This window comes from Janthinobacterium saanense (assembly GCF_014200675.1).
In the GTDB taxonomy this organism is placed as follows: Bacteria; Pseudomonadota; Gammaproteobacteria; order Burkholderiales; family Burkholderiaceae_D; genus Janthinobacterium.
Genome location: NZ_JACHCI010000004.1, coordinates 1 through 115,055, shown reverse-complemented (window position 1 = coordinate 115,055; position 115,055 = coordinate 1). Strand labels below are relative to the sequence as shown.

104 protein-coding genes, 1 pseudogene and 2 riboswitches (1 of these 107 running past the window's edge) are annotated in these 115,055 nt (G+C 60.8%); of the genes and pseudogenes, 41 read left to right on the top strand and 64 right to left on the bottom strand.

The features are described 5' to 3' along the window. The 3 genes from HDE72_RS07595 to HDE72_RS07585 all read left to right on the top strand — a co-directional run. A protein-coding gene (locus HDE72_RS07595; protein WP_183738548.1) for a DEAD/DEAH box helicase crosses the window boundary here: on the top strand, positions 1 to 851 show its 3' portion. Its footprint begins 556 nt before the window's first position; the window shows 851 of its 1,407 coding nt (coding positions 557–1,407); its start codon lies off the left edge, out of view; its stop codon occupies positions 849 to 851. 85 nt (positions 852 to 936) lie between these two features. Beyond that, the gene (locus HDE72_RS07590; protein WP_183738546.1) at positions 937 to 1,830 is read left to right on the top strand and encodes an AraC family transcriptional regulator; all 894 of its coding nucleotides are present in this window, start codon (positions 937 to 939) and stop codon (positions 1,828 to 1,830) included. A gap of 93 nt (positions 1,831 to 1,923) precedes the next feature. Then, entirely contained in the window at positions 1,924 to 2,370 is a 447-nt protein-coding gene (locus HDE72_RS07585; protein WP_183738544.1) for a DUF2269 family protein, read from the top strand. Between the two features lie 42 nt (positions 2,371 to 2,412). Here the strand turns inward: HDE72_RS07585 and HDE72_RS07580 are convergent, their stop codons facing one another. From HDE72_RS07580 to HDE72_RS07565, 4 genes are all read right to left on the bottom strand, one after another. Then, positions 2,413 to 2,871, bottom strand: a complete 459-nt coding sequence (locus tag HDE72_RS07580; RefSeq protein WP_183739239.1) for an acyl-CoA thioesterase — start codon at positions 2,869 to 2,871, stop codon at positions 2,413 to 2,415. 85 nt (positions 2,872 to 2,956) lie between these two features. After that, positions 2,957 to 3,325, bottom strand: a complete 369-nt coding sequence (locus HDE72_RS07575) for a hypothetical protein (RefSeq protein WP_183738542.1) — start codon at positions 3,323 to 3,325, stop codon at positions 2,957 to 2,959. Between the two features lie 129 nt (positions 3,326 to 3,454). Further along, the gene (locus tag HDE72_RS07570; RefSeq protein WP_183739319.1) at positions 3,455 to 3,592 is read right to left on the bottom strand and encodes a hypothetical protein; all 138 of its coding nucleotides are present in this window, start codon (positions 3,590 to 3,592) and stop codon (positions 3,455 to 3,457) included. A 128-nt stretch (positions 3,593 to 3,720) separates the two neighbouring features. Then, positions 3,721 to 3,927, bottom strand: coding sequence for a hypothetical protein (locus tag HDE72_RS07565; RefSeq protein WP_183738540.1), 207 nt, complete (start codon positions 3,925 to 3,927; stop codon positions 3,721 to 3,723). Positions 3,928 to 4,073: 146 nt separating this feature from the next. On the opposite strand from HDE72_RS07565, the gene HDE72_RS07560 reads away from it, so the two are divergent. The 4 genes from HDE72_RS07560 (at position 4,074) to HDE72_RS07545 (ending at position 8,586) form a co-directional block, all read left to right on the top strand. Next, positions 4,074 to 5,285: a glycosyltransferase gene (locus HDE72_RS07560; protein WP_183738538.1), complete on the top strand. Its 1,212-nt coding sequence runs from the start codon at positions 4,074 to 4,076 to the stop codon at positions 5,283 to 5,285. Between the two features lie 199 nt (positions 5,286 to 5,484). Then, positions 5,485 to 6,465 (top strand): EDSAP-1 family PEP-CTERM protein, encoded by a 981-nt coding sequence (locus tag HDE72_RS07555; RefSeq protein ID WP_183738536.1) that lies wholly within the window; start codon positions 5,485 to 5,487, stop codon positions 6,463 to 6,465. Between the two features lie 149 nt (positions 6,466 to 6,614). Next, positions 6,615 to 7,484, top strand: a complete 870-nt coding sequence (locus tag HDE72_RS07550; protein ID WP_183738535.1) for an EDSAP-1 family PEP-CTERM protein — start codon at positions 6,615 to 6,617, stop codon at positions 7,482 to 7,484. A gap of 115 nt (positions 7,485 to 7,599) precedes the next feature. Continuing rightward, positions 7,600 to 8,586 carry an EDSAP-1 family PEP-CTERM protein gene (locus HDE72_RS07545; RefSeq protein ID WP_183738533.1) on the top strand — a complete coding sequence of 329 codons (987 nt, stop codon included), beginning with the start codon at positions 7,600 to 7,602 and terminating at the stop codon, positions 8,584 to 8,586. A 6-nt stretch (positions 8,587 to 8,592) separates the two neighbouring features. Here the strand turns inward: HDE72_RS07545 and HDE72_RS07540 are convergent, their stop codons facing one another. The 5 genes from HDE72_RS07540 to HDE72_RS07520 form a co-directional block, all read right to left on the bottom strand. Next, a complete protein-coding gene (locus HDE72_RS07540) occupies positions 8,593 to 9,291 on the bottom strand; it encodes an acyltransferase (protein WP_183738531.1) in 699 nt (232 codons plus the stop codon). Further along, complete coding sequence (locus tag HDE72_RS07535) at positions 9,284 to 10,393, bottom strand: nitroreductase family protein (protein ID WP_183738529.1); 1,110 nt, start codon at positions 10,391 to 10,393, stop codon at positions 9,284 to 9,286. The genes HDE72_RS07540 and HDE72_RS07535 overlap by 8 nt, the downstream gene beginning before the upstream one ends. After that, complete coding sequence (locus HDE72_RS07530; RefSeq protein ID WP_183738527.1) at positions 10,393 to 11,262, bottom strand: ThiF family adenylyltransferase; 870 nt, start codon at positions 11,260 to 11,262, stop codon at positions 10,393 to 10,395. The genes HDE72_RS07535 and HDE72_RS07530 overlap by 1 nt, the downstream gene beginning before the upstream one ends. Positions 11,263 to 11,406: 144 nt before the next feature. Beyond that, the gene (locus HDE72_RS07525) at positions 11,407 to 11,604 is read right to left on the bottom strand and encodes a hypothetical protein (protein ID WP_152259580.1); all 198 of its coding nucleotides are present in this window, start codon (positions 11,602 to 11,604) and stop codon (positions 11,407 to 11,409) included. A gap of 77 nt (positions 11,605 to 11,681) precedes the next feature. After that, the gene (locus HDE72_RS07520) at positions 11,682 to 14,549 is read right to left on the bottom strand and encodes a M16 family metallopeptidase (RefSeq protein ID WP_183738525.1); all 2,868 of its coding nucleotides are present in this window, start codon (positions 14,547 to 14,549) and stop codon (positions 11,682 to 11,684) included. Positions 14,550 to 14,736: 187 nt separating this feature from the next. Beyond that, positions 14,737 to 14,888, top strand: a riboswitch (FMN riboswitch). 93 nt (positions 14,889 to 14,981) lie between these two features. Here HDE72_RS07520 and ribB point away from each other — a divergent pair. Then, positions 14,982 to 15,629, top strand: a complete 648-nt coding sequence (gene ribB / locus HDE72_RS07515; protein ID WP_183738523.1) for a 3,4-dihydroxy-2-butanone-4-phosphate synthase — start codon at positions 14,982 to 14,984, stop codon at positions 15,627 to 15,629. 7 nt (positions 15,630 to 15,636) lie between these two features. On the opposite strand, the gene HDE72_RS07510 is transcribed toward ribB, so the two are convergent. Further along, positions 15,637 to 17,016: an MFS transporter gene (locus HDE72_RS07510; protein ID WP_311735219.1), complete on the bottom strand. Its 1,380-nt coding sequence runs from the start codon at positions 17,014 to 17,016 to the stop codon at positions 15,637 to 15,639. A 121-nt stretch (positions 17,017 to 17,137) separates the two neighbouring features. Here HDE72_RS07510 and HDE72_RS07505 point away from each other — a divergent pair, with 121 nt between their 5' ends. From HDE72_RS07505 to HDE72_RS07485, 5 genes are all read left to right on the top strand, one after another. Next, positions 17,138 to 18,016: a LysR family transcriptional regulator gene (locus tag HDE72_RS07505; RefSeq protein ID WP_183738521.1), complete on the top strand. Its 879-nt coding sequence runs from the start codon at positions 17,138 to 17,140 to the stop codon at positions 18,014 to 18,016. Between the two features lie 69 nt (positions 18,017 to 18,085). Beyond that, positions 18,086 to 18,901, top strand: coding sequence for an MlaE family ABC transporter permease (locus HDE72_RS07500; RefSeq protein ID WP_183739233.1), 816 nt, complete (start codon positions 18,086 to 18,088; stop codon positions 18,899 to 18,901). A gap of 48 nt (positions 18,902 to 18,949) precedes the next feature. Then, positions 18,950 to 19,960, top strand: a complete 1,011-nt coding sequence (locus HDE72_RS07495; RefSeq protein ID WP_183738518.1) for an MlaD family protein — start codon at positions 18,950 to 18,952, stop codon at positions 19,958 to 19,960. After that, entirely contained in the window at positions 19,957 to 20,634 is a 678-nt protein-coding gene (locus tag HDE72_RS07490; RefSeq protein WP_183738516.1) for a hypothetical protein, read from the top strand. The genes HDE72_RS07495 and HDE72_RS07490 overlap by 4 nt, the downstream gene beginning before the upstream one ends. Before the next feature lie 84 nt (positions 20,635 to 20,718). After that, on the top strand, positions 20,719 to 22,032 hold the full coding sequence (locus tag HDE72_RS07485; protein WP_183738514.1) for an ATP-binding protein: 1,314 nt from the start codon (positions 20,719 to 20,721) through the stop codon (positions 22,030 to 22,032). Position 22,033: 1 nt separating this feature from the next. Here HDE72_RS07485 and nosR read toward each other — a convergent pair whose 3' ends face one another. The 10 genes from nosR to HDE72_RS07435 form a co-directional block, all read right to left on the bottom strand. After that, positions 22,034 to 23,371 carry a response regulator c-di-GMP phosphodiesterase, NosR family gene (nosR, locus tag HDE72_RS07480; protein WP_183738512.1) on the bottom strand — a complete coding sequence of 446 codons (1,338 nt, stop codon included), beginning with the start codon at positions 23,369 to 23,371 and terminating at the stop codon, positions 22,034 to 22,036. Then, positions 23,368 to 24,846 (bottom strand): ATP-binding protein, encoded by a 1,479-nt coding sequence (locus tag HDE72_RS07475; RefSeq protein WP_260176562.1) that lies wholly within the window; start codon positions 24,844 to 24,846, stop codon positions 23,368 to 23,370. The genes nosR and HDE72_RS07475 overlap by 4 nt, the downstream gene beginning before the upstream one ends. Continuing rightward, positions 24,843 to 25,682: an HDOD domain-containing protein gene (locus HDE72_RS07470; RefSeq protein ID WP_183738510.1), complete on the bottom strand. Its 840-nt coding sequence runs from the start codon at positions 25,680 to 25,682 to the stop codon at positions 24,843 to 24,845. The genes HDE72_RS07475 and HDE72_RS07470 overlap by 4 nt, the downstream gene beginning before the upstream one ends. Continuing rightward, positions 25,679 to 26,023 (bottom strand): hypothetical protein, encoded by a 345-nt coding sequence (locus HDE72_RS07465; RefSeq protein ID WP_183738508.1) that lies wholly within the window; start codon positions 26,021 to 26,023, stop codon positions 25,679 to 25,681. Before HDE72_RS07465 ends, HDE72_RS07470 begins: the two co-directional genes overlap by 4 nt. After that, a complete protein-coding gene (locus tag HDE72_RS07460; protein WP_183738506.1) occupies positions 26,020 to 26,904 on the bottom strand; it encodes a response regulator in 885 nt (294 codons plus the stop codon). The genes HDE72_RS07465 and HDE72_RS07460 overlap by 4 nt, the downstream gene beginning before the upstream one ends. Positions 26,905 to 27,056: 152 nt before the next feature. Beyond that, complete coding sequence (locus HDE72_RS07455; RefSeq protein WP_183738504.1) at positions 27,057 to 27,512, bottom strand: hypothetical protein; 456 nt, start codon at positions 27,510 to 27,512, stop codon at positions 27,057 to 27,059. An 89-nt stretch (positions 27,513 to 27,601) separates the two neighbouring features. Then, complete coding sequence (locus tag HDE72_RS07450) at positions 27,602 to 28,864, bottom strand: DEAD/DEAH box helicase (RefSeq protein WP_183738502.1); 1,263 nt, start codon at positions 28,862 to 28,864, stop codon at positions 27,602 to 27,604. Between the two features lie 72 nt (positions 28,865 to 28,936). Continuing rightward, positions 28,937 to 30,016: an Lnb N-terminal periplasmic domain-containing protein gene (locus HDE72_RS07445; RefSeq protein WP_183738500.1), complete on the bottom strand. Its 1,080-nt coding sequence runs from the start codon at positions 30,014 to 30,016 to the stop codon at positions 28,937 to 28,939. 99 nt (positions 30,017 to 30,115) lie between these two features. After that, on the bottom strand, positions 30,116 to 30,688 hold the full coding sequence (locus HDE72_RS07440) for a flavodoxin family protein (RefSeq protein WP_183738498.1): 573 nt from the start codon (positions 30,686 to 30,688) through the stop codon (positions 30,116 to 30,118). A 10-nt stretch (positions 30,689 to 30,698) separates the two neighbouring features. Next, positions 30,699 to 31,148, bottom strand: a complete 450-nt coding sequence (locus HDE72_RS07435) for an ester cyclase (protein WP_183738496.1) — start codon at positions 31,146 to 31,148, stop codon at positions 30,699 to 30,701. Positions 31,149 to 31,243: 95 nt separating this feature from the next. Here HDE72_RS07435 and HDE72_RS07430 point away from each other — a divergent pair, with 95 nt between their 5' ends. The 3 genes from HDE72_RS07430 (at position 31,244) to HDE72_RS07420 (ending at position 33,490) form a co-directional block, all read left to right on the top strand. Next, the gene (locus tag HDE72_RS07430) at positions 31,244 to 32,176 is read left to right on the top strand and encodes a LysR family transcriptional regulator (RefSeq protein WP_183738494.1); all 933 of its coding nucleotides are present in this window, start codon (positions 31,244 to 31,246) and stop codon (positions 32,174 to 32,176) included. Positions 32,177 to 32,369: 193 nt separating this feature from the next. Then, the gene (locus HDE72_RS07425; protein WP_183738492.1) at positions 32,370 to 33,074 is read left to right on the top strand and encodes a hypothetical protein; all 705 of its coding nucleotides are present in this window, start codon (positions 32,370 to 32,372) and stop codon (positions 33,072 to 33,074) included. Between the two features lie 56 nt (positions 33,075 to 33,130). Further along, a complete protein-coding gene (locus HDE72_RS07420) occupies positions 33,131 to 33,490 on the top strand; it encodes a glyoxalase superfamily protein (RefSeq protein WP_183738490.1) in 360 nt (119 codons plus the stop codon). Here the strand turns inward: HDE72_RS07420 and HDE72_RS07415 are convergent. After that, positions 33,487 to 34,110 (bottom strand): TetR/AcrR family transcriptional regulator, encoded by a 624-nt coding sequence (locus HDE72_RS07415; protein ID WP_183738488.1) that lies wholly within the window; start codon positions 34,108 to 34,110, stop codon positions 33,487 to 33,489. The two genes, HDE72_RS07420 and HDE72_RS07415, sit on opposite strands and share 4 nt — an antisense overlap. A gap of 54 nt (positions 34,111 to 34,164) precedes the next feature. Between HDE72_RS07415 and HDE72_RS07410 the strand changes: the two genes are divergently transcribed. After that, a complete protein-coding gene (locus tag HDE72_RS07410) occupies positions 34,165 to 34,761 on the top strand; it encodes an isochorismatase family protein (protein WP_183738486.1) in 597 nt (198 codons plus the stop codon). 35 nt (positions 34,762 to 34,796) lie between these two features. Here HDE72_RS07410 and HDE72_RS07405 read toward each other — a convergent pair whose 3' ends face one another. Beyond that, positions 34,797 to 35,966: a mandelate racemase/muconate lactonizing enzyme family protein gene (locus tag HDE72_RS07405; protein ID WP_183738484.1), complete on the bottom strand. Its 1,170-nt coding sequence runs from the start codon at positions 35,964 to 35,966 to the stop codon at positions 34,797 to 34,799. 111 nt (positions 35,967 to 36,077) lie between these two features. Between HDE72_RS07405 and HDE72_RS07400 the strand changes: the two genes are divergently transcribed. Beyond that, positions 36,078 to 36,980, top strand: coding sequence for a LysR family transcriptional regulator (locus tag HDE72_RS07400; protein WP_183738482.1), 903 nt, complete (start codon positions 36,078 to 36,080; stop codon positions 36,978 to 36,980). A gap of 61 nt (positions 36,981 to 37,041) precedes the next feature. Continuing rightward, a complete protein-coding gene (gene motA / locus HDE72_RS07395; protein ID WP_183738480.1) occupies positions 37,042 to 37,905 on the top strand; it encodes a flagellar motor stator protein MotA in 864 nt (287 codons plus the stop codon). A gap of 138 nt (positions 37,906 to 38,043) precedes the next feature. Here the strand turns inward: motA and HDE72_RS07390 are convergent, their stop codons facing one another. From HDE72_RS07390 to HDE72_RS07370, 5 genes are all read right to left on the bottom strand, one after another. Then, positions 38,044 to 38,352 (bottom strand): hypothetical protein, encoded by a 309-nt coding sequence (locus HDE72_RS07390; RefSeq protein ID WP_183738478.1) that lies wholly within the window; start codon positions 38,350 to 38,352, stop codon positions 38,044 to 38,046. A gap of 110 nt (positions 38,353 to 38,462) precedes the next feature. Continuing rightward, on the bottom strand, positions 38,463 to 38,699 hold the full coding sequence (locus HDE72_RS07385) for a hypothetical protein (protein WP_183738476.1): 237 nt from the start codon (positions 38,697 to 38,699) through the stop codon (positions 38,463 to 38,465). A 310-nt stretch (positions 38,700 to 39,009) separates the two neighbouring features. Next, positions 39,010 to 40,833 (bottom strand): DUF4153 domain-containing protein, encoded by a 1,824-nt coding sequence (locus HDE72_RS07380; protein ID WP_183738474.1) that lies wholly within the window; start codon positions 40,831 to 40,833, stop codon positions 39,010 to 39,012. A 70-nt stretch (positions 40,834 to 40,903) separates the two neighbouring features. Continuing rightward, a complete protein-coding gene (locus HDE72_RS07375; protein WP_183738472.1) occupies positions 40,904 to 42,118 on the bottom strand; it encodes a TCR/Tet family MFS transporter in 1,215 nt (404 codons plus the stop codon). After that, positions 42,115 to 43,665, bottom strand: a complete 1,551-nt coding sequence (locus HDE72_RS07370; protein WP_183738470.1) for an FAD-dependent monooxygenase — start codon at positions 43,663 to 43,665, stop codon at positions 42,115 to 42,117. The genes HDE72_RS07375 and HDE72_RS07370 overlap by 4 nt, the downstream gene beginning before the upstream one ends. A 60-nt stretch (positions 43,666 to 43,725) precedes the next feature. Here HDE72_RS07370 and HDE72_RS07365 point away from each other — a divergent pair, with 60 nt between their 5' ends. Further along, positions 43,726 to 44,364, top strand: a complete 639-nt coding sequence (locus HDE72_RS07365) for a TetR/AcrR family transcriptional regulator (protein ID WP_183738468.1) — start codon at positions 43,726 to 43,728, stop codon at positions 44,362 to 44,364. Between the two features lie 140 nt (positions 44,365 to 44,504). Here the strand turns inward: HDE72_RS07365 and rraA are convergent, their stop codons facing one another. Then, positions 44,505 to 44,999 (bottom strand): ribonuclease E activity regulator RraA, encoded by a 495-nt coding sequence (gene rraA, locus HDE72_RS07360; RefSeq protein WP_183738466.1) that lies wholly within the window; start codon positions 44,997 to 44,999, stop codon positions 44,505 to 44,507. A gap of 37 nt (positions 45,000 to 45,036) precedes the next feature. Beyond that, positions 45,037 to 46,272, bottom strand: coding sequence for an MFS transporter (locus HDE72_RS07355; protein WP_183738464.1), 1,236 nt, complete (start codon positions 46,270 to 46,272; stop codon positions 45,037 to 45,039). A gap of 100 nt (positions 46,273 to 46,372) precedes the next feature. Between HDE72_RS07355 and HDE72_RS07350 the strand changes: the two genes are divergently transcribed. Further along, the gene (locus HDE72_RS07350) at positions 46,373 to 47,161 is read left to right on the top strand and encodes a helix-turn-helix transcriptional regulator (RefSeq protein ID WP_183738462.1); all 789 of its coding nucleotides are present in this window, start codon (positions 46,373 to 46,375) and stop codon (positions 47,159 to 47,161) included. A 15-nt stretch (positions 47,162 to 47,176) separates the two neighbouring features. Here HDE72_RS07350 and fliD read toward each other — a convergent pair whose 3' ends face one another. From fliD to alr, 4 genes are all read right to left on the bottom strand, one after another. Continuing rightward, positions 47,177 to 48,550: a flagellar filament capping protein FliD gene (gene fliD / locus HDE72_RS07345; protein WP_183738460.1), complete on the bottom strand. Its 1,374-nt coding sequence runs from the start codon at positions 48,548 to 48,550 to the stop codon at positions 47,177 to 47,179. A gap of 189 nt (positions 48,551 to 48,739) precedes the next feature. After that, entirely contained in the window at positions 48,740 to 49,060 is a 321-nt protein-coding gene (locus HDE72_RS07340; RefSeq protein ID WP_183738458.1) for a PilZ domain-containing protein, read from the bottom strand. 121 nt (positions 49,061 to 49,181) lie between these two features. Next, positions 49,182 to 50,558: a DNA repair protein RadA gene (gene radA, locus HDE72_RS07335; RefSeq protein WP_183738456.1), complete on the bottom strand. Its 1,377-nt coding sequence runs from the start codon at positions 50,556 to 50,558 to the stop codon at positions 49,182 to 49,184. A 62-nt stretch (positions 50,559 to 50,620) separates the two neighbouring features. Beyond that, positions 50,621 to 51,700, bottom strand: coding sequence for an alanine racemase (gene alr / locus HDE72_RS07330; protein ID WP_183738454.1), 1,080 nt, complete (start codon positions 51,698 to 51,700; stop codon positions 50,621 to 50,623). A gap of 226 nt (positions 51,701 to 51,926) precedes the next feature. Here alr and lplT point away from each other — a divergent pair, with 226 nt between their 5' ends. Beyond that, entirely contained in the window at positions 51,927 to 53,189 is a 1,263-nt protein-coding gene (gene lplT, locus HDE72_RS07325; RefSeq protein ID WP_183738453.1) for a lysophospholipid transporter LplT, read from the top strand. On the opposite strand, the gene HDE72_RS07320 is transcribed toward lplT, so the two are convergent. Genes HDE72_RS07320 through tsaB form a run of 4 tightly spaced genes read right to left on the bottom strand, consistent with a single transcriptional unit; the run spans position 53,186 to position 56,214 of the window. Beyond that, entirely contained in the window at positions 53,186 to 54,130 is a 945-nt protein-coding gene (locus tag HDE72_RS07320; protein WP_183738451.1) for a DUF1853 family protein, read from the bottom strand. The genes lplT and HDE72_RS07320 overlap by 4 nt on opposite strands. Further along, positions 54,114 to 55,013 carry a uracil-DNA glycosylase gene (locus HDE72_RS07315; protein WP_183738449.1) on the bottom strand — a complete coding sequence of 300 codons (900 nt, stop codon included), beginning with the start codon at positions 55,011 to 55,013 and terminating at the stop codon, positions 54,114 to 54,116. Before HDE72_RS07315 ends, HDE72_RS07320 begins: the two co-directional genes overlap by 17 nt. Beyond that, entirely contained in the window at positions 55,010 to 55,495 is a 486-nt protein-coding gene (gene rimI / locus HDE72_RS07310; protein WP_183738447.1) for a ribosomal protein S18-alanine N-acetyltransferase, read from the bottom strand. Before rimI ends, HDE72_RS07315 begins: the two co-directional genes overlap by 4 nt. Continuing rightward, on the bottom strand, positions 55,492 to 56,214 hold the full coding sequence (gene tsaB, locus HDE72_RS07305) for a tRNA (adenosine(37)-N6)-threonylcarbamoyltransferase complex dimerization subunit type 1 TsaB (protein WP_183738445.1): 723 nt from the start codon (positions 56,212 to 56,214) through the stop codon (positions 55,492 to 55,494). The genes rimI and tsaB overlap by 4 nt, the downstream gene beginning before the upstream one ends. 137 nt (positions 56,215 to 56,351) lie before the next feature. Here tsaB and dapC point away from each other — a divergent pair, with 137 nt between their 5' ends. The 7 genes from dapC (at position 56,352) to HDE72_RS07270 (ending at position 64,830) form a co-directional block, all read left to right on the top strand. After that, positions 56,352 to 57,581 (top strand): succinyldiaminopimelate transaminase, encoded by a 1,230-nt coding sequence (gene dapC, locus HDE72_RS07300; protein ID WP_183738443.1) that lies wholly within the window; start codon positions 56,352 to 56,354, stop codon positions 57,579 to 57,581. Between the two features lie 16 nt (positions 57,582 to 57,597). After that, a complete protein-coding gene (dapD, locus tag HDE72_RS07295; RefSeq protein ID WP_183738441.1) occupies positions 57,598 to 58,425 on the top strand; it encodes a 2,3,4,5-tetrahydropyridine-2,6-dicarboxylate N-succinyltransferase in 828 nt (275 codons plus the stop codon). A 122-nt stretch (positions 58,426 to 58,547) separates the two neighbouring features. Next, positions 58,548 to 60,092, top strand: a complete 1,545-nt coding sequence (locus tag HDE72_RS07290; protein WP_183738439.1) for an FAD-dependent monooxygenase — start codon at positions 58,548 to 58,550, stop codon at positions 60,090 to 60,092. A 215-nt stretch (positions 60,093 to 60,307) separates the two neighbouring features. Further along, the gene (locus HDE72_RS07285; RefSeq protein ID WP_183738437.1) at positions 60,308 to 60,661 is read left to right on the top strand and encodes an ArsC family reductase; all 354 of its coding nucleotides are present in this window, start codon (positions 60,308 to 60,310) and stop codon (positions 60,659 to 60,661) included. Positions 60,662 to 60,684: 23 nt separating this feature from the next. Continuing rightward, complete coding sequence (dapE, locus tag HDE72_RS07280) at positions 60,685 to 61,821, top strand: succinyl-diaminopimelate desuccinylase (protein ID WP_183738435.1); 1,137 nt, start codon at positions 60,685 to 60,687, stop codon at positions 61,819 to 61,821. 68 nt (positions 61,822 to 61,889) lie between these two features. Then, entirely contained in the window at positions 61,890 to 62,780 is an 891-nt protein-coding gene (gene prmB, locus HDE72_RS07275) for a 50S ribosomal protein L3 N(5)-glutamine methyltransferase (protein WP_183738433.1), read from the top strand. Between the two features lie 49 nt (positions 62,781 to 62,829). Further along, the gene (locus HDE72_RS07270; RefSeq protein ID WP_183738431.1) at positions 62,830 to 64,830 is read left to right on the top strand and encodes an ATP-binding cassette domain-containing protein; all 2,001 of its coding nucleotides are present in this window, start codon (positions 62,830 to 62,832) and stop codon (positions 64,828 to 64,830) included. A 39-nt stretch (positions 64,831 to 64,869) separates the two neighbouring features. Here HDE72_RS07270 and HDE72_RS07265 read toward each other — a convergent pair whose 3' ends face one another. Further along, positions 64,870 to 65,337, bottom strand: coding sequence for a chemotaxis protein CheW (locus tag HDE72_RS07265; protein ID WP_260176561.1), 468 nt, complete (start codon positions 65,335 to 65,337; stop codon positions 64,870 to 64,872). A 223-nt stretch (positions 65,338 to 65,560) separates the two neighbouring features. Between HDE72_RS07265 and arfB the strand changes: the two genes are divergently transcribed. Continuing rightward, on the top strand, positions 65,561 to 65,959 hold the full coding sequence (gene arfB / locus HDE72_RS07260) for an alternative ribosome rescue aminoacyl-tRNA hydrolase ArfB (protein ID WP_183738427.1): 399 nt from the start codon (positions 65,561 to 65,563) through the stop codon (positions 65,957 to 65,959). Here arfB and HDE72_RS07255 read toward each other — a convergent pair. Both HDE72_RS07255 and HDE72_RS07250 read right to left on the bottom strand, forming a co-directional pair. After that, on the bottom strand, positions 65,956 to 67,815 hold the full coding sequence (locus HDE72_RS07255) for a flagellar assembly protein A (RefSeq protein ID WP_183738425.1): 1,860 nt from the start codon (positions 67,813 to 67,815) through the stop codon (positions 65,956 to 65,958). The genes arfB and HDE72_RS07255 overlap by 4 nt on opposite strands. 172 nt (positions 67,816 to 67,987) lie before the next feature. Further along, the gene (locus tag HDE72_RS07250) at positions 67,988 to 68,377 is read right to left on the bottom strand and encodes a hypothetical protein (RefSeq protein ID WP_260176560.1); all 390 of its coding nucleotides are present in this window, start codon (positions 68,375 to 68,377) and stop codon (positions 67,988 to 67,990) included. A gap of 226 nt (positions 68,378 to 68,603) precedes the next feature. Between HDE72_RS07250 and ompR the strand changes: the two genes are divergently transcribed. Both ompR and HDE72_RS07240 read left to right on the top strand, forming a co-directional pair. Then, positions 68,604 to 69,374 (top strand): osmolarity response regulator transcription factor OmpR, encoded by a 771-nt coding sequence (ompR, locus tag HDE72_RS07245; RefSeq protein WP_183738423.1) that lies wholly within the window; start codon positions 68,604 to 68,606, stop codon positions 69,372 to 69,374. 16 nt (positions 69,375 to 69,390) lie between these two features. Next, complete coding sequence (locus HDE72_RS07240) at positions 69,391 to 70,746, top strand: sensor histidine kinase (RefSeq protein WP_183738421.1); 1,356 nt, start codon at positions 69,391 to 69,393, stop codon at positions 70,744 to 70,746. A 45-nt stretch (positions 70,747 to 70,791) separates the two neighbouring features. Here the strand turns inward: HDE72_RS07240 and HDE72_RS07235 are convergent, their stop codons facing one another. Together HDE72_RS07235 and HDE72_RS07230 are read right to left on the bottom strand one after the other, a co-directional pair. After that, positions 70,792 to 71,256, bottom strand: a complete 465-nt coding sequence (locus tag HDE72_RS07235) for an Imm26 family immunity protein (protein ID WP_183738419.1) — start codon at positions 71,254 to 71,256, stop codon at positions 70,792 to 70,794. 106 nt (positions 71,257 to 71,362) lie between these two features. Next, positions 71,363 to 71,665, bottom strand: coding sequence for a ferritin family protein (locus HDE72_RS07230; protein WP_183738417.1), 303 nt, complete (start codon positions 71,663 to 71,665; stop codon positions 71,363 to 71,365). A gap of 150 nt (positions 71,666 to 71,815) precedes the next feature. Continuing rightward, a riboswitch (TPP riboswitch) is annotated at positions 71,816 to 71,922 on the top strand. 64 nt (positions 71,923 to 71,986) lie between these two features. Here HDE72_RS07230 and HDE72_RS07225 point away from each other — a divergent pair. Next, positions 71,987 to 74,152 carry a TonB-dependent siderophore receptor gene (locus HDE72_RS07225; RefSeq protein ID WP_183738415.1) on the top strand — a complete coding sequence of 722 codons (2,166 nt, stop codon included), beginning with the start codon at positions 71,987 to 71,989 and terminating at the stop codon, positions 74,150 to 74,152. Between the two features lie 9 nt (positions 74,153 to 74,161). Here HDE72_RS07225 and HDE72_RS07220 read toward each other — a convergent pair whose 3' ends face one another. The 3 genes from HDE72_RS07220 to HDE72_RS07210 all read right to left on the bottom strand — a co-directional run bounded on the left by HDE72_RS07220 (position 74,162) and on the right by HDE72_RS07210 (position 75,918). Beyond that, positions 74,162 to 74,695 (bottom strand): ATP-binding protein, encoded by a 534-nt coding sequence (locus HDE72_RS07220; RefSeq protein ID WP_311735218.1) that lies wholly within the window; start codon positions 74,693 to 74,695, stop codon positions 74,162 to 74,164. Beyond that, positions 74,692 to 75,303, bottom strand: a complete 612-nt coding sequence (gene pnuC / locus HDE72_RS07215; protein ID WP_183738413.1) for a nicotinamide riboside transporter PnuC — start codon at positions 75,301 to 75,303, stop codon at positions 74,692 to 74,694. Before pnuC ends, HDE72_RS07220 begins: the two co-directional genes overlap by 4 nt. A gap of 96 nt (positions 75,304 to 75,399) precedes the next feature. Continuing rightward, positions 75,400 to 75,918: a DUF2867 domain-containing protein gene (locus HDE72_RS07210; RefSeq protein ID WP_183738411.1), complete on the bottom strand. Its 519-nt coding sequence runs from the start codon at positions 75,916 to 75,918 to the stop codon at positions 75,400 to 75,402. 67 nt (positions 75,919 to 75,985) lie between these two features. Here HDE72_RS07210 and HDE72_RS07205 point away from each other — a divergent pair, with 67 nt between their 5' ends. Both HDE72_RS07205 and HDE72_RS07200 read left to right on the top strand, forming a co-directional pair. Beyond that, positions 75,986 to 76,603, top strand: a complete 618-nt coding sequence (locus HDE72_RS07205) for a TetR/AcrR family transcriptional regulator (protein ID WP_183738410.1) — start codon at positions 75,986 to 75,988, stop codon at positions 76,601 to 76,603. Beyond that, positions 76,600 to 77,046, top strand: a complete 447-nt coding sequence (locus tag HDE72_RS07200; RefSeq protein WP_183738408.1) for a hypothetical protein — start codon at positions 76,600 to 76,602, stop codon at positions 77,044 to 77,046. Before HDE72_RS07205 ends, HDE72_RS07200 begins: the two co-directional genes overlap by 4 nt. Before the next feature lie 418 nt (positions 77,047 to 77,464). Here HDE72_RS07200 and HDE72_RS07195 read toward each other — a convergent pair whose 3' ends face one another. Beyond that, positions 77,465 to 78,676: an ice-binding family protein gene (locus HDE72_RS07195; RefSeq protein WP_183738406.1), complete on the bottom strand. Its 1,212-nt coding sequence runs from the start codon at positions 78,674 to 78,676 to the stop codon at positions 77,465 to 77,467. Positions 78,677 to 79,694: 1,018 nt separating this feature from the next. Here HDE72_RS07195 and HDE72_RS07190 point away from each other — a divergent pair. Genes HDE72_RS07190 through HDE72_RS07180 form a run of 3 tightly spaced genes read left to right on the top strand, consistent with a single transcriptional unit; the run spans position 79,695 to position 82,988 of the window. Continuing rightward, a complete protein-coding gene (locus HDE72_RS07190; protein ID WP_183738404.1) occupies positions 79,695 to 81,068 on the top strand; it encodes a hybrid sensor histidine kinase/response regulator in 1,374 nt (457 codons plus the stop codon). A 59-nt stretch (positions 81,069 to 81,127) separates the two neighbouring features. Further along, positions 81,128 to 81,535, top strand: coding sequence for a hypothetical protein (locus tag HDE72_RS07185; RefSeq protein WP_183738402.1), 408 nt, complete (start codon positions 81,128 to 81,130; stop codon positions 81,533 to 81,535). Continuing rightward, complete coding sequence (locus HDE72_RS07180; protein ID WP_183738400.1) at positions 81,525 to 82,988, top strand: ATPase domain-containing protein; 1,464 nt, start codon at positions 81,525 to 81,527, stop codon at positions 82,986 to 82,988. The genes HDE72_RS07185 and HDE72_RS07180 overlap by 11 nt, the downstream gene beginning before the upstream one ends. A 124-nt stretch (positions 82,989 to 83,112) precedes the next feature. Here the strand turns inward: HDE72_RS07180 and HDE72_RS28065 are convergent. The 12 genes and pseudogenes from HDE72_RS28065 to HDE72_RS07120 all read right to left on the bottom strand — a co-directional run. Next, positions 83,113 to 83,265, bottom strand: a pseudogene (locus HDE72_RS28065) (S46 family peptidase); the annotation flags it as partial. A gap of 236 nt (positions 83,266 to 83,501) precedes the next feature. Beyond that, on the bottom strand, positions 83,502 to 85,094 hold the full coding sequence (locus HDE72_RS07170; RefSeq protein WP_183738395.1) for a tetratricopeptide repeat protein: 1,593 nt from the start codon (positions 85,092 to 85,094) through the stop codon (positions 83,502 to 83,504). A 2-nt stretch (positions 85,095 to 85,096) separates the two neighbouring features. Further along, entirely contained in the window at positions 85,097 to 87,154 is a 2,058-nt protein-coding gene (locus tag HDE72_RS07165) for a phospholipase D-like domain-containing protein (protein WP_183738393.1), read from the bottom strand. 21 nt (positions 87,155 to 87,175) lie between these two features. Then, positions 87,176 to 87,424: a hypothetical protein gene (locus tag HDE72_RS07160; protein WP_183738391.1), complete on the bottom strand. Its 249-nt coding sequence runs from the start codon at positions 87,422 to 87,424 to the stop codon at positions 87,176 to 87,178. Positions 87,425 to 87,454: 30 nt separating this feature from the next. Next, positions 87,455 to 89,950, bottom strand: a complete 2,496-nt coding sequence (locus HDE72_RS07155; RefSeq protein ID WP_183738389.1) for a type VI secretion system Vgr family protein — start codon at positions 89,948 to 89,950, stop codon at positions 87,455 to 87,457. A gap of 152 nt (positions 89,951 to 90,102) precedes the next feature. Further along, complete coding sequence (locus HDE72_RS07150) at positions 90,103 to 92,274, bottom strand: S46 family peptidase (RefSeq protein WP_183738387.1); 2,172 nt, start codon at positions 92,272 to 92,274, stop codon at positions 90,103 to 90,105. Between the two features lie 83 nt (positions 92,275 to 92,357). Further along, entirely contained in the window at positions 92,358 to 94,472 is a 2,115-nt protein-coding gene (locus HDE72_RS27960) for a sensor histidine kinase (RefSeq protein WP_311735217.1), read from the bottom strand. Then, a complete protein-coding gene (locus tag HDE72_RS07140; RefSeq protein WP_183738385.1) occupies positions 94,469 to 97,063 on the bottom strand; it encodes a chemotaxis protein CheB in 2,595 nt (864 codons plus the stop codon). The genes HDE72_RS27960 and HDE72_RS07140 overlap by 4 nt, the downstream gene beginning before the upstream one ends. A gap of 148 nt (positions 97,064 to 97,211) precedes the next feature. Next, entirely contained in the window at positions 97,212 to 98,681 is a 1,470-nt protein-coding gene (locus HDE72_RS07135) for an efflux transporter outer membrane subunit (RefSeq protein ID WP_183738383.1), read from the bottom strand. Continuing rightward, positions 98,678 to 101,878 carry an efflux RND transporter permease subunit gene (locus HDE72_RS07130; protein WP_183738381.1) on the bottom strand — a complete coding sequence of 1,067 codons (3,201 nt, stop codon included), beginning with the start codon at positions 101,876 to 101,878 and terminating at the stop codon, positions 98,678 to 98,680. Before HDE72_RS07130 ends, HDE72_RS07135 begins: the two co-directional genes overlap by 4 nt. Next, positions 101,875 to 104,991 carry an efflux RND transporter permease subunit gene (locus HDE72_RS07125; RefSeq protein ID WP_183738379.1) on the bottom strand — a complete coding sequence of 1,039 codons (3,117 nt, stop codon included), beginning with the start codon at positions 104,989 to 104,991 and terminating at the stop codon, positions 101,875 to 101,877. Before HDE72_RS07125 ends, HDE72_RS07130 begins: the two co-directional genes overlap by 4 nt. Before the next feature lie 31 nt (positions 104,992 to 105,022). Next, positions 105,023 to 106,456 (bottom strand): efflux RND transporter periplasmic adaptor subunit, encoded by a 1,434-nt coding sequence (locus tag HDE72_RS07120; protein ID WP_183738377.1) that lies wholly within the window; start codon positions 106,454 to 106,456, stop codon positions 105,023 to 105,025. A gap of 175 nt (positions 106,457 to 106,631) precedes the next feature. Between HDE72_RS07120 and HDE72_RS07115 the strand changes: the two genes are divergently transcribed. Continuing rightward, positions 106,632 to 106,835, top strand: a complete 204-nt coding sequence (locus HDE72_RS07115; RefSeq protein ID WP_183738375.1) for a hypothetical protein — start codon at positions 106,632 to 106,634, stop codon at positions 106,833 to 106,835. 122 nt (positions 106,836 to 106,957) lie between these two features. On the opposite strand, the gene sppA is transcribed toward HDE72_RS07115, so the two are convergent. After that, positions 106,958 to 108,832 carry a signal peptide peptidase SppA gene (gene sppA / locus HDE72_RS07110; RefSeq protein WP_183738373.1) on the bottom strand — a complete coding sequence of 625 codons (1,875 nt, stop codon included), beginning with the start codon at positions 108,830 to 108,832 and terminating at the stop codon, positions 106,958 to 106,960. Between the two features lie 66 nt (positions 108,833 to 108,898). After that, the gene (locus HDE72_RS07105; RefSeq protein ID WP_183738371.1) at positions 108,899 to 110,362 is read right to left on the bottom strand and encodes a sodium:solute symporter; all 1,464 of its coding nucleotides are present in this window, start codon (positions 110,360 to 110,362) and stop codon (positions 108,899 to 108,901) included. Positions 110,363 to 110,557: 195 nt separating this feature from the next. Between HDE72_RS07105 and HDE72_RS07100 the strand changes: the two genes are divergently transcribed. After that, entirely contained in the window at positions 110,558 to 111,265 is a 708-nt protein-coding gene (locus HDE72_RS07100) for a hypothetical protein (protein ID WP_221291197.1), read from the top strand. A gap of 35 nt (positions 111,266 to 111,300) precedes the next feature. Here the strand turns inward: HDE72_RS07100 and HDE72_RS07095 are convergent, their stop codons facing one another. Continuing rightward, positions 111,301 to 112,512, bottom strand: a complete 1,212-nt coding sequence (locus HDE72_RS07095; RefSeq protein ID WP_183738367.1) for an MFS transporter — start codon at positions 112,510 to 112,512, stop codon at positions 111,301 to 111,303. 143 nt (positions 112,513 to 112,655) lie between these two features. On the opposite strand from HDE72_RS07095, the gene HDE72_RS07090 reads away from it, so the two are divergent. Further along, complete coding sequence (locus HDE72_RS07090) at positions 112,656 to 112,892, top strand: DUF3820 family protein (RefSeq protein WP_183738366.1); 237 nt, start codon at positions 112,656 to 112,658, stop codon at positions 112,890 to 112,892. An 11-nt stretch (positions 112,893 to 112,903) separates the two neighbouring features. On the opposite strand, the gene HDE72_RS07085 is transcribed toward HDE72_RS07090, so the two are convergent. The 3 genes from HDE72_RS07085 to HDE72_RS07075 form a co-directional block, all read right to left on the bottom strand. Continuing rightward, on the bottom strand, positions 112,904 to 113,287 hold the full coding sequence (locus HDE72_RS07085; protein ID WP_183738364.1) for a glutaredoxin: 384 nt from the start codon (positions 113,285 to 113,287) through the stop codon (positions 112,904 to 112,906). A 148-nt stretch (positions 113,288 to 113,435) separates the two neighbouring features. Continuing rightward, a complete protein-coding gene (locus tag HDE72_RS07080) occupies positions 113,436 to 113,699 on the bottom strand; it encodes a hypothetical protein (RefSeq protein WP_183738362.1) in 264 nt (87 codons plus the stop codon). A gap of 12 nt (positions 113,700 to 113,711) precedes the next feature. Then, complete coding sequence (locus HDE72_RS07075) at positions 113,712 to 114,836, bottom strand: hypothetical protein (protein ID WP_183738360.1); 1,125 nt, start codon at positions 114,834 to 114,836, stop codon at positions 113,712 to 113,714. Between the last annotated feature and the right edge of the window lie 219 nt (positions 114,837 to 115,055).

Below are 115,055 nucleotides of genomic sequence, written 5' to 3'. Positions count from 1 at the left end.
GTTTCATCGACGACATCGAAAAAATCGTTGAAGCGACGCCTGAAGGCCGTCAAACCATGCTGTTCTCGGCAACGCTGGACGGCGTGGTTGGTAACATGGCCCGCCGCATCACGAAAAACCCGCTGGTGATCCAGGTTGCCAGCTCGAGCAACAAGCATGAAAACATCACCCAGCGCGTGCACTTCGTGGACGATCTGTCGCACAAGAATCGCTTGCTGGACCATCTGCTGCGCGACGAAACGCTGGATCAAGCTGTTGTGTTCACCGCCACCAAGCGTGACGCCGACACCATCGCTGACCGTCTGAACATCGCTGGTTTCTCGGCTGCTGCCTTGCACGGCGACATGCATCAGGGAGCGCGTAACCGCACCCTGGACGGCATGCGCCGCGGCCAGGTCAAAGTGCTGGTAGCTACCGACGTTGCCGCACGCGGCATCGACGTACCGACCATCACCCACGTGTTCAACTACGATCTGCCAAAGTTCCCGGAAGACTACGTCCACCGCATCGGCCGTACCGGCCGCGCTGGCCGCAATGGCCTGGCCATCTCGCTGGTGAACCACGCTGAAGGCATGAACGTCAAGCGCATCGAACGCTTCACCAAGCAATTGATCCCGGTCAATGTCATCGAAGGTTTTGAGCCGAAGAAAACCGCCTCGGCACCACGTTCGAGCGCGCGTCCAGGCGGCTGGAAACCAGGCGACAACCGTGGCGGTGCAAAGCCAGGCCAACGCACGTTCAGCAAGCCAGGCGCACCACGCAAAGAAGGCGCACCGAGCAGCGGCGGCGGCTACAAGGGTTCCAACCCGCGCAGCACCGACGGCGCACGCCGCAGCTACGGCGACCGTTAATCATCGATTAACGTAAAGTCTTGATAAAACGGCCACCCGAGTCATCTGGTGGCCGTTTTGCATGATGAGCCCGAGTTCAGAAAACATGCGTGAAACCGCCCGCATCATGGCGCTGCGCGAAGGCATGGCGACACCGCTGTTCGATACCCAGCCGATCGGCCAGGTCTCGCCATCGCCAAGCTTGCTGATTGAAACGCACAAGCTGCCGCCAGGCAGCTGGCAAAGCCATACGATTGCGCAACAAGTACTGACCATGTTCCTGCGTCCCGGCGCCATGCTGCATGCCCAGGAAAACGGGCCGGTGCAGCGGATTCCACTGGCGGCGCGCTCGCTGGCGCTGTCCTTGCGCCACTGCCAGGAAAGCATACAGTGGCTGGCGCCGGCGCACTGCATCAGCGTCACCTTGGACGACGCCGTCATGGCACAGGCGGCGGCCAGCCTGCTCGACGGGCACAGCTTCGAAGCGCAGCCCGCGCCTGGCATCCGCGACGACATGCTTGCCATGCTGATGCATACCTTGCTGCTGGAACAGGCCAAGGGCTACAGCTCGGGCCGATTGTTTACCGATGGCATCGAGCAAGCCATGTGCGCCCGGCTGGTCAGCCGGCATGGTCTACGCCTGCCGCCAGCAAGCAAACCGGGCGGTTTGCCGGCCTGGCAAATGCGCCGCCTGACCGACTATATCCAGGCCAATCTGGCGCAGCCTATCCAGCTGAGCGACCTTGCAGTCTGCGCCGCCTACAGCCCGGCGCATTTTTCGCGGCTGTTCCAGGCCAGCTTCCAGGCCACCCCGCACCAGTACCTGCTGCAATTACGCATCGCCCACGCAAAACCACTGTTGCGGCAACGCCAATATTCAGTGATTGAGATCAGTTTGCTGTGCGGCTTTACGAATCCGCAACATTTTTCACGCACCTTTCACCGCCTGACCGGCGTCACGCCCGGTGCTTATCGCCGCGGCGCGCAAACAAACGCCTGAAACGGCACTTTCAGCAGGAAACGACAAGAAAACAAGCGCACGGCATGCTCCAATCCGCATCTCGGGCTTCCACCCTTTATCGAAAGCTTGTTCATGTCTGTCCTGCTCTTTTTACACGTCACGGCGCTGGTGCTGGGGTTTGCCATGCTGATTGCCTATGGCACGGTATGTCACGTGGTGGCACGTAGCAACCATGCCGAATTTGCCCGGCTGGCCTTCAAGGCGGTCGGCGAACTCGATCTCGCGGGACGGCTGCTGATTATTGCCGGCCTGATTCTGGGGCTGCTGCTGGCCCGTCCCTTCGGCTATGACGCACCTTGGCTGCTGGCGTCTGATGTGCTGATGGCGCTTGCCATCCTCAACGGCGCACTGATACTGGAACCGTTCCAGAAACGCCTGATGGCTGCCGCCGTGGCCGGTACCACGCCGCTGCTGCCGCCGCAACGCTCGAATCTGGCGCTGTACGCCAACATTGCCGGCTTTTTCTTCTGGACTGCATCGATCTGGCTGATGATCGCCAAGCCAGGCATAGTCCAGTAAACGAAAAAAGCCACCTGACGGTGGCTCTTCGGGTGGAGCAACTTACTTCTTCGCTACCTTCTTGCGCGACAGCTTGCGCAGCTGGGCTTGCTCAAAGCGCTGATGCTGCTCTGGCGTTTCGAGCACCAGCGGCGGCACGGCCACCGGCTTGCGGTTGGCATCGACAGCCACCATGGTGAAATAGCAACTGTTGGCGTGGCGCACCAGACGCTGCTGGATATTCTCCGTCACCACGCGGATACCCACTTCCATCGAGGTGGTGCCCGTGTAATTGATGGAAGCGAGGAAAGTGACCAGTTCGCCCACGTGGATGGGCTGCAAAAACATCACCTGGTCCACCGACAAGGTCACCACATAGCTGCCCGAGTAGCGGCTGGCGCAGGCGTAGGCGACACTATCGAGGTATTTCAGGATGGTGCCACCGTGTACGTTGCCGGAAAAATTGGCCATGTCCGGGGTCATCAGCACCGTCATCGTCAATTCATGGGCCGACCAGTTCATCGCGCTGTCCAAAGTGTTCTCCAAAGGGGTAAATTAAAAAACGGAAGAGGATATGAAAACCGGCCCCAGGGGCCGGTTGCAAGCCTTACAGGCCCAGCGTATCGATATCGGCCAGCGAATCGCGGCCCTTTTCGGAAATGTCGTGTCCTTCGCCATCGGCGCGCGCCTGGATATGGGCTTTCTTGCCCAGGAAGTAGGCGACGTCGGTATCGAGCTTGACCAGCGGATCGGCCGCGACAGCGCGCAAGCCCATGATGCAGCGGCGCACAAACAGCAGTTGCTGCGCCTTTTCGGTGATGGACAGACGGCCATCCCTGGCATAGCTGAGCAGCTTCAGGCCGGACAGGCGCTTGGCGTTGCGGGCAACGCAAGCGCTGGGGCGCTCGGTCTTGATGCCGCGTGCAACTTGCTCCAGCGCGTCATATTCATCGGTTGTTAATTTCTCGTTCTTCATTACTTTTCCATAAAAGGCCAGGTGTTCGGCCCCCATGGTACGCGCCCAGCTGCACATCGGCAACAGGCAAGACCATTCAGTTGCCGCCGCCCATGCGGACGGCGCACTGAAATGCCAGTAAAACGGCGCTTATTTCATGGTGCGCAGCAACAGCCACGCCAGGCCACAGCCGGCCACAGCGCCGGCCAGCGCCAACGCCATCAGGCTTTTGCTGGCAAGCGCGGGGCGGCGGCCCAGGTAGATCTTGTTATATAAGGAATTACCCATGATGGTCTCCTGTACAAGGGTGATGATGGTGACCCATTATAAGAACAGAATCATGACGCCCGCGTGACACACAACAGTTAGCAGCTTATTTGTATCCACTCGGCAACAATATTGACACTTTTTGTTGTTTAAATAGCGCAGGCAAACGACTGGCGGCGCACGGCAGCATTCATTTTCACGGGCGGCTGGGGCGGCGTCGGTTCCTCGATCGGCACCGGATCGATATGCGGTGGCTGTTCCGCCGGCGGCGTGAGCGGATCGCCTTCCGGCGGTGGAGGAATATCGGGCTCGGGCGTGCTATGCGCGCGCAGGGCGGCTTCAGGAAAATGGTTCATGACAGCTCCTTTCATTTGTCCTTGACAGTACCCGATGACAAAAAACCATGGCGCTCGAAAGAACCCTCGCCCTCAGCGCTACCCAAGGGAACTTGCCGGCAAATCGCTTGTCTTACCTTGTCGTGACATGGAGAAGACAAACGCTGATGACCCGTAAAAAAATCCTGTTTATCGCCGAGGCCGTTACCTTGGCCCATGTTGGCCGCCCATTGAGCCTGGCGCAAGCCCTGCCGGAAGACCAGTATGAAGTGCATTTTGCGTGTACCGCTGGCTATGATTTCTGTTTTAAAGACAGCAGCCTGCGGCGCTGGTTCATCGCCAGCATCCCGTCAGCGCAATTCCTGCACGCCCTGGCAAAAGGCCAGCCTGTCTACACCGAAAGCACCTTGCTGAGCTATGTGGACGATGACCTGCGTTTGCTCGACGAAGTGCAACCGGATCTGGTGATCGGCGACTTTCGCCTGTCGCTGTCGGTCAGCGCACGCCTGCGGCAGATTCCCTACATCACCATCAGCAATGCCTATTGGAGCCCCCATGTGCGCCAGCATTACACGGTGCCCGCTCTGCCATTGACGAGCGCGCTGCCCATCTGGCTGGCCGATCCCCTGTTCCGCCTGATACGCCCGCTGGCCTTTGCCTCCCACGCCGTGCCGCTGAACCGCGTGCGCCGCCGCCATGGCCTGCCCTCGCTGGGCAGCGACCTGCGCCGTATCTACACGGATGCCGACCAGACCCTGTACGCGGATATTCCGCAACTGTTTCCGCCGCACGCCATGCCCGCCAGCCATGGCTACCTGGGCGCCATCACCTGGGCGCCGCCACTGCTTGCACCTGACTGGTGGCAACACCCGGAACTGGGCAGCGGGCGCCCTATCGTCTATGTCACCCTGGGCAGCTCGGGCCAGGGCCAGTTGCTGCCGCGCGTGCTGCGCGCGCTGGCACCACTGCCTGTCACGGTGCTGGCCGCCACCGCCGGCACCATCAAGTTAGCCACCGTGCCGCCGAATGCTTTCGTGGCGCCATTCCTGCCCGGCGATGCCGCTGCGCGGCGGGCCAGCCTGGTCATCTGCAACGGCGGCAGCCCCACCAGCCAGCAAGCGCTGACGGCGGGCGTGCCCGTGATCGGCATCGCCGGCAATCTCGATCAATTCCTGAACATGCACGCCATCACGAGCGCCGGCGCCGGCCTGTTGCTGCGCGCCGACCGCTACCGCGAAACCGAACTGCGGCATGCTGCCACGCGCCTGCTCGACAGCGCCAGGGCAAAGCAGGCTGCACGGCAGCTGGCATCGGCCTTCGACGAGTATGTCCCCGCGCAACGCTTGCAAGAGCGCATGCAAGCACTGCTGACGCCCTAGGCGGTCACAGCGCGTCGGCTTTTCTTACAGAGCCACCCACAATACCTGCCCAAAATCAATATTCCTCCTTCAAGTCCTTGATTTACAAGGCAAGACTAGCCTTGGCATGGAAGTCGCTTTATACCCGGCATGCGCACTTGCGCACAGGACTCAGGTCAGACTTCCTTCCACCAGCAAGCAGATGAATGAGGTAACCCAAATGAAACTGTCTCAACTGAAACTTCTTCCGGCAGCGGCGGCGCTGGCCATGCTGTGTGCGGCCGGCAGCGCCCAGGCAGGCGCCTACGGCTATTCCTACGACAACATCTTCGGCCTGACCATCACCAATCCAACCGGGATCGTCACGGTGGCCAGCACGACGAATATCTCGCGCAGCACCTCTACCCTGAACGGCACGAGCATCATCAACGGCGGCTCCGGCATACTCGACTCGCCGCAAGCGGCCCTGGGCGCCGTCACCAAGGGCGAGAACGACTTCACGCAACAGGGGCCGAACGGCACTTTCGCGCGCGGCGATGCACAAATCGTCAGCACCCAGTTCCCGCCTTTCCCACCAGGGGCGACGACCACGCAGGCGGTCAACGTGGCAGAGGCGCACCTCGATAGCCCCGGCACGGCCGATGCATCTGGCCGCAATGGTTCGACCACGGGCTTTTCCGTCAACTTTACCGTCGGCTCGCCCACCGCTACCCTGGCCTTCAATTTCCTGGCCAACCCCTTCATGCAGGTATTCCTGAACAGCGACGTCGGGGCAGGCTCATCGGCCACGGCCAACCTGGTAGTGACCTTCAGCATTACCGATGCGACGGGCGCCACCGTGTTCAACTGGTCGCCGGATGGCGTGGTTGGTTCCGGCATCACAGGCGGCACGGAAACGGCCGACGGGGCCAACCTGAATACGAATTTGTCATCCAACTTCCTCACGCGCGGCACCTTGTTTACCTATGACCCGACAGGCTGCGGCACGCCCACGGGGACAGGCGTGGGCACGGCTTGCGGCGGGACTTTTGCGGCCCTGACCAATACCCTGGTAGCCGGCAACTACACCTTGACCCTGAACGCCGTGGAAAGCGTCGACCTGGTGAAAGTAGCAGCGGTGCCCGAACCAGGCACGCTGGCCTTGCTGGGACTGGGCCTTGCCGGCCTGTGCTATTCCAGCCGCCGCAAAATCACGGCATAAGAGCCTGCTTGTGGAGTATTGATGGGCGAGGATTTCCTCGCTCTTTTTCGTTGTGCGTCGGCTTTCTTTACAGGCGTGCGCTTCATACCTGCTGAAAATCAATAAAACCGACCCAAGTGCCTGATTTATAAGGCACTGGCAGTACTGGCATGAAAGCCGCTTTAGCGACTGTATGGACAGCTGTCCGACCCAAGGACAGGGCTCAGACTCTTTTAACCGGCAAGCAAACCACGCGAGGTATTCCAAATGAAACTGCCTCAACTCAAACTGCTCCCGGCAGTAGCTGCACTGGCCATGCTGGGTGCCGTCGGCAGCGCCAGGCAGGCGCCTACGGCTATTCCTACGATAACATCTTTGGCCTGGTCATCACCAACCCCACCGGCTCCATCACGGTCGCCAGCAGCAGCAACATCTCGCGCGGCACGGCAACGCTGAACGGCGCAAGCGTCATCCGTGGTGGTTCCGGCATCTCCGATACGCCACAAGCGGCCCTGGGCACCGTCACCAAGGGAGAAAACGATTTCTCGCAACAGGGAGCGAGCGGCATCTATTCGCGCGGCGATTCGCAAATCGTCAGTACCCAGTTTCCGTCTTTTCCACCGGGTGCGGCCAGCACGCAAGCGGTCAACGTGGCGGAGGCCCACCTCGCTGACGCCGGCTCGGCTGACGCATCGGGGCGCAACGGGTCGAATACGGGATTCTCCGTCAACTTCGTGGTCGGTTCGCCCAGCGCCACCCTGGCCTTCAATTTCCTGGCCCATCCGTTCATGCAAGTGTTCCTGAACAGCGACATCGGCATCGGCTCCTCCTCCACCGCCAACCTGGTGTTTTCTTTCACCATTACCGATGCGGCTGGTCACACCATGTTCAACTGGGCGCAAGATCACCGCTTGAAACGTCAGGCAACGGGGACGAGGCGCACGCCTCGCTCCCCTGGGCTCGCCTTCAACGGGGCCTTGTCGGCATTCTTTACACCCGCACCGTCAGCACCCCAGAAAACGGAGCCTTGCATTTCGTAAATCATTGATTTAAAAGAATAAATATCTTCTGGCAAGAAAATTGCTCATTCAGCATGGCAGACCCCCACCACGGCGGCAACAGCCACCTGAGCAACTTACTCGACGAGGATTTCACATGAGCTATCTTTCCCGCGCCTTCCTGCCCATCGCCCTCAGCAGCCTCATCATGGCAAGCGCCAGCGGCGGCGCGCAAGCCTCCGCCTACGGCTATTCCTACAATAATATTTTTGGCCTGACCATCAGCAATCCCACCGGTGTCATCTCCGTGGCAGGCAACACCGACATTTCACGCTCCACGGCCACGCTCAATGGCAGTAGCGTGATACGGGGCGGTAATGGCTTTGTGGATGCCCCTCAGTCGGCGCTGGGCGCCGTCACCAAGGGCCAAAATAATTTCACGCAGCAGGGCCAGGGCAACGCCTCTTATTCGCGTGGCGATGCGCAGATTGTCAGCTCGCAAATTCCACCGTTTCCAGCGGGATCGACAAACACCCACACGGTCAACGTCGCCGAAGCCTTTTTATTCGATACGGGCAGCGCCGACGCTTCAGGACGCAATGGCTCGAGCACAGGCCTGTCCGTCAATTTCGTGGTCGGCGCACCCGGCGCCACCATCCTGTTCAATTTCCAGGCAGCACCGTTCATGCAGATCTATCTCGATGCACTGGCCGGCCCAGGATCATCCTCGACGGCCAATATGTCGGTGAGCTTTACGATTACCAACGGGCTGGGCCAAACCGTCTTCAACTGGTCGCCGGACGGCGTCGTCGGTTCCGGCATTACGGGCGGTACGGAACTGGCCGACGCGGCGAACCTGAACATGAATTTTTCCGCCAACACCCTCACCAGCGGCAATCTGCTGACCTATGACCCGCTCGCTTGCGGCACGCCGACCGGCACCGGCATCGGCACCGCTTGCGGCGGGACGTACACGGCCCTCACCAACAACCTGGTGGCCGGCAACTACACCTTGACCTTAAATACCGTCAACAGCGTGGACCTCACCATCTTTCCGCGCGCCGTGCAGGTGGCAGAGCCGGGCACCCTGGCCTTGCTGGGCCTGGGCCTGATGGGCTTATGCCTGAACCGCCGCAAAATCTGAGCTCGCTCAGGAAGCCGCCGCATCACTTGCGGCGGCTGTTCTCTTCAGCAGGCGCGCTGGAACGCCGCCCCAGATTTCGCCCGCCCCCACCACGCTATCCTTGGTCAGCACAGCCCCCACTGAAATGATGGCGCCATCGCCGATGCGGGTACCGGCCATGATCACCGCATGCGCGCCTATCGTCACGCCATCGCCGATCACCACCCGCTTCAGCTCCAGCCTTTCCCCTTCGATCACATGCGCAAACACCACCGCGTCATGACCGACGATGCTATTGCTGCCGATGCTGGTCAAAGGCGGGTCGAGCAAGGCGCCCGCGCTATAGCTGTTATGCCCCAGCCGCGCGCCCAGGGCCAGATAGACCAGGCGCAACAGCGGCAGCGGCAAGAAGTGCGTGCGTATCAATGCATTGAACAGCATCAGGTAAAACAGGATATTGACGTTGGCGGCAAATTCCGCGCGCGAACCGGGCGCCGCAGCGCCTTCGTGCAGCGGGAACAGGCACAGGAATAGCCGGTACACGGCAAAGGCGTACAGATAGATCAGCACGACAGCAGAAACCGCCAGCGCCACGCCGCGTAAATCGTTCAGATAGTGGCGGGGTACAACAGCAATCAGCCAGGCCGCGCTGACGATGCCCAATACGAGGATCAAGGCCAGCAGGCACAGGAAGACCACGATTTCCCGGGCAGCGATCTCACGCATGGGCCTGCCCTTCCGCAGGCGGCACCAGCAAGTCTTTCAGGGGACGGCGCAAGGAGCGCGCGTGGGCCGCCGGCCCGGCGCCGATACGCCCCAGAAAAACCGCCCGTTCAGTGGCCGCGCCACCCAGCAATGCCTGGGTTTGTGCGGACAGTTCCTGCGCCATTTCAAGCATGCCATCGGTACGCGAAAAAGCGCGCCGTTCGCGCACATAGCGGGCGAAGATCAGCGGTGTCAGCTCGGGCTGCAATTGCAGCCCGAGCTGCGTGGCGGTCAGCCAGAAACGCTGCATGGCGCGGCCGGCCGCCACGTAATCGTCGACATGGCGCGGCGGCGCATCGGCCAGCAAGGCAAAATGGGCGGCGCAATACATGCCGGGCAGCAAATCCATCTGCAGCCGTGGCGCCAGGGTGCCGCCCAGCCAGGTGTTGAAAAAGTCCACGCGGCGCCAGCTTTGCATGATCCAGCGCATCAGCCTGGCCGTCAGCGGGTCCACCCCCAGCGCCTGGTCGGGGATGCGGTCTACACTGAAACGCGCGCCCCATTCGATCACGTCGCGGTGTACCCGGTGCGCCTCGGGCATGCTCAGGCGCAAGCGGGCATTGTCGAACATCAGGCGCGCACACGCCCATCTGGCCCGCCAGCCTTCAAACCACAGTACGCTGTAACCGGCCGGCAAGCTGGCCGCCAGCGCTACCTTCTCGCTGGCGCGCAAGCGGCGCGTGCTCAGGCGTCGGCGCTGCACGCTGCGCTGGCGCAAAAACGCCGTCAGCGGGTCGGCAGCCAGGCCCGCTTCCTCCATAAAACGCACGTCGAAGGTCGGCAAGCTATCGGGCATGCCGCCGCGCCGCCGCGCCTGCATGCGCAAGCCATGGCCGCTGGCCACCAGTGCCATGCTTTCCAGCAAGGCACCCAGCGACAGCTGGCTGGGGTGGCCATCGAGGTCGTAGACACAGTGCGTGCGCGTATCGTGTCCATGCAGGACCAGCTCGCGCGGACCGCGTACTTCAAAGCGCCACGGCTGGGTGTTGTCGCCGCTGGGCGCCCAGCGCGCCTGATCGAGTATGTCTTCCAGCACGCTATCCATCGCAACAAAGGCAGCCATCACGCCCCCTTGGCGGCGCGGCGCCGGCGGATGATGGCCATGGCCAGCCTTTGCAGCGGATGGCGGTTGCCGCCAGGCCGCCAGGTATGCACCAGCTTGTTACGGTAGGCGTCAAAATGCTGGCCACGCGGCGCGGCGATCACCTTGCCGCGCTTCAGCAGGATTTTCAGCGCTTCCGTGGCCGCCGCGCCCGCGCACAACTGGCAACCCATGATGGTCGATGGCCCGCGCCGCTCCTTCAGATTGATGGCGGTCGGGTCGACCAGGTAGGGACCGTGCAAGCCAGCCGGGGCCAGCCCGACCAGGAAACGCAGGGCTTTTTCTTCTTCCGGCAAATCGCCCCAGCCGAAATATTCCTCGAACGTCATTCTCCCCGGCAGGAAATTCAGGACCGCCGTGCCCATGCCCAGCGGCGCGGCCGTGATGGCCGGGATGCCCAGCTGCGCGCACATGGCAAACGTGGCCTGGCGCGCGGGAAAAGCAAAGAAATCGAGGCCGTCCACGTACAGGTCGACCCCGTCGAAAAAATCGGCCAGGTTGCTTGCATGCACGCCGTTCGGGTATTGCCTGATCTGCAGTTCGGGATTGATATCGAGCGCCATGCGCGCCATCACTTCGACCTTGGGCTGGCCCAGGGTCGACATCATGGCGCCCGCCTGGCGGTTGAAATTGGCGATATCGAAGGTGTCGAAATCAGCGATATGAAACGCGCCTATGCCCAGCCGCGCCAGGGTCAGCAGATGCACGCCGCCCACGCCGCCCACGCCGGCAATGGCCACCCGCTTGCCGCGCAAACTCTCTTGCTCCGCCCGCGTCACCCAACCCAGATTGCGGGCAAACGCCGCGTGATAAGAAAAACCATCCGTCATGCCCACCCCTGTTAATTGTCCCGATGGGACCAGAAATGATCAGACAGCCAGTGTTTTAAAAAGTTCCAAAATAAAAAAACAAACGGGCGACGCCACCAGGTGGCACCGCCCGTAAAAAATCTGTAGCTCTTTGCGCCACCGAAATTAAGCCAAAGCTTCCTTGGCCGCTTCTTCGGGGGTCAGGCCATCATAAAACTGGTCGGTAAACCACTCGACCTGCTCTTCGATATGTTCTTGCGCCTGCGCCACCGTGGCGCCGCCGGCCACCAGGAAGCCTTCGACTTCGATGCACCAGTTAATCAGTTCCAGGGTTTCCGGATCGAGTTCTTCTTTCTTAGCCATCTTCAGTTCCTAGTTAGTTGCGGTATTGCATAGACAGGCGACAGTTTAACAGCTCTGCCGCCTGTGCTTACCTGCAATCAACGCACCTTGACCGGCGAGACCTTGCTACCAGACAATTTCTTCGCTTCCGGATACAGCACCACCTGCACATAGTTATTCATGTCCAGGTAGCGCTGGGCCGCCAGTTTCAACGCTTGCGGCGTGATGGCATTGACGCGCTGCTCGAATTGCAGGATTTGCGCCGGGTCGCGGCCCTGGGTCACGGAACCGACCAGCTGATTCATCCAGTAATTGTTTTCCTGCATGGATTTTTGATGACGCGTGATCCAGTTCAGCTTGACCTTGTCCAGGTCGGCCGCCGTCGGACCATCCGCCTTCATCTTGTTGATTTCAGCAAACGCTGCCGCGATCACCTTGTCCACGTTTTCCGGCGCGGTCGGCAAAGTCAGCGCCACCGAATAATGGCCGTAGGGATGCTGGCCCATGGTGGTTTCAAAACCACCGCCATAGATCATGCTCATCTTTTCGCGCAGCACTTCGATGACTTTCAGGTTGAGCACTTCACCGAGTGCCTGCAAGGTCAGTTTTTGCTCGTCCGTATAAGCCACGCCGCCGTTGAAGGTAATCGAAATCGTACTCTTCGGCTCGCTACCCGCCCGCACGTCTTTTTTCACCACCCCGGCCACCGGGCGCAGGCCCAGGTCGCGGTAGGCGTGCGGCAGGTCCGTCACCGGCAAGGTGCCCAGGTAGCTCGCTATCAGGGGCTTGATCTTGTCGACGTCAAAGCTGCCGGTGAAGACAAAGGTCATGTCGCGCGCGCTGGAAAAACGCTGCTGGAACACATCGAATGCACGCTCCAGGCTCACCTTGTCAAAGTCTGCCGCGCGCGGCACGCCTTCCACGCGGGGGCCGTCGCCAAACGTGGCATGCTGGATGGCGTCGTAAAACACGGCTTCCGGCTGCAGCATGATGTTTTTTGCCAGGTCTTGCTGCTTGCCGATGAAGGATTGATACAGGCCGGCATCCTTGCGCAGATGCGTAAAGTACAGATTGACCATTTGCAGCATCGACTCCACGTCGGCACTGCTCGAGGAGCCGCCAAAACCTTCGCTCAGCTCGCCCAGCGAGGCGCCCACATTGACCGTCTTGCCAGCCAGAACCTTTTGCAAGTCCAGCGGCGCCAGGTCTTTCAGCCCCATGCTGCCTATCACTGCGCTGGCGTAGCGGGCATTGTAAATATCGGCGTCGCCAAACAGCGACTGGCCGCCGAAACGCGTCGAGCCCATCAGCACCTGGTCATTCTTGAAGTCCGTGGGTTTGAGCAACACGCGCACACCATTGCCCAGCTTCAATTCCGTCACGCCGATGGCGCTATTGAGCGTCTCGCTGACGATGCTGCCGCCCGCTGGCGGGCCGTCCATCAGCTTGCTTGCAAAGGCTTTTTCTGCACGCGGCTCGACCTTTTTCTGCTCGGCTTGCGCCACCGCATCGAGCAATTGCTGCTGGGTCGGCACCGTCGAGGCCTTGTCGCCCGGTTTCGGCGTGGCGCCCATGAAGACCACCAGTTTCTTTTGCTGGTCTGGGATCACCCTGGCGACCGTCTCATTGATTTCCTGCAAGGTCACTTGCGGCAACAGTTCCTGGGCATACATCAACTCGTTGGCGATGCCGGGGATGGCTTCCTGCTCGAGGAAGTTGCGCGAATACTCGGCCACGAAACCGGCCGAATCGGACTTGTCGCGCTCACTGTACGCCCGTTCGTAATTGCGCAGCATATTCTTGCGCGCACGGTCCAGCTCATCCTGCGTAAAGCCGTAGCGGCGCGCCCGCTCGTCTTCTTGCACCAGCGCATCAATGGCCGGTTGCACGCCGCCCTTGCCCAGCAAGGCATAGGCGCTGAACGATTCATAGCCACGCACCAGCTTGCCCATGCTGCTGCCGCCCTGGATGAATGGCGGATTGGCTTGCTGCGTCAATTCCTGCATGCGCGCGCTGAGCATCTGGCCATACAGGTTTTCTATCATCTGGCGGCGGTAGTCGGCGATCGTCACCGCTTCGGGCGCAGGGCGGATCGGGTAGCGGATGAAGACCGTGTCGTCCGGCGCTTCCTTGTCGGTGATCACCAGCGCTTCCGTCTGCGAACGCTGCGGCACTTCGGCATACAGGCGCGGGCGCGGCTTGGGCGGATTCGTCAGCTTGCCGAAATGCTGGCGTATCATCGCTTCAGCCTGTTTAGGGTCGACATCGCCCACCACCATCACGGCCATCAGGTCCGGGCGGTACCAGTCATTGTAGAAACGCTTGATGGTGGCCGGCTTGAAGGTCTTCAAAATCGATTCCTTGCCGATCGGCATGCGTTCTGCATAGCGCGAACCGTTCAGCAATTTCGGGTACAGCAGCTTGTTCATGCGGTCATTGGCGCCCTTGCCCAGGCGCGCCTCTTCCAGGATGATGCCGCGCTCGCTATTGATATCGGCCGGATTGAATTTCAAGCCATGCGCCCAGTCTTCCAGCACCAGGAAACCCTTTTCCAGGTTTTCCTTGTTCGTGGTGGGAATCGGCAACACGTAGACGGTTTCATCGAAACTCGTGTAGGCATTCAGGTCGGCGCCGAACTTCACGCCGATCGATTGCAAATATGAAATGAGTTCATTGCGCTTGAAGTGCGTTGAACCATTGAAAGCCATGTGTTCGGTGAAATGGGCCAGACCTTGCTGGTCTTCATCTTCCAGGATGGAACCGGCCTTGACTACCAGCCGCAATTCCACTTTCTGCGCCGGCCGCTCATTTTTCTTGATGTAATACGTCAAGCCGTTCGGCAGTTTTCCTACGGTAACTTCAGGCGCCAGCGGCAGAGGATCGCTCAGGCGGATTTCAGCTTGGGCCATGCAAGCGCAGGCCAACAGGACAGCGCCGGAGATCAGGCGTAATTTACTCAGCTTCATTTATTCTCATCGGTAAGATTCGGTAAGCGTACCTTACACCGAATTCCCCCATGCGCCATTAAAAACAGCTTAGAGGGTATTACCATTTAGAAATGTTTTAGAAACAATTTAGAAACTTTGCACGCGCCTGCCGGCTTTTTTCATCTGTGCTAAAGTATTGCCGTCGGTCATGTGGACCGGCATAACAATACGTCTTCGGGGCGGGGTGCGATTCCCCACCGGCGGTAAACACCGGCAACGGTCAAGCCCGCGAGCGCTTGTCAAACTGCGTTTGGCAGGGTCAGCAGATCCAGTGTGACTCTGGAGCCGACGGTATAGTCCGGATGAAAGAAGATGTGCTTAGTGTGATGTCCCATCGCCACGCCGATGCGGCCAGTTGCGTCTATTCGCTTGCCCTGTAGCGTTTTTCGCCTGTGCGAGGAGCGTTTTACCATGTTAGTCAACAGCTACACCGTTGTTTCCAACGACCTTGAAGGCCGTATCCAGTCTGCCCTGGCCGCCATGCGCGCCGGCATCCCCGTGATCCTGCTCGACGATTTCGACCGTGAAAATGAAGCCGACCTGATTATTTCGGCCGAGAAACTGACGAATGAAACCATGGCCCTCTTGATCCGCGAATGCAGCGGCATCGTCTGCCTGTGCCTGCCCGCCGACACCGTCACCGCGCTGGAATTGCCGCCGATGGCGGCCGACAATGGCAGCCGCTACGGCACGCCATTCACGGTATCGATCGAAGCGCGCGAAGGCGTCACCACGGGCGTGTCGGCCGCCGACCGGGTGACCACCATCCGCGCCGCCATCGCCAAGGATGCCCAGCCGTCCGACCTGGTACGCCCTGGCCATGTATTCCCGCTGCGCGCCGCGCCCGGCGGCGTGCTCGAGCGCCGTGGCCACACGGAAGGCTCGGTCGACCTGTCGCGTTTGGCGGGATTGAGCCCGGCCGCCGTGCTGTGCGAACTGATGAATCCGGACGGCACCATGATGCGCGGCGACGATATCGAACGCTACGCCGAACTGCATGGCATGCCCATCCTCACCATCGAAGAGATGGTGGAATGGCGCAATAAGCACAAGGTCTGAATCATCCTCAGGCAGTGACCGCCTTGGGCAAATGCACATGGCGGTACACCAGGCTGGCCGCCAGTGCATAGCCGGCGGCCATGATGGCGTAGGCCAGCGGCAGGCGCAGCGACCAGTCCGGCACCGTGTGCAAGATGGTGCCGATCAAGGCCACGCCCACCAGCGCGCCGATCTGGCGGTTGGCGTTCAAGGCCGCCGCCGCGCTGTTCGCATATTGCTTGCCGGCCACACGCATCACCGTCGCCGTCATGGCAGGAATCGCAATACCGATCGCCACGTTCATCACGGCCGTGCCCAGCGCCAGCAATACATAGGGCGTATCCGGCTTTAAGCCCATCAATACCAGTGCCATCACGGCCGCTACCAGCAAGCCATACAGCATGGGCGGACGCGTACCATAGCGGGCCGCGATAGAGCCGGCCGAGAAATTACCTGCCGTATAGGCCGCCATCAGCGGCAACAAATGCAAGCCCGATTGCAAGGCGTCGGCGCCGCGTACTTGCTGCAGATATAAGCTGAGCAGAAACAACTGGCCGAAGACACTGAAATTGATCAAAAAGCCCACGCCATTGGCCGCGCCAAAACTGCTGCTCTGGAACAAGGCGCGCGGCAACACCGGATGGCTGCCACTGCGTTCACGCGCAAACAGTGCGCCAGCAGCGACCACGGTTAAGGCAACAGCCGACAACACGGCCGGCGACAGCCAGCCCAGGGCCGGGCCTTCGATCAGCACAAAGCTCAAGCCTGCCAGCGCCAGCACGCCCAGTCCATGGCTCAGCAACGACAGATCGCGCGGCTGCCTTGCGGGCGCTGCCAGCAGCACTTGCGCCATCACGATGGCCAGCAGACCAATCGGGATATTGACCCAGAACACGCTGCGCCAGCCGAACTGGTGCACCAGGATGCCGCCGATCAGCGGTCCCGATGCGCCGGCCACGCCCACCAGCGCCGACCAGGCGCCCAGCATGCGGGTGCGCACTTTTTCATCCTCGAAACTATGCGTCAGCAAACTCAGGGAACTGGGCATGAACAGGGCCGCGCCGGCGCCTTGCAGCAGGCGTGCAGCCGTCAGGAAATGGCCATTGGGCGCAGCGCCGCACAGGATGGATCCCAGCAGGAAGATGGCCAGGCCCGTCTGATAAATGGTCTTCGGACCATAGCGGTCGGCCAGCGCGCCGCCGGCCAGCAGCAGCGCGGCAAACGTCAGGGTATAGCCATCGACCACCCACACCAGGCCGGTGAGCGGTATATGCAGATCGCGCGAGATGTCGGACAGCGCCACATTGACGGCGGTGACATCGATCATGGCCATGACGAAACCGAAGGCCAGGGTCGCCAGGATGAGGAAATTACTGGAGCGGGGGACAACAGGAGTAGCAGAAGACACGGTCTTTCCTTGAAAGCAGACGGATCAGTCATTGTAGGAGTGTTGCGTGATGCAGTAAATAGACATAAAATCGGCACTCTGATGCAAAAATGCATCTCCCGATCAAATAAGCGGAGCAGATATGGACTGGGATAACGCACGCATCTTTCTGGCCATCGGCCGCGCCGGCACCCTGCGCGGCGCAGCTGCCCTGCTGCACATCGACCAGGCCACCTGCGGGCGCCGCCTGACTGCGCTGGAAACCTCGCTGGGCGCGCGGCTGTTCCTGCGCACGCCGTCCGGCTACCTTCCCACGCCGGCCGGAGAACTGGCGCTCAAGGCGGCCGAAGCCATGGAACGGGCAGCCGACAAGCTGCAGCGCGACATGCAGGGCGTCGACAACCGCTTGTCGGGCCTGGTGCGCGTGGCCACCACCGACACCATGGCCCGCCATTTTGTCATCAGGGCAATACAGGGCTTGCACACGGTCCATCCCGACATTCGTGTGGTGCTCAACGTGGCGCCGCAGATGGCCAGCCTGACGCGGCGCGAAGCCGACCTGGCCGTGCGCGCCGCGCGCCCGCTGGACCCCGACCTGGTCTCGCGCCACCTGATCAAGCGCAGCCTGGGCCTGTATGCCGCCAAGAGCTACCTGGCCCAGCGCGGAGAACCCGTGCGCGGCACGGGCCTGGCCGGCCACGATATCGTGATTTACCATGAGTCCGTGACGCCGCGCCACGCCGACAAAATCGCCGGCGAAGCGGTCACCAACGCCAGGGTCGCGATGGAAGTCAATACCGGCATGATGCTGCAGGAAGCCACGCGATCTGGCCTGGGCGTGGCCGAACTGGCGACCTATCTGGGCGACAGCGACCCGCTGCTACAGCGCATCTGGCCCGAGGTCTCCCAACCGTACGATGTATGGCTGGTGATGCACAACGACCTGTCGCGCTCGGCCAGGGTGCGGGCGGTGGCCGACGCGATTATCGACAGCGTGTCCAGTACCGAACAGCCACGCTAGCCCAAGCCGCTTCTCCTGCCCGCGCACGCCAGACATGCCTGGCGTGCAGGCAGATGCTAAGATGCCATGATGAGCCGCTCCGCCTCCATCATCATCAGCCTGCGCCGCCTGAACCGGACCACCATCGCGTGGCTGGCCAGCTGGTGGCGCCTGGCGCATTTCTCCATCCTGATCTTTTCGCTGGGCCTGTCGCCATCGAGCTATAACCGCAAGCACCGCCCCGTGCTGGCATACCGCCTGGTCACCAATACGGCCCCCAACCTGGTCTGGTTCAGCGTCGCCTGCGCATTGGTCAGCCTGGTGCTGATACGCATCGTGGTGGTCAGCGCGCAAAGCTACGGCCTGTCGCGCTATGCGCTGGAAATGGTAGTGCGCGTGCTGGTGCTCGAATTGATCCCCTTGACGGCGGCGCTGTTCGTGGCCTTGCGCATTACCCTGCCCGATGGCATTGCGTTTGCGCAGATGCGCGCCTCGGGCGTGCTCGACACGATGCAGCGCCAGGGCAAGGATTTGCTACGCGGCGAATATTTTCCGCGCGTGATGTCCGGCATCTTTGCCGTGTGGATGCTGGCCATTGTCAGCTGCGTCACCTCGCTGATCCTCGCTTATCTGACCATCTACGGTTTCACGCCATGGGCGCTGCAGGGTTATACGCGCGTGGTGGGCCAGATCTTCAATCCCGCCGTGGCGCTGATATTGATGCTGAAAGTGATCTTCTTCAGCTTTGCCGTGGCCCTGATTCCGCTCGCCTCCTCGTACTACCAGGAAGACGCGCAGAGCCGCCGCAGCCGGCTATGGGCCGCGCACGGCCTGTCGGAAATGCTGCGTTTGTTTACCGTCATCCTGCTGATCGAAGTCGCTTCGCTGATGGGAAACTACTATTAAATGACGAATGATGATGCCCGCCCACCGTCCAACACAGAGCCTGAAGCCATGAGCCAGACACCCATTCCCGACCAGACCGACGTCACGGCGCCCGACACCACCCTGCCCGCGCCGCCGCCCGTGCGCCATGCCGAGCTGAAGGCCGCCATTTTGCTTGTCTCGATGTTCGTGCTGATCGTCGGCTCGGTGCTCTACCTGATGTATGCGCGCGGCGCTTTCGAAGCGACCCAGGTGCTGGTGCTGACCACCGACGATTCCGATGGCGTGGTAGTGGGCGCCGACCTGACTTTTTCAGGCTTTCCCATCGGCCGCGTGCAGCGCATCGAACTGTCACCGGACGGCAAGGCGCGCGTCATCATCGACGTGCCAAGAACCGATGCGCACTGGCTGCGCACCAGCAGCATCTTCACGCTGGAACGCGGCATCGTGGGCGGGGCCAAGCTGCGCGCCTACAGCGGCATCCTGACCGACCCGCCGCTGCCCGACAACGCCAGCCGCGATCTGCTGGTGGGCGACATGGCGGCGGAAATCCCGCGCCTGCTGGCCGCTGCCAAAGATTTGCTGACTAACCTGGGCACGCTGACGGGCGCCGATTCCCCGCTCGACTCCACCTTGCGCAATGTACAGGCAGTCACGGGCAAATTGAGCGGCCCGGCCGGCGCCATGGGCCTGCTCACGGGTAACGACAAGCAGTCGCAATTGCTGATCGAGCGGGCCAACGCCCTGCTGCTTACGGCCGACCAGCTGGCCCGCCGCACCGATGGCCTGGTCGCCAATGCCGACACGCGCGTATTTGGCGACAAGGGCGTGATGACGGACGCGCAGGCCACCATCGTGCAGCTGAACGCGCTGCTGGCCGATACCCGCAACAGCCTGAAAAAAGTCGACGCCGTGCTGGTCGAGGCGCAAGCCGTGGGCGCCAACGCCAAGGCCGCCACGGCCGACCTGGGCCCGCTGCGCGCCGACGTGGAAAGCAATCTGCGCAAGGTTGAGCAACTGGTCAATGAAATCAACCGCAAATGGCCGTTCAAGCGCAACCCGGAGATCAAACTGCCATGAGAATTGTCAACCCCACCCTGTGCGCCCTCGCCTTGGCCACCTTGGCCGCCTGTTCCAGCGGCCCGCCCGTGCCGGACTGGAAAATGAATGCGCAAAGTTCGGTCGAGCGCTTTGAAGCAGCCTATTTGAACGGCAATGCGCTGGTCGAAGAAACGGAGTTTGGCCGCGCCCGCGAGCAGGTAGGGTCCACCGGCAAGATCGACCTGATCGCCCGCATCGAGCTGCTGCGCTGCGCCACGCGCGTGGCCAGCCTGGTGTTCGAAGAATGCACAGGCTTCGACGCGCTGCGCAATGACGCCTCTCCGGCAGACCGCACCTACGCCGACTACCTGGCCGGCAAGAGCGGTGTCGATCTCACACTGCTGCCCGAAGCGCAACGCGCCGTCGCCAGCGCCAGTTCCGACACGGCAGCGGCCAGTGCGGTAGCTGCCATCAAGGACCCGCTGTCGCAACTGGTGGCGGCCGGCGTGCTGCTGCGCTCCAAGCGCGCCACACCCGCCCTGCTGGAGACGGCAACGGCCACGGCCTCCGACCAGGGCTGGCGCCGTCCGCTGCTGGCCTGGCTGGGCGTGCAGCGATTACGTGCGGAACAGGCGGGCGATACGCAGGAAGCCGAACGCATCCGGCGCCGCATGGAGTTCGTGGAAAAGAGCGGCAAGCCGCTTTCCTCCTGAGCTTGCACGGCGTGCCAAGCGCCCCCGCTTCAGGCATAATCGCAGCAAGCGGATAAGCAGGCCGCGCAGGCAGCGGGGTGTGAGATGCAGTTCGAGGACTTCGACTTTTTTTCTTCCAACGCCAGGACGCCGGACCGCGGTGCGCCGGCAGCGACGGCCGGGCGCCTGCAATACCTGCTCGACAACACGCCTTCCATCATCTATTGCACCGTGCCCAGCGGCGACTTCAAGATGACGTTTGTCAGCAACAATGCCTTGAACGTGCTGGGCTACCATCCCGATGAGATGGTAGCCGACCCGAATTTCTGGTTTGACCACATCCATCCCGACGATGCGCCCAGCATCTTTTCCAGCCTGGCGCAGATCTTCGTGGAAGGCGCGCGCGCCTATGAATACCGCTTCCGCGTGCGCGACGGCAGCTACCTGTGGATGCACGACAGCCTGCGCCTGGTGCGCGATGAGCACGGCGTGCCGTTCGAAGTGATCGGCTCGTTGACGGACATCACCGAGCGCAAGCGCATGGAAGCGATGCTGCAGGCGCGTGGCGAGGAACAGCAACTATTGATCAGCAAGCTGCAGGAAGCGCACGACCAGCTGCTGCAGGCAGAAAAGATGGCATCGATCGGTCAGTTGGCCGCCGGCATCGCGCACGAGATCAACAACCCGATCGGCTTCGTCAACTCCAATATGAGTTCGCTCCAGACCTATGTCGGCACCCTCTTCGATGTGATCGGGCAGTACGAGGCGGCGATGCAGCAGCCGGCCGACACGGCAACGCTGGCCGCGCGCGTGGCCAGCGTGCGCGCACAGGCCGACCTGGCTTATTTGCAGGCCGACATGGTCGATCTCGTCAACGAATCGATGGATGGCTTGAAACGCGTGCGTGACATCGTCCAGGCGCTGAAGGATTTTTCCCATGTGGGTGAGACGGACTGGCAAGTGGCCAGCCTGCATGCGGGCCTGGACAGCACTCTCAATATCGTCGCCAACGAATTGAAATACAAGGCGCGCATCGAGAAGCAGTATGGCGAGTTGCCACTCATCAACTGCCTGGCCTCACAGCTGAACCAGGTTTTCATGAACCTGCTGGTCAACGCAGGGCAAGCCATCAGCGGCGAAGGCGTGATCAGCATCCGCACGGGCTACGCCGACGGCTGGGTGTGGGTGGAGATCGGCGACACGGGCGCCGGCATTGCGCCCGAGCACCTGAACCGCATCTTCGAGCCCTTCTTCACCACCAAGGCCGTGGGCAGCGGCACGGGCCTGGGACTGTCCTTGTCCTACGGCATTATCATGAAACATGGTGGGCGCATCGACGTGGCGTCGGAACTGGGCCAGGGTACACGCTTCACCATCCGTCTGCCCGTCGCGCCGCCAGTGGCCATGCCCAAGGCCTGAGCTAGCCAGACCTGGCCGGGGGATACACACGAATGCTGAGCTTGCCACCGTTCTTGCCCTCGAAATCGAGCAACTGGGCGATCATGCGCGCCGTCAGCACATGCTCGGCCGCCAGCAGCATCAGGCCGTCGCGGCTGATCAGGTCGCGCGACAGCACCATGCCCGGCTCCAGTTGCCCGGACGGCACGGCCAGGTCGCGCGGCGGTGGCTCCGTCTGGTCCATGATGGCGCGAAAGGCGTCCACCACGAGCGGGTCGTAGCGCTTGCCAGCACTGTCGTAGATCAGGGCGCGCGCCTCATCGGCCCGCAAATTGCGCTGTACCATGGCGCCGATCTGCAAGCCGTCGTAATCGCATGCCAGCGCCAGGATACGCGCGCCGAGCGGGATCGCCAGGCCGATCAGGCCATCGGGAAAGCCGCCGCCGTCGAAACGTTCGAGCTGCGAGCGCAGAATCACGGAGACGGCGCGCAGCTCGTCGAGCGCCATCAGTAGCTGCTCGGCGCGCAGCGGATGCTTGCGGAAGGCCGCCAACTGCTCGCCGCTCCAGGCACTGGCCGGCAACTCCAGCAACTCGTCGCTCAAGCTGAGCTTGCCAATATCCTTGAGCAAGGCCGCAATGAATACGTCGCGCGCCTCCTGCGCTTCCAGCCCCAGCGCCAGCGCCAGCTTGCGCGACAGCTCCGCCACGCGGCGCGCATGACCGGCAAGCTTGCCGCCGCGCATTTCGATCAGGTTGGAAAACACCTTGATCGTCGTCACGAACGTGGCCTTGAGCTTGTCGTTCGCCGCCAGCACCTCATCATGCGACAGCTTCAGTTGCCGGGTGCGCTGCGCCACCTTTTCTTCCAGGCTGGCGTTCAGCACCTTCAATTGCAGGTTCTGGCTGGCCGTGAGCGCCTCCAGACGCAGCTTGTCCTGCTCGAGCGCGCGCCGTTCCAGCGCGTGGCGCACCACCAGCACGATGTCGCTCTCGTCCCATGGCTTGGTCAGGTAGCGATAAATTTCGCCCTGGTTGATGGCGTCAAGGATGGATGGGATATCGGCATAGCCCGTCAGCAGCAAACGCATGGTGCCGGGCCAGCGCCGGCAGACCTGGGCCAGGAACTGCGCGCCATCCATCCGAGGCATGCGCATATCGGAAATGACCAGGTCTACCGCCTCGCTTTCCAGCAGCGCCAGGCCAGCCGCGCCGCTGTCGGCCGTCAGCACGCGGTAGCCGTGCGGCCGGAGCAGGCGACGCAGCGCAGACAGGATATTCGGCTCGTCATCCACGCACAGGATGGTGGGCGACACTGTGACGGTGCTGGTACTCATGCTGTCCTGTTTATTGAAAGTCATGGGGCGCCGGCCTGCGCCTGGCGTACGGGCAAGGTGATGCGGAAAGTCGTGCCGCAGCCCGGCGTACTGCGCACGTCGAGGCGGCCATGGTGCTTCTGCACCGTGCTGTAGGCCAGCGACAGCCCCAGCCCCGTGCCCTTGCCGACGGCCTTGGTGGTAAAGAAGGGATCGAAGATGCGCGACAGGTGCTCGGGGGCGATGCCCGTGCCCGTATCCTCGACCTCGATCCACACTTCCGTCGCACTGTCACTGCCTGTACGCAAGATAATACGCCCCCGTTCCTCGCCCATGGCATGGGCGGCGTTGACGACCAGATTCATGATCACCTGGTTCAGCTCGGAGGGCTGGCATTCGATGTCGGGAATGTCGCCATACTGCTTGATCACATCGGCCTTGTACTTGACCTCGTTATTCACGATGTTCAGCGTGGTATCGATGCCCTGCCGCAAGTCGGCCCACACCCATTCCTGGTGCGCGTCCGTGCGCGAAAAGTCCTTCAAGTCCTGTACGATACGCCGCACGCGCACGATGCCCTCTTTTGATTCGTCCATCAAGAGGGGTATGTCGGTGCGCAAGAAATCCAGGTCGATCTGTTCGCGCAGCGCGCGCAGCCGCTGCGACACCTTCGGCACGGCTATGCCGGACTCGGCCTCCTGATAGGCATCGAGCATGGAAAACAGGTCGGAAAGGTAGCCTTCGAGCGTGCCGAAATTGGAAAAGACATAACCGATGGGATTGTTGATCTCATGCGCCACGCCGGCTGCCAGCTGGCCGATGGAGGCGAGCTTTTCCGACTGCAGCAGCTTTTGCTGGGCCAGCGATAGCTTGCTGTTCAATTCTGTCAGGGCCAGATTGCGTTCACGTAATTCCGTGTCGGCAATCTCGCGCTGGCGGATATCGTCGGCAAGGCGCTCGTTCATCTCGGCCAACTGGGCCGTGCGCCTGGCCACCAGGTGTTCCAGGTTGGCGTGCGCCTTCAGCAGCGCACTTTCCGCATGATGCCGTTCCGTCACGTCACGCAAGGTTTCGATGGCGCCCACCAGACGGCCGTAGCGGTCTCGCAGCGGCGCGGCAGTGAAGTGCAGCCAGTGCCCGTCGAGGCCGATATTGGCGAAGAAATCCTCGGCCTCGTAGGCGCCCGGTATGACGGCAGAGCGTTTCAGCTTACCTTGGTACAGCTCGTTTTCTCCCAGCGCGATGTCGTCAGCAACCAGCAGGTCGGCCAGGCAGGCGCGCGGCTGGCGGTAGAATGCCTTCCAATGGTTGCGCGTGCCCACCATGTCGGCAGCGGAATAACCCAGCAGTTGCTCGCAGGCGCTGTTCCAGTGAGTCACTACATGCTGCGTATCGATGGCGAAGGTGGCCACAGGATGGCCGTCGAAAAATGCCGACAATGCGATCACGTCCGGCTGCGCGGCGGCGCCAGCTGGCATGGCGCCGCTCAGGCTCGCATCGAGGTGCTGGTCATCGTTCATGCCAGCATGATCCGCGACATTTCATCGAAGGTACTCTCAATCTGCCCGAACAGCGCGAACCAGGCGGCATCGCTGAGCGCGAAACGCTCCCAGCCCGCATCCGACAGGGGCGGCACGAGCGCATCATCCCGGCCGGACAAGTCTAGCGCATGGGCAACGACATTGGCCATATGCACCACCAGAGGCAGGCCACCGCAGTCCAGCCGTTCGAGGGCGTGATGGTCGGCAACGGCCTGCTGGATGGCCACAGGGAATTTCCAGTAGGCGGCCAGGGCGCTACCCACCTGCGCATGGTCCATGCCGAGGATGGCCAGCTCGGCATCAAACATCTGGCAGTCGTGCGCCTGGCGGTAGCCGCGTATCTGCGCATGCTCAGCGGAAAAGCGCGTGGCCAGCACCAGGGTGCCCAGGTCATGCAACAGGCCAGCCGTGAAGGCCGTCTCCGGATTGACTTGCAGGTGCGGCGCCAGCATGCGGGCAGCGACGGCCGTGGCCAATGAATGGCGCCAGAAGCCCTGGAAATCGAAACCGCCGCTAACCGGCGCAAAACTGCCCGTCAAGGCGCAGGCCGTAACCAGGGTGCGGATGCTGTGAAAGCCCAGGACGGAAACGGCATGTGGAATGCTGGTGACCCTGGACTGCATGCCATAGAACGAGGAATTGGCGATGCGCAAGGTCTTCGCCGCCAACGCCTGGTCGAGCTCGATCTTTTGCCCCAGCACATACACGTCGGTGTCTTCCTGGTCTATGCTCGACATCAATTCCAGTACGACGGCCGGCAGCGCAGGCAGTTCCTGTATCTGCCGTACCAGTTCTTCAAAGCTTGGCCTGGTCATGCCTGGCCTCCTTGCCGGTAGCGCTGTAGCAAGCCCAGCAGCTGCGCGCCCGAGCCTTCCGGCGGCGTGGTGCGGAACAGCACGGCCAGCCGCTCCAGTCGACGCGCCAGTTCCTGTTCGGCATGCGCCCGCGCGGCCGGGTCCGGCGCCTCCTCGGCGACGATAGAACAGCGCTCCACGCCGCGCCGCCGCAACGCGGCCAGGCTGGCCGCCGTCAAGGTGGCGCCCTCTGTCAGCAGTACCGCGCCGCCGGCGTCATTCAGCGCCTGCGCCAGCACCATGCCCTCCTGCGCCTGCTCCAGCGCGATCTCGCGGCTGCCGCCATGGCTATTGGCACTCATGCCGCACCGCCATGGCGCGTCAGCGTAACCAGGCAGCCGCGCGACTGGGAGCAGGCGCCCATGGGATGAATCGCCACCGCATAGGGCTGGCCGTTAATGGGCGCCAAATGCTGCTCCACCACCTCCCGTGCCGCCATCGGGCTGTTGAACAGCTGGGGCAAGACCAGCGCCGCCTCGTTACCCAACAGGGCGGCGCCGCGTTCGAACAGGCTGGCCGCCGCCGCATTGATGAAGGCGATCATGCCATCCTCGTCGAGTCCGATCACAGCCAGCGGCAGGAATTGCAGCAGTTCGCGTGCGATGTTCAGGCTGACTTCGTCGCGGCTGATCTGGTGCTGCTGCTGGCGCAGCAGCACTTGCATCGAGGCATTTGCCGCCGCCAAGGCCTGGTTGGCTTCGCGCAGCTGGGCATTGAGACGCACATTGTCATCGTCGATACCCTTCAGGCGGAAAGCTTCGGCGATCTGTTCGCGCAGCTGGTGGTCGTCCCACGGCTTGGTGAGGAACTTGAAGATGGCGCCCTCATTGACAGCGTCCGTCACGGCCTGCAGTTCCGTGTAGCCCGACAGCATGATGCGTATGGTTTGCGGGTACAGCAGCTTGGCCTTGCGCAAGAAATCGGCGCCCAGCATGCCGGGCATGCGCTGGTCCGAGACGATCACGTCGACGCCATGGCTGGCCAGCACGTCAAGGCCTTCCTGGCCACTGCCAGCCGTCAGGATATGGTATTGGTCACGCCGTAGTAAACGCTTGAGTGAAGCGAGGATATTCTGCTCGTCGTCGACCAGCAGCAGGGTACGTGCGACGGCCCCCGGCTGCGTGGGGGCGCCCGCGGAAAACGCAACTGCGTCTGGCATCCTGTGTTCGTCGTGCAAATCCATCGAACTATCCTGTCGCCACCGCAGCGGCATCAGAGCTTGTCTGGAGGGGGGGGCGCGCCACGCAGGACCGCTTTGCGCAGCAGCTTACTTGCTTGGAATTATACGACTAATTATTGCCTTGCGGCGCCAATCTATGACAGCGCTGCAATTGCTCATACGCCAGCCGGACATGGCATATCGCGGTAGAACACAAAGCCACCCAGGCCGATGGCGTCCGTATCGGCCTTGACGCTGTACACCAGGGTATTTTTTTGCCCGTCGACACGTAGCAGATTCTTGTGCAGGACGATTTGCGCGTGCGACAACGCCAGCGATGGCGTGGGCGCCAGCTGCAGGCGCAATTCGGCCTTGGCCGGGTCATAGGTCCAGCGGCCTGGATTGAAGAAGGCGAAGCCGCCGTCGAAACGCAAGCTGCCATCCCTGAACTGAGTCAGGCAAATACCCGGGAATTCGCTGGGCGGGTTGTACCAGGTGGCGGCCACGGCGGCATTGGCGGGAACCTTGCCCGGCATCTGCAGGCCGGCATGCTCATTTTTACCGTCGATGCTGGCACAAGCAGCCAGCGCCAGCGCGCCAGTGAAGGCACTAACGCGTGTAATAAAACCCATATCCATTGCCATCCCCCCTGATTTTATGAAACCACGATCTTATGGCGCAACGGCTGGCCGGACCAGCGGCCAGCGCACATAGGCGCAATTTAGTTGTCGCCGGCAGCCAGGGCGGCCCTGGCCGCCGCTTCACGCAATTTATCCTTTTTGCTCTTGCGCGCGCCCTTCACGCCGCCATTGACCGTATCGGTCACGGCGCTGACGGGGCTTGGTTTTTCCGTCGGCTCGAAGCCGGCCACCACTTCGCGCACGATGCGCAAGTCATTGCGGTTTTCGATCAAACGGAAATGCGCTTCCATCTCGGCCGTAATAAAGCTGACGGCCGTGCCGCTCTCGCCTGCGCGGCCCGTGCGGCCGATGCGGTGCGTGTAGTCGACGGCTGAACGGGGCAAGTCGTAGTTGACGACGGCCGGCAAGCCGGCGATGTCGATGCCGCGCGCGGCCACGTCGGTAGCGACCAGCACTTGCAAACGGCCGGCCTTGAAATCGGCCAGCAACTGGCTGCGCGTGCCCTGGCTGAATTCGCCGTGGAAGGCGCCCACGTGCAGGCCGGCGCGCTGCAGCTTGTCGGCCACGTGTTCGGCCGCGTATTTGGTGGCGACGAACACCAGCACCCGCTCCCACTGCTGCTGCAGGATCAGGTAGCGCAGCAACTGGGTGCGGCGCGGCACGTCGACCGTGATGGCGCGCTGCACGATGTCGGGTTTATCTTGCGGTTCGGAGACCACTTCGATGCGGGTCGGGTTGGCCAGCAAGCTGTCGGCCAGCGCCTGCACGCTGTCGGGGAAGGTGGCCGAGAAAAACAGGTTTTGCCTTTGCACCGGCAGCAGCGCCAGCACGGCGTTGATTTCTTCGCTAAAACCCATGTCGAGCAAACGGTCCGCTTCATCGAGCACGAACAGCGATACGCCGCCCAGCTTGACCGCGTTCTGCCTGACCAGGTCCAGCAACCGGCCCGGCGTGGCGACCACGATATCGGCGCCGCCGCGCAAGTCCATCATTTGCGGATTGATCGACACGCCGCCGAACAGCACCGAGATTTTCAACTTCACGGGCAGCGGCTTGGCCAGCGCATGCACGGTCTGCCCCACCTGCGCCGCCAGTTCGCGCGTCGGCACCAGGATCAGCGCGCGCACCTGGCGCGGGCCGGCAGCGGGCGCCATCAGGGCCTGCAGCAGCGGCAGCGCATAGGCGGCCGTCTTGCCGGACCCCGTCTGCGCGGCGCCCAGCACATCGCTGCCGCGCAGGATGGCGGGAATGGCCGCCGCCTGGATGGCCGTCGGCGCGGCATAGCCGGCTTTCTCGACAGCGCGGACCAGGGCGGGAATCAGACCCAGTGAGGAAAATGGCATAGCGGGCCTTCGTGTATTCTTGGAAAGGCGCCAGTATAAAGCAATGGCTGGCCAGGCCCAAGCAAGCGCCCACTATGGCCGTTTGCGTCCCTGCGCCTGTTTGGGCATTTGCAGGCTCGGGTAGCCATCTTCATCGTAGCCGGGCATGCCGCGCCGTATCGCATGCGAAAAGTCGCGCTCCTCATTGGCCGCCCGCGCGCGCGCCGTGACATGGCCGCCATCGCGCAGCTGCTGGAAGGTCCAGCCCGGCACCAGCGCCCGCACGTCGAACAGGTAGCGGTCCAGGTAGCCGGAAGCGAGCAAACGGTAATCGAGCGGCAGGCCAGGCACGATGCGGCGCACCATCTCGAACACGATGGTGGTGCAGTTGGCTGTCAGGGTATTGTAGAACTGCGGCTGGTTTTTCAGCGCTTGCGCCTCGTCCAGGTAGGCCAGGAATAGCGAACGCATGGCCGCCTTGGGCATCATCACGCGGTAGAGGTGCATGTCTTCGCCGCGCGCATTGGTGCGCACGCGCAGGATGTCGCGCTCGTCGGCGGCGATCAGGCTCATTTCAAAATGCTTGAAGAAGCCGCCGATGGCGGAAAAACTCTCGCCTTTTTCCTTGCGGATTTCAATGGAAAACGTCAGGAAGCGCCCATCGGCAAAACCGAACGACACCAGGGTATGCGCGATGAATGGCCCGGTCCAGTACGACAGCGCCGTATCGACCGTGCGCAGCTCGTCGAGGTTGTAGCTGCGCTGCTCCCACTTGACCGTGTAGTCCTCATCGCTGCGCCAGTCGAAATTGCGCACATTGTCCAGGGTGACGATATTGCCCTTCAGCGTGCCCGTCACATTGTGCGCCACGTCGTCGGCCCAAATGCGCTCCTGCTTGGGCGCGATAAAACTCCACCACACCAGCATCAGCACGAAACCGCCCGCATACGGCAGCAGCACGCGCGCCCCGCGCTGCTGCCACCACAGGACCACGCTGGCCACACCCAGCCCGCCCCACAGCAGCGCACCGATGGTTTGCGCCGCCGCGCCACCGCCAAGGTGATACCACAACGCCAGCGCACCCCACAGTGCGGTCAACACAATAATGAAGGAAGCGGCAGCCTTGCCGATGGTGCGCAACACGGCGCTTGCACGGTCTGATAGAAAAGTCATGCTGCGATTATAAGACGAAGTTCAGAAAAGCAAGTATTAATGGTACAGCGGAGTGCAGGCAGGGAACCGGGGCGCAGCAGGCCCCGGCACCGTCATCGGCTATTTCAGTTTGGCCGCCAGTTCCGCCACCCGCTTGCCCAGCAGGCGGGCCGTTTCCAGGTCGCCGCTGCGTGGCGCTTCATCCGGTGAAGCGTCGGACGGCGAAATGGCCAGGGCGCCACCAAAACCGGCGCTCCAGTTGACGTCGGCCGGGCCGTGCTCTTTCTTGTTCGACGGCAAGATGCCCGTGCCCACCCATATCTGGCTGTGCTGCATGGCCAGGGTCCAGAAATACTGGATGGTCGAGAATTTATCGCCATTGAGCGAGGCTGAATTCGTAAAGCCTGCGGCAAGCTTGTTTTTCCAGTCCTGGCCAAACCAGGCGCTGGATGACTTGTCGGCGAATTTCTTGAACTGCCATGCCGGGCCGCCCATATAGGTCGGGCTGCCATAGATGACAGCGTCGGCCTTGCCGATCACGGCCAGAGCTTCCTCGGGCAAGTCGCCGTTCTGGTCGATACGGTACAGATGTACCTGGGCGCCGGCCACGCTGGCGGCGCCGGCCTGCACGGCCTCGGCTTGCTTGACGGTGTGGCCGTAGCCGCTGAAATATACGATCGCAATGCTGGTCATGGTTTTTTCCTTAAAAAGTGATGAATGGAACAGGTGGCCACGCGCCGATCTGGTTCAGCATGCCAAACCAGTCTTCCAGGTGCCAGGTATGCGTAATGCGGTCCGCATCCAGATAATGAAACTCATGGATCGCAATGGCAATAGGTTTGTTACTTGCGGGAATGCCAAAAAACGCGCCGCGATGGGTGCCGGTGATCTGTGCCCGTACGGCGGCGCGGCCGTCGCGGCCGAACATGTCGAGGATCGTGATGCGCACATCCGGGAAGGCGGCGCCGAACATCTCGACGACCGGCTTCATGCCGGCCAGGCCAGGCTGCTGGCCTGGGCCGAGCGGCGTATCCTGCCATGCCGGCACCAGCGCCTGGTCCAGCAGGTCGGGATTGCGCTCGTTAAAGGCACGGTACAGCGTTTCGATGGCGAGTTGCTGGGCCTTTGTCAGGCCGTTTTGCTGCATGCTCATGATGGGCTTTCTGTCTCAGTGAATGACACAGTCACTGTAGCAAGCCGCCACAGCGCAAGTCCAATCGATATTTGATATGCTGTATTATCCATGGCATGGATTTACATGGAATCGACCTCAACCTTCTCGTCGCCTTCGACGCCCTGATCTGCGAGCGCAACGTGACGCGTGCCGGCGTGCGCATCGGCCGCACCCAGCCGGCGATGAGCGCGGCGCTGGCCCGCCTGCGCCTGCTGCTGAAAGATGAGCTGTTCGTACGCAGCGCCGGCGGCTTGCAGGCGACGCCACGCGCACTGGAACTGGCCGCACCGCTGGGCGAGGCGCTTGCCAGCATCCAGCGCACGCTGGACTTCACGCAAGACTTTATCCCGGCCAGCGCGACGACCCGCTATACCCTGGCCGTATCGGACCACCCCGCCTTCGTGGTGCTGCCCGCGCTGCTGAAACGGCTGGCGCAGCAGGCGCCCGGCATGACGCTGCGTATCAAGGCTTGCACGGCGCGCGAAGAGGCGCTGTCGCTGCTCGATGCGGGCGAGGCGGATGCCGCGATTGGCGTACCCGGCGGCAACACGCCGCGCATTCCCACCATGCCGCTGTTCGAAGAGCGCTTCGTCTGCGTGGCGCGCAAGGACCATCCGCTGGCCAGCCAGGATATGACACTGGAGCGTTTTTTGAGCTACCAGCACCTGCTGGTGTCGCCGGAAGGCGATGGCGTGGGCCACGTCGATCTGTGGCTGGCGCAACAGCAGCGCCAGCGCCGTATCGCCATCACGCTGCCGCATATGTACGCAGCACCCGCCATCATCGCCGGCAGTGACTTGCTGGCCACCATGATGGCTGGCGTGGTGGCCGCCAGCGGACTGGCCAGTGCGCTGGCGGTGCTGCCGCTGCCCGGCATCGAACTGCCGCCCGTACCCTTCGTGCTGCACTGGCACCGCCGCAACGATGCGCATCCGGCACAGCGGTGGCTGCGCGAACAGATCGTGCTGTTATGCCGCGAGCTGTATGGCGTCAGCGACGCTCCTTGAGTTCCCATTCTTGAGATGACGTTCCTGCCTCAAAAGAAAGATTGCTATATAATTAATTTCATGAGAGCATCTTTATTCAGCCACATGCCGATTGTGAATAAGCAGATGACTAAAAAATCCCGCAATGTATCTGGATAGGGCTGGGCACGGCGACCAATCAAACTAATACGACAAGGTAACAACAGGAGACAACTTGCAACCGACCTCGCTCTACGCCTACGCCGGCACCCTCAATTCCCTGTTGATCGTCGTCAGCCTGTATGGCTTGTGGTCGCAACTGAAGAAAATCTGGCAGCGCAAGCAGGATCAGCATATCGCCAGCGGCAAGCGTACCGAGATTCTGTCGATCAACCAGTTCACCGTCAGTTTCCTCGCCTACTGTGCATTTTTTGTGTATGGCTATTCGATCACGCCTTTCAACCATTACATCGTCTGGCCGCGCCTGCTCGCCTCCCTGATTGCCCTGGGTATTTTGTTCGAGATTTACCGCGACCGCCGCAGCACCACCGCGCGTTACGCCCTGCTCGCCTGCGCGCTGCTGCTGTGCGCCGGGATCGTGGGGCTGCTATTCGGGCCGACCTTCAGCGATCAAAAGCGTTTGATCTCGCAAAGCCTGATCGTCGCCGTCACCGTGTTGCTGGCGCAGGGTTATGCCCACCAGATCCGCTTGATTTACCGCTCGGGCAAGACGGGCGCCGTGTCGCTCAAGATGAGCCAGTTCATCCTGGCGATGGATGTCAGCACCATGCTCTTCGCCTGCGTGATGGGAATGGAAACGGGCTGGCCCTTGATGCTGCTGGCCAGCGTCAGCGCCACGACCAAGCTGATCATCATGTGGCTGTTTCGCTGGGAAAAGACCAGCCCCGCCGCACGCAGCAAGCGGCAGGCGCTGGCCTGATTTTCAAGGAAAATACTAGAATGGCATTGTGATCAACTGCCTGAGGCCAGACCGCCATGCACCTGTCCAACGCCATTCCCATCCTGCGCATCTTTTCCGTCGACAAGGCGCACGAGTTTTATATCGATTTCCTGGGCTTCAGCAAGGACTGGGAACACCGCTTCGATCCCACCGCGCCTTTATATATGCAGGTGCAACGGGGCGAGCTGGTCCTGCATTTGTCCGAACACCATGGCGACGCCACGCCGGGCGCGGCCCTGTTGATCCCTGTCGATGATATTGCCGCCCTGCATGCCGAGCTGAGGGCCAGGAACTACCCGTATGCGCGGCCCGGCATCCGCGACGAGGAATGGGGCCGCATCCTGGAAGTGGCTGATCCGTTCGGCAACAAGCTGCGCTTCTGGCAGCGTAACTAGGCCATGGCTAATCGGCTGCTCAAATAGCCGGACAGCACCAGCTTGAATTCCGCCACCAGTTGCGGGCGCTCTGCAACGTCGGCTTGCGACAGCAGCGGGTTCAGGCTTTTCACCACTTGCAGGGCCACATTGGCCAAACGCAAGGCTTGCTCGTCGCTGAGTGCCGGCTGCTTTTGCTGGAAGGCGCGGCCGAAGCGCTCACGCAGGCGGTGGCGCGCATCGGCGTCGCGCCGGTAATTCAGCGAAGCATTCAGGACGGCAAAATAGGCGGGCCGTTCAGTCGCGAACCCAACCATCAGATCGATGATGCGCTCGGACAATTCCAGCACGCTCAACTGGTCCGCTTCCGCGATCAAACCATCCCACAAGCGCTCCATCTCATCGCCATACTGTGCCCGCAAGGCGCGCACGATGGCGTCCTTGTTCGGGAAATACTGGTAGACGGCGCCAATCGACGAAGCTGAACGGGCGGCAATCGCCGTCATGGTGGCGGCGTCGTAACCGACTTCACCGATCACCTCGGCAGCCGCAGCCAGCATGGTCTGCATGCGCAAGGCGCCGCGCTGCTGTTGCGGCATGCGCCGGGCGGTTTTTACAGGTGTATTGGTATCTGAGGACATCCTCAGATTATAGCGTATAATAATCTGAGCACACCCTCACATATAGGAATGAACATGAGCACGATAAACCCGATTTCGTTTAATCCTGCCAGCACCGCACTGGTGCTGATCGACTTACAGCACAGCAATGTAGCGCGCGAACTGGCGCCCCACTCCGCGCAACAAGTCGTCGCCCATAGCGTGCAACTGGCCGAGGCCATGCGCCAGCGCGGCGGCACGGTGGTGTATGTGCGCGTGCTGATCGATGAATTGCTGCACCTGCCAGCCGATGTGGCACTGTCGCGCCCGGCATCGGCCCCACCACTGCCAGACAACGCCACTGAACTGGTGCCGCAAGCAGGCTATCAGGATGGCGATATCGTGATTGCCAAGCGCCAATGGGGCGCCTTCCAGGGTACCGACCTGGAACAGCAGTTGCGCCGGCGCGGCATCACCACCCTGATCTTCACGGGCATCGCCACCAACTTCGGCATCGAATCGACGGCGCGTGCCGCGACCGACCTCGGTTACGCCGTGATCTTTGCCGAAGACGCGATGAGCAGCCTGCGGGCCGATCTGCACGAGTTTTCCATCAAGAACATCTTCCCCTTCATGGGCAAGGTGCGCTCGACCGCCGACCTCGTTTCCTCGCTGGCGGCCGATCCGGCTTGATCGATATCCTGGGCGGCCAGTCTTACCATTCATTCTTATTGGCCGCTCAACGCCCGCATTTCCGCATACAGGTTGGCCTTGCCTTCAAAGCCGATGCCAACCAGCTCCGGCATGGTGATGTGACCGTTTTCAACGCGCACGCCATCGGGGAAGCCGCCGAACGGCTGGAACAGGTCCGGGTACGATTCATTGCCGCCCAGGCCCAGGCCAGCCGCGATATTCAATGACATCTGGTGGCCGCCGTGCGGGATGCAGCGGCTGCGCGACCAGCCGTGCTGGTGCAACATGTCCAGGGTGCGCAGGTATTCCACCAGGCCGTAGCTGAGCGCGCAATCGAATTGCAGCCAGTCGCGGTCGGCGCGCATGCCGCCGTAGCGGATCAGGTTGCGCGCATCCTGCATGGAAAACAGGTTTTCACCGGTCGCCATCGGCTTGTCGTAATAGCTGCGCAAGGTGGCTTGCAGCTCGAAGTCGAGCGGGTCGCCCGCCTCTTCATACCAGAACAGGTCGTACTGGCGCAGCGCCTTGGCGTAGGCAATCGAGGTGTCCAGGTCGAAGCGGCCATTTGCATCCACGCACAGCTTTTGCCCATCCTGCAGCACTTCCATGATGGCGTCGATACGGCGCAAGTCTTCATCGAGCGAAGCGCCGCCGATCTTTTTCTTCACCACCGTGTAGCCGCGGTCGATATAGCTGCGCATTTCATCCTGCAGCGCCGTCAAGCTCTGGCCCGGATAGTAATAACCGCCGGCCGCATACACGAACACTTTTTTGTCGGGCACGCCGGTGCCATGGCGTTCGGCCAGCAGCTGGAACAAAGGCTTGTTTTCTATTTTTGCCACCGCATCCCAGATCGCCATGTCGATGGTGCCGATCGCCACCGAGCGCTCGCCATGGCCGCCCGGTTTTTCATTGGTGTACATGCAGTCCCACACCTTGTGCGGATCGAGGTTGCTGCCGTCGGCTGTGAGCAGCGAGGCCGGATCGGCGTCGAGGATGCGGGGGATAAAACGCTCGCGCATCAGCATGCCCTGGCCATAGCGGCCATTCGAATTAAAACCGTAGCCGACCACCGGCTTGCCGTCGCGGATCACGTCCGTGACTACGGCCACCAGGCTCAGGGTCATCTTCGTAAAGTCGATGTAGGCGTTGCGGATGGGGGAAGAAATGGGGATGGTTTTTTCGCGGATTTCGACGATTTTCATGCTGGTCTCCTGTTTGTGTCAACGATGACGCCAGCTTACCGCCAAACAGAGTCGTATAATCGATTCAAATTTAAACCATTATTCACCTGAAGTTAAAGATCAAGGTAAAGCATGAAAAGCGACGCCACCACGGAAATGGGCTTTTTTGTCTTGCTGGCCAAACTGGGCAGCCTGTCGGCCACGGCGCGCGAACTGGGCATCACCCCGCCCGCCGTCAGCAAGCGGCTGGTGCTGATGGAGCAGCGCCTGGGCGTGCGCCTGCTGAACCGCAGTACGCGCCGCATCAGCCTGACGGGCGATGGCGAAAGCTATCTGGCGCAGGCACGGCAAATCCTCGACGATATCCGCGTGATGGAAGAATCCCTGGCCAGCGGCAGCGCCGAGCCGAAGGGTTTGTTGCGCGTCAACGCCACCCTGGGTTTCGGCCGCACCGTGATCGCGCCGCTGCTGTCGCAATTCGCGCTGCGCCATCCGCAACTGGAAGTGCAGCTGCAATTGACGGATAGCCCCATCAACCTGGTGGAACAGGCCTACGACCTGGGCATCCGCTTTGGCGACTTGCCCGATACGCGCTTGTCGGCGCGCAAGATCATGTCGAACCGGCGTTTTCTATGCGCCTCGCCCGCCTACCTGGCCGAACACGGCACGCCGCGCACGGCCGAAGAACTGGGCCAGCACCGCTGCATCGTGCACCGCCAGAACGATGATGCCTATGGCATCTGGCGCTTGAGCCGTGGCCGCACCACGCACACCGTCAAGGTGCGCGGCACGGTGGCCAGCAACGATGGCGACGTGGTGCTGGGCTGGGCGCTCGACGGCCACGGCATCTTGCTGCGTTCGGAATGGGACCTGGCCCGCTACCTCGACAGCGGCCGTCTGCGCGTGGTGCTGGACGACTACACCCTGGCGCCCGCCGACCTGTACGCCTACTACCCCAGCCGCCAGCAATTACCGGCCAAAGTACGTGGTTTTATCAACTTTTTGCGTCAACATTTGCAGCCAGGGTCATCCTGAGGGCCATAAATCCGGTTACACTATAATATTGCGTTGCGGCAATATTATGAGGGAGTAAGTTTTGTTAGTCATACTCGGATTTATGGTGGTCCTGTTTTCCGTCTTCGGCGGCTTTGCCTTACAGGGCGGACATCTGGCCGCCCTGTTCCAGCCGCTGGAATTGATGATGATAGGCGGCGCCGCGCTGGGCACCTTCTTTGTCGGCAACGATGCCAAGGCCATCCGCGCCACCTTTGCCGCCATCCCCACCCTGTTCCACGGCGCCAAATACACCAAGGCGCGTTATATGGAACTGATGGGGCTGATGTACGAAATCCTCAGCAAGATCCGCAAGGAAGGCCTGATGTCCATCGAAGACGACATCGACGACCCTTACCGCAGCCCCATCTTCGTGAAATACCCGTACACCCTGGGCGACGAGCACATCCTGGAATTCATCACCGATTACCTGCGCTTGATGGTGTCCGGCAATATGGACGCGTATCAGATCGAAAACCTGATGGATAACGAAATCGAAACGCACCACGAAGATGCGGAAATGCCGATCCAAACGATTTCGCAGCTGGCCGACGCCATGCCCGCCTTCGGCATCGTCGCCGCCGTGATGGGCGTGGTCCACACCATGGCCTCCGTCGGCCTGCCGCCAGCCGAGCTGGGCGTGCTGATCGCGCAAGCGCTGGTCGGCACCTTCATCGGCATCCTGCTGGCCTACGGCTTCATCGCCCCGCTGGCCAGCCTGCTGCGCCGCAAGCACCATGAAACGTCGAAAATGTACCAGTGCGCCAAAGTCACCCTGCTGGCCAGCCTGAACGGCTACGCCCCCGCCCTGGCCGTGGAATTCGGCCGCAAGGTCATTTCCGCCACCGAGCGCCCCTCGTTCAACGAGCTGGAAAACCATGTGCGGCAGGTCAAGATACGCAATTAAGCCCCACCATATGTTCCACGGGCGCCGACAACAGTCTGGCGCCATATCAGCAGAAAACCATGGTGCGTCCCTTCCGCTACTTACTTTAATCTTGTTTTGGTAATGCGAAGGGCAGCTTTCGCCCATAGCGGACATTGGCTATCGTAGTCTGGAGCCGCTTGGATTTACTGCTTCCTCATCGCGACGAGTGGGATAGTAGACCTTCTTGTGTTCGCACTCGTAGAAGAGAATTCCATGAATGCCCATCGCTCGGGACTTTGGCACACGGCGCTCCCAGATCTCGGTGAAAGTCGCATCCAAGGTTCGCGACGGCTGCGTCTGATAAACCTCATCGATAAATGCTACATCTGTACCATTCGGGAAGATCAACCCAAACTCCTCATCAGTCGCAGCGAAGATGTCAAAGACCGCGTTGTCTGCCCCATCAAAAATTTGAATATTCTTCACTTAGCATTCCTGTTCAATGGCAGCTTCTGGCCGAATCCGGCCTGTCGAGCCAGCAGAGCATGTTGCCCGGCCGAAAATTCACAGGCGGTTACGACAAGCGTCCATACTTATCACTCTTGCTTCGGCTTTTTCTGGAAACGATCGCCATCCGGATCCAGATCTCTGTGTTCGCGAACAACTGGAAGTTGAAGCTTCGACCAGAGGTGTCCCATCATCTCGCCAAGGCCACGCAAGTGCACAGTCCGCTCGTCTTCCGGCAGTGTTCGAATGATACTATCTGCTCCGTTGAGAGCCGCGCCTATGCGTTCGTAGGCTCCCATAAGCTTCTGCGCGGTTGAATGATCCATTTTCCCCTAGCAATTTTTCTAGTTAATTAATTGAAATGACCCGAAAATCTAACTGCCGCTCCTGGCCGTTGGCGGTCATCCTTCTACGGCTGCATCTGGCCAAACCCGGCCAGTTCCCACCAGGATAGCATTTTATCTATCTGTAAAATATGCAAGATTCAATACCCCCTGCATACGATGCGCCGGGGATAAGGGCATGCCAAGGCAGGAGGGCGACACACGGCCTGTGTATCAGCCGAGGTCTTGCTTTGTCGTCCGGCTTGAGGCGCATGCCCGCTGAGTTGTCGCTGAATTGCCGGTGAACCCGCCACTATTCTTCCGGGCAGCTCAGTTCATCTTCATTGCCATATAAACTCATCGGCACACGCAATCCATCGACTTCCAGTTCGCGCGTTTTGGGTGGCAGCAGCTGGAAGTCGCCCGCTTGCAGCCGTTCACGCAGCGGCTTGCAGCGCAGCGCTTCGGATGGTATCTGTCCGCGTGCGTACCAGCTGCCATCGGCCTTTTCTGCCAGCAAGACGGAGCTGGCGCGTGGGTCGTTGCTGATCAAGAGCACCTCCTGCTTGCCATCGCCATCGAAATCGAGCAGGTAGGCGTCGCACTGCTGCCCTGCCCGCTTCAAGCAGGAGGGCAGGCGCCAGGCCGGGCCTACCTGGCTCCAGTCCTGGCGCAGGAAAGAGTCTGGCAGTTTGGCCGTGGCGGGGCGCAGGGTCAGATTGACCGCCACGTCGCTTAGCCCGTTGCGTTCATCGTAGCGGCTTTCGCGCTTGAGCACGGCTTCGGCGCGGGCCTGTACGATGGCGGCGTCCGCTCCCGTCGTGCGGGTCTTGAGTTGCTGCAAGGCGGCCTGGCCGTAGCGGGCGCCCTCGAAGCGCAGATATTCGACATCAAACTTGTCGGCACTGACCTTGCCGCTGTCCAGGCGCGCCATCTGGCTGGCGACCGACAAGCGGGCCGGATCGGCCAGTGGCGTGAACAGCGCGAACAGCACCAGCAAGCTGACAAAGGCGGTGGCCACGTTGATATGGGAAATCAGATATAGCCAGTCGCCATATTTGCTGGCCGCCCAGGCATAACCGAGCGCGTAGCAGCTGGCGATCACCATGCAGGCGGCGGCGATCAGGCGCTCGGCCGTCCAGCCATGCGACATCACGCGCAGGGTCAAGGCATAGATGGCGATGCCGACCAGCCATGGCAGCAGCAGACAGGACAGCCGAGTACCGATGCGGATGGCGCGCGCCACGCCCAGGCCCACTTCGCCATTTTGAAACGCGGCATTGATCAGCACCACCAGCAGACCGGCCATGCCCAGCAGCACGGAAGCTGCATGGCGGGTGGCCCACAGGCGCTCGAAGCCGATGAATGGCAAGGTCAGCAGGAAGCCGGCGACCAGCACGGCGGCGATCGGCAGCAGCCAGGACATCAGCACCAGCAGCAGAGTACGGATGCCGCGCACGATGGCCGGGCGCACATCGGTAATGTGGATGGCGAAGGAAAACGCAAAGCACAGCACGGGAATCACAAACCAGGATTTACTGAGCAGCTTGCGCAGGAAATCGAGTTTGATCAGCAAGAACAATTGCCCGCCCAGCCACAGCACCAGCCATAGCACGGCCACGAACAGCAGGGAAAACAGCAGCTGGATGCCCAGCTTCCAGGCGATTTCAAAATACGTAGGGTAGCGCGCTACCCGCCGCCTGTCGTGTGCGCTCGACAACACCAGGGCATGGGCGATAAAAAAGCCCAGCACGCAGAAAACGAAGAGTTGCGATGACACCAGATACAGGGGATTACCCGGCGCGTAAGCCGCTGCCTGCCTGACGTCACGCCACACGTCGTGCACGGCAAGCACCGTCAGCACGGCGGCGGCCGCCAGCATCCATAGCACGATGCGCCTGGCCGTCATATGGCCCAGGCTGGACACCAGCAGCACCGGCAGCAGCACGCCCGTCAGGATCAAGGGCGCCAGCAGATAAGCGTGCGTGGCGATCCATGCCTTGTTTTGCACCGCGCTATACAGCCAATACAGCAGCAAGCCCTGCAGTAACCCTGTCAGCAAACGCGTGACGGCAATGCGGGGCGCCACCACGGGGTCGAGCAAGGGCGTATCTTTACCAGCGGGGGCTTGCTGCATAGTCATTCCTTTATAGTCGTGCATGGTGCGTATATTCGCATAGTGCATGCCCGGCCATTATTGCATTTCGTTATCCTCCTCTCAACAAAGATTCATGGGCATTGTTGACGCGGCGCGTCTTGCGGGTGCCCAGCACGATCAGCGGCAGCGCAATCACATTGATGAGAACCACCGACAGCCAGATGGCGCCCGGCCACGTTTGCTGGACGACAAAATAGAAACTGGAGAAAGCCAGCGGCGCGATGATGGACGCCAGACTGACCACCGAGGCCAGCACGCCCTGGAACTGGCCCTGGCGGTCCTCTTCCACTTGCCGGGTAGCCAGCGCTTGCAGCGCCGGCACGCCGATGCCGCCCAGGGCAAAGAGGGGCATGATGGCAAAGATGATCCAGCCTTGCGTGGCAAAAGCCATGACCACCAACGCGATGCTGGCACAGCCCACGCCAGCGAGCACGGCGCCGCGCTCGCCCAATAGCCGCGTCGCCGGGCCGGGCAGGAATGCCTGCACCACCGTCTGGCAGACGCCGAACATGCCCAGCGACAAGCCTATCCACAAACCATTCCAGCCGAAACTGTCATGCCCCCACAAGGCCCAGCAAGTGCCATACACTTCGCCGGTGGCGCTGAGGATAAAGAACACGCAGATAATGGGCAGCAATCCTTTCATGGAAAACGCCCAGCGCAAGGGCCGCAGCGGATTGAGTTCGGCCAGGATGATCTTGTGCTGTTGCGGCGTGCGCGATTCCGGCAGCACAAACAAAGCCAGCAAAAAGTTGCCCGCGTTCAGTACGGCAGCAGCGATAAAGGGCAGCCGCAGCCAATAATCACCGAGCACGCCGCCCAGCACGGGGCCGACGATAAAACCCATGCCGAACACGGCACTCAGCAAGCCGAAGCGGCGCGCGCGCGTCTCTTCCGGCGAGATATCGGTGATATAGGCAGTGGCAACGGACACATTGGCGCTGGTGACACCGGCAATCGCCCGGCCCAGCAGCAGCATCCACAACTGGGGCGCGAACGCCATCAGCACATAGTTAATCGCCGCGCCCGCCAGCGAGATCAAGAGCACGGGACGCCGGCCCAGCTTGTCGCTCAAGAGACCCAGCACGGGCGCGCAGATGAATTGCATCGCGGCATACAGCGCCGTCATGACGCCGATATAGGGCGCGATATTGCCCGCATGCGTGACTTCCGCCAGCAAGCGCGGCAGGATAGGGAAAATCAGGCCGATGCCGGCCGCATCGAGCGCGATGGTGGCAAAGATGATCAGCAGGGGCTTGTTCATTGCGCGGCCCTGGCTCCCGGAGCAAACCAGTGCCGCAAAGCCTGCTCCAGACCATCGATACTGTCGCCCTCGGCGGCCCAGGCGATGCAGGCGTCTGGACGGATCAGCAGGGATGGACCGCTATCGACGGCCACGCAGCGCACTTGCTGCGTGCTGGCTGCGACCAGCCTGGACGCAGCGCTCCCGACGGAAGCGTCGAGAAAGACAGCCTTGCCATCCTGCATCACATCGTACAGCGTCACGCCGGCCTCAACATGGCCGATCGGCCTGTCGCCGATCAGCCGGCCCACTGCGTCGTGCGTTGAACCAAGGTCGTAGCGCGTGGACAGGCCGCTCATCATTTCGCCGATGCGGCGGTTGACATCATCAAACTGCATCAGCTCGGCGATGAGTTCGCGCATGGCGCCTGCTTGCGGATCGGGCCGCATGATGGCGACCTGGGCCAGGGTATTGGCCAGCACCGCCTGGGCCACGGGGCGGCGCTCGGCCGTGTAGGTGTCGAGCAGGCTGTCGGGCATGTCGCCGCGCAACACCGCCGCCAGCTTCCATCCCAGGTTGGCTGCATCGACCAGCCCCAGGCTCAGGCCCTGGCCGCCGAATGGCGTATGGATATGCGCGGCATCGCCAGCGAGCAACACCCGGCCCTGGCGATAGGTCGCGGCCAGGCGCGTGTTGTCCGTCCAGCGGCTGGCGCTGCCCAGCCCTTTGACGCGCACGTCCATGCCGCTGATACGGCGTAGCACGCTTTCGATCTCTTCCTGTGTGACGGGCGCCTCGCGGTTTTCCGGAGTGCCGGAAAAATCGAGCATGAACAGGCGGCGTGACTGGGGATGGGCCGAGGGGCCGTAGGAAAACACCCCGGTCGAAGTGCGGTTCCAGCCGAGCGGCAACAGGTGCTCCGGATGGTCGATCTCCACCTCGGCCTGGTAAAACGTGGAGCTGGGCGGCGTGCCGGGAAAATCGAAACCGGCCATCTTGCGGATGCTGCTGCGCCCGCCATCGCAGGCAATCAGCCAGCGACAGCGCAGCTGGCCGGCGCCCGTGGCCGATCTCCACCCCACATCAACGCTATCGTCCTGCTGCACTACGCTGGTGACTTCGCAGCCGCGGCGCACCTCGATGCCCAGCGCCTGGACCCGCTCGGCCAGCATGGCTTCGATGCTGTGCTGGTCGACGGGACCCGGACGCCGGTGCGGCTCTCTCTGCGCATCCTTGCGTATCAGCGGCAAGCCGGCGAAATGCCCGCTGAACTTTGATTCGCGGCCGCGCACCTGCGCACCCGGCTGTTGCGCGAACGACTGCATTGCCGCAAAAGCGCGCGCCTCCACTTCGGCAATGGCGGGCCGCATGCCGCGCCGCTGCAAGACTTCGCTGCCCAGCGGGCCGATTCCCAACGCCTTCATCACCTTGCTCGGTTCGGCCAGGCGCTCCAGCACCAGAACACGCGCGCCACCGAGCGTCAATTCAATGGCGGCCAGTAAGCCGACTGGCCCTGCACCGACGATGATCACTTGCATTTGCTCACTTGTTTGCTCGTTTGTATTCATAATAATATACTCAATCCCAATATGTACTCAGTACATGTAGAATATGCTATGATCTGCCGCATGTCAATACCAACCGATCTGCGCACCCGCAAGCGCCTCGCCACGCGCCAGGCCATCTCCAATATCGCCACGCGGCTGTTCCTCGAACGGGGCTTCGATCAGGTCAAGGTCGATGAGATTGCGGCGGCGGCCGATGTGGGGCGGATGACGGTGTTCAACCACTTCCCGCGCAAGGAAGACATGTTCTTCGACCGCGATGAAGAAGGCCGTGAAGCGCTGCGCTCAGCCTTGCGCCAGCGCAATCCCGACATTTCGCCTATCGAAGCCTTGCGCCTGCTGGCGCATAGCCTGGTGGCGCACGACAGTGCTTACATGCGTTTCTCTAGTGAAAGCCAGGGTTTTATCGCGACGATAGAGGGCAGCGAAACCCTGAAAGCCAGGGCCAGGGCCATACGCGATGAAATCGCGCAATTGCTGGCGAGTGAACTGGCACTGTCGGCAGGACGGGATGGGGGTGAGCAAGACGCCCAGCTGGCGGCGGGTCTGGTCGTGGCGACATGGACAGTGGCACTGTTACAGGCGCACCAGACTTTCCGGCAAAGTCACGAGGTCAAACAGGCGCAAGCCGTGTTCCTGTCCATGATAGACAAGGGCAGCATCGGCGTACAGGCGGCGATGGCCGGTACGCCTTATGCCTGAAGATGAATTAGCGTCTTACAACGCTTAACAAAACTGTAGCGAGCGGAAGGGAGAGGTGGTCGAGAAGCGCAACCGTACGCAGGTACGGTGAGCATCGCAGTCCGCCTATACCGACGCGCAGTAAGTTTTGATAGGCGTTGTTAATCGAGTTCCTGGCGCGACACTAATATACCGTCAGCGTCGGCATAAATCCAGTCACCGGGCGAGACATCCACGCCGCTGATCTGCACGCGCACGTCGCGCTGGCCGGCGCCCGTCTTGGCGCTCTTGCGCGGATGGGTGGCCAGGGCCCGCACGCCGATCTCGCAGACATTGATTTCGTCGCAGTCGCGGATACAGCCATCGACCACGATGCCAGCCCAGCCGTTATTTTGCGCCAGCACGCCCAGCTGGCCGCCCACCAGCGCCCGGCGCAAGCTGCCGCCGCCATCGATCACCAGCACATGACCATGGCCTGGCGTTTCCAGGGTGCTGCGCACCAGCGCATTGTCTTCAAACACTTGCAAGGTAGTGGCCGGGCCGCAAAAACGCAGCTTTTGCCCGAACGAGCGGTACACGGGCGGCAGCACCGCCAGGGCGCCGTCGTCCAGCATGGCAGCATAATCGTCGCACAGGTCGGTGGTGGCAAAAGTCATGGCAGCTCCGTCAGCGTGGTCTCAGATGCCCCTGATTTTATGCCTTTTGCAGCGCCACGGCACGAGTCTTGCCGCCGACACCCACCGCGGTGGCAATCGCCAGCGCCTGGAACAGGCCGATCAACACGAATACCAGAGCGGGATGGTCGCCATCCATCAGCGCGCCAAACAGCAAGGGACCGACGGCCAGGCCACTATCGAGACCGGAGTAAACCACGCCATACACGCGGCCGGTGGCGTTTTTCGGCGCGGCCGCCCGTATCATCAGGTCGCGCGATGGCCCCGCCACGCCGGAAGTCAGACCAATCGCGCCCATCAGTACGACGGCGGCCCAGGCCGGCACCACCGCCAGCGCCAGCAACACGGCCAGCACGGCTGCGACTGAAAAGGCAATCGCCACGTTGCGGTCAGGCTGCTTGCTGCGCGCCCCAAGCACGCCACCAGCCGCCATGCCCACCGCCGAAGCCAGCATATAGGCCGTGTAGGCGCTGGTGGCCAGGGGCAAGCTCATGTTGTACAGCCTGACCAGCGCCACGCTGGCAAAACTCTGGATACCGCCCAGCGCAATCGCGGTAATGAAGAAGAAGGCAAAACACATCCATACGGCCGGCAGGCGCAGAAAATCGAGCGTGCCCTCGCCGCTGGCGCTCTGGCCAGGCGCTGCTTTTTTCAGGGGTTCGGGACGGATCGCGTGGCGGTTCAGGAACAGCACCAGCAGCACGACAAATGGCAGCACGGCCGCGCACTGCAGCGCTATTCTCCAGTCATAACGGGTGGCAACATAGGTCATGAACAGCGGCGCCAGGGCCCAGCCTATATTGCCGCTGATGCCGTGCATGGAAAAACCATAGGCCACGCGGGCCGGCGAGACGCGCTGGTTGAGTATCGTGTAGTCGGCCGGGTGGAACACGCTGTTGCCGGTGCCGGCCAGCATGGCGCCCAGCATCAGCGCCGTGTAGCTTTGCGCGTGCGCCAGCGCCAGCGCCGATACACCGAGCAAAAAGATGCCGGAACACAATACGGCGCGCGCGCCGAAACGGTCGACCACGAAACCGGCCAGCGCCTGACCCACGCCCGAGATGATGAAGAACACCGTCATCAGCAAGCCCAGTTCGGCATACGACAGGTTGAAGGCAGACTTGAGCCAGACGAACAGGGCCGCCAGGATCAAATGGTAGAAATGCGAGACGCCATGCGCCAGGCCTACCAGGCCGATGACGCGGGCGTCGCTGGCGAAGTTGCCGTCTGGCGAGTTGCTAGTTGTTGTTATCATGTCATACCTTGTTTTATACTTCCAAAGCTCAAGTGTATGCAAAATGTCATCGCCTGTTTTTCACTAGCGTGACATCATTTATCGAATTAAGGTCAAACTGATGGGTGTACCTGTTCTTCACCATACGCGCATGTGCCCGCCACGCGAGGCGCCCAGCGCCGCCATCCCCGTGACGATGATCGCGCGCGATCTGCAAGCTGACGAATTTCTCTCGCCGCATTCCCACCCCTGGGGCCAAGTCACCTATGCGCTCGAAGGCGTGCTGCGCATCACGGCCCTGAACAGCAGCTGGGTGCTGCCGCCCATGCGCGCTATCTGGATACCGCCCCAGATCGAGCATGAAGTGACGATACTGGAAAAGACGCGGCTGCGGCCGCTGTGCATCTTTGCCGCGCGCGCACCGTTTGCCGGCCGCGATTGCCAGGTGCTGGAAGTGTCGAATCTGCTGCGCCAGCTGATCATCTCGCTGGAACAGCTGGACCCTGGCCAGGAACCGGCGCGTGTAGCATTGCTGGCCGAGCTGATACTCGATGAGTTGTCGCGTTCCAGCACGCGCCCCATCCGCGTGCCCTTGCCGACCGACAAGCGTTTGAAAACCCTGTGCGGCAATCTGATCGACAAACCCGGCTCGCCCCTGACCCTGGAGCAATGGGCGCAAGTGGTGGGCGCCTCGGAGCGTACCCTGGCGCGCTTGTTTGAACGGGAATTGGGATTGAGTTTTGGCCAGTGGCGCCAGCAAGTGCGCCTGGCCCACGCCGCCCCGATGATCGCGCGCGGCGTGCCTTTGTCACAGGTGGCCCAAGAGCTGGGCTATGCCAGCCAGTCGGCGTTTTCCGCCATGTTCAAGAAAACCTTCGGCAGTTCGCCAACGGCCTTCTTCAAGCCATGAAGTTAGGTAATGAAGTCAGGCCATGAAGTCGAATAAAGAGTTCTTGCCCGTATAACCTGGCAGGGCCGAATTGCTGCCCATCTGCTCCTGCGCCGTGTAGGCCTTGACCAGCGCCTGCGCCTGGGCCGTCAGGGCCTTGGCCAGCACGGCTTTCTTGTTGGTCAGGGTGGTGATGTCCTTGCCGACGGTCAGTTGCTCCTTGCGCAGCACGCTGGTCTCGCCCGTCAATTCGCCGATCTTGCTATTGAACTGGTCGGCCACGCCCTTGCCGTCATTGGTAAACAGCTTGCTGACGGCGTCCGGATCGGCAGCGACGGCCGCCTTGAGCTTGGCTTCGTCCAGCACCAGCTCGCCATTCTTGCCGAGGGTAACGCCGGCGCTGCTCAGTACCGACGATGGCACGCCGGTGCTGGCCGTGCGCAATACCTGCTCCATTTGCGACTTGACCTGGCCCAAGGCAGTATCCGACTTCAGACCGCCCTGCTGCAAGCTTTGCAGCTTGGTGTTGAGCTCGTTGTAGGCTGTCACGAAACTGGCCACATTGCTGGCGATCTGGCTACTGTCCTTGGCAACGACGAGGTCGGTAATGCCGGTGGACTTCAGTTCGATGCTCGTGCCTTCGACGGCCGTCGTCAAGGTGTTGCTGGCGCTCTTGATGTCCTTGCCATCGACGGTGAGCAACGCGTCCTGCGCAGCGGCTGTTTGCTGCAAGCCCTTGCTGGCGCCCGGCGCGTACGACACGAGATTGCTGATGGAGGCGTCGCCCGTCACGCTGATGCGCATGCTGTTGTCGGCGCCGCTCTTGCCATTGATGGCCAGCGCATAACCATCGGCATTTTTCACCACGCTGGCATCCACGCCAGCCTGCTTCAGGGCGGCGGCGATGCCGTCCAGGCTATTGTTGCTGCTATCGATGGTCACTGCAATGAGCTTGCCGCCGCCGGCCGTGAACTGCTTGCCGTCTTCGCTGCCCAGTTCGATCTTGATCTGGGTCGGCGCGCCCGTGCCGATGGCGGCGCTGGACGATTTCTGCGCCCCGCTGAGCAGGGTTTGCCCCTGCGCCAGTTGCTTGACGTTCATTTCGTAAGTGCCGCTGACTGCCTTGTCAGTAGTGGTGGCGCTGAGCACGCCCGGCTTGCCCGGCGTGGCCGAGGTGGCAAGGCCGCTGCCGGCCATGCTCTTGGCCACGGTCTGGAATTTGGCCAGCGCCGATTGCAGCTGGCCCAGGCCGGAAAACTTGGCCTGATCCTTGGCCAGGGTGGTATTGAGTTTGACGACGCCCGTATTTTGCGACTGCATCTGGCGCTCCACCTTGGCGTAGACATCGGCCGATGGCGATGCCTGCGTATTATTGGTGTAGACCTTGCTATTGATCGTGGAATTAAACATGGTGGGCGTCCTGTATTTCCTGGTATGGCCAGATATAGCCTGTAAAGGGGCACGCGGTGCACTGCATGACCGCATCTTTTCTGATTGCCAATTATGCAGCATGGCTAAAAGATCAAAACAGCGAACAGAGCCGTATTTTGCGCCCTGCAAACCCATTGCACCTGTCTTTACACGCTGATGACATCCATCTTAGCGCATAAACTTGGAAATGGCGCTCATGACCGCCATGTCCAGATGCAAGAACGTCAACCCTACCTTGAAGCCTGCGCTACTGAAGATGCAATGCGACACAGCGGTGCGCGCTTCGATGATTTGCGCCTTGCCTTCAAGGAACAATTCAAACAGCACCTTGCCCTCCTTGCCTGCCGGTACCGGTTCTGTCACCACGGCCGACATGCCACCCGGCCCGACATCGAGGGTGCGCGCCGCTACTGGCCCCGCACCATCCATCACCAACATTGCCCTGGTACGTAAAATCTTGCGTGCGCCCTGCCTTTGCTCTACTGACACTGTGTTCCGCTTCTCTTATCTCTATCGATTCATCTGTATTTCGACGCCCACACGCTACGCGAAATGTCGGGCGATATTATAGTTCCAAAATGAAATCCGGTTTAGCCCGGCCAAAGCGGGCTTACTCGTGGTCACGCAGCTTGTTGAACGCCTCGTCGATACGCTCGACGGCAATCACCTTGATGCCCTCGATCGCCTGCTTGGGCAAGTTCGACTTCGGTATCATGGCCAGGGTAAAACCCAGCTTGGCCGCTTCGCGCAAGCGCTCCTGCCCGCGCGGCGCAGGGCGGATTTCACCGGCCAGGCCCACTTCGCCAAACACCACCAGCCCGCGCGGCAAGGGCTTGTTGCGCATCGATGAATTGATCGCCAACAACACCGCCAGGTCGGCCGCCGGTTCCGTGATCTTCACGCCGCCGACCGCATTGATGAACACATCCTGGTCAAACGCAGCGATGCCCGCATGACGGTGCGCCACGGCCAGCAGCATCGCCAGGCGGTTTTGCTCCAGGCCCACCGACAGGCGCCGCGCGTTCGGCAAATGGCTGGTGTCGACCAGCGCCTGGATTTCCACCAGCAGCGGTCGCGTACCTTCCTGTGTCACCATCACGCAGGAACCGGGCACCTGGTTATCATGCTGCGACAGGAATAGCGCGGACGGATTCGACACGCCCTTCAAGCCTTTTTCCGTCATGGCGAACACGCCTAACTCATTAACGGCGCCAAAACGGTTTTTAATAGCCCGCACCAGACGAAAACTGGAATGGGCGTCGCCTTCGAAATACAGCACCGTGTCGACGATGTGTTCGAGCACGCGCGGGCCGGCCAGCGCGCCTTCTTTTGTTACGTGGCCCACCAAAATAATCGTCACGCCCGTCTGCTTGGCGGCGCGCGTCAATTGCGCCGCGCATTCGCGCACTTGCGCCACCGAACCTGGCGCCGAACTCAAGGCATCGGAATACACGGTCTGGATCGAGTCGATTACCACCACTTCCGGCTTCAGGTCGGCCAGGGTGGCGAGGATTTTTTCCAGCTGGATCTCGGCCTGCAGCTTCAATTGCTTGGCGTCGATCACCAGGCGCTTGGCGCGCAGGGCGATCTGCGCGCCCGATTCCTCGCCGCTGACATACAGCACGCGCTTGTGGTGCGACATGTTCGCCAGCGCCTGCAGCAGCAGGGTCGACTTGCCGATACCGGGGTCGCCGCCGATCAGCACCACCCCGCCGGCCACCATGCCGCCGCCCAGCACGCGGTCGAACTCTTCGATGCCGGTGCCGAAACGGGGTACGTCGATGGCGTCGATATCGTCCAGCGACAGCACGGGCGCCGTTTGCGCCAGCGACATATGCTGGGGATTCGAATAGCGGTTGTTGCCGCCCGTCTCGGGCACGGTTTCCACCATGGTGTTCCATTGATTGCAGGAAGTGCACTGCCCCATCCATTTATTACTGATGGCGCCGCAATCGCTGCAAGTGTAGATAGTTTTGACTTTTGCCATGGTGTGCTGTGCCCGGGTAAGAATAGAGATAACTGTATTTATATACAGTATAGCGTACTACATCACGCTTCGACTACCGGCACGCGCGGCGCCAGCGCACACATCAGTTCATAGCCTATGGTGCCGGCAGCAAGCGCTACCTCATCGATCGGCATCCCCTCGCCCCACAAGGTAACGGTGCTACCCACCTGGGCGCCCGGCACCTGCGTCAGGTCGACTATCAGCATGTCCATCGAGACGCGGCCGATCAGGCCAGTGCGCACGCCATCGACCAGCACCGGCGTGCCTTCAGGCGCGTGGCGCGGATAGCCATCGGCATAACCGCAAGCCACCACGCCCACCCTGACGGGGCCGCTCGCTTCGTAGCGGCTGCCATAACCGACCACCTCGCCGGCCACGATGTCCTGGATGCCGATGATGCGGCTGCGCAAGGTCATGGTGGGAAGCAAGCCGAAGTCCTGCGCGGGGGTCGTACCGGGCGTGCCGCCATATAACATGATGCCGGGCCGTACCCAGTCACTGGCAAGCTGGTGCAGCAGCAGACCGGCCGAATTCGACAGGCTGCGCGGCAAAGGGTCCGGAATGCTGGCCGCGCCCGCTTCGAAACGTTCCATCTGCTCTTCCAATGGCAGATGGGCCGGCGCGGCATCATCGGCATTGGCGAAGTGCGTCATCAGGGTGATTTCTCCTACCCAGGGAATTGCCCGCAGGCGCGCATACGCTACGCCCACCGCTTGCGGCGTAAAACCCAGGCGGTTCATGCCGGTATTCATTTTCAGATGGATGTCCACGGTGGCCGGCAGGCGGGCCGCCTCCAGCAGGGCGATCTGTTCCAGGCTATGCACGGTGCCGTTGAGGCCGTGGGTCGCCATGGCCAGCAAGTCCTCGGCATCGAAAAAGCCTTCCAGCATCAATATCGGCTTGGTCCAGCCCCAGGCGCGCAGGCGCAGCGCGTAATCGAATTCCACCAGCGCCAAGCCATCGGCCTCGGCAAAGCCCTGTATGGCGCGCTGCAAGCCATGGCCATAGGCATCGGCTTTGACCACCGCCCACACTTTGGCCCCCAAGGCGCTGGCACGGGCGCAGGCCAGGTTATGTTTCATGGCATCCAGATGGATGGTCGCGACGATGGGCCTGGGCATAAGCGTTTTCTACGGCAAGTAATAATGGCCTATTTTAACGGACAGACCGCTGCACGCCAGACAGACTCCCTCAGTTGCAAAATATTCATAACTATAGCTATTTTTCTACGGCAGAAAAATTAAGTCCCGCTTAGGAGGCGGGCCCGCCCGCAGGGTGGCGCAAACTTGTAGGTTGTTCTTTCTTCGTGGTATAAAGCAAGCCAGATAAGATTTCAGGCACTCAAGAATGAATCGTGGTTTTTATACCATCATGGCAGCGCAGTTTTTTTCCTCGCTGGCTGATACCGCCCTCTTTTTCGTCGCCGTCGATCTATTGGTGTCCATGAATTCCCCGGCGTGGATCACGCCGCTGTTGAAATTGTCGTTCGTGCTGTTCTACGTCTTGCTGGCCGCTTTCGTCGGCGCCTTTGCCGACTCCATGCCAAAAGGCAAGGTCATGTTCATCGGCAACATGATCAAGATCTTCGGCTGCCTCCTCGTCTTCTTCCATGTGCACCCGCTGCTGGCCTACGCCATCGTCGGCTTTGGCGCGGCCGTGTATTCGCCAGCCAAGTACGGCATCCTGACGGAATTGCTGCCGCCGGAAAAACTGGTGGCCGCCAATGGCTGGATCGAAGGCTTGACGGTCAGCTCCATCATCCTCGGCACCGTGATGGGCGGCGCGCTGGTCAGCGGCCATGTGTCGGCCATGCTGCTGTCGTTCGACTTCCCGCTGATCGATACGGGCGTGACCACCAAGACCGAGGCAGCCCTGTGCGTGGTCGTGATCACCTACATACTGGCGACCCTGGCCAACCTGAAGATTCCCGATACCCACTGCGTGTATCCGCACCAGGAACGCAATCCGATCAAGCTGATTTCCGATTTCGCCAATTGCTATTCCATCTTATGGAAAGACAAGCTGGGCCAGATCACCCTGGCCGTGACCACCCTGTTCTGGGGCGCCGGCGCCACTTTGCAGCTGATCGTGCTGGAATGGGCCAAGCAATCGTTGAACATGCCGTTCGACAAGGCCACCAGCCTGGTCGGCGTGGTCGCCATCGGCGTGGCCCTGGGCGCCGTGCTGTCGGCCCGCTTCATTCCGCTGCGCAAGTCCTTGACCGTGATACCGCTGGGCATCGCCATGGGCGTGATCGTCATGCTGATGACGCAAGTGCACAGCGTGTGGATGGCTTATCCGATGCTGGTGCTGATCGGCGCCTTGTCCGGCTTCTTCGTGGTGCCGATGAATGCCCTGCTGCAACATCGTGGCCACGTGCTGATGAGCGCAGGCCACTCGATTGCAGTACAGAACTTCAATGAAAACCTGTCCATCCTGACCATGCTGGCCATGTATTCCATCATGATCCGCTTGCACTTGCCGCTCAACATCATCATCATCCTGTTCGGCCTGTTCGTGGCCGGCACCATGTATATGATCATGCGCCGCCACAAGATGAACCAGGCCGAACACGACAATTTGTCGCTGATCGGCGAACAGAAGCACTAAGCGGGCAAAGTCCCTGCCATCCTGCGGACCGCCGCTTGCGCGCTCCAGTCTTCGGGGACGACAAATCCCCGGCGCTGCTCCACTTCCCAGCCATCGACATGCTTGACGACCGCCACCAGCACCGGTTGCGGCAAGTCCGCGAGTTGCTTGCGCAAGACATCGCCATACAGCACATCGACACCCGTGCCCTTGTACGGCGCCAGCCACTGCAACTTGGGCAAAATCACATAACGCTGATCCTGCGGTAGTTGTGCTGCAGCGCACCAGAAACCGTGACCGTGCCCGCTGGAAATACCGTCCATGGGCGCCAGCTTGCCGTGCTCATAGAACAGCCAGCCTTTTACCAGCGCCTGCGCCGAGGCAACAGGCTGGGTCAGCAGGCTGAGCGCGGCCGGGTGACGCGACAAGGCCAGTTGCTTGTCGAGAATCTTGCGCATCTTCAAGCCCAAAGTATCGGCCAGGTTGGGGCCGATCAAGTGATTGAAGACGCCGGGATCGGGCGCCCCTTCCAGCAGATAAAACTTGGTGGCAAATTCCCAGTGCAGCAGAGCGTCCCCAGCTGAATTGTGCAGCAGGAAATCGAATTCGCCCACCGTGTCGTTGCGGTTGAGCTGCACTTGCAAGCCATGGGCCTGCAGCAAGCCCTGCTGTTCAAAATAAAAGGCCAGCAGCTTTTCAGCATACAGGCCCAGGCGGGAATAAAATTTGGGACCGAGCGCAGTTAGCAAAGGCGAGGGGTCGTCTTGCAAGGCTCCCAGCCAGGCCGTGATGGCAGGCGTCACCGGCCCCAGACTGGCGATCTGGCCACCCCAATCGGGACTGGCCGGATCGAGCAAATCGGGCGAGTCCAGCAGCCAGGCCAGCGCACGCACGTGAGGGTGCGTCAAATGCCCCCAGCGGGACTCGAAGCCCTGCTGGAACCGGTCAGCCGCGCCCGGCATGCGTACTTTTCGCCAGGCACAGATCGCCCCAGGCGCGTGCCTTGGCTTTACCAGTTTCATCCTGCAACAGGTTTTCCGGATGGTAAGTGGCCACCACGGCGGCGGCGCCCAGTTGGCGCACCTTGCCACGTACGGGCTTTTCGCCAGGCAAGATACCGGCGGCAGCCATCTGACCCAGGGTGACGATGGTGCGTGGTTGCAGCAAGGCCAGTTCGCGCTCAAAGAAGGGACGGCAGGCAGCAGTTTCAAGCTCGGTCGGCAAACGTTCCTGACCGGCTTCGTCCAGCGGACGGCATTTCAGCAAATGCGAGATATACACATCGGATTCCGGCGCGATATCGATGGCTTTGAGCATATTGTCCAGCAGCTTGCCCTGCTCGCCCGGCAAGGCGCGCCCTTCCCGCTCTTCGCCGCGCGACGGGCTGCTGGCCAGCATCAGCCAAGCTCCCTGGCGGTCGCCACGGCCCACCACCACGCCCTTGCGGTTCTTGCACAGCTCGCAACGCGTGCATTTGGCGGTGGCGGCAGCCAGCGCGTCCCAGTCCATCACGGCGATTTCGGCATCGGTGACCTGTCTGGCGGGCGGCGGTGGCGGCGCATCGTCGAACCAGGCGGTGTCGTCGGATTCGGCGACGGCAGTTGAAACCGGGACCGGGACCGGGACCGGGACTGATACTGGGACCGGGGCTGGCGCAGGCGGCACAATAATCGGTGCAGCAACGGGGGCCACGACTATCTCGGCAATCACTTCCGCTACCGGCGTAGCAACTGCGGCAACGGCTTCTTCGGCCACCGCTGCTACGACAGCCACGGCCTCGCTGCGGCGCAAGCGCCACAGGGGGCCGACGCCCATTTCATCGAGAAAGACGGCGCTGCGGCTCATAAGGTATAACGCATCACGATGGCGTCCTCACGTTGCGAATTGGCGGCAGGGTAATATCCCTTGCGCCGGCCTATCTGTTCAAATCCATAGCGCTGGTAAATATCGAGCGCGCGCAGATTCGACGGGCGCACTTCCAGCAGCATCGATTCCATGCCCAACTGGCGCGCACAGGCGCACGCCTGCTGCAGCAGAAAACGGCCCAGACCCTGGCCCTGGATGGCGGCGTCGACAGCCACGTTCAGCAAATGCGCTTCATCGACCGCCAGCATCAGCAAAAAGTAGCCGAGCAAGGTGCCGTCCGTATCGCGCAAGACCCAGGCCGGATAACCGTCCTTGAGCGAGTCGACGAAGTTGCCCTGCGTCCAGGGATGCGGATAGACGCGCTGTTCCAGCGCCAGCACTTCAAGCAGGTCCGCTTCCAGCATGGGCTGGTAATCGAGGCGCAGCAAGTCCCAGCCTGCGCTGTCAGCCGCTGGCGTCATTGCCCTGCCTCGGCAGCGGCGGCCTTGGCCTTGGCGGCCGCCATGTCCAGGCGCTCGGCGCTGGTGTAGGCGATCTTGTTACGCAGATACAGCGGTTGCGCATCGGCCGCCTTGACAAAATGACCGGCGGCAAACGCGGTACGCGCCAGCTGTGCTATCTGCACCGCATGCGGCATGATGGCCTCGTCCGCTTGCGCAGCGCTGGGCAGTTCGGCGAGTTCGGCTGCATAGGCGGTAAAACCATTGCCGCAAGCCATCACCCAGCCTTGCGGCGCCACGCCAGCCGGCGCACTCAAGGCAGGCGGCGAAATGATTTGCTGGCCATCGCGGAAATCGTATTGTGCCCAGTAAACCTCGCCCATGCGCGCGTCGAGTACCGCCAGCACGCGGATGGCCTCATGCTGCTGATGACAGGCCAGGGCCATGGCGTCCAGGGTCACGACAGGCACCACCGGCAAGCCCGCGCCATAGGCCAGGCCCTGGGCGATGCCGCAAGCCGTGCGCACGCCGGTAAACGAGCCGGGGCCGGAGCCATAGGCGATGGCGTCGCAGTCAGCCAGGCTGAGACCGGCTTCGGCCAGCAATTCTTGCACCATCGGCAAGATGGACTGGGAATGGGTGCGCACGCCCGAAGAGGCACGGGAAAGGACGGCATCGCCGCGCAGCAAGGCGCAGGAGGCGAGTTCGGAAGAAGTTTCAATAGCAAGTATGGTAGACATAGCGTATTTTACCGTACGCATTGCGTACCAACATTGCCGCGTTGCACAACGCTCACACGCCGAGGCTATAATGACAGGCTGGTTAGCGGAAACTCCGCAGCCCGACTTCGTTCCCACCCTACTGTCCTGGTCAGCCCGTGAATCCACTTCTTGTCAAACTGCAACCATATCCATTTGAAAAGCTGCGCCAGCTGTTTGCCGGCGTGACGGTCAATCCCGACTATGCTCCCATCAGCCTGGGCATGGGCGAACCCAAGCATCCGACGCCGGCCTTTATCGAGCAGGCGCTGATCGACAACATCAGCGGCCTGGCCAGCTACCCGACCACCATCGGTTCGGAAGCCTTGCGCGGCGCCATCGCCGGCTGGCTGGAACGCCGCTACGACATTCCAGCGCTGAACCCGGCCACGCAGATTTTGCCCGTGAATGGTTCGCGTGAAGCGCTGTTTGCGCTGGCGCAAACGGTGATCGATCCGACGGCTGGCGCGCTGGTGATCAGCCCGAATCCGTTTTACCAGATTTATGAAGGCGCGGCCTACCTGGCCGGCGCAGAACCCTATTTCGTCAATTCCGACCCGGCCCGCAATTTCGGCTGCGATTACGACCAGGTGCCGGCCTGCGTGTGGGAAAAAGTCCAGCTGCTATTCCTGTGCTCGCCGGGCAACCCTACCGGCGCCGTGTTGACGCTGACGGACTGGGAACATCTGTTCGCCTTGTCAGAGCGCTACGATTTCGTGATCGCCGCCGACGAGTGCTATTCCGAGATTTACCATGGCGATACGGCCCCGCTGGGCGCATTGCAGGCGGCGCACATGCTGGGCCTGTCCACCGTGGAACGGCCGTATGCGCGCCTGGTGGTGTTTTCCAGCCTGTCGAAACGCTCGAACGTGCCGGGCATGCGCTCGGGTTTCGTGGCTGGCGACGCCGAAGTACTGAAAAAATTCCTGCTCTACCGTACTTATCACGGCGGCGCCATGAGCCCCTCCGTGCAAGCGGCCTCTATCGCGGCCTGGAACGACGAAACCCATGTCGAGGAAAATCGCGCCAAGTACCGCGCCAAGTTCGACGCCATCACGCCGCTGCTGCAAACGGTGATGGATGTGCAATTACCCGACGCCGGCTTTTACCTGTGGGCTGACGTCAGCCGCACCGGCTTGTCGGACACCGAATTCGCGCAACGCCTGTACGCCGAATATAATGTCACGGTATTGCCTGGCAGCTACCTGGCGCGCGACGCGCACGGCATCAATCCGGGCCGCAACCGCATCCGCATGGCCCTGGTGGCCGAAACGGCCGAAGGGCTGGAAGCGGCGCAGCGCATAGTAAAATTCTGCCAGCAGCTTTCCGCATCCGCCTCAACTAACTAAAGAACACGACTTCATCATGAGCCAACAACTGCAAAACATCATCGACCAGGCCTGGGAAAACCGCGCCGAGATCAACCCGGGCAATGGCAGCTTTGAACTGCGCGACGCCGTTTCCCACGTCATCAATGGCCTGGACAATGGCAGCATCCGCGTGGCGGAAAAAACCACGGGCGACTGGGTCGTCAACCAATGGGTCAAGAAAGCCGTGCTGCTGTCGTTCCGCCTGGAAAACAACGTCGCCATGCCGTCGGATGGCACGATGCAGTTCTATGATAAGGTACCGACCAAGTTCGCCAACTACACCGCTGAAGACTTCGCCAAGGGCGGTTTCCGCGTGGTGCCGCCAGCCGTCGCCCGCCGTGGCAGCTTCATCGCCAAGAACGTGGTGCTGATGCCTTCCTACGTCAACATCGGCGCCTACGTCGATGAAGGCGCGATGGTCGATACCTGGGCCACCGTTGGTTCCTGCGCGCAGATCGGCAAGAACGTCCACCTGTCCGGCGGCGTCGGCATCGGCGGCGTACTCGAGCCTATGCAAGCGAACCCGACCATCATCGAAGACAACTGCTTCATCGGTGCCCGTTCGGAAATCGTCGAAGGCGTGATCGTCGAAGAAAACTCGGTCATTTCGATGGGCGTCTACATCGGCCAGTCGACCAAGATCTACGACCGCGCCACCGGCGAAGTCACCTACGGCCGCGTGCCAGCCGGTTCCGTCGTGGTATCGGGCAACCTGCCTTCGGAAGATGGCAAGTACTCGCTGTACTGCGCCGTGATCGTCAAGCGCGTGGATGCTCAGACGCGTTCGAAAACGGGCATTAACGAATTGCTGCGCGGCATCTGATCGACTAGCTGCAAAGCAATCGCCGCACCCTGAATGTCCCGCCCTTGCGGGACATTTTCATTTCCAGGCAGACACTTCAATCGTCTCCTGCCCCTTGCTCATCTTGTCCTATACTCGATGGCATGAATACACCTCCCGTATTGATCGTTGGCGCCGGCCCCAGCGGCCTGATGCTGGCCTTGCGCCTGGCCCACCACGGCGTGGCGTGCCGCATCATCGACAAAAATAGCGGTCCCGGCCAGGCGTCGCGGGCCATGGCCATGCATGCGCGCACGCTGGAGTTTTACCGGCAGATGGGCTTTGCCGACGAGGTGGTCAATCTTGGCATCCAGATCCATACCGTGCATGTGCATGAAGGCGGCGAAGAGCTGGTCAAGCTGGCGCTGGGCGAAATCGGCGAAGGCCTGAGTCCCTATCCCTTCGTGCTGAGCCTGCCCCAGGATGAACATGAACGCTTTCTGGTCGGCAAGCTGGCGGACGCTGGCGTACAGGTGGAGTGGAATGTCACCCTGGACTTGTGGACGCAGGACGATAGCGAAGTGCAAGCCATACTGCTCAAGGATGGCGAACGCCAATATTGTACTTTTAATTACATCTGCGGCTGCGACGGCGCGCGCAGCAAGGTACGCGAAATCGCCGGCATCGACTTATCAGGCGGCACTTACGATCATCTGTATTACGTGGCCGACGCAAAAGTAGCTGGCAGCAATAGCGACTTGCACGCCCACCTGGGCGCCAACAGCTTCGCCCTGATGCTGCCGGTGCGCACCAGCGGCATGCAGCGCCTGATCGGCATCCTGCCCGACCGCCCGCCAGGCGCGCCCGCGCCCGTGTTTGACGATGTACGCGGCGAGGTGGAAACCCTGCTCAATATCCAGGTGGAACAGGTCAACTGGTTTTCCACTTATAAAGTGCACCACCGCGTGGCGACCCACTTCCGCGAACGGCGCTGTTTCCTGCTGGGCGACGCCGCCCATTTGCATAGCCCCGTGGGCGGCCAGGGCATGAATACGGGCCTGGGCGACGCCGTCAACCTGGCCTGGAAACTGGCGCAAAAATTGCAGGGCCGCAGCCATGACGCCCTGCTCGACACCTATGAAGCTGAGCGCATCGTGTTTGCCCGCAAGCTGGTCGCGTCCACCGACCGCGCCTTCCAGGCCATCGTCTCGCAAGGCATGACAGGCCAAGTGCTGCGCAAATGGCTGGTGCCGCACGCGCTGCCCTTCCTGTCCGGCTTTGAAGCCGCGCGGCGCATGCTGTTCAAGACCGTCTCGCAAATCCAGATCAGCTATGAAGACAGCGCCCTGTCTGGCGGCCATGCGGAACATCTGCGGGGCGGCGACCGCCTGCCCTGGTTTTCGGATGGCACGCAAGACAATTTCCTGGCCCTGCGCAGCATGGATTGGCAATTGCACATTTATGGCGTGCCGGCGCCGGAACTGCTCGATGAAGCACGCATATTGAAACTGCCCGTGCATTGCTACACCTTCAATGTGGCTGCCAAGCAAGCTGGCCTGGGCCGCGATGCCGCCTACCTGGTGCGCCCCGACGGCCATATCGCGCTGGCCCTGCACCAGCAGGAAAGCGGCGCCCTGCGCGCGCTGGCCTTGCGGCTGGGCATGCACTTCGGGCCACCGGAGAGCAAAGCGGCGCCACGGCCGGTGTAGGCAATCCCGATGCGGTGACTGCCCGGACCCGCGACTACGTGAGCCGCATCCCCCTGTCAGGCATGCGCAGTTCACTGCTCCAGGCAAGGCGGGCCTTACAACTTGGCCGTGTTGCACCGCCGCATCGACGGTATAATGGCGGTATTAAAATTCACGGATTAGCGCAAGCGCTGCGATCAAGTAATCCGCATTCATTCCCCATAGCACACCCCATTATGACGATGACACTCTACGGTATCCCCAACTGCGATACCGTCAAAAAGGCCCGTACCTGGCTGGCCGCGCAGCAACTCGACTTCACTTTCCATGATTTCAAGAAACAGGGCCTGGAACGGGCTACCGTAGAACAATGGCTGCAGCAATTGCCGTGGGATGTGCTGGTCAACAAGAAAGGCACAACCTGGCGCGCCTTGAGCGATGAGCGCAAGGCGTCCATCGTCGACGCCGCCAGCGCTATCGAGCTGATGCTGGAAAACCCGTCCATCATCAAACGCCCCGTGCTGGACAAGGCTGGCAAGTTCAGCGTGGCATTTTCGGATGCGCAATACAAAGCAATTTTTTCAGTTTGAGCCTTCATCTTCGCTTTAGCCCCATGACCACCTCCAAAACCCTCGCCCTGACTGAAAAACTGATCGCCCTGTCCTCGGTCACGCCTGACGACAAGGGCTGCCAGCAGCACCTGATCGATATCCTCACGCCGCTGGGCTTTGTCTGCGAGACGATACAGTCGAACGACGTCACCAATCTGTGGGCGCGCCGCGGCACCACCTCGCCCGTGTTCGTGTTTGCCGGCCATACCGACGTGGTGCCGACCGGCCCGGTCGAACAATGGCGCTCGGCACCGTTCATCCCTACGGTGCGCGACGGCAAGTTGTACGGCCGCGGCGCAGCCGACATGAAGACCTCGATCGCCGCCATGGTGGTTGCTTGCGAAGAATTCATCGCCGCCACGCCCGACCACACAGGGTCGATCGCCTTTTTGATCACCAGCGACGAGGAAGGCCCGGCCACCGATGGCACCGTCATCGTCTGCGACAAGCTCAAGGCGCGCGGCGAGCAGATCGATTATTGCCTGGTGGGTGAGCCGACCTCGAGCGCGCAACTGGGCGACATGATCAAGAATGGCCGCCGTGGCTCGCTGTCGGGGCGCTTGACGGTCAAGGGCATCCAGGGCCACATTGCCTATCCGCATCTGGCGAAAAACCCCATTCACGTGGCGGCGCAGGCGCTGGCTGACCTGGTGGCGGAACAATGGGACGAGGGCAATGAATACTATTTGCCAACTTCGTGGCAAATGTCCAACATCAACGCGGGTACGGGCGCGAACAATGTGATTCCGGGCGCCATGGTGGTCGATTTCAATTTCCGTTTCTCCACCGCCAGCACCGCTGAAGGGCTGCAAGAACGAGTGCACGCCATCCTCGACCGGCATGACTTGCAATACGGCCTGGAATGGACCTTGAGCGGCCAGCCTTTCCTGACGCCACGCGGCACGCTGTCCGATGCCTTATCGAGCGCAATCGAAGAAGAAACCGGCATTAAGACGGAGTTATCGACCACCGGCGGCACCTCCGATGGCCGCTTTATCGCGCAGATCTGCCCTCAGGTGATAGAATTCGGGCCGCCCAATGCCAGTATTCACAAGATTGACGAGCACATCGACGTGTGCCACATCGATCCGCTGAAGAATATTTACCGCCGTACGCTGGAGCATTTGCTGCCCGAATAAAACACCAGGCCCGTTTCAGCGGGCCTTTAGCCGCCATCAATTGCATCACCCGCTCTATCGAGAATGCCATGACACCGAATCCGTTTTCCACGCCACGCGACCTGTTGCGCTACGCCACCACCCGTTTCAACGCCGCCAAGCTGTTTTTCGGCCATGGCAGCGCCGAAGCCTTCGATGAAGCGGCGTATCTGCTGCTGCATACCTTGAAATTGCCACTCGACAAGCTCGAACCTTTCCTGGACGCCAAACTGCTGCCGTCGGAAGTCGCTGCCGTGATGGCCGTCATCGAGCGCCGCAGCATCGACCGCGTGCCAGCCGCCTACATCACCAAGGAAGCCTGGCTGGGCACCTACAATTTTTACGTGGATGAGCGCGTGATCGTGCCGCGCTCCTTCATCGCCGAGCTGATCCCTGAATACTTCTCGCCATGGGTGGCGGAACCGGAAGCGGTGGAAAACATCCTGGAACTGTGCACCGGTTCAGGCTGCCTTTCCATCATGATGGCCGACGCTTTCCCGAACGCCAGCGTGGACGCGGTCGATATTTCAGCCGATGCGCTGGCCGTGGCCAAGCGCAACGTCGACACCTACAAGTTGCAAGAGCGCGTGAACCTGATCGAGTCCGACCTGTACGCCAACGTGCCGGCCAAGAAATACGATCTGATCATCAGCAACCCGCCGTACGTGAATTCCGCCTCGATGGGCGCGCTGCCCCAGGAATACCTGGCCGAACCGCAAATCGCCCTGGATGGCGGCAGCGACGGCATGGACCTGGTGCGCAAGATTATCGCCGGTGCGGCCGAGCGCCTGAGCGACGACGGCATCCTGATGATCGAAATCGGCAATGAGCGCGCATATGCGGAAGCGGCCTTCGGCGAACTGGGCCTGACCTGGCTGACCACCAGCGCCGGCGACGACATGGTGTTCCTGCTGACGGCCGAGCAGTTGAAACTGGCGTAAGCGCTGGCATAAGCATCGCAGTGCCTTAATTTACAACACAAAGAAAAAAATGATACGTTTCCTACAAGTAAGCCTGATGCGCGGCATCAAACCGTTGCTCGAACAAGTCGATGTCACCCTCAACCCGGGCGACAAGATCGGCCTGATCGGCGCCAATGGCGCGGGCAAATCGAGCCTGTTCGCGATGATGCGCGGCGAGCTGCATCCTGACCAGGGCGAGATCGATTTCCCGGCCAAGTGGCGCGTGGCTTACGTGGCGCAGGAAACCCCGCCGCTGGACCGCGCGGCGCTCGATTACGCAATCGACGGCGACGCCACCTTGCGCAAACTCGAAGCCGAACTGGCCTACCTCGAGTCCCAGCCGGAAAGCACGGAAAACGGCATCGCCATCGGCAATATGTACAGCGCGCTGGCCGATGCCGACGCCTACACGGTGCAGTCGCGCGGCGAGCAACTGCTGCTGGGCCTGGGCTTTACGCTGGACCAGATGCAGCAACCGGTGGCCAGTTTCTCGGGCGGCTGGCGCATGCGTTTGAACCTGGCGCAAGCGCTGATGTGCCCGTCTGACCTGCTGCTGCTCGATGAACCGACCAACCATTTGGATCTGGACGCCATCATCTGGCTGGAAGACTGGCTGAAACGCTACGCCGGCACCCTGCTGATCATTTCCCATGACCGCGACTTCCTCGACGAAGTCGTCAACGTGGTGGTGCATATCGACGAGCGCAAGCTGAAACGCTACTCGGGCAACTATTCGAGCTTCGAGCGTCAACGCGCGGCGCAAATGATACTGGCCGCCGGCGCGCTGGAAAAGCAGCAACGCAAGCGCGCCCATCTGGAATCGTTCGTGAACCGCTTCAAGGCGCAAGCTTCCAAGGCCCGCCAGGCGCAGAGCCGCATGAAGGCGCTGGCGAAGATGGAAGAGCTGGCGCCATTGCGCGCCGCCGCCGAATTCTCGTTCGAGTTCCGCGAGCCGCTGTCGGCGCCGAATCCGCTGCTGGTGATGGAAGACGTCGATGCAGGCTACAAGATCGAAAACGACGCTACCGGCGAAATCACCCACAAGACCATCGTCAACGGCATCAAGTTTTCCTTGCAGATCGGCCAGCGTATCGGCTTGCTGGGCCAGAACGGCGCCGGCAAATCGACCCTGATCAAGACCATCGCCGGCGAACTGTCGCCGCTGACGGGCGACGCCACCATGGGCAAGGGTTTGAATATCGGCTACTTCGCCCAGCACCAGGTGGAAATGCTGCGCCATGACGAATCGCCGCTGTGGCATCTGTCCAAGATTGCACCCACCACGCGCGAGCAGGAATTGCGCAACTTCCTGGGCGGCTTCAACTTCCCGGGCAATATGGTCACCGCCTCGATCGCGCCCTTCTCGGGCGGTGAAAAAGCGCGTCTGGCATTGGCCCTGATCGTCTGGCAGCGCCCTAACCTGCTGCTGCTCGATGAACCGACCAACCATCTGGACCTGGAAACGCGCGAAGCGCTGACCGAAGCGCTGGCGCAGTTCGAAGGCACGCTGGTGGTGGTATCGCATGATCGCCACTTGCTGCGCGCCACCACCGACGAATTCATCATCGTTGCCGACGGCAAGCTGCAGCCGTTCGACGGCGATCTGGACGATTACAAGGACTGGCTGTTCAAGACCAAGCTGGGCAAGGGCACCGACGTGCTGCCGGCCGCCGGCAAGGCCAACAAGACCGATTTCCCGGTGACGTCTTCCGTACCTTCGCCAGTGGTAGCAGCGGCCCCTGCCGCGCCGGTGCGCGACAAGCGCAAGGAAGCCGAAGAGCGCCAGAAGACTGCGGCGCTGCGCAAGCCGATCGAAAACAAGATCAAGCGCCAGGAAGAGCAGATCGCCAAGCGCAATGCGCAAAAAGCGGAAACCGACGCCAAGCTGGGCGAACCGAGCATCTATGACGCGGCCAACAAGGCCAAGCTGAAGCAGTTGCTGGCTGACCAGAGCTTCTTCAGCAAGGACCTGGCGCAGCTGGAAGCGGAATGGCTGGACTTGCAGGATCAGCTGGAAAAACTGGGCTGATCAGCAATCAGGAAGGCGACTCGATGAGTCGCCTTTTTTTCAGGCTGCCTGCATCGGGCTGGAATGGGGGCCTGGCAGGCGGATCGCCATCAAGCTGTCGATATCGACCAGGATCAGGCGGCGCCCGTCCACCACGCCCACGCCCAGCAGATAGCCGGCTTCGACCGCACCCAGGCCGGCCACGGGCGTAATGTCGGCCGGCGCCAGGCTGACAATATCGGTCACGCCATCGACCACCATGCCCATCACGCCAGTGCTCAGTTGCAGGATGATCACATCGGTGGACGGATCGGGGGCTTCCTGGGCGCCGCCGAACGCGGCACGCATGTCGACAATGGGGATGATCACGCCACGCGACACGGCCACGCTTTGCAGCACCTCGCCTTGCGAGGAAAAACGGTCGAGTTCCTTGAGCGGGCGCAACTCTTGCACACTGCCGTAATGCAAGCCATATTCCAGGCCGCCCAAGCGAAAACTCAGGTATGGCGCGCGGAGAGTATCCGCCATTGCTGCCGCGCCAGGCGTCGTCGTGGGCTGCATGATATTCCTTTCATCTGCTAAGTACTTGCCAGGATGCGCAGTAGCGCAAGACTGGGGTCATACTAACCAGCATCGCCTGTGGCAACGTTGAGAAACATCAATTTTTCCGAAATGCAAGTCATTCCCGGAGTCCGCCATGTGCCCGGGCGTCTTCCATTACAATGGGCCATTGTTTTTGATCAATCAGACCATGCAACACCTCGTCAATCCCGCCGACGTCGAATTTTCCGCCATCCGCGCACAAGGCCCGGGCGGGCAAAACGTCAACAAGGTTTCCAGCGCGATTCATTTACGCTTCCCTATCGCCGCCTCGTCGCTGCCGGAAGCGTACAAGGAACGTTTGCTGGCCCTGCGCGACAGCCGCATCAGCAAGGATGGCGTGCTGATCCTGAAGGCCCAGCAATCGCGCAGCCAGGAGCAAAACAAGGAAGAAGCCTTGCGGCGGCTGCAGGAAATCATCGACAGCGTCACCTTCCTGCCCACCCTGCGCCGCGCCACCAAGCCCACACGCGGCTCGCAGCGGCGCCGGCTCGACAGCAAGAGCACGCACAGCCTGCTCAAGCAAACACGGGGAAAAGTGCGCGATTAAACTGGGGGCGCGTACGTCCAGTCGAGCGCACCGCTGCTGTCCGAAAACACTGGCTGCGTGGGCGGCACGGCGCTGCGCAGCAAGGCGCGGATTTCTTTCGGCGGCCGGTCATACACCTTGGCAAAACCGGGCGGCACCGTCATCGCGCGCACGCTGGTGTCGCCATCGACCAGGCCCAGCACGCAGCGCGACTGGCCAGCCGTGGCCAGCCTTTCCTGCCGCGCCTGCTCGGCCAGGGCCAGCATCTGCGCCTGCAGGATTTCAGATTGTTTCACTTCCAGCCGCAGCCGCGCCACCTCCTTGAGCACGGGAGCGATGCGGGCCGCCAGCTTGTCGTAGGGCGCCTGCTGGGCCGCCTGCAGCACCAGTTCGCCACGCCGCAGCTGGCCAGCCAGGGTCAGGTAATTGCGTACGTCGGGAAGTTGCGCGATGTCATCAATTTCCTGCTGCCGCTTGCGCTGCACCTGCTCATACTGGGCGGCGCGCGCCAGATCGTCGGTGATCTTCTGCTCCAGCACACTTAAATCGGGCACCAGCGGGTACACCAGCATTTCCACGTGCTTGCGCGGCCCTGCACTGCCGATGCGGATGTGGCGCGCCGCCACCGCACAGCCTTCGGCCAGTTCGATGACGACCTCGTCGGCGATGATGTCGCAATTGCTGGCATGGTCGATCACCACCCGCGTGCCGGAAATGACGCAACTTTCCGCGCGCTGCAAATGTACTTCGCCATGCAGCGCCTGCAGCACGGAACCGGACGCCACGCCATCGACCTGGATGTTGCCGTGTTCGTTGAAGGCCGTGCCACCCACCAAGTTGCTGTGCAGCAAGATCAGCCCGCCATGTGAATGCAGATGGCCATACACATCGCCATGGATGGTGATGTCGCTGCCATCGAGCATGCGCTGCTCCTGCACTTCGCCATATTCCTCGTAGGCAGCGCGCAGTTTCAGATTGCCGGTGGTGCGGCTGCTGACGCCTTCCCGGCTGACGATCTTGTTGTCGATGGAGATCTTGCCGCTCTCATCGACATTCACATAGCCATCTTGCGTGGCCACCAGATAATCGCCGTCGCTGAAATGCTCGACCACCGTGCCGCTGCCTGCCACGGCAGCCAGGTCCATTTCTTGCGGTGCGGGTGGCGGCAAGAGATTGCCCGCCAGGTCATAACCGTGCAGCCCTGGCGCCGCCGGCAGCTTGCGCAGCAGGCGCGCATGTTTTTTCACTTGCGGAAAGCGGTTTTTAAAGCTGAGCAGATCGAAGCGGCCATCGGCCAGCTCGCGCGGCGCATCGTCGCGGTGTATGCCTTGCGACACTTCGACCAGTTGCCCATCGCGCCCCGGCTGCGGCGCCAGCACGCGCGCCACCGTGATGCGCTCGGCCTTGCCTGACTCGATGATGGCCCGCACGGCGGCGCTGTCGATGCCGTAGCGCACGCCCTTGCCCCACAAATCGGCCACCAGCTCATCAAGATCACGCCGCAGTGGCAACACGCCATCCGCATCGGCAGGCATCGCTTCAAAATAGAATTCGGCCGTGTCGCCGCGCAGCTTGATGCTTTTATACAAGGCACGGCGGGAGGCGGAAAAAGCAGCGATGCGGGCGGCGATGCGCAACAGGGCCTCGCTACGGGGCGCGCCGCGCGGCGCCGGTGCGTGGAACAAGGTCAGCAGGAATAGCGGATAGTCGAGACCCTCCAGCAGCCGGCCGGACTGGAACAGCTGATCGACGGCGGCGCGCAATTCCAGCGGCGCCAGAGACAGGTCCAGGAACACCCCTTCCTTGCGCTGGATTATTCCATGCGGCAAATCCCCCGCAGCAGCCGCATCAGGAACAGGCGTATCGTCGTCGCTCACCACTTTCCTCCACATCAAGAAAACTTGTCGGAATGCACAGGAACAATAGCATGCGGCGAGCTTGCGTGCCTGCGCATGAAAAAAATGTGGTGCGCAAAAATATAACGCCGATATAAAAAAACCGGGCCTTGTTAATAACAAGGCCCGGTTTTAATAAACTCATGCAGACGTGTTAGCGCCGTGGTGGATTGGCGTAAATATCCTGCCCCACTTCATTAATCTGGCGGCGCAGATCGCGGCGTTCATCCGGTGTCATGCGGCCATTGCGGCGCGATGCATCAACGCCTTCATTGGCACGGCGCTGCTCTTCATTACGGGTATCGAAACTGCGTGCGTCACGTTGATCGCGGATGCGCGTATCATTGACCTTGGGCGTCTGTTCGAAACGCTGGCTTTGCAACTGCGGCGGCTCTTCGCGGCGCGGCTGCGGCGCCTGGGCAGATGCCACGCCCGACGCCAAAACGGACGTCAACGCACAGCCAGCGACGAATGCAGACAGCACGGCACGTGCAGAAACAAGTGCGCTAGGAGCGGCGTGAATTTTTTTGCTAACGATATTCATTGAGTTCCTCTTCCGCAATGCCGTAAACATAAAGCTGTGAAGCATCAAGCTGTTAAAGCCATAAAGCTCAATTCCACTATGGCACCCAGTGTATGATGCTTTAGACGGTGCAGTAAGAGTAATTGGGTAAAGTTTGTAACAGTTTGTAATGGGTCAACATAGCCATTTCCCACTGCCGCGACAGGCGTTACTATATCAACTAAATCAAGATAACACGACACCTTAAATGACCACAACTTCCTCATCCGGCAGTAATACAACAACGCAATCGACGCATGGCCATCAGGCAAAAATCATGGTGGTCGACGACGATGTGCGACTGCGCGATCTGCTGCGCCGGTATCTGACCGAGCAGGGTTTCAATGTCTTCACGGCAGAGAGCGCCACAGCCATGAACAAGCTGTGGCTGCGTGAACGCTACGATCTGCTGGTGCTCGACCTGATGTTGCCCGGCGAAGATGGCCTGTCGATCTGCCGCCGCCTGCGCGGCGCCGGCGACCAGACGCCGATCATCATGCTGACGGCCAAGGGCGAAGACGTGGATCGCATCGTGGGCCTGGAAATGGGCGCCGACGATTACCTGCCAAAACCGTTCAATCCGCGTGAACTGGTGGCCCGCATTGGCGCCGTGCTGCGCCGCAAGGGTCCCGACGAAATTCCTGGCGCGCCATCGGAAACGCCGCAAACCTTCGAGTTCGGCGAGTTCGTGCTCGACCTGGGCACGCGCACCCTGAAAAAGAATGGCGACACAGTGCCTTTGACCACCGGCGAATTCTCCGTGCTGAAAGTGTTTGCCCGCCATGCGCGCCAGCCGCTGTCGCGTGAAAAACTGATGGAACTGGCGCGCGGCCGTGAATACGAAGTGTTCGACCGCAGCCTGGACGTGCAGATTTCGCGCCTGCGCAAACTGATCGAGCCAGATCCATCGAGCCCGCTGTTCATCCAGACCGTATGGGGCCTGGGCTACGTGTTCATCCCGGACGGACAGCCGCGCTGATCGCTGGCGAGGCAGAATGAAACTTGTTCCTGATATCAGCCTGGCACGGCTGAAAAGTGGCCTGTTCTGGCGCACTTTTCTGCTGCTGGGCACCCTGACGACTGTCAGCATGACGGCCTGGATCGGCATGATTTCGCTCATCCAGCGCGAGCCGCAGGCGCAGCAGATTTCCGCCCAGGTCATTTCCGTCGTCACCATCACGCATGCGGCGCTGACGCACTCGGCGCCCGAGCTGCGCCGCGAGCTGCTGTTCGACCTGGTCAGCAACGAGGGCATCCGCATCTTTCCGCTCGAGGATGATGACCGCATCGATCCGCCGCCCGACAATTTCCTGATGCCCGATATTGAAACGCTGGTGAAAGCCAAGCTGGGCAAGGACACGCGCTTTTCCGCGCGCGTCAATGGCGTGGCCGGTTTCTGGGTCAGTTTCAAGATCGACGACGATGAATACTGGCTGATGCTGGACCGCGAACGCCTGCGCGGCCTGACGGGCTTCCAGTGGCTGGGCTGGGCCAGCCTGGTGTCGCTGCTGTCGCTGCTGGGCGCGGCCATCATTTCCAGCCTGATCAACCTGCCCCTGTCGCGCTTGACGGCGGCCGCACGCGATATCGCCAAGGGCAAGCAGCCTGCGCTGCTGCCAGAGAAAGGCCCGATCGAAATCATCGAAGCGAACCGCAGCTTCAACCAGATGGTCGACGATTTAAAGCAGGTGGAATCGGACCGCGCCGTGATACTGGCCGGTATTTCGCACGATTTGCGCACGCCGCTGGCACGCATGCAGCTGGAAGTGGAAATGGCCAATCTGTCCGATGAAGCGCGTGAAGGCATACAGTCCGACATCGGCCAGATGGACGCCATCATCGGCCAGTTCCTCGACTATGCCAAGCCGACGGAAGCGTCGAGTTTTATCGAAGTGGACTTGAGCGGCTTGCTGTCGGACCTGACGCGTGAAGCGATGCGCCTGCCGGATGTGAAAGTCACGGCCGAGATAGCCGAAGGCGCGCATGCCATGGGCAACGCCACCGATCTGCGCCGCGTGCTCAACAATCTGGTGGAAAATGCCCGCCGCTATGGCAAGACGGAAGGTAGCGACATCACCGAAATCGATTTTGCCTGCCAGGTGAAAAGCATCCACGGCGCCAAACGCGTGGTGATTGAAGTGCAGGACCACGGCCCCGGCGTACCGGCCGACAAGATCGAGCAAATGCTGAAGCCCTTCACGCGCCTGGACACGGCGCGGGGCCAGGCCAATGGCGCCGGCCTGGGCCTGGCCATCGTCGACCGCGTCTTGCTGCGCCACGGCGCCGAACTGCAGGTGCGCAACCGCGAAGGCGGCGGGCTGGCGTTCCAGATCAGTTTGCCGGCGGTGTAATATGTCGGCGAGCTGCCGGGGAAAGCGCCCCGGCAGCTTCATGCTTTACTGCGTCAGCAGCTTAGTCATCAACAACTCCGTCGCCCCATAACCGTACAGGGAATCGCTTTCCAGTCCCGGCGTGTCGAAGGGCACGGATTCCTCGCGGTCCAGCTTGGCCGGATCAGCATCGGCATAGGTGGCGCGCCAGGCGCGCTGCAGGGATTCATTGCGGCGGATAAAGGCCGGCATGGGCCAGGCCTCGCGCTGCCATTCGCAACTGTCACCCAATAATGGCCAGCGCTCATTGAGCAAGGCCATGTCGCCCGTGCGCAAGCGCCGCACGGCTTGCGCTGGCTGCAGTGTTTCCAGCTCGGCCAGCGGCGGCAGCGCGTCGCGTTTCGGCCCGAACATATACGCCAGCATGATGCGGCCGGCCGGCGCCGTGCGCGCCACCACGCCGACGGCATGACCGCCGCCCGTCAAAGGCACGGCAAACCAGCTGCCTTCCCGGTATGGTAAAGACTTCATAAAACCCCTGAAAATGTTAAGTGGAACAGGGGCGTAGTTTACGCGAGCCGGCGCGCCAGTGGCGCATGGTACGTCGCGGCATCAAACCATCAGTTACTCGTATTACTTATATCTTCTCGTCGTAATGATAGTGGGCCACGATGGGGCCGGCCTTGAACAGCGCTTCCTTCATTTCCTTGTCCAGGCGCGCGTCGCGGCGGCGCATCCATTCGAGCAGCATCGACGCTTCCTTGCGGCTGGTATCGCCTGCATGCGCGAGCACGCGGCGCAATTCGGGGTCGGTGCAGGCCTCGAAGCGCTGGCTGTTCACATCGAGCGCCTGCAGGCTGGCGATCAGGGCGCCGATGGCGCGGTGCATGTCCAGCGCAGTGGCCGGCAAATCGGATTCTTCGAGCGGGAGGGTAGTCATGCGCTTTCCTTGGGTGGCAGAGTCAATCGGATATCATCTGCGCTGCATTCTCCACTGCGCGCCTGAAAATCTCAAGCGCTACGTCCTGCATGGCATGTGTTGTAAAACCATCAGCCATGGCGACAGCCTGCCCTGCTTCATGCTAAGCTGTCACTTCGCTAGGGGTCCTGGGAACAGCTTCAACGTTTTCCGGGTGAGAGATACCCTTCGTACCTGATCTGGATAATGCCAGCGAAGGAAAGCGCAAAGTACCTCCCTCCTTTGATAGCTCCTGCGTTGGCGCCAGCCGAACAAGCCGCACTGCCGTACCACGAGCCATCAATGCCTACACCGAACTCATCTTTAAACGTATCTGTTTCCGTCCTGACCCTGGCCATCCTGCACGCGTTTGCCGCGCCCGCATTTGCCGCCGATAACAACAGCGACACTGCCAGCGATCCGCAAAACATGGCCGAAGTGGTCGTCACGGCCAGCAAGGCGCCAGCCGCCAAGCGCGTGGCCGTCGGCGGTTTTTCCGACGCGCCGCTGCTGCAAACGCCGGCCGCCGTCACCGTCATCTCGCAACAAGACATGCAGGACCTGCAGATCCGCAATACCAGCGAGGCCGTCAAGCTCGACGCCAGCATCAACGATTCCTACAACGCCGTCGGTTATGCCGAGCAATTTTCTATCCGCGGCTTTACGCTCGATAACAATTCCAGCTACCGCAAGGATGGGATAGCCATTCCCGGCGACACGCAAATCCCGCTGGAAAACAAGGAACGCATCGAAGTGCTGAAAGGCTTGTCCGGCTTGCAGGCGGGCATGGCCGCGCCGGGCGGCGTGATCGACTACATCGTCAAGCGCCCGACCGCCACGCCGCTGCGCACGGTCACCCTGGAAGAGCGCGAGCGCGGCACCTTGTATGGCGCGCTGGACCTGGGCGGCCGCCTGGAAGACCCGCGTTTCGGCTACCGCATCAACGTGGCGGCCGAGCGCCTGCGCTCGTACATCAAGGGCGCCGATGGCAACCGCAAATTCATTTCCGGCGCCTTCGACTGGCAGATCTCGCCGCAAGCCCTGCTGCAGCTCGATGCCGACTACCAGGACAAGGCGCAGGTCACAGCCCCCGGCTTCCAGTTGCTCAGCAACGGCAGCCTGCCCTCCCACGTCAGCGCCGACACCATGCTCAACCAGCAGCCGTGGACGCATCCGGTGGAAACCGTCACCGCCAATCTCGGCCTGCGCTTCCAGTACGCCTTCAATGAAGACTGGCACGCCACCTTGTCGGCCAACCAGCATTTATTCAAGCGCGACGACTACACGGCTTACCCGTATGGCTGCAGCCCGGCAGGCGAGGCCCCGGTGTTTTGCAACAATGGCGACTTTTCGGTCTGGGACTACCGCAGCCTGGGCGAAACCAAGAAACCACTGAGCGCGCAAGCCATGATCCAGGGCAAATTTGCCACCGGCAGCCTGCGCCATGAATTCACGGCCGGTGTCTCTACCTTCCACCGCAAAGATAGCGCCGGCAACTATGTCTACGATGAAACGGGTATCAGCAATATCTACCATCCCGTGATCGTGCCCTCCTCGCCGGGCGTCACCGGCCCCGTGCGCCTGGTGCGCAAGGACCAGGAAAACTCCATCTTCGTGCAAGACATCCTGACCCTGGCACCCGACTGGAAACTGCATGCCGGCTTGCGCCATATCAGTGTCGATGGCTACCAGTACATCCTGGCCGCCGATCCTGCCGATGCAGAAGTGCGTTCCAAACATGGCTTCCTGCTGCCGAACGTGGCGCTGGTGTATAACCCGCTTGAAAATGTGGCCGTGTATGGCGCTTACTCGCAAGGCATGGAACATGGCGGTGTCTCCAGCATCTACACGGCATTGCCCAACGTGGAATTGTCACCGAGCCGCTCGACGCAGATCGAGTTTGGCGTGAAAGCCGATTTGACACCGGATTTCATGGTGGCCGCCAGCCTGTTCCAGATCCGCAAGGGCCTGGAGTTTGTCAACGCCGACAATTATTTCGTGCGCGCAGGACAGGCGCAACACCGTGGCCTGGAATTGTCGGCCCAGGGCAAAGTTTCAAACGAGCTGCGCCTGAGCGCATCGGCAACCTTGCTGAACAGCCAGCAATCAGGCACGGGCAGCACCGACCTGGACGGCAAGCGCGTTCCCAATGTGCCCGCCTTCAAGACGACAGTGCACGCCGACTATACGGTGCAGCAAGTGGCGGGCTTGTCCGTCAATGGCAGCTGGGAATATGCGGGCAAGAAGGCATTCGAGTTCAACAACACCACCTTCGTGCCATCGTATAACGTCTTCAATGCAGGCGCCACCTACGCTACCCGCATCGCGGGCACACCGGCCATCCTGCGCGCCACCGTGAACAATCTGTTCGACAAATTCTACTGGCGCGACGCCACGCCGTTGGCGGGCGGCTATCTGTTCCCGGGCGCCAGCCGCACCTTGCGCGTCTCGGCCCAGTTCGACTTTTAAGCCAGCGTTTTAGCGCCTGGCCAGCGCAGCATCGATCAGTGGCATGGCGATTGCCATGCGCTGGTCGAGCGAGCCTTGCAGCAACTGATACGGGATCTGGCGCACGGCCAGTTCATCAAGCAAACCCTGGTAAATCAATTGGCGTACGGCTTCCGACTCGCGCTGCAAGCCGTCCGCCACCCACGGCGTATCGGGCGCCGTCACCAGGGTCACGTCATAGCGGGCCGCTTGCGCCAAGACGGCCAGCGGCTCATTTTCACCGCCAAAATAATGGCGGCTGTAAATCACCGTGATCAGGGGCGTAGTGTCGCAAATCAACACATCGCGCGCTGAGACCATCGCCTCATCCTCACGCGCCAGCTGGGTGCTGGCGATCAGCAACTGATCGTCAGCAACCGGCACCCGGCCCTTTGTCTCGACAAATTCACGTAAATACTCGGGCACCCATACCGTGTGGAAATGCGCCGCCAGCGCGGCCGCCAGAGTCGACTTGCCCGACGATTCAGCGCCCAGTATGGCCACGCGCAGCAATGGCAGCTTCACTTCAGAACCATCGCATCGGGCGCGGCCGGCGCAGAATTTTTCCAGGCCCGCCAGCCAGCCGCCGCCATCAAGACGAAGATACCGTACAGCACGGCCGTCAGCGGCAAGCCCTTATGGATGTACAGGGCGACATACAGGATATCGACCACGATCCAGACGATCCAGTTTTCCAGCTTCTTGCGCGACAACAGGAATTGCCCCACCAGGCTGCCGGCCGTCAGGAAACCATCCGCATTGGGCACGTCCGTGTCGGTCGAGGTCAGCAGCCAGGCGATCAGGGCAAAGCCGATGGCCCAGGCAACAATACTGGCCAGCCAGCCGCGCCACGCCAGCACGGTGACGGGCAGGACGGGCGCGCCATTATCGGGATGCAGCCATTGGTACCAGCCCCAGAACGAGACGCTGATAAACACCAGTTGCAAGACCATGTCGCCATACAGACGCGATTCGAAAAAGACAAAACCGTAAGCGCCCGAGGAAATAATTCCCAGCAGCCAGGCCCAGTGATTCTGGCGGATATTGAGTGCTACGGTGGCCATCGCCAGCACAAAGGAAATCAGTTCTAGCGGCGTGGTAGTAAAACCCAGCAGGAGGAGCGAGTCGTTCATGAGATCGAGAATAGGCGCGGCAGGGCGCGCGGGATGAGGCTGGTGGCGCAGTATGCAATACCGGGCTTGAATAAGCAAGATTGCAAGCGCAGCGCCTTAGCCAAAGCCGCCCTTCACCGCGCGCGCCAGCGAACGCTGCACGATGAGCTTGTGAAACGGCTTGATCAAGGCGATGTAAGCGCGGCCCACGCCGTTATGGCAATGCACGACACTCGACAAGGTGATATTGCCATGCGGCCCAGCCTGCCGCTTGCGCAGCAGGGACAATCGAAAATCGAGGTGGCTGTCATCTTCGCCCAGAATAATTTCATCGTCGCTGACAGCATAAATACGGAAGATGCCGATGCGCCCATCCTGAACAGCTGCCAATTGCTTGGCCGTCTTGATGCCGAAAGGCTGGACGATGGCATCGCGCACCGTCATCAGGGATTGCGCCCATCCAGGCTGGCTGCCCAGCACATGGCGCGCCAGGCTGTCCATCGCCATCTGCCGCATTGCCTGATTCGGCAAGTCGACGGCATACGCGTCGGCCAGCTTGCTGCCCGGGTAAAGGTGCGCAATGCTGCTCTCTGGCGGCATGGCCACGGCGCGTACGGCTATCTTCATCGCTTGCATGGAATCCTCATGTTTTCAGTGATAACATGGTGATCATACACCAACATGTGAACACCGATAACATCTCATGACAGCAAACTATCACCATGGCAATCTGCGCGACACCCTGATCGTGGCGGCCATCACGCAACTGGCGCAGCAAAACGATGCCGCCCTCTCGCTGCGCGAACTGGCGCGCACGGTGGGCGTATCGATCGCCGCCGTGTATCGCCACTTCCCCAGCAAGGAAGCCTTGCTGGCCGACGTCGCCGCCGCCGGCTTTGCCGCCATGATGGCCAAATGGGATCAGCAATTGCCGCCAGCAGGCAGTTTGCCAGCCGAACAGCGCTTTCAATTGCTGGGCCAGCTATATATCGAATTCGCACTCAACGCGCCCGCCCATTACCGCTTGATGTTCGAACACCAGGACGTGCGCCAGTTCCCTGCCCTGCAACAGGCGGCGCAAGCGTGCTTCAACTACGTGCTGCAGACGGCAGGCGCGGCCGTGCGCGAAGCGGGCGTCGATCCACGCTGGGAACGGGCCGCCGCCAGCGCCGGCTGGTCGCTGGGCCACGGCTACGTGATGCTGCTGCTCAGTGGCCGCCTGGCCATGGCGGAGAGCGGCGACGATTTGTCGCCCGCGCTGGTGCCGCGTTTTTTTCAGTTGCCGGTGGAAGCCTTCCTGCAGCAGGAGCGCCAGCCATGATGGAAATACCCGATGGCATCCAATGGTTCAGCGCGGTAGGCAGGTATCAAGCGCAACCAGGACAGGCCGCCCTCCCGGACCTCAATGCCTGGGACAGCGCAGGCATGGACTGGCTGCCCACCTCTCGCGACCAACCCGATCCGGTGCATGGCGATGCCTTGATACAGCTGCTCAAGCAACGCGAAATTCCCTATCTTCCTGAGGTCATGAGCAACTACAAACTGGCGCTGCACGCCTTGCGTGCGGTGCCGGAGCAAGACATGTGCGTGGGAGCGCACGATTTCACCCCGGCCGCCATCGGCGCCGCGCTCTATTGCGTCCGCATGGCCAGCCTTGAAATCCTCGCTGAGCGCCGCGGTTTCTGGTGGGGCGCCCTGGCGCTCTACCGCGACGGCCACTGGCCCTGCGGGCGGCTAGCCGACGGCAACTTGGTAGTGTACTGATGGACATGAAAAAGCCGCATCGGCCATGGAGGCGAATGCGGCTTCCAGCAACTCTATCCCTAGCTCATCCGTCAACATAGTTATTGCTTATGTACCAGCTTCTTGACGGCGCTGAACTTGACGGTAGGCAGCTGAGGCTGGCCGAAGGCAGTGCTAACTACTCTGCTTTCATCCCGCCATTAACCATCATTATCGACCAAGTCCCAGATGTGGCCGGGAGATGTGGCATACGGTGGATTCATGTTCATTTCCCTGCACTCCGCTGACAGTTCCTGATCGATGTGAGCGACGAGTGCAGCGCAATCCAGGCTGGGCTTCACGGACCAGGCATAGCTCCAAGTGCTCATCGTCGCCGGCAGTGCCAATCGGCTTGGCATCGGCGCTGACCGTAAAGACTTCAATTCGGGCTGGTTCTCATTCACGATGCCAAAACAACTTGCCGCTCCCGATATCGGATTAGACAGAACACAAAAAGACCCGCCGCCAGCATCCAGTAAATCGAGGGCTCCGGTATCGCAGGTATGGTACTACCATATACAGCAGTGCCATCGACAATATTAAAGCCACTACCGATACCACTACATCCGTTTCCTCCTATACGTGCTCCGTCACCCGTAGAAACATATGACGATGCAGAGAAAACTCCACCGCACGAATCACCTATCCCTGTAACGTTTGCGTTCGCCCCTATGCTAACGTAGTCTTTCGCCAGTATGGTTCCAATAAATGTAGTACTGGCACCCAAGCTCGCATAACCACCACTGTTCCAGATAACACTATCACTGGCATTTGCATTTATCACGACGATTTTTGTTGAGGCTCCCGTGACAAAGTAGTCATCGATATTAAATACCCAAGACTGATTGCTCTTGTTCTGGCCGTCAAGCGTCAGCGTGATGCCTGCAGTGGTAGACAAATTGGCTGCGCTAAAGACGCCCGGATAAAGCGTAGTGTCAATGGTCATTGTGGTGGGTAAAGCGGTGCCTGGCACCATGGTATTCAATGCGGCCTGTGCGGTGCCTATTTGTTGTGACTCATGCAATACATTCGACGGCACCCCGGTCAAAACCGGCATTGAGGATAGCGTTCCGGTTCCGTTAGTCTTGCTGCTTGCGGACAAGGTAATAGCTCCCAAAGCCTCAATCTTGCCAGCAACACTGGCATTGGCACCTACCGTGGCAGCACCACCGGTCCAAAGATAGCCGCCTACGGAGGACGTGTCACCAAGGGTGCCTACGCCATCACTCACCATATTACCAATCACCTTTGAATTGGCTCCGATGGTTCCAGCTCCGAGGGACGTCAGATATCCCCCAACGACAGAAGCATTACCAATAGTGCTTACCCCCCCGGATATAACATTACCGCCGACAGACGAAGAGCCACCACCGATGGTTACAGCACCAACAGAAATAATATTGTTACTAACGGAGGAGTTCGCCCCTGTCGTTGCTACTCCACCTGACAAAATATTGCCAATTACGATTGAGTTTGCTCCGGTGGTCACATACGTATTTGCAAATACAGAAACATTACCAAGGGAGTTATCCAATATAGGAACCGTTTCGGCATGTACTACAGCACCATACAATGCAACGATTAATGAGAGCACTAATTGAGTCAGTTTCATAGCAGTCTTCTTGCGCATCTTGCGCTTTAGTAAATAGGCGTTCTTGGACCATAGTACTCTGGAGCAATGATGCGTCTAAGAGAGCGACGCAGAGCGTATACAAGCTATCCTGGCAGAAGTACATATGGTGTTTTCCGCGATACGCAGCAGGCAGCAGAGGTAAAACACCTGCAACGACATAAGCGAACAAAGCAAGCCAGTACGACTGCTGGTAGTGGCTGGTGGCGATAAGGAAGTACCGCAGGATATGGGCGGCAAGCAGCGGATTATGTACAAAGTACTCCGTGTGCTGGGGAGGGCTCCGAATTAACGAGCAACACTATGGGCGGCTTTGAGGGAACCATACAGTACTAATAGATTATTAGATACAAAAATCTAATTTTTAAATTATATTTTTTGGATTTTAATTTTTCCGAAAAATAGTTTGGTGATACTTATTTGAAAAATACGGTGAAATACAGAAAACCCATCCTGCAATATTGACTTTCAGGCCATAATTAATGTAATGGCGTAGTTTTAATTTCACAATCGTTGCGTCTCCCAGAAAGCAAAGTGCGTCAGTAAAGTATGGAAATAGGCCGATGAAACATCATTTTCGGGGGAGCCTGCTCATTCCTCGTGGTTGACGTCAACGTGACTCCACGGTTGATAGTTAGATCCGTCCAAGAATATGATCGTAACGACATTGGAAGGGGATGTGGCATAATAACAACCGTTATTTTCCCGGCTTGCCAGCGGCAGGTCGTAAAGGGGTTATTCCATAAACTTGATGCCAAAGACATTTTTTGGCTCAATCTGTCACTTCCGTGTTTGCAGACAACCGTCAAATGATGGCTTTAACAAGTCAAAGGGAAATGGTCTCAGCTTCCTGAGCAATATGATAGGAAGGCAGTTCAACCTCGAAAACACCTGGTATTCCTACACTGGCGGGCAAAGCAGTGTATGGTGTCGACATCTGTTGACATGACAGCTACTCCGCGTATTCCGATTGACTCACCGAGGATGCTCCATCCCTATCATGAACGATAACGCGGAAACCGGCGGGCAAGCCGGCTCGCCTGCCCCACCGGACCGTCACGACCAGCGCTGGCAAGCCTTGCACGACAAGGAGCTGGGGGACCTGCGGGACGTGATTGCGCAATTACTGATACAGCTCGACCATCTGCAGCGGCAACAAGACGTCGCGCAAGCAAGGGAGAGCAACGTCATTCAGTTGCGCGAGGCGAATGAACACCTGATGCTGGCGACCTTCAGCGCGCAAGACAAGCAAGCCGATGCGGAAGCATCGATGCAGCGCCAAACCAACTTTCTATCGATGCTGGCGCATGAACTACGCAATCCGCTGCAGCCCATCGCTTACGCCAACACCTTGCTGGGCAAACTTGCAGGCAACAATCCCGAGCTGCCCCGTCTTCAGGCCATCATTGAGCGCCAGATGAACCATATGACGCGATTGATCGATGATCTGCTCGACGCCTCGCGCATTAGCAGCGGCAAGATCAGACTGGATAAATCCATATTGTCGCTGTCCGATATCGTTGGACTGGCGGCGGAAGCTAGTCAGCCAGGGATAGACAAGCGCCAGCAACAATTGCAGATCGTATTGCCGCCATTGCCGGTGTACATCGATGGCGACCGCATAAGGCTGGTGCAGGCGCTTTCCAATCTTCTCAACAACGCCTCCAAATTTTCGCCTGAGAACGAAACCATCGTACTGAGCGCTGAACTTGTGGGCAAGTCGGTACAGATCAAGGTCTGCGACAACGGCATGGGTATTGCCAACGAACTGCAACCGTTTATCTTCGATCTCTTTACACAGGGTTTGCAATCGTTGGACCGGGCACAAGGAGGACTCGGCATCGGCCTGACACTGGTGCGCTCGCTGGTAGAAATGCATGGCGGTACGGTGCGGGTACTGAGTAGTGGCATCGGCCTTGGCAGTACCTTTACTGTACTGCTGCCATTGATCGCCCCGGATGAGCAGACTGAGCTGGCAACCTTGCCATTGCCGCCTTTGTCCACCCAGCGCCCGTTGAATATTCTTCTGGTGGAAGACAATCTGGACGCCGCTGAAACGCTGAGCATGCTACTGAAACTGGCTGGCCATGCGGTAAGGCAGTGTCACGACGGTGTAACGGCCGTCGAACTGGCGCTGAAACATCCCTACGACCTGATCATCTGCGACATCGGGCTCCCCGGGCTGGACGGCTTTACCGTCGTCGAGCGCATCCGCGCCACCTTGCCTGGCAAGCAGCCATTTTTTGTCGCGGCATCCGGCTACAACCAGGAACAAGACCGCGCCCGCGCGGTTCGCAGTGGCTTCGATCACTATCTGGTCAAGCCGGTGGCAATCGACGTGCTGCTGGCCTTGATAGAACTGCATGTACGCTGAGCACCCGCTTGCGCCCTCTGGCGGCAACCACTCCTACGCTTCACTGCACTGATACTCACATGGCGATTAAAGACGAACGGTACCAGATGATCGAGCGCAATGTGATGCGCCATCCAGAACAAATCACAGCCGACGCCATCGCGATGTGGAACCGGCTGGCTGTCGAGCTGGTCGCCATTATCGGGCGTAGCGGCTTCGACACGCTGTATGCGCGCAACATCCATCTGGTGCGGGCGCGGCATCCCTGGCTGTCCGATGGCAATGACCCTGGTTTCGAGCAGCTCAAGACTAGCCTCGAAGGCCAGGAAACGGCAGCAGCGGGTGCTGCTGCCGTTGATCTGCTCACCACTTTCATCGACACGCTGATCCAACTCATCGGCGAACCCTTGACCACCGCCCTACTGAAATCGGCCTGGAGCCAGGACATCGCGGACACTGCCGCTAAGGAAATTAACAATGAGCAATAAAGTCAGCATTCAGCGCCTGGCATCAGGCGTACCAGGCCTGGATGAATTGCTGGGGGGCGGCATTCCGGAATTTTCCTTCAACCTGCTCGCCGGTACGCCAGGCAGCGGCAAGACCACGATGGCGCACCAAATCATGTTTTCACTGGCCTCGCCAGAGCGGCGCGCGCTATTCTTTACCGTACTGGGCGAACCACCGCTGAAAATGCTGCGCTATCAGCAGCAGTTTCCTTTCTTCGACGTAAGCAAGATCAATCACTCGATCAAATTCGTCAATCTGGCAGCCGATCTGCTCGATGGCAATTTCGACCGGGTGCTGGCGCGTATCGCGGACGAAGTACGCGATTACCAGCCTAGCCTGGTATTTGTGGATTCCTTCCGTTCGGTGGCGCAGTCGGCACAGAGTATGGATGGCGGCGCCGCCAGCCTGCAGCATTTCGTCCAGCAACTGGGCATGCAGATGACCAGCTGGCTGGCCACCACCTTTCTGATCGGCGAATATCTGGCGCCGGAGGCAGAGTCCAGTCCGGTGTTTACTGTAGCTGACGGCATCATCTGGATGTCTCAGCAGGTACACCGCGACGCGCTGGTTCGCAAGATTCAGGTTGTCAAGATGCGCGGCCAGGCGCAGGGACTTGGCATACATACCTTCCGCATCAGTGACAGCGGCGTCGATATCTTCCCGCGCGCCATGCTGACAGCAACTGCCAGCAGGGTCAGTATCGACGGCGGACAGCGCCTGTCAACGGGTGTACTGGAACTGGACAAGATGATGGGCGGTGGCGTACCGGCAGGCTATTCAATGCTCGTGGTCGGGCCATCCGGCTCTGGCAAATCGGTGCTGGCGACGCAGTTCCTGGCCGAGGGCGTGCGCAATGGCGAGGTTGGCGTGATTGCGGCGTTCGAGAAGAGTCCGAACCAGCTACTCAGCCATCAACTCAATACCTTGATCGAATCCGGCAAGTTGGGTGTGATCAATACCCGCACACTGGACTTGTCGATCGACGAAATCCTGCACGACTTGATCGTCATGATCAGGCACATGGGGGCAAAGCGGGTAGTGATTGACTCTTTGTCCGGCTTCGAGCTGGCGCTGGCGCCATCGTTCCGCGACGATTTCCGCGAATCGCTGTATCGCATGATAGCTGTGCTGACGGCAATGGGCGTGACCGTACTGATGACCGCCGAGCTGGAGGACCGCTACGAGATGTTGCGCTTCAGTTCCTACGGCAACGCCTTCCTGGCCGACGCCATCGTCATGCAGCGCTACGTGGAGCTGGAAGGCCAGCTAAAACGCGTGATCTCGGTAGTCAAGGTACGTGCCAGCGACCATAGTAAAGACATTCGTTTCTTTGACATCACATCTGATGGCATATCCATCGGGCATCCTTCGACTCTATACGTGGGCATACTCACGGGCAGGCCTGTTTCCTCCCCGGCCGTATCAGGAATTTAGCCACGAATTTGGCCACGCTTCATCGTGGCGATAATCGTGCGCAGACAGCCAGCAGAAATTTGGCGTAAAAAAAGCCGCATCAGTCCGAATTCGGATGCGGCTTTCAGCCAGCTAAATAAAGCGATTACTTCTTCGCCGCAGTAACAGGCTTCGGATACTTGATCGTCATTTCCTGCAGCAAATTATCCGCATGGTCTACCTCCTTCATCACTCACGGCATGTAGTGGATATCGAGGTGGATCGCGCGCGTAATCGCCGTGTCGAAGTAACAGTCCTCGGCTTGCGCATCGATGGGTGGCACCTTGCTTGCCTCGGTTTCACAGATGAAATCCGCGACATGGGGGGGTTGAAAAGCGGCAGGATTTGCTTGCGTGGCAAGACTTTGTCGTCTGGTATTTTGCAGGCAAGCAAAGAAATGCAGCACAAGAAAATAAGCGACGCGAGACGCCGTCTGGTGGCAGCCATGCTGGATTGATTCCTGTCCATTACGTCCTCCATCGCTGCGGCATTGCGTTACCCAAGATCAGGAATGGAGGCATCCATCAAATGCCACGTCACCTCGCCGTCTGGCAAGTCCAGCAGCCAGTCGCGGCGCGGTCGTGGGAACGGCGCGCCCTGGGTCAGCCACGCCTGACGCCAGTATTGATTGACGATCGCCTGCAGCGGATGGTCGGCCGAGACCCAAGGTTGCCAGACGCCGCTGACCGGACAGGTCTCGCCGCAAGTGCAGCTCAACCATGGCTCGGGCCGCGCCACCTCGCGCAGCAAGCCGTGCACCGCGCGCGGCTGCACTGCCCCATGGTTGTGCCGTAGCGTCAGGCACTGCTCCCACGTCACGGGGCCGTAACGGCTGTTGCCAGCGGCATCGAGCACGCTGAAATGGCGGAACGCTTCGCCTTTGCGCAACAGCCGGGCCGGCTCCGTCAAACCCTGCCCAGCGGCGGGTTGCCAGTATGCCGAAAATGGCGCAGCCGGCCCATCGCTGTGCAAGCCGGCAGGGCGCAGCCCATAGTCGGCGGGCAGGAAATACGGTTCTTTTGAAAGCGAAGCGGCGCCTGGATTTGGGGCCGCTGGCGGCGGGCGCACGCCCATGGCTGCTTCAAGCAAGCTCTTTCGTTGGCCATCCCAGGGTGGCAGATCGGCCGGTGGCAATGGCAAGATTTTATCGAGGTTCGGGAAACGGCGATTGGGGTTGAAGCCGAGGGCGTCACCCAACATTCCATATCGTACGCCACGAGCCTTATCGATGTACGGAGTAAACATATTAGATAAATCAAAAGGGTGGTCAAATTCTATTTGCAATGCGTTAGCACAATCTTCACAACCAAATTTAACACCTTCATGCAATACCTCTAAAGCACGCGCTTTTGCTTCTGGAGTACTGTCTCCATTTGCGGTCCCATCTGATGATCTTAAAACCACATACAAATAATGCAAATCAAATGCAGCTTGGCCATACCCTTGTGCCAGCGCGCACTCGAGCATTTTGGTCGCCACAGGAATATTGCCCCACATTCCGATACTTGGATGATCCTCTCCAGCGGTCAATTTCTCGCCTAAAAATCCCAGCGCTTGCGGATTTCCCATTTGTGCCGCCTTTTGCCAGAAGGCATAAGCTCGGGTGGTATCGCCGTTGACGCCCGTGCCATTCGCGTAATACGTTCCCATCCGGTCATATGCCGCAGGTATGCCGAGCCGCAGCGCCTTTTCTACCAATTGAACCGCCTCTTCATTACCATATAAGGGATCGCGCCCTTCCACATACAGGCTGGCCAGATTGAGCATCGCCTTCCAGTGCAGTCGCTCCGCCGCTTGACGCGTCAGATCGACGATTTTCTTGTAGTCGCGGTCTTCCACGAAAATTTCAGGATCTTCCAGGGCGCGTGCTTCGAGAAACCAGTCCTCGGCTTGCGCATCGATGGGCGGCACCTTGCTTGCCTCGATTTCACAGATGAAATCCACGATATGGGGGTTGAAGAGTGGCAGGCTTTGGTTGCGTGGCAGGACTTTGTCGTTAGGCATTTTGCAAGCGATTAAAGAAATAATTAAGAGAACTGCCAAGCTGAAAAATGGCAGGTAAAAAAAGTATTTTTGATGACCTTTCATGCTTAGCCCAAACGTATTGTGGAACTGCGTTTGTCTTCGAGCGGTAGCACAAAGCCTCTCATTTTTTTGAAAATTGCATTTTCAGATTTATCAAATTTTTTCTTGCGATTATTTTTCATCAAGTTAGTCCAATCTTTGAATGCAGTGACAATCTCCGCCTTCGTCCCGCCCCCGCCATCGACCAGCCCGCCGCTATGCATGCGCCATACCCGCTTGCGCAAATCGCGGGCCACGCGGCAGTCGACGGTGGCGATATTGATTTCGCTGTCGACGGCCATGCTGCGCTGGTTCAGGTTGGCACTGCCCAAGGTCATGAACACGTCGTCGACCAGCATCAATTTGGAATGGATGTAGATTTCACGGTAGCGCCAGCGGTCGGTGTCGAACGCGCTGACATTGAGCATGGCTACCGAGACCTTCAACCCGAATTCGCTTTCGAGCGTCATCGCGCCGGGTTTGTTGATGCCGTTGGAGTGCCGCACCACGTCGGGCAACTTGACTTCAACCTCGGTGTGGATGCCGAATTCGTCCGTGATACGCCGGGTTTTCGGTCGCTTGTTATAGTCGTCGATCATCGTGTTTTGCCCCGTCATGCCATCGTGCTGCCCCAGTGCCGCCAGCGTGTCGTGGGTGCGCGGCACCATCTGCGCGCGTTCCGGCACCGGAATGACGATGAACACGTGCATGACCGGCATATCTTCAAGACTCTTGCCTGCCTTGACACTGCCGGCCTTCCAGGCGGTGACCACCTTCTTGCGCTCGGCAAGCAAATGCTGCGCCCAATCCTCATATTGGAAATACTGGTTTTCCACATACAGGTAGCCGGCCGCCAGGCTGGCCTGGGTCACCGCGCGAAAGTAGGTTTCCTTGATGGTCTTGTCCTGCTCCTCGGGCTGCGTCAGGACGATCTGCACGGTGGAGTCATCCGGCCCGGCCTCGCGCAACAGTTGGGCCGGCGGGTTTTTACATGACGAATACCAACTCACGCATTCCTCGGCGGCCTGATGCGTGCGGTCGTCGATCGCGCGATCCCATGCCTTTACGAAATTGTTATAGAGCGCGATGAGCGCCTTGCCGCCGTCGATGCGGCAGGCATAATCCTGATAGGGCTTGAGCGTGGCAAAGCCGCCGTCCGCCGCCATTCCTTGCAAGCACTCGCGCTCCTCATTGGCGCCGCCCTGTTCGCGCCGCGTATCGTCGAGCAGATGGGCGGTCGTGTCCCAATAATCGGTCACCGAGTTCAGGCCCATTACATAGCCGACGGCCTTGGATCCCTTTTCGTGGGAGAAATCGATCAGGATCGTCTTCTGGTGATGCGTGCCCAAGTAGCTCATGCCAGGCTTTTCAATTTCCCCCATCGTCAGGCCGTGCGGCTGGCTTGTTTCGGTCGCGATACTCTTGCCTATCGCATGGCTGTCGCCGTGCCGCAGGTGAATCGTCAGGCGCCCTAACAAGCCATGGAACGCGGCCGCATACCAGCTGTAGCAATATTCTTCACGCGCCAGCATCGGGACATCCTCAGGAGGGATCCTGTCGGCTCTGTAACCGCCGCTGACCCTCTCTCTTCTGGCGACCGCGTCCTGCAACATCGCCAGGCTGCCTTTTGCGCTGATATCGTCAGCGCGTTGGCCACTGTTTTTCCACGGCGAGGTACCGTGCGAATGGCCCGGCATATTGTGCACCATCGGCGAACCGATACGGTCATACCAGATCAACAGGCGCACCCTAAGGTGACGCCGCGTGGTGGCGGCGATCAGCAAGTCGCCAAACGTTACGCCGCGCGGCCAGGTGGCGCTCTTGCCGCGCACCAGTTCCATGCCCGGGTCGAAACCCCAGCAGCACAGGTCGATGGACTTTTTAGCCTTGGCGATCTCTCCGGCGATATCGGCGAACCCTTCCTGTCCGCAAATGAACAGCGTCAGCTTATTGTTGTGCGTAATCGGATGAGTGGCCTTGCCCTTCAGGTTGCGGTTTTCCAGCAGCCACTGGAGCGAACTGGTCGCGCTGCGGCTGACTTCGTCGATGTGGGTGGTTTCGATGCGCTTGGTCGATTCAGGCATGGGGTTCTCCAGTCAGGGGGATCACAGCCACCAGCGGCCGTCAGTGGTGTCGTCGAGCGCGCGCAAACCGCGGTTCGACAGCGTCTGTTCGCCGTCCGGCGCCGCGTTCGGCTTGAAGCACGCGCTCGCCTGCAATGAAAACTCCTCGCCATTGCCCAGGACGACACGGTAGCGCGGCGTGCCGTCCTGATGCGCGATCAGGATGCGGCCGAATTCGTCGGTCAGGCCCTGCTCGACTTCGGCATCGCCCTTGTACAGCGTGTACGGCACGTTGGCATACTGACCGCCGTCCGCGTGGGCCTAGATGGTATGCTGCAATTGCCCCGCTACCGGTGCGATAGGCGGTTCCATCTCCGGTTGCGGCCGGTTTTTCGGCGCCAGTGTTTCGAGGTTTCCATGAAACAGCGTTGGCGAGGCGGTAAAAAACTGCACCTTGTCGCCAATTTCAAGCATGCAATTAGCGCCATGCAGGCGCACGCCTTTGCGGCCACGAATATTCACCCAGTCGGCCTGGCTGATCAGCTCCAGCACTTTATTGGCGACGATCTCGACCGCATCGGTTTGCGCCGCGATCTGCACCGGGCCAGCTGCGGCGATCAGCTTCATGCCGGCCTTGTGGACGAACAGGCGCAGCGCTGCGCCTATGCTGGCGAACAGTCCGCCGCTGGCCGCCAGCGAGAGGTTGCGCCCGGCGGTCAAGGCGGTATCCTCGGCGCTGGCGATATGCGTCGATTGCGCGGTCGTCGTTTCAATGCCGGCCGGGCTGGCCAGCACCAGATGCGGCTTTGACAGTTCCGGAAATACGTTTTCGCCACCACCAGCGGCGCCCTTGATCGCCGCATGCTGGGCTTGCAATACATCGGCGGCGGCGCCCTGCTGGGCCGCGCTTTCTTGCGCGCCATGATGCTGCGCCAGGGCGGCAAGCGCCTTGTGCCGTTCAGCAGCCTCGGCCAACCGGCGCAAGGTTTCATCCATGCTCTTGATATGCGAGGCGGCGCCAGTGCGCGCTTCGGTGGTCAGCAACATGCCGCGCCCGGCGCGCGCCACGCCCCAGGCATCCGACGCCAGTTCCCAGCCCTCGCCTCGCGCATCCTTGCGCCCGCTGGCGTCTTCGATGCGGCTGATGCAGCCAAGCGACAATTGGCTATGCTGATGATCGCTGTTCAGCTGCGCCTGGATGCGCTGGTGCGTATCGTCTAGCACCAGCTGGTTGCCGCGCACGCCGTAGCCGCCACCAGGCATCAGCTCGGCGCTGCGCCAGCCGCCCAGCATGTGTTGCGCCGGCAAATTCCACGGCGGCGCATGGTTGCCGTTGTACACCGCGCCGACAATGACGGGACGGTCGATATTGCCGTCGAGAAACTGGATCAGCACTTCCTGGCCGATGCGCGGCAACGCGATCTGGCCGAACGCCTGGCCCGCCCATGGCGTCATGACACTGATCCATGGCGAACTGCCCTCGTCGAACTTGCCCAGCCGGTCCCAGTGGAATTGCACCTTCACCCGGCCCAGCGCGTCGGTATGGATGGTTTCGCCTGCCGGTCCGGTGACAATCGCGGTCTGCACGCCGGGCAACGCACAAGGCGTGCTGTTGAACTGCCGCCCCGGATACCAGCGGATGCTCTTGCGGATGCAGCTAAAACGGTTTTCATAATGCGACTTCGCGCCCGTGCCTGCCTGGTAATTGTTGCTGGCGATATGATCGACCGACAGGATCAGGTATTCGCGCGAGCGGATGTCCGGGCGCGCCGCTTCACCTTTGGCCGGCATGGGCTGCGTGCCGCTGAAGTGGCCGCCCAGCGTAAAACTGCGCCCGGCCTGGGCGCAGCGGTGATTACCGCCAGCGTCGAAGTATTGCGCCTGGCCGTTATGCTCTTCCAGGCGGCGTTGCGCCAGCGCTTCGCCATCGTCCATGCCGGCGTAGCCATAGCCGGTATTTTGATACAGTTCATGGGCAAACACATCGCCCTGCTGGTGCAGTGCATGGCCGCTGGCGCGGCTGGCGTAAGGATGCTTGTAGTTGAAGCTGGCCAGCGTGAGCGAGCCTGAGGCGATCTTCCGTATTGCCTGCCAATCGCGTATGCCGTCGTCCTCCTGCGAGCCCGCACCGCTGCGAAACACCATCTCGTCGCCTGCGCCGGCATGGGGGTCGCCTGGGTCGATGCTGTCGCTCAGCCAGGTATTGTCGCCCAGACAGAGCGTATGACCGTCGGCGCGATGTTCATACCAGTAGTGGATGCCCTGGACTTCCCAGCGCCGGTGCAGATGGTTGTAATCGGTTTCATTATGCTGGTTGGCGCAGCTTAATATCGCGACTTCCTCATGCAGCCGGTTTTGCCAGTCGCGTTGCACATAATGCGCGAAGGTCGTTTCGCTGATATCGATGACGGTGCGTTCGTGAAACGAGACGTTGTCCATGCGCAGCCTGGACAACGCCAGCCAGGGTTGCAGCACCATCTGGTAGACCGCGAAACCGCCATCGCTGCGCAACAAGCGAAATTCGCCGACATAACCATTAAAATAGCGCAAGCTGGCGTCATCGCGGACCATCGAAATCGTGACCATGCGTCCCATCATTGCGGTCAGGGGAAGGTGGAGATTGTCGGATAGCAGTTCGACGTCGAAACGGAAGTCGCGTGACATTTCTTCGTGTGCCCGCAAGCTGCTGACCAGCAGCGCGGTATCGGGCGGACCATCGTCGCGCGGAAAATCCATGCGCAGCAAGCGGCTTTCCTGGACTCGCTGGCCGCTTGCGAAAAGCCGTGCAAGATCGGCTGCCGGCTCGCCATCGTCCATATTGCCTCCTTCGGATTTGTTTCGCTAGACCATGCTAACCATGGTGGAGGCTGGCATATTGATGGGACTCAAACTAGTTGGCCATGCGCAAAAAAGCCGCATCGGCCCTGCGGCGGATGCGGCTTTCAACATGCGAGAACCAGCTAGAAAGATTACTTCTTCGCCGCCGTCGCAGGCTTCGGATACTTGATCGTCATTTCCTTGAGCAAGTTATCTGCATGGTCCACTTCCTTCATCACCCACAGCATGTAGCGGATGTCCAGGTGGATGGCGCGCGTAATGGCCGTGTCGAAGTACCAGTCCTTGGTGATCGATTCATAGGTCGAATCGAAGTTCAGGCCGATCAGTTCGCCACGCTTGTTCATCACGGCCGAACCGGAATTGCCACCCGTGGTGTCGGCGCTGGTCAGGAAGTTGACGGGCACCGTACCCAGTACCGGATCGCGGAACTGGCCGTAGCGTTTTTCCTTGACGGCGTCGATCAGCGCTTGCGGCGCTTCGAACGGTGCCTTGCCGGTGACTTTCTCGACGATGCCTTCCACGGTCGTGAACGGGCCCTTGGTGATGCCGTCGCGTGGCGAGTATGACGCTACGGTGCCGTAGGTGACGCGCAGGGTCGAGTTGGCGTCAGGATAGACTGGTTTGCCTTGCGACTTTTTCCAGGCGATCACGGCTTGCATGTATTGCGGAATCACGCGCTCCAGATTGCCGTCGATTTCCTTGCGGCGCTCTTCCAGCGCTTGCGCGACCGCTTGCAGCTTGATCGCCAGCTCGATGAAAGCATCGTTCGACTGCTGCAGCGCAGCGGCGTCCTTGCCCATCCAGGCCAGGCGCTTGGCCGTGTCAGCCAGTTGCGTTTGCTGGTACAGGGCAGCAACGGCCGTGGGCGCCGGCAACAGTGCGTCCAGGCCTTGCGGATGGCTCTTCGCCACCAGCTGGGCGTAACGCTTCAGGCCGGCTTCAAAACGCGCCTGATCAACCTTGTTCACATACGACTGTTCCAAACGCGCCAAACGGGCCTTGATGAACGCCAGGTCGCGCTGCTGGTAGCCTGATTCACGTTCTGCGTCCGGCTTTTGCTGCTCTTGCGCCAGACGGTACAGGGTGCGCGCGCTTTTCAGCAAGTCGCTATTGGTGGCCACCGACCAGGCAAACTCTTCGTCGCTGAGCGCCATGTCGTTGGCGATCGCCGCGTCCAGTTCGGCCAGCATGGTGTTCGACACATTCGGCTGTTTGGCGTACCAGGCGCGGAACTCGGCGTCCTGCACGTCCTTGATGGCGGCGATGTCCTTGCGCGCAAAACCGTCGAGCAAACCCTGGGTTTTCTTCAGCACGTTGTTGATGCTTTTCACTACGCTGGCGTAACGCACGGCAGCCGCTTCATCACCGGCAGTGGCGTCAGCCATCACGGCCAGGTCGGCTTGCAGTTCGGCTACTTTCAAAGGGAAGGCCGAATCGCGCGCTTCACGGATTTCCGCCGACAGCTTGTAGCGGCTGGTGCGGCCGGGGTAGCCCGCCAGCAAGATACCGTCGCCCACCTTGATGCCTTCCGCCGAGACCACCAGGAAGTCTTTCGATTTGTAGGGCACGTTGTCCGGCGATGGGTCGGCCGGACGGCCATCCTTGCCCACGTAGGCGCGCAGGAAGGAATAGTCGCCCGTGTGGCGCGGCCATTCGTAGTTGTCGATATCGCCGCCGAAGTTGCCGATCTTGTCCGATGGCGCGTACACCAGGCGCACGTCGCGTATCATCATCTGGCGGATGCGGTAGTATTCCAGGCCACGGTGAAAGGCTGGCACGGAACAGCGGTACATCTTGTCCGTTTCGCATTCGGCGATCAAGGCCTTGATGCGCTTTTCCACGGCTTCGTGGCGGGCGCTACCCGTCATGTTCGCCGTCAAGCCTTTTAGCACGCGGTCGCTGACATTTTCCACCTTGTCGGTCACGTAGACCAGGCTGTTCGGACCGCCCGGCAGCTCTTCGGCGCGGGTCTTGGCCAAAAAGCCGTTGGTGATGTAATTGTGTTCAGGCGTGGAATTGCGCTGGATGGCGCCGTACGCGCAATGGTGGTTCGTCACCACCAGGCCGGCATCGGACACGAAGGACGCCGAGCAGCCGCCCAGCGACACGATGGCGCTCATCGGATGCTTGCTCAGGTCAGCCAGTTTTTCAGCGGGGATCTCGATGCCCACGCGCTTCAATTCGGCTTTCAGCTGCGGCAGCTGATATGGTTGCCACTGTCCTTCGTCAGCGTGTGCGCTGGCGAACGCGCCCATCAGGACGACTGGTAATACTAATTTTGTCAACAAAATATGCCCCTCCATAAAAAGCAGGCGAAAGTATAGCCTGTCCCGCCTTGCCAGGGCAGCCAAAAATTTCTCCCACGACAATTTTCAGCTCGTCACGATCACGCTGGCGGCCGCAGCGGGATCTGCAGCGACAATCGGCAACCGCTGCCCGAGGCCGGCGCACCGATCACGAACTGCCCGCCCAGCGCCGTGACCCGCTCGGAAATACCGATCAGGCCGAAGCACTGGCTCTTGCGCTGCTGCTGCGGCGTGATGCCGACGCCGTTGTCACTGATCACCACATGGATGGCCCAGGCGTCAAAGCTGAGCTCAAGCTCGACCGCGCTGGCCTGGGAATGGCGCATGACGTTGCTGAGCGCTTCCTGCACGATGCGGAACAGCACGATTTCAACTTGGCTGCCGATGGCGGCAAACAGCGCTTCGTCGCCGATACTCAGCTGGCAGGCAATGCCGCTGCGCTTGCGGAAATCGCCCACCTGCCATTCGATGGCGGCCTGCAAGCCCAGGTCCAGCGCCATCGGACGCAATTCATTCATGATGCCGCGCACGCTCTTGATGGTGGTGTCGACATTGCTGAGCACGGAACCGACGCGGCCATGCAGGCGCGGATGCGAGCCTTCCGTGCGCGCGCTGAGCATGGAAATATCGATGCGCAGGGCCAGCAGGTTTTGTCCCAGCTCATCGTGGATATCGCGTGAAATACGCTTGCGCTCGTCTTCCTTGGCCGTTTCCAGGTGCAGCGCCAACTGGCGCAGCTGGGCATGCGACTGGCGCAGCGCGCCATCCATCAGCTTGCGCTCGGTGATATCGCTGTGCGCCACCACCACCCGCAACGGCCCTTCTCCCAGGAAACGGCTGACCCTGGCCTGCGACCAGCGCGCGCCGGCTGGCGTGGTGAATTCATATTCGAGCGCGAAGCTATCGGCACGGCCGGCGATCACGGCGCGTATGCCGGTGGCCAGTTCCTGTCCCGCCTTCCGCTGCCAGCGCGTATCTGTTTCGCAAAACTGCAGATACTGCATCTCGCTGGCGGCATGTCCGGTAAACGCCATGCACGCCTGGTTGGCATGCACGATTTCTCCCGCCTCATCGAGCACCAGCACGCGGTCCGTCAGCGAATCGATGGTGGAATGAAAAAAACGTTCCGCATCGCGCAAGGCCACTTGCGCCTGTTCGCGCTGGTGCACTTCCATCTGCAAGTGCTGATTGGCCCGCACCAGCTCGGCGGTACGGTCGACCACGCGCTGGTCGAGTTCGCGGTGCAGTTCACGTACGGCCGCCTCGGCCAGCTTGCGCTCGGTAATATCGGAAAACACGCCCACAAAGTGGCTAGTCGCCCCATCGGGCGTGCGCATCGGCGTGATCGACAGCGATTCGACGAAGCGCTCGCCATTCTTGCGCCGATTGACCAGTTCGCCAAACCAGCTGCCCTCCTGCTTCAGGCTTTCCCACATGGCCGCATAAAACTGGCGCGGATGCGTGCCTCCGCCCAGGAAGGACGGATCGCGCCCGATGGCTTCTTCGGCCAGGTAGCCAGTGATGCTGGTAAAAGCGGGGTTGACGGAAATGATGCGGTTGCTGCTATCAGTCACCATCACGCCCTCGCGGATGGTGTCGAGGATCACAAAGGCGCGCCGCAAGGCCGAGTCACGCGCCAGCCCGTCGCCCAGGTCCGTCACCAGCATGCGCGCGGTGGCTGTGGCCCGGTCGACATTGGCCTCGATGCGCACCACGCCACCGTCGGCAGGCGCATTCTGGAACAGCGGTGCTTCCAGCACTTGCCGCACGCCACTGTCGAAAACGGCGTCGAGGAAACGCCGGAACGCACCTTGCGCCTGGGGCGCGATAAATTGCTCGAAAGGCCGCGCCAGCATTTGCTCCTTGTCGCGCTGCAACAAGCCGCAAGCGGCCACGTTGACGCGCGTGATCACGCCTTTGCGGCTCAGCGAGAAATAGCTGACGGGCGCCTGCTCATACAGCTGGGAATAAAGGTCGCGGCTGATTTCAAATGCATTTTTCAGCTGCTCCAGTTCGGCCAATGCCACATTCTGCATTTCCAGCTCGATCTGGTTTACTTGCAACTCATGCAGCTGGCGCATCATCTCTTCATTCGACAACGATAACGCCACGGACACCAGTTGCTCCGCGGCCAATTGCTCGGCCTGCTCTCGCAACTTCGTGGGGTTGATCCCGTTGTCGAATGCGTCGTTCATGAAACGCTCTCGCCCGCGTCTCCAGCCGTGACGAAATCGGACTGCATCTGCCGCAGCTGCGCTTCCAGCAGCTTCGATTCCGTGATGTTAATAAAGGTCACGATCACGCCGTCGATCACATTTTCGATGGTGCGGTACGGCATGATGCGTACGTCGTACCAGCGCCCCGTCTTGGTCGATACATGTTTCTCAGAAAACACCAGGCTACGAATGACTTCCAGCGCATCGTTTTCCAGCTCCGGGTAATCAAGGTCATTGACGATATCGCTCAAGGGGCGGCGCAAATCTGTTTGAATGAGCTTGTAGATTTGTGTGGCCGGCGCCGTGAAGCGGCGGATGCGCAAGGCACTGTCGAGGAAAATGGTGGCGATATCCGTGCTGTTGAGCAGGTTTTTCATGTCACTATTGACCAGCGACAAGTCATCGACCTTCGATTGCAGCTCGGCGTTGACCGTGTAGAGCTCTTCATTGAGCGACTGCATTTCTTCCTTCGAAGTGGTCAGCTCCTCGTTCGTCGATTGCAACTCTTCATTGGTCGATTGCAACTCCTCATTGGCCGATTTCAGTTCTTCGCGCGAAGTCTGCATCTCATCGCGCACGGCCTGGATTTCATTGCGCGCCTGCGTCAGCTGCTGCTCCAGTTCCAGCACCTTGGGATTGGGCGAGCGGATACGGCGCGGCGCGGCTACCAGCGGCGTGCTGGAAAACGTCACGAAGACCATGCCGCGCAAGGAATCGGGCTGGCTCAGCGCCTCGGCACTCACATCCACACCCAAAGCCTGGCCAAGATGGTCTTTCACCACCAGCCCCTTCAGGCGTACCACGCTATCGCTTTGCAGCGCCTGCTTGATCAGGCCGGCCAATTCATAGCGCAAGCCTTCGCGCGCCATGGCATGGATATTCCAATTGGCCTTGCCGGCTGCCGGCTCCAGGAAAGCACCCGTGCGGCCATTGATGTACAAGATGTCCCCATCCTGGTTCAGCAGCGCTGCCGCCGGTGAATACTTCTGGAGCAATAACTGCTCGACATGGGATTGTATCTTTCCAGGCATGCTAGCTTCTCTCGTATCGCTGGGTGTGGGGGGCGACACCAATGATACCTTGGTGGGGAAATACGTGGGCAGGCGCTGACGAGCCAGGTTATCAAGCCGGCGGTACAGCCGGCTCGACGTGATCAGCGGTGCAAATAATTCGGAAAAATGGCCAGGCGTATCGGCGGTACCCAACAGGAGCAGGCCATCGCGGTTCAAGGCGTAATGAAATAACGGGATCAGGCGCTGCTGCAACTTGGCGTTCAGATAAATCAGCAGATTGCGGCAGCACAGGATATCGAGCTTGGTAAAGGGCGGATCCGAAATGATATTTTGCTGCGCAAAAATGATCATATTGCGTATCTCTTTTTTCACGTGGTATTCACGCTTGCCAGCCATAAAAAAGCGTTCCAGGCGTTCAGCCGAGACATCGCTGCTGATCGCTTCAGGAAACCTGCCCTGGCGCGCACGGTCGATCGCGTCGCCCGACAGGTCAGTGGCGAAAATCTGCAGGCTATACTTGGACGGCGGATTGATGCTGGCCACCACCTCATGAAACACCATCGCCAGCGAATACGCCTCCTCGCCCGTGGAGCAGGCCGGTACCCAGGCCTTGAAAGCGCGCCCATCGGGATGGGCCTCCAGCAATTGCGGCAAGGCCACGGTCTTCAGGTACTCCCACACCTTCTGGTCGCGGAAAAAACTCGTTACGCCGATCAGCAATTCCTTGAACAGCAAATCGATTTCCGCAGGGTTGCTGCGCAAATACACGACATACTCTTCCATCGCCCCCATTTGATGCAGGCTCATGCGCCGCTCGATGCGGCGCAGCACCGTATTGATCTTGTAGTCAGTAAAACTGTTACCCGTATGCTCGGATAGCAGTGCGACGATTTCCTGCAGCGTGTTACGCCCGTTAGGCCCACTACCCGGTGCGCGCAGAAAACTGCTGCGCAACAGGTAGGCGATGATCTTTTCAGGCATCTTGTCAGGGAAATCGATCAAGTCCACCAATCCGGCGCTAATCGCGCTTTGCGGCATCATGTCGAACTTGGCCGCATCGGGATGCTGGGCCAGGGTCAGGCCGCCTGCCCGCTTGATCGCCTGCAAGCCGCGCGTGCCATCGCTGCCCATGCCGGAAAAGATCACGCCCACGGCCAATTTGCCCCATTCGGCCGCCAGGCTCTCGAAAAAGATATTGATCGGTAAACGATGCCCGCGCAGCAGCACCGGTTCGCTGAGCACAAAGCATCCATTGAACAGGGTCAGGTCCGCATTCGACGGTATCACGTAGATGTGATTCGGCAGCATTTCCCTGTGATGCGTGATTTCCATGACGGGAATGCTGGTGGCCCGCTGCAGCAGTTCGGGCAGCATGGCTTTTTGCGTAGGATCGAGATGCTGGATCACCACATAGGCGATGCCGCTTTCCTGTGGCACATTGGCCAGGAAGGCGACAATCGGATCGAGCCCGCCGGCCGACGCGCCGATCGCCACCACGGGGAAAGCGGCGGCAGCCGCGTCGAGTGCGGGGAGATGGTTGTTGTTGCTACTTGTCATCGTCTGCAAGAAACCAGGCTCGGAAAAACCGCAAGGCTGGAGATTGATAATCTTGCATTCTAGCACTCAAGCGCGCGCTGAAAACGCGAATTTGGCGCCGCAGCCAGAGCAGCGGCGGCGCCAGGAAAAATCCGCTTCGACGCCAGGCTTACTGTGCCTGCGGCACATGCCAGCCGCCGCCCAGCGCCTGGATCAGCGCCACGGCCGTGGTCTGGCGGTCCGCCTGGGCCTGCACCAGCGAGCGGCGCGCCGACAGCGCTGTCACTTGCGCCGTCACCACATCCGTATAGCTGACCTGGCCAGCGTTGTAGCGGTTCAGCATCTGCTGTTCCACCTCATCGGCGGCGCTCGACGCCACCTTGCGCAATTCCAGCTGCTCGGCCAGCGCGCGCGTGGCCGACAACTGGTCTTCCACGGCGCCAAAGGCGGCCAGCACCGTCTGGCGGTAGCGCGCCACGGCTGCGTCACGGCCCGCCTTGGCCGCATCCACGCTGGCCTTGGTGGCGCCCGCATCGAACAGGGTTTGCGTGGCCGACAGGCCGAGCGACCACAGGCTGCTCGATGCATTGAACAAATCGCCCAGCTTGCTGGAGGCGCCGCCATAGGAGCCGCTCAGATTCAGGCTGGGGTAATAGGCGGAACGGGCAATGCCGATCTGCTCGTTGGCCAGCGCCACGCGGCGTTCGGCGGCAGCGATATCGGGACGGCGCTCCAGCAGGGTCGAGGGCACGCCCAGCGGCACGTCTGGCACGACAACATTCCACGGCGCAACGGCCAGGCTGAAATCAGCTGGCGCGCGGCCCAGCAAGATGGCGATCGCGTGTTCCAGCTGGGCCCGCTGCTGCACCGAAGCGGACAAGTCGATCTGCGCATTGGCCAGCTGCGTCTGCGCCTGCAGCAGATCGGACTTGGCGGCGATGCCCGAATTAAAACGGTTGCGCGTGATGTCGAGCACGCGCTGGTAGCCGTCCAGGGTGGAAGTGAGCAGCGCGATTTGCGCATCGGTCTGGCGCAGCGAAAAATAATTGATCGCCAGCTCGCCCTGGGCCGACAATCGCGCCGAGGCCAGGTCGGCTGCGCTGGCGGCAGCGCTCGCTTCCGCGCCCGTCACGCCGGCGCGCAGCTTGCCCCACACATCCGGTTCCCAGCTGGCGCCGATGGAGGCGCGGTAATTATTGCTGACATTGCTGAAGCTTTGCTGCCCGACACCGCCATTGCCGCTGCCGCTGCCGCTGCCATTACCTGAGCGCGTGCCGCTGCCCGTCAAGTTGACGGTAGGAAACAACGAGGCGCGCTGTTCGCGCACCAGCGCGCGCGCCTGCTCATACGAGGCGATGGACTCGGCCACGTTCTGGTTCGAGATCTCGATGCTCTCGGCCAGCTGGTTCAGCTGCGCGTCGCCAAACAGCGTCCACCAGGGACCGCGTTCCAGCGCATCGGCCGGCGCAGCGGGCTGCCAGCCGGCCGCTTCCTTGAAGGTGTGCGGCACGGCGGCAGTGGGTACCTCATAAGCGGGGCTGACGGAGCAGCCGGCCAGCAGCGCCAGCGCGCTAGCAGTGAACAGCACCAGCAGGCGGCGTGCAGGGACGGTGGACTTGACTTGTTTTACTTGAATCATGATTGTGTGCTCGGGTTATCTGGCCCTGGAATGCGGCTCAATTGCTGCTCGTCTGCGCTGCGCGTGCGCAGTTTGTCGAGCAGGATGTAGACCACCGGGGTAGTCAGCAATGTCAACAACTGGCTGGCAATCAGGCCGCCGATGATGGCGACCCCTAAAGGCTGGCGTAACTCGGACCCCTCGCCAAAGCCTATCGCCAGCGGCAAGGCGCCAAGCGCCGCCGCGACGGTAGTCATCAGGATGGGACGGAAACGCAGCAAGCATGCTTCGCGCACCGCTTCCACCGCTGTCAGGCCGCGCGAACGCTCGGCCTCCAGCGCGAAGTCGATGATCAATATAGCATTTTTCTTGACGATGCCGATCAACAGGAACACGCCGATCAGGGCGATGATGGAAAACTCCATGCGGAACATCAGCAGCGCCAGCACGGCGCCCACGCCGGCCGACGGCAGTGTCGACAGCACGGTGACCGGATGCACCAGGCTTTCATACAAGATGCCCAGCACGATGTAGATCACCACGATGGCCGCCAAAATCAATAGCGGCTGCTCCTTGTTGTTGTCCTGGGCGCTCTTCGCCGTACCCTGGAAACTGCCGCGCACATTGACCGGCATGCCGATTTCCGCTTCCGCCTGGGCCACGGCCGCCTGGCCATCGCTCAAGGTGTAGCCATCGGTCAGGTTGAACGATACCGTGGTCGCCAGCTCGCCGCCCTGGTGGTTGACGGCGGTTGCCGTCGAGCTTTCGGCAAAGCGGCTGAACGAGGACAGCGGCACCATGCTGGTCAAGGTGTTACTGAGCGCATTGCCGCTGGACGGATCGCGCGAGGCCGTGATATTGGCCACCGTGGCGCCCGCCGTGGCGGCAGTGGCCGGCACGTAGACGGCGCTCAGCGCTTCCGGGCTTTGCGCGTAGCGGGGCGCCACTTCCATGATCACGTGATACTGGTTCAGCTCATCGTAGATGGTCGCCACCTGGCGCTGGCCAAAGCTGTTGTACAGCGCATTGTCGATATCGCGCACCTGCACCCCCAGTTCGGTGGCGCGGTCCTTGTCGATATGGACATAGGTTTCCACGCCATTTTCCGCCTGGTCCGTGTCCACGTCGATCAGCGACGGCTGCATCTTCATCTGGTCGGCCAGCTTGGCCGCCCATTTTTTCAGGTCGGCCTGGTTATCGCTGATCAGGGTGTACTGGTAGGTGGAGTTCGATGAACGGCCACCCATGCGCAAATCCTGCACCGGATTGAGGAACAGGGAAACGCCCGTCACCTTGGCCAGTTGCGGACGCAGGCGCGCGATCACGGCTTGCCCCTTGTCGGTGCGCTGGCCCACGGGTTTCAGGTCGATGAACATGAAGCCGCCGCCTGCCCTGCCGCCGCCGGTAAACCCGACCACGGTGGCCACGGCCGGATCTTCCTTGATGATGTTGACCAGTTCACGCAACTTGCCCTGCATGGCCTGGAAGGAGATGCTCTGGTCGGCGCGCATGCCGCCGCTGATCTGGCCCGTATCCTGCTGCGGGAAAAAGCCCTTCGGTGCGGCCGCGAACAGATACACGTTCAAGCCCACCACAAACACCAGGATGGCCATCACCAGCGGCGCGCTGGACAAGGCCCAGTCCAGGCAATGCTCGTAGATCGTCAGCATGCGCTGGAAGCCGCGCTCGAACCACTGCGCCAGCTTGCCCGGCTGCTTGTGCTGTTCGTCATTCTTCAGCAGCCAGGCGCACATCATCGGCGTGGTGGTCAGGGAAATCACCAGGGAAATCATCACGGCGGCCGACAGGGTCACGGCGAATTCGCGGAACAGACGCCCCACCTGGCCACCCATGAACAGCAGCGGAATGAAGACGGCCACCAGCGACAGGCTGATCGACAGCACCGTAAAACCGACTTCGCGCGCACCCAGCAGGGCCGCCTTGAAGCGGTCCATGCCCGCCTCGATATGGCGCTGGGTGTTTTCCAGCACCACGATGGCGTCATCGACCACAAAGCCAGTGGCCACCGTGAGCGCCATCAGCGACAGATTGTTCAGGCTGAAGCCCAGCATATACATCACGCCGAAAGTACCGAGCAGCGAAACGATGGTCGCCACCGCCGGGATGATGGTGGCGCGCACGCTGCGCAAAAAGGCACTCACCACCAGCACCACCAGCACGATGGAGATCAGCAGGGTGAATTCGATCTCGTGCAGGGAAGCGCGGATGGAATTGGTGCTGTCCGACGCCACCTGCAGCTTGATGTCGCCCGGCAGTTGCGCCTGCAGCTGCGGCAGCAGTGCGCGCACGCCGTCGACGGTAGCGATCACGTTGGCGCCAGGCTGGCGCGTGATCAGCACGATCACGGCCGGCTGGCCATTGAACAGGCCCAGGGTATTGGTGTTTTCCACCCCATCGACGACATCGGCCACGTCGTCGAGACGGATGGCGGCGCCGTCGCGCCAGGCCACCACCAGGCTGCGGTAATCGGCCGCGCTGCGTCCACCCGAGGCCGTGCTGGCGCCCGAATAGATTTGCAGGCTGCGGTCATTGCCGGTAATCGCTCCTTTTGGACGATTGGCGTTGGTCGCCTGCAAGGCGGCCCGCACGTCGTCCATCGACACGGAATAATGATTGAGCTGGAACGGCAGCAGTTCCACGCGCACGGCCGGCAGCGAGCCGCCGCCCAGCTCCACGTCGCCCACGCCCTTGACCTGGGCTACCTTCTGCTGCACCAGGTTAGACACGGCGTCGTAGATCTGGCCAGGCGAACGTGTTTTCGACGTCAGCGCCAGGATGATCACGGGCGCATCCGATGGATTGGCCTTGTTATAGGTCGGGTTGCTGCGCAAGGTGGCTGGCAAGTCCACGCGCGAGGCGGAAATGGCCGCCTGCACTTCGCGCGCGGCGGCGTCGATATTGCGGGTCAGGTCGAACTGCAGGCTGATGCGGGCCGAACCGGTGCTGGACGACGACGTCATTTCATTGACGCCCGAGATCACGCCCAGGCGCCGCTCCAGCGGCGTGGCCACCGAAGTGGCCATGGTTTCCGGACTGGCGCCCGGCAAGTTGGCGCTGACGGAAATGGTCGGGTAGTCAACCTGCGGCAGCGGCGAGACGGGCAGCACGAAAAACGCACCGATGCCCGCCAGCGCGATGCCGATGGTCAGCAGCACGGTGGCGATGGGCCGTTTGACGAACGGTGAAGACAGGTTCACGCAGCGCTCCCCGCATCCGTTTTATCCAGATTCACGCTGGCGCCAGTGGTACTGCCAAAGCGGCGGCCCAGGCGGTCGAAGGCCAGGTAAATCACCGGCGTGGTAAACAGCGTCAGCACCTGGCTGACGATCAGGCCACCAAAGATGGCCATGCCCAGCGGACGGCGCAACTCGGCGCCCTCGCCCCAGCCCAGCATCAGCGGCACGGCAGCAAACAAGGCTGCCAGGGTCGTCATCAGGATCGGACGGAAGCGCAGCAGCGCCGCCTGGTGGATCGCTTCCTGCGGGCTCTTGCCCTGGTCGCGCTCGGCCTCGATGGCAAAGTCGATCATCATGATGGCGTTCTTCTTGACGATACCGATCAGGAGGATGATGCCGATGATGCCGATCACGCCCAGGTCCTGCCCGCTCAGCATCAGCGCCAGCAAGGCGCCCACGCCGGCCGACGGCAGGGTCGACAGAATCGTCAGCGGGTGGATATAGCTTTCATACAGCACGCCCAGCACGATGTAGACGCAGACCACCGCGGCCAGAATCAGCCACAGCTGGTTCGACAGCGATTTTTCATAGGCGCCGGCCGCGCCCAGGAAGGTCAGGCTGACCGATGGCGGCAAGGCGATATCCTTGGCTGCCTGGCGAATCGCATCGACGGCGCTGCCGAGCGCCACGCCGTGGGCCGTATCGAAGCCCATGGTGGTGGCCGGATACTGCGCCACGTGGGTGATTTGCAGCGGCGCCTGTTTTTCCACGATACTGGCAAACGCAGACAGCGGCGTGGACTTGCCCGAACCGGTGCGCACTTGCAGGTCGCCCAGGTCCGACGGCGTGGTGACGATGCCCGGCTGCGCTTCGAGAATCACGCGGTACTGATTGGTTTCCGTGAAAATCGTCGAGATGATGCGCTGGCCGAAGGCGTTGTACAGCGCATCGTCCACAGTCGAGGTGGTGACCGACATGCGCGCGGCGCTGTCGCGGTCTATGCCCACGCTGACGGCGGCACCGGTGGCACCCGCATCGGTGGTGACATTGCGCAGCTGCGATTTCTCGCGCATGCGCGCCGCCAGCTTGCCAGCCCATTGCGTGACAGTGGCCGTATCGGCGCCTTCGAGCGAGACGCGGTACTGCGTCGGGCCCGACTCGGCATCGATGGTCAGGTCTTGCGTCGGTTGCAAATACAGGGTCACGCCGGCCACGTGCGACACGCGTTCGCGCAGGCGCTCCATGATCTCTTCCTGGCTGCCGCTGCGCGAGCGCTTCAGGTTGATCAGCATGCTACCCGTGTGCAGCATGGTGTTGTTGGCGGCATCGACGCCCACCAGCGAACTCAGGGTATCGACGGCCGGATCGGCCAGCACCGCGGCCGCTGCTGCCTGCTGCAAGGCCGCCATGCGTTCATACGACACGGCTTGCGCCGTTTCGATGCGCGCCTGCAGCTGCCCCGTATCCTGGGTAGGAAACAGGCCTTTCGGAATCGTGATATACAGCAGCACCGTCAGCCCCATGGTAGCCAGAGCCACCAGCAGGGTCAGGCCCTGGCGTTTCAGGACCCAGACCAGAGCCACGTCGTACTGCGCGATGACCTTGTCAAAGAAGACCTGGATGCGGTGGCCCATGGCGCTGACTTTTTCATCGGCGTGGCTTTTCAGCCAGCGCGCCGACATCATCGGCACCAGGGTCAGCGAGACCACGGCGGAAATCAGGATCGTGATGGCCAGGGTCATGGCAAATTCGCGGAACAAACGTCCCACCACGTCGCCCATGAACAGCAGCGGGATGAGCACGGCGATCAGCGAGACCGTCAGCGAAATGATGGTAAAGCCGATCTGCGAGGCGCCTTTCAGGGCGGCGGCCATCGGCGTTTCACCCTCTTCGATGTAGCGCGCGATATTTTCGATCATCACGATGGCGTCATCGACGACGAAGCCGGTGGCGATCGTCAGCGCCATCAAGGACAGGTTGTTCAGGCTGTAGCCCAGCAAATACATGATGCCGCAGGCGCCGATCAAGGAGATCGGCACGGACAGGCTGGCGATCACGGTGGCGCGCAGGCTGTGCAAGAAGGCGAAAATCACCAGCACCACCAGCAGCACCGACAACAGCAATTCCATTTCCACGTGTTCCACCGAAGCGCGGATGCCCGTGGTGCGGTCGCTCAGCACGTCGAGTTTCATGGCCGTCGGCAGGCTCGCCTGCAGTTCAGGCAAGAGCGCCTTGATGGCATCTACCGTCTTGATGACGTTGGCGCCAGGCTGGCGCTGCACATTCAGGATGATGGCGGGCTGCTTGCCCGACCAGGCGCCCAGACGCGTATTTTCCGCGCTGTCGACCACGTTGGCGACATCGGACAGGCGCACCGGTGCGCCGTTTTTATAGCTGACGATCAGGCTTTTATAGTCTTGCGCCGTGACCAGCTGGTCGTTGGCGTTGATCGTAAACGAGCGCGTGGGACCGTCGAAACTGCCCTTGGCGCTATTCACGTTGGCGGCGGTAATGGCCGTGCGCAGGCTGTCGAGGCCCAGGCCATACGACGCGAGCAATTTGGTATCGCCCTGGATGCGCACCGCAGGACGCTGGCCGCCGGACAGCGACACCAGGCCCACGCCGGTCACCTGGCTGATCTTCAGCGCCAATCGCGTGTTGACGATGTTTTGCACCTGCGTCAGCGGCATGGTGTCGGACGTAATCGCCAGGGTCATCACGGGCGCATCGGCCGGATTGATCTTGGCGTAAACTGGCGGCGCCGGCAAATCGGTCGGCAGCAGCGAGCCGCCCGCGTTGATGGCCGCCTGCACTTCCTGCTCGGCCACGTCCAGCGTCTGGCCCAGCGTGAATTGCAGCGTGATGATGGAAACGCCGGCAGCGCTGGTCGAACTCATGCGCTGCAAACCCGCCATCTGGCCGAACTGGCGTTCCAGCGGCGCTGTCACGGTTTGCCCCATGACTTCGGGGCTGGCGCCCGGATACAAGGTCTGTACCTGGATGGTGGGGAAGTCCACTTGCGGCAAGGCCGCCAGCGGCAGGAACTTGAAGCCCACCAGCCCCGCCAGCACGATGGCCAGCATCAGCAGCGCCGTGGCGACCGGGCGCTTGATAAACGGTGCGGATGGACTCATCGTGCCAGCCCTTTCAATGTGAGACCTGCACTCATAGCCCCGCTCCACGGGCTGGCGCTGGTGCTGCCGGTGCTACCGGCGCCGATGCGGCCGGCGCGGAGGCCGAAGCACTGGCAGCAGCACCGTCAGCATCATGGCGGCGGTGGTGACGTTCGCCGCTGGCGCCGTCCGCACCGGCTGCACCGCCAGCACCACCACGCTGGCCTCGCTCACCGCGCTGACCGCCTTGAGCGCCCCAGCCGCCAGGGCCAGCTGGTTTATCGCCCGGCAAGGTCACTTTCGCACCTTCCTTGAGGCGGTCCGCGCCTTCCGTAATCACTTTCTCGCCCGCTTCCAGGCCGGCCTTGATTTCCACCATGTCGATGGTGGCCTGACCGCGCGTGACGACGCGTACGGTAACGGTCTTGTCTTCCTTGAGCACGTAGACGAAGTCGCCGGTATTGCTGTGGCGCAAGGCCGTGACAGGCACCAGCACGGCGCCCGTGATATTACCGAGTTCCAGGCGCACATTGACGAACTGGCTGGGGAACAGGGCCATCTTGTCATTCGTGTAGCGGGCCTTGGCGCGCACGGTGCCGGTCTGTACGTCAACCTGGTTGTCAAGCGCACTCAAACTGCCCTTATCCAGGGTAATCGTGCGCGTGCGGTCCAGCGCCAGCGCCGACAGCGCCACTTTTTGCGCCTGGCGTTCCTGGATGGTCTGCACTTTATCTTGCGGTACCGAGAATACGACGTCGATCGGCGAGAGCTGCGTGATGACGACCACGCCGCCCACATCGCTAGTGCTGACCAGGTTGCCGATATCGACCACTTTCAAGCCTGCGCGGCCGCTGATCGGCGACACCACTTTGGTGTAATCGAGATTGAGCTTGGCCGTGCCTTCGGCTGCGCGGTCGGTCAGCACCGTGCCTTCAAGCTGCTTGACCAGCGCCGCCTGGGTATCGACGTCCTGGCGCGCGATCGAATCCTGGGTCAGCAGGGTTTCATAGCGTTTCAGGGTCAGGCGTGCATTGTCCAGCTGCGCTTCATCGCGCAAACGCTGGCCCTTGGCCTGCATCAGGGCCATTTCAAACTGGGCTGGATCGATCAGGGCCACCACATCGCCGGCCTTGACCATGGCGCCTTCCTTGAAGCGCAGCTCCTTCAGGATGCCCGACACTTGCGGGCGCACGGTGACAGTCGCCGCCGCCGTCACGGTGCCCAGCGCATCGAGCGTCACGGGCAAATCGGACTTCACGGCAGTGGCCACGCCGACCGTGGTCGATGGACCGCCGCGTCGCCCACCGGGGCCGCCCGGACCGCCGGGGCCACCCATGCCCGGCCCGCCTTGCGCGCTGAGACCGGAGTGTGTCAGATACCAGGCGCCGCCTCCCAGGGCGCCCATCACGGCCAGCGCGATGACGCTACCGACAATCTTCGAACGGCGGCTGCGCCGTGGGGTATTTGCTGCTGTCTGCGAATCCATCGCTATCCTTTATAGGCCGCTGGCACGGCGATTGTGTGGCGCCGGCCGAGGTCTGTGCGCACTCGGGCCGGTTGAACGTTTTTGTTTGTTTTTACGCAATCGAGAGAAAATCAAGAGCTGAAAATCAGCTGAAAAAACAGCGTTTTCCCCATGCTGCGAGGACTCTAGCATAGTCATGTATCCATTTCATTTCTACCTGAAACATTTTATGCACGCAACAGCAAGCGCCATAGCGACAGCGATGGACGTGCATGCACAGCTGGCAGGGGAAACAGCGGAAAAATCAGGCTTGCAAGGGTTCAAGCCGCAGCGGGCGGTCGTTTCAGGCGACTGGCAGGCAGATACAAACTCGCTACAATTTTCCCGCCAGCGGCCTTGACCAGCGGATATTTGGCGGCATATCAGTGGTCCATGAACAAAACAAGCCGGACAAAGCCGGCCTGTTTAACAAACGATGGAACCGGCATCGGCCGGCCCGTCCTGCTCTTTTATTCCGCTCTTTTATTTACCGTCCAGCGGCACCGTGCACAGGCAGTGCGTCAGCGCCATGAAAGGCTTGTGCTCGCGCGTCAGGCTGGACAGCCAGCCGAAGTCATTGGCAATGCCCAGCGCGGCGTCGGTCGGCAGGCCGGTGCTGGCCAGGCCCAGTTTCACGTGTTCGCCCAGACCCAGTGTTGCCATCGCCTTGGCACCGAACATGCCGATCAGGCGGTCGACGTTCGAGCTTTCCTGCTCCAGGTAGGCCACGCGATAGCCGGGGCTCAGCTTGGCCAGCTTGGCGGCCGAGGCCAGCGCATCGCCATAGCTGCCGATGCGGTCGACCAGGTTGCGGTCCTTGGCTTGCAAGCCGGTCCAGACGCGGCCCTGCGCCACTTCATTGACTTTTTCCGGCGTGGTCTTGCGCGCCTTGGCGACCAGGCCGAGGAAATCGCCATACACGTGATTGATCGAACCCTGTATCACTTGCGCGAAACGGGGGTCGAGCGGACGCAATGGATTGCCCGAATCGGCCAGCCAGGTGGTCGGCGAGCCGGCCGTGTGGATGCCCAGCTTTTCGATGACCTTGTCGGCCGTCGGCAAGATTGCGAACACGCCGATCGAACCGGTGATGGTGGCCGCGTCGGCAATCACTTCATCGGACGAGGTGCTGATCCAGTAACCGCCCGACGCGGCCACGTTGCCCATCGAAACGACCACCGGCTTGCCGGCGGCGCGTGTCAATTCCAGCTCGCGGCGTATCAGCTCCGAACCGAAGGCGCTGCCGCCCGGCGAATCGATGCGCAAGACCACTGCCTTGATTTGCTTGTCTTCGCGCGCCTGGCGGATCAGACGCGAGGTGGACAGGCCACCGATGGCGCCCGGCGAGGCCACGCCATCGCCGATTTCACCGGAGGCGATGACCACGCCGACGGCGTCGCCCAGATGGCTGGGGCGCAAGCGCGCCAGGTAGTCGCCATAGGAAATCTGGCGGAAGTTGTTGCCGTCGGCATTCTTGACGCCGCGCTCCATCATCAGGGTGCGCAGTTCATCGCGCGTCTTCAGGCCGTCGACCAGCTTGGCGTTGACGGACAGTTTCGCCAGGTCGCCGCCGGCCGCTGTCAGCAAGGCCGGCAAGTCATTAATCGATTGCATGATGGCGCCGGCCGGCAGTTTGCGGGCCTTTTCCACGTCGTTCGTGTAGGTGGTCCACAGGCCGTTATTCAGATAGCGGTCTGCTTCGGCGGCCGCTTCGGACGGGCCGTTGGCGATGAACGGTTCGGCGGCGCTCTTGTAGGTGCCCACTTTCAGCAGGTTGACCGTCACGCCGACCTTGTCGAGCGCATCGCGGTAGTAATTGCGGTAGCGGCCAAAACCTTCGAGCATCACGCCGCCCATCGGGTGCACATAGACTTCATTGGCACTGGCGGCCACCAGGTACTGGCGCTGGTTGTAGCTGGCGCCCCAGGCGACGACCTTCTTGCCGCTGGCGCGGAAGCGTTCCACACCGGCCGCCACTTCGCGCAAGGAAGCCAGGCCGCCGCTCTGCAAATCGTCCAGCATCAGGACCATGGAGCCGATGTCGCTATCCTTGCTGGCCGAATCGAGCACCGCCAGCACGTCGCGCAGCTGCACGCTCTTCTTGGCGTCGCCGCTGACATTGGCCAGCACCGCTTCGCGCACGCCGCCCGGCGTTTCTTCCACCAGCGGGCCTTGCAGGTCGAGCACCAGGGTGGTCTTTTCCTTCAGCGGCTTGACGCCACCGCCAAAGATCGCCACCAGGATGGCGATCAGGATCAGCAAAAAGATCAGGTTGAAGACGACGCGGCGCGTGGCGTCCAGGGTGCGCCAGAATACGCCAAAGCCACGGCGCAGGGCCGGGAACGGATTAAGTGACATCGATGCTCCATAAGGTTAAACCCAAAGGAAACCAATATAACTGAAAACCGGACCAAAGTAATGTTTTTACAAGTCCTTTACGCCGGAAGGTGCGGGGGTGGAAATCAGCAACAATCCGGCCATGACCAGGGCGCCATTGAGTATCAGCAGTTCCAGGCCGATGCGGTAGTGGGCGAAGAGCTGCGTTTGCGCTTGCTCAATCAGCGCGCACAGCAGCGGCCCCGCCACCGCCACCAGCGGCACCCAGCGGTCGCGCACGCCACGACGCGTCAACAAGCCAAAGGCAAACAGGCCCAGCAAAGGGCCATAGGTATAACTGGCCAGTTTCAGGATCACGCCTATCATGCTGGGGCTATCGACCCATTTGAAGGCCATGATCAAGACCAGGAACAGCGCGGCAAAGCCCAAGTGCACGCGGCGGCGCCAGCGCATCTGCTGCGCCGGCGTCAGATCGGCACGCCGCTGCAGGCCCAGGATATCGATGCAAAAGGTGGACGTCAGCGCCGTCAGCGCCCCATCCACGCTGGGGAACAGGGCCGAGATCAGCGCAATGAAAAAGATCAGTTGCACCGCAGCCGGGAAGTGGCCCAGCACTACCGCCGGGAACAATTTATCACCCGTCGCCGTCACGCCAGCGACCGGCGCATACAGGTGCAGCAAGCCGCCCAGGAACAAAAACAGCAGCAGCACACACGTCAGCACCACGGTCAGGCTCAGCATATTCTTTTGCGAATCGCGCAAGGTGCGCACCGAGATATTCTTTTGCATCATCTCCTGGTCCATGCCCGTCATGGCCACCGTGATGAAGATGCCTGCCACGATGTGTTTCCACACATAGGCGGGGCTGTCCGGGTCCAGGGTGAAGATGCGCGCCAGGCCCTGCGAGCGCATGCGCTCGAGGCTGTCGATCACGGACATATCCATGGCGTGCAGCAAAAACACCACGCAGATGAGCAGCCCCGCCAGCATGCACGCCGTTTGCAGGGTATCGGTCCAGACGATGGTTTTCACGCCGCCTTCATAGGTGTAGAGCAAGATCAGCACTAGCACCACCAGGGCGGTAAGCCAGAATGGCACGCCGAAGCTGTCGAGTATGGTTGCCTGCAAAATATTGACCACCAGATACAGCCGCGCCGTGGCGCCCAGCAGACGCGACAAGATGAAAAACGCCGCCCCGCTCTGGTAGGAACGGCGCCCCAAACGCAATTCCAGGTAGCGGTAAATGGAGGTCAGCTGCAGCCGGTAATACAGCGGCAGCAAGATAAAGGTAATGACCAGATAACCCAGCACATAACCTATCATCAGCTGGATATAGCCAAAACCATCGCGCCCCACGGCGCCCGGCACGCTGATGAAGGTCACGCCCGTCAAGGTGGTGCCCACCATGCCAAACGCCACCAGCATCCAGTGGCTGTTCTTGTTGCCGATAAAAAAACTGTCATTCGTCGCATGGCGCGAGGTGGACCAGGCGACACCCAGCAGTATCAAAAAATACGCGAGAACGACGGCAAACAGGATGGTCGGCGACATGGGGATGGGCGGCAAGGGATGGACAGGGGTAGCAATAGTACAGCAAAGGCAGACAGCTGATCATAGCAACCATTTCCAGTCGACAACATAGTGAAAGTTTGTTACTGTTTCAGGACACCGACTCCTTGCTTCCCGATGCGCTCCCTGACCTCATTGACTTTGCACCACTCCCTGCTGGCACTGGTTTACTCTTTCGTGGCACTGTCCAGTGCTGCTGCGGCTGAAAAAGAAACGACACAGGTTTTTCTAAGCAATGGCCAGCTGGAATATGTGGGCCTGCTCGATGAGGCAGCCAATCAGCGCCTGTTCGCCCTGTATGATTCCTTGCCAATCAAACCCACCGTACTGTCGATACGCAGCCCTGGTGGCGAGGTCTACACCGGCATGCAACTGGGCAACTGGGTACGCGAGCACAAACTGGATGTGCAAGTACTGGAGTTCTGCTTTTCCTCCTGTGCCAATTACGTCTTTCCTGCAGGAATACACAAGATCGTCAGCAACTTTGCCGTGATCGGCTACCACGGCGGATCTGGCGATCCCAAACATCTGGCATTCGATGAGGCTACACAAAAAATGTACGACGCCATGAGTCCCGTCGAACAGAAAGCACTCATGGACGATATCCATAAAACGAGCCTCGCAGACGGCCAGCGTGAAGCGCACTATTTGCAGCAGCTCGGTGTACGCACAGACATCAGCTCGCTAGGCCAGGCTGAGCAATATGCGTCTTTGCTCAAGCAGAATCCGGATACGGCAGGCTGGACCTATACGCTGGAAGACTTCGCCCTGCTGGGCGTGCGCGACATCACCGTCATCAACCCGCCGTGGAAGCCAGGCGCCGCCATGAAACGTATGGTGGTTGTCACCATCCAGGTCGAGCAACAAGCAACACCAAAACAATAAAGCGCGGTCCAGGCAGGGGAAGTTCAGTTTGCAGGCTAATGCCCTGCCGCATGGATCGACTTCTCGCCGCCTGCCCGTACCGGTATCGGATTCAAACGGTCCAGCCTGCCGCTCAAGGCCGTCAAACCGAACGCCCCCAGCACTACCAGCGCGCCGATCCAGCCGGTATGAACCAGACCCAGGTGTTCGACGATCAGACCGCCGCCCCAGGCGCCGCCGGCAATCCCCAGGTTAAAGGCGGCAATGTTCAGGCCCGAGGCCACGTCGACGGCGCGCGGCGTGAAGTGTTCGGCTTGCCGCACCACATACACTTGCAAGCCAGCCACGTTACCGAAGGCAACAGCGCCCCACAGCAGCACGGTAGCTACCACCAGCCACGGATACGGCGCGGTAAAGGTCAGCACCAGCAATACCAGCGCCAGCAGCAGAAAGATCAACTTCAGGGCGCTGACAGGTCCCCGCTTGTCGGCCAGCTTGCCGCCCCAGATATTGCCGAACGCGACCGACACGCCATACACCAGCATCACCAGGCCCACGGCGCTGGCGCCGAAACCCGATACCTGCTGCAATATCGGCGCCAGATAGGTAAAGGCGATGAAGGAACCGCCGTAGCCCACCGCCGTCATGGCGTACACCAATAGCAAACGCGGCTGCGCCAGTACCTGCACCTGCTGCAACAGCGATGCCGGTTTGCTGTGCTCAATGTTAGCAGGCACATACAGCAGGCTGCCGACAAAGGCGACCAGGCCCAGCGCCGAGACAGCCAGGAAAGTTTCGCGCCAGCCGAAATGCTGGCCAATGAAAGTGCCCAGCGGCACGCCTGTTACCAGCGCCACGGTCAAACCGGTAAACATGATGGCGATCGCGCTGGCCGCCTTGTCCTTGGGCACTAGCGACGTGGCGATGGTGGAACCGATGGAAAAGAAGACGCCATGCGCCAGGCCCGTCAGGATGCGGGCGATGATCAGGGATTCATAGCTGGGCGCCTTCCAGGCCAGCAAATTACCCAGGGTGAACAGCACCATCAGCGACAACAGCAAGGTCTTGCGGGGCAGCTTGCCCGTCAATGCGGTCAAGACTGGCGCGCCGATGGCCACGCCCAAGGCATACAGGCTGACCAGCAAGCCGGCCGACGGCAGGTTCACGCCCAGGTCGGCGGCGATGGTGGGCAAGAGCCCGACGATGACAAACTCGGTGGTTCCGATGGCAAATGCGCTGATGGTCAGCGCGAGCAAGGCAATAGGCATGACAGACTCCGATAAAGATAATGTCATGCAGTATCGGGGTTTTCTTTGTTTCGAAAAATACCTCACCAGGCAGATGATAGTTGCGCCAGAATCAACAATTAAGCACTCTGCTACACTGTCCACATCACGACGGAATCTCCACCATGAATTCAGAAAAACTGGCGCTGCTGGTCGCGCGCGAAATGCCTTATGGAAAATACAAAGGAAGGCTGCTGGCCGACCTGCCCGGGCACTACCTGGGCTGGTTCGCGCGCGAGGGTTTCCCCTCGGGCGAACTGGGCGGCCTGATCGCGCTCATGTACGAACTCGACCACAACGATTTGCGCAGCCTGCTGGACCCGCTGCGCACGCACAAGTCACCCTGGCGGCCTGGGGAATAAGCAAGTTCTGCTTAGAATTGCTTTACCTTCTTGGCCAGCATCGTGCTGAACTCGCCATTTTCCACCAGCGTTTGCAGCTCGCTGGCGCCGCCCACCAGCACGCCGTTGACGAACACCATCGGGAAAGTCGGCCAGCCCGACCACATCTTGAGGGCGTTGCGGCGATGCCACTGGTTCAGATAGCTACCGTATTGCAAATAGTGATACGGCGTGCCCAGCACGTCGAGGATCTTGCGCGCCTTGCGCGGGTAGGGATTGAGCGACATGCCGACCACCACCACCTGATGCGCAGCAATCGCCGCCTGCACTTCGCGCACGATGTCCGCGTGCTTGCTGCCGATCAATGGACGGGCGGCGGGATGGATCTGGGTTTCGTCGAGTATGGCGCGTGTCATGGAAGTCCTGGATAAGTAGCACTAGGCGTGCGGATGACGCATTGTGCCATGCAACCAGACTTGCTTGCACTCACTCGCCTATACCACTGCCCTTGACTATCAGATCAGGTCCAGCCAGCACCTGAGAAGTGGGCGGCCGCATACCATATCAATACTTCCGGATCGCTGATGCAATTTTGCCAGATGTCCAGGCAGCACTACCTGCAGGCGCAGATTTTGCTGCGGGCTTGGCGGCCGCTTTCGCCACCGCAGTTGCGGCAGACCTGGAAGCAAAGGCCGCGTGGCCAACGATGTCTTGACGGTGGCGCTCAAGACTGGTCAAGAAGAGCTTCTTCGCATTGTCAACCACAAGCACCTCTTCCGCAGTCAACCCCCGGCTACCGAGATTGAAATTGACTACTTTCTTGGTCATGATCATGCTCCTCTATATCCAAACCGGCTTTTTAGCTAGAAACAACGGCAACATATGACGAAGTTTCAATTCGCGGGAAATTCCCTTATCCGAACGATTATCCAGCGTTGTCTGATGTTTTTTTACCGATTCCAAGGTCAATAATACACCCAGGGCGTCTTGGGGAAGTGGAATCTCCTGGGTGCGTCCACTTGCATCACGCATCAAGCCTATCGTTCGCGCCGGCCTCGCCTGGCGCCAGTTGGAACGGTCCACCATGGCCGAACAGGTAAAGCTCAGTACCGCCGAACCAGGATCGTCAGCCAGGACCGTCGCGTAGCGGCCGGGCCAGCGAGTTTCCAATTGGGGGCCATCCATCAACAATGCAATGACCAGATTCGGACCAACGGCACGAATCAGACTCATGGCGGGATCGGCGCGTGCCAGGTCTTCACAAATGAGCGTCGTCACAGACATGTCTTTGCGTAAGCCAAAAAAGGGCAGCTGGCGATGTCCGACGTCGATATCTTCCCACCATTGATCGTTGTCATCATCGTCGTCAAAGTCCAGGGCATAGGTTTCGGTTTGATGGCGGTCAAGCCGCCAGCGGTGGTGCTTGTTTTGTTCGCGCTTCACGGCACCTTCTCCCTTCCGCAGGACAAACGTCTGCGCGCGATTGTAGCTGGCTTTACTTCCTGGATTATTGTCGAGTACGCCAGTAATCAGGAACTCGATTTTGATCCCCCTCGCTTTCAGCGTCTCGACCAGCTCCATGGCGATTTCGGAGGTCAAGGCACATTCCGGCAGGACGACACCATCAGGCATTTGCCCGGAATGGGTGTAAGCCTGTTTGATCAGTGGAATGATCAAACCATCAGCCAATTGCCCACCCGTCAAACGCTCGCCCGCATATTGCAACCAGAGCTGGTCGAGACGAAAGTAGGCGGCCATTTTGTGGCCTGTTCCAAATGGCGTACGGGGAGAACTCAAGCGGAAGCAATTGCCATCCACCGTAAATGGAAAAGGCACGAGCAGCAGCCGGACATCATATGGCAGCTGCGGATCGCGGCGATCTGACGACGCGCGCTCCGTCGTCGACCATATCCATTCCGGCGCAATCACCGTCCTGGGTGGTAGAAGCGCGATATGATGACTCAACGATCGGATCGTGCACCCCACCGACGGTGTCAGTGACTTGGGGAAAACGACTGCCCTGTCTGGTGGAACAGCCACACAAAAAGACGCCGGCAAATGCGGCATCCACGCTGCGGCCATACTTTTAGTTGATTAGCGCTGATCTTCATCTTTGCCGAACCGTCCTGCCTGCCAATGGTCCAACCTAGTGCAGCATAACGCTGCCGATACCAACGGGGGCGG

Bases quoted from the DNA above. Each gene is read 5' to 3' on its own strand.
- HDE72_RS07590 (WP_183738546.1), top strand. From the start codon at position 937: ATGCGTGAAACCGCCCGCATCATGGCGCTGCGCGAAGGCATGGCGACA.
- HDE72_RS07585 (WP_183738544.1), top strand. From the start codon at position 1,924: ATGTCTGTCCTGCTCTTTTTACACGTCACGGCGCTGGTGCTGGGGTTT.
- HDE72_RS07580 (WP_183739239.1), bottom strand. From the start codon at position 2,871: ATGAACTGGTCGGCCCATGAATTGACGATGACGGTGCTGATGACCCCG.
- HDE72_RS07575 (WP_183738542.1), bottom strand. From the start codon at position 3,325: ATGAAGAACGAGAAATTAACAACCGATGAATATGACGCGCTGGAGCAA.
- HDE72_RS07570 (WP_183739319.1), bottom strand. From the start codon at position 3,592: ATGGGTAATTCCTTATATAACAAGATCTACCTGGGCCGCCGCCCCGCG.
- HDE72_RS07565 (WP_183738540.1), bottom strand. From the start codon at position 3,927: ATGAACCATTTTCCTGAAGCCGCCCTGCGCGCGCATAGCACGCCCGAG.
- HDE72_RS07560 (WP_183738538.1), top strand. From the start codon at position 4,074: ATGACCCGTAAAAAAATCCTGTTTATCGCCGAGGCCGTTACCTTGGCC.
- HDE72_RS07555 (WP_183738536.1), top strand. From the start codon at position 5,485: ATGAAACTGTCTCAACTGAAACTTCTTCCGGCAGCGGCGGCGCTGGCC.
- HDE72_RS07550 (WP_183738535.1), top strand. From the start codon at position 6,615: ATGAAAGCCGCTTTAGCGACTGTATGGACAGCTGTCCGACCCAAGGAC.
- HDE72_RS07545 (WP_183738533.1), top strand. From the start codon at position 7,600: ATGAGCTATCTTTCCCGCGCCTTCCTGCCCATCGCCCTCAGCAGCCTC.
- HDE72_RS07540 (WP_183738531.1), bottom strand. From the start codon at position 9,291: ATGCGTGAGATCGCTGCCCGGGAAATCGTGGTCTTCCTGTGCCTGCTG.
- HDE72_RS07535 (WP_183738529.1), bottom strand. From the start codon at position 10,393: ATGGCTGCCTTTGTTGCGATGGATAGCGTGCTGGAAGACATACTCGAT.
- HDE72_RS07530 (WP_183738527.1), bottom strand. From the start codon at position 11,262: ATGACGGATGGTTTTTCTTATCACGCGGCGTTTGCCCGCAATCTGGGT.
- HDE72_RS07525 (WP_152259580.1), bottom strand. From the start codon at position 11,604: ATGGCTAAGAAAGAAGAACTCGATCCGGAAACCCTGGAACTGATTAAC.
- HDE72_RS07520 (WP_183738525.1), bottom strand. From the start codon at position 14,549: ATGAAGCTGAGTAAATTACGCCTGATCTCCGGCGCTGTCCTGTTGGCC.
- ribB (WP_183738523.1), top strand. From the start codon at position 14,982: ATGTTAGTCAACAGCTACACCGTTGTTTCCAACGACCTTGAAGGCCGT.
- HDE72_RS07505 (WP_183738521.1), top strand. From the start codon at position 17,138: ATGGACTGGGATAACGCACGCATCTTTCTGGCCATCGGCCGCGCCGGC.
- HDE72_RS07500 (WP_183739233.1), top strand. From the start codon at position 18,086: ATGAGCCGCTCCGCCTCCATCATCATCAGCCTGCGCCGCCTGAACCGG.
- HDE72_RS07495 (WP_183738518.1), top strand. From the start codon at position 18,950: ATGAGCCAGACACCCATTCCCGACCAGACCGACGTCACGGCGCCCGAC.
- HDE72_RS07490 (WP_183738516.1), top strand. From the start codon at position 19,957: ATGAGAATTGTCAACCCCACCCTGTGCGCCCTCGCCTTGGCCACCTTG.
- HDE72_RS07485 (WP_183738514.1), top strand. From the start codon at position 20,719: ATGCAGTTCGAGGACTTCGACTTTTTTTCTTCCAACGCCAGGACGCCG.
- nosR (WP_183738512.1), bottom strand. From the start codon at position 23,371: ATGACTTTCAATAAACAGGACAGCATGAGTACCAGCACCGTCACAGTG.
- HDE72_RS07475 (WP_260176562.1), bottom strand. From the start codon at position 24,846: ATGAACGATGACCAGCACCTCGATGCGAGCCTGAGCGGCGCCATGCCA.
- HDE72_RS07470 (WP_183738510.1), bottom strand. From the start codon at position 25,682: ATGACCAGGCCAAGCTTTGAAGAACTGGTACGGCAGATACAGGAACTG.
- HDE72_RS07465 (WP_183738508.1), bottom strand. From the start codon at position 26,023: ATGAGTGCCAATAGCCATGGCGGCAGCCGCGAGATCGCGCTGGAGCAG.
- HDE72_RS07460 (WP_183738506.1), bottom strand. From the start codon at position 26,904: ATGGATTTGCACGACGAACACAGGATGCCAGACGCAGTTGCGTTTTCC.
- HDE72_RS07455 (WP_183738504.1), bottom strand. From the start codon at position 27,512: ATGGGTTTTATTACACGCGTTAGTGCCTTCACTGGCGCGCTGGCGCTG.
- HDE72_RS07450 (WP_183738502.1), bottom strand. From the start codon at position 28,864: ATGCCATTTTCCTCACTGGGTCTGATTCCCGCCCTGGTCCGCGCTGTC.
- HDE72_RS07445 (WP_183738500.1), bottom strand. From the start codon at position 30,016: ATGACTTTTCTATCAGACCGTGCAAGCGCCGTGTTGCGCACCATCGGC.
- HDE72_RS07440 (WP_183738498.1), bottom strand. From the start codon at position 30,688: ATGACCAGCATTGCGATCGTATATTTCAGCGGCTACGGCCACACCGTC.
- HDE72_RS07435 (WP_183738496.1), bottom strand. From the start codon at position 31,148: ATGAGCATGCAGCAAAACGGCCTGACAAAGGCCCAGCAACTCGCCATC.
- HDE72_RS07430 (WP_183738494.1), top strand. From the start codon at position 31,244: ATGGATTTACATGGAATCGACCTCAACCTTCTCGTCGCCTTCGACGCC.
- HDE72_RS07420 (WP_183738490.1), top strand. From the start codon at position 33,131: ATGCACCTGTCCAACGCCATTCCCATCCTGCGCATCTTTTCCGTCGAC.
- HDE72_RS07415 (WP_183738488.1), bottom strand. From the start codon at position 34,110: ATGTCCTCAGATACCAATACACCTGTAAAAACCGCCCGGCGCATGCCG.
- HDE72_RS07410 (WP_183738486.1), top strand. From the start codon at position 34,165: ATGAGCACGATAAACCCGATTTCGTTTAATCCTGCCAGCACCGCACTG.
- HDE72_RS07405 (WP_183738484.1), bottom strand. From the start codon at position 35,966: ATGAAAATCGTCGAAATCCGCGAAAAAACCATCCCCATTTCTTCCCCC.
- HDE72_RS07400 (WP_183738482.1), top strand. From the start codon at position 36,078: ATGAAAAGCGACGCCACCACGGAAATGGGCTTTTTTGTCTTGCTGGCC.
- HDE72_RS07385 (WP_183738476.1), bottom strand. From the start codon at position 38,699: ATGGATCATTCAACCGCGCAGAAGCTTATGGGAGCCTACGAACGCATA.
- HDE72_RS07380 (WP_183738474.1), bottom strand. From the start codon at position 40,833: ATGCAGCAAGCCCCCGCTGGTAAAGATACGCCCTTGCTCGACCCCGTG.
- HDE72_RS07375 (WP_183738472.1), bottom strand. From the start codon at position 42,118: ATGAACAAGCCCCTGCTGATCATCTTTGCCACCATCGCGCTCGATGCG.
- HDE72_RS07370 (WP_183738470.1), bottom strand. From the start codon at position 43,665: ATGAATACAAACGAGCAAACAAGTGAGCAAATGCAAGTGATCATCGTC.
- HDE72_RS07365 (WP_183738468.1), top strand. From the start codon at position 43,726: ATGTCAATACCAACCGATCTGCGCACCCGCAAGCGCCTCGCCACGCGC.
- rraA (WP_183738466.1), bottom strand. From the start codon at position 44,999: ATGACTTTTGCCACCACCGACCTGTGCGACGATTATGCTGCCATGCTG.
- HDE72_RS07355 (WP_183738464.1), bottom strand. From the start codon at position 46,272: ATGATAACAACAACTAGCAACTCGCCAGACGGCAACTTCGCCAGCGAC.
- HDE72_RS07350 (WP_183738462.1), top strand. From the start codon at position 46,373: ATGGGTGTACCTGTTCTTCACCATACGCGCATGTGCCCGCCACGCGAG.
- fliD (WP_183738460.1), bottom strand. From the start codon at position 48,550: ATGTTTAATTCCACGATCAATAGCAAGGTCTACACCAATAATACGCAG.
- radA (WP_183738456.1), bottom strand. From the start codon at position 50,558: ATGGCAAAAGTCAAAACTATCTACACTTGCAGCGATTGCGGCGCCATC.
- alr (WP_183738454.1), bottom strand. From the start codon at position 51,700: ATGCCCAGGCCCATCGTCGCGACCATCCATCTGGATGCCATGAAACAT.
- lplT (WP_183738453.1), top strand. From the start codon at position 51,927: ATGAATCGTGGTTTTTATACCATCATGGCAGCGCAGTTTTTTTCCTCG.
- HDE72_RS07320 (WP_183738451.1), bottom strand. From the start codon at position 54,130: ATGCCGGGCGCGGCTGACCGGTTCCAGCAGGGCTTCGAGTCCCGCTGG.
- HDE72_RS07315 (WP_183738449.1), bottom strand. From the start codon at position 55,013: ATGAGCCGCAGCGCCGTCTTTCTCGATGAAATGGGCGTCGGCCCCCTG.
- rimI (WP_183738447.1), bottom strand. From the start codon at position 55,495: ATGACGCCAGCGGCTGACAGCGCAGGCTGGGACTTGCTGCGCCTCGAT.
- tsaB (WP_183738445.1), bottom strand. From the start codon at position 56,214: ATGTCTACCATACTTGCTATTGAAACTTCTTCCGAACTCGCCTCCTGC.
- dapD (WP_183738441.1), top strand. From the start codon at position 57,598: ATGAGCCAACAACTGCAAAACATCATCGACCAGGCCTGGGAAAACCGC.
- HDE72_RS07290 (WP_183738439.1), top strand. From the start codon at position 58,548: ATGAATACACCTCCCGTATTGATCGTTGGCGCCGGCCCCAGCGGCCTG.
- HDE72_RS07285 (WP_183738437.1), top strand. From the start codon at position 60,308: ATGACGATGACACTCTACGGTATCCCCAACTGCGATACCGTCAAAAAG.
- dapE (WP_183738435.1), top strand. From the start codon at position 60,685: ATGACCACCTCCAAAACCCTCGCCCTGACTGAAAAACTGATCGCCCTG.
- prmB (WP_183738433.1), top strand. From the start codon at position 61,890: ATGACACCGAATCCGTTTTCCACGCCACGCGACCTGTTGCGCTACGCC.
- HDE72_RS07270 (WP_183738431.1), top strand. From the start codon at position 62,830: ATGATACGTTTCCTACAAGTAAGCCTGATGCGCGGCATCAAACCGTTG.
- HDE72_RS07265 (WP_260176561.1), bottom strand. From the start codon at position 65,337: ATGGCGGATACTCTCCGCGCGCCATACCTGAGTTTTCGCTTGGGCGGC.
- arfB (WP_183738427.1), top strand. From the start codon at position 65,561: ATGCAACACCTCGTCAATCCCGCCGACGTCGAATTTTCCGCCATCCGC.
- HDE72_RS07250 (WP_260176560.1), bottom strand. From the start codon at position 68,377: ATGAATATCGTTAGCAAAAAAATTCACGCCGCTCCTAGCGCACTTGTT.
- ompR (WP_183738423.1), top strand. From the start codon at position 68,604: ATGACCACAACTTCCTCATCCGGCAGTAATACAACAACGCAATCGACG.
- HDE72_RS07240 (WP_183738421.1), top strand. From the start codon at position 69,391: ATGAAACTTGTTCCTGATATCAGCCTGGCACGGCTGAAAAGTGGCCTG.
- HDE72_RS07235 (WP_183738419.1), bottom strand. From the start codon at position 71,256: ATGAAGTCTTTACCATACCGGGAAGGCAGCTGGTTTGCCGTGCCTTTG.
- HDE72_RS07230 (WP_183738417.1), bottom strand. From the start codon at position 71,665: ATGACTACCCTCCCGCTCGAAGAATCCGATTTGCCGGCCACTGCGCTG.
- HDE72_RS07225 (WP_183738415.1), top strand. From the start codon at position 71,987: ATGCCTACACCGAACTCATCTTTAAACGTATCTGTTTCCGTCCTGACC.
- pnuC (WP_183738413.1), bottom strand. From the start codon at position 75,303: ATGAACGACTCGCTCCTCCTGCTGGGTTTTACTACCACGCCGCTAGAA.
- HDE72_RS07210 (WP_183738411.1), bottom strand. From the start codon at position 75,918: ATGCAAGCGATGAAGATAGCCGTACGCGCCGTGGCCATGCCGCCAGAG.
- HDE72_RS07205 (WP_183738410.1), top strand. From the start codon at position 75,986: ATGACAGCAAACTATCACCATGGCAATCTGCGCGACACCCTGATCGTG.
- HDE72_RS07200 (WP_183738408.1), top strand. From the start codon at position 76,600: ATGATGGAAATACCCGATGGCATCCAATGGTTCAGCGCGGTAGGCAGG.
- HDE72_RS07195 (WP_183738406.1), bottom strand. From the start codon at position 78,676: ATGAAACTGACTCAATTAGTGCTCTCATTAATCGTTGCATTGTATGGT.
- HDE72_RS07190 (WP_183738404.1), top strand. From the start codon at position 79,695: ATGAACGATAACGCGGAAACCGGCGGGCAAGCCGGCTCGCCTGCCCCA.
- HDE72_RS07185 (WP_183738402.1), top strand. From the start codon at position 81,128: ATGGCGATTAAAGACGAACGGTACCAGATGATCGAGCGCAATGTGATG.
- HDE72_RS07180 (WP_183738400.1), top strand. From the start codon at position 81,525: ATGAGCAATAAAGTCAGCATTCAGCGCCTGGCATCAGGCGTACCAGGC.
- HDE72_RS07170 (WP_183738395.1), bottom strand. From the start codon at position 85,094: ATGAAAGGTCATCAAAAATACTTTTTTTACCTGCCATTTTTCAGCTTG.
- HDE72_RS07165 (WP_183738393.1), bottom strand. From the start codon at position 87,154: ATGCCTGAATCGACCAAGCGCATCGAAACCACCCACATCGACGAAGTC.
- HDE72_RS07155 (WP_183738389.1), bottom strand. From the start codon at position 89,950: ATGGACGATGGCGAGCCGGCAGCCGATCTTGCACGGCTTTTCGCAAGC.
- HDE72_RS07150 (WP_183738387.1), bottom strand. From the start codon at position 92,274: ATGGAGGGGCATATTTTGTTGACAAAATTAGTATTACCAGTCGTCCTG.
- HDE72_RS27960 (WP_311735217.1), bottom strand. From the start codon at position 94,472: ATGAACGACGCATTCGACAACGGGATCAACCCCACGAAGTTGCGAGAG.
- HDE72_RS07140 (WP_183738385.1), bottom strand. From the start codon at position 97,063: ATGACAAGTAGCAACAACAACCATCTCCCCGCACTCGACGCGGCTGCC.
- HDE72_RS07135 (WP_183738383.1), bottom strand. From the start codon at position 98,681: ATGATTCAAGTAAAACAAGTCAAGTCCACCGTCCCTGCACGCCGCCTG.
- HDE72_RS07125 (WP_183738379.1), bottom strand. From the start codon at position 104,991: ATGAGTCCATCCGCACCGTTTATCAAGCGCCCGGTCGCCACGGCGCTG.
- HDE72_RS07120 (WP_183738377.1), bottom strand. From the start codon at position 106,456: ATGGATTCGCAGACAGCAGCAAATACCCCACGGCGCAGCCGCCGTTCG.
- HDE72_RS07115 (WP_183738375.1), top strand. From the start codon at position 106,632: ATGTATCCATTTCATTTCTACCTGAAACATTTTATGCACGCAACAGCA.
- sppA (WP_183738373.1), bottom strand. From the start codon at position 108,832: ATGTCACTTAATCCGTTCCCGGCCCTGCGCCGTGGCTTTGGCGTATTC.
- HDE72_RS07105 (WP_183738371.1), bottom strand. From the start codon at position 110,362: ATGTCGCCGACCATCCTGTTTGCCGTCGTTCTCGCGTATTTTTTGATA.
- HDE72_RS07095 (WP_183738367.1), bottom strand. From the start codon at position 112,512: ATGCCTATTGCCTTGCTCGCGCTGACCATCAGCGCATTTGCCATCGGA.
- HDE72_RS07090 (WP_183738366.1), top strand. From the start codon at position 112,656: ATGAATTCAGAAAAACTGGCGCTGCTGGTCGCGCGCGAAATGCCTTAT.
- HDE72_RS07085 (WP_183738364.1), bottom strand. From the start codon at position 113,287: ATGACACGCGCCATACTCGACGAAACCCAGATCCATCCCGCCGCCCGT.
- HDE72_RS07080 (WP_183738362.1), bottom strand. From the start codon at position 113,699: ATGACCAAGAAAGTAGTCAATTTCAATCTCGGTAGCCGGGGGTTGACT.